Origin of the sequence: Peptoniphilus olsenii, assembly GCF_040545475.1 — a bacterium.
GTDB lineage: Bacteria > Bacillota > Clostridia > Tissierellales > Peptoniphilaceae > Peptoniphilus_A > Peptoniphilus_A olsenii.
Genome location: NZ_JBEPMA010000003.1, coordinates 1 through 115,343, shown reverse-complemented (window position 1 = coordinate 115,343; position 115,343 = coordinate 1). Strand labels below are relative to the sequence as shown.

The window sequence follows — 115,343 nt, the reverse complement described above, 5'->3', positions numbered from 1 at the left end:
TTTAATAAATATCTTATTTATTTCTAAAAAATACTACTATGTAAGAAGAACGATTCACTCTACGAGTACACCGCAACTCCAATAAATTCTTCGCAAGAATTTATTATCGTTTAGAATTACAGGTAGGTCTTAAGAGGTGTCTAGAGCTTTTGTCTCGACTAAAGGAAATTAAAAATAACCTCAAATCTACATTAGGATTGTGAGGTTATTTTCAATATAATACTATTTTTGCTAAAATTTATTTTCAGTCTTTTTTAAAATATTCTACTCCTGCAGAGAATATATCTTCGATTTCAATTTCATTTAAATTTTTAAATAAATTATCCGCAATTCTCTCGCTATGTCCCATTTTGCCCAATATTTTACCATCTGGTGATATTAGTGCTTCTATATTTTCAAATGATCCATTTGGTGCATCTACATATATAGCTGCCACTTGTTCTTGGTCAAGAATTTCTTTTAGTACTTCTTCTTTTGCGACAAGTCTTCCCTCTCCATGTGATATAGGCATTCTATATATTTTTTCTACTTTTAATTTAGATAGCCATGGCGAGTTATTAGTTACAATTTTTGTGTCTACTACTTTTGCTATATGTCTATTGCAACTGTTAAATGTTATTGTAGGGTCATTTTCGTCCATTTCTTTTATTTTTCCGAAAGGAAGTAAACCTGTTTTAATGAGTGCTTGGAATCCGTTACATATTCCAAGTATTAACCCATCATTTTTTTCTAATAGGTTGTTAATGGCTTTTTTTACTTTTGGAGATCTCAATACATTAGCTATGAATTTACCTGATCCGTCTGGCTCGTCTCCCAATGAAAATCCTCCTGGTATTGCTAATATTTGTGCTTTAGAGATTTTATCCGCAAGTTCATTTATTGATTTTTTAATATCTCTTTCGTTTCTATTTTTAAATACCACAATTTCAGCTACTGCTCCCGCATTTTCAAAGGCTTTTGCTGTGTCCCATTCAGAGTTGGTTCCTGGAAATGCTGGCACTATAACTTTTACTTTATCCACTGGTCTTTTAGATTTTATTCTTCTTTCTGGTGCTTTAGCTTGAGTGAAATCTGTAGCAGCTGATGTGTCTGTTGGTTTAAATATTTCATCTAGGGTATTTAAATAAGCTGTTTTTAATTTAACATCATCAAGTTTTTTGCCATTTACAATTATATCGCCAACTTTTTTAAATTCACCGACTTCTTCTATAAAATCTCTATCCTCTAAATATTCAACTACAAAAGAACCATATAATGGCGAATATAAGTCTTCTAGCTCTACATCAAATCCTACATTTGATATTGCCATTTCATAAATTTGTGGCAAAGTGCCTTTGTGAGTAATGGCTGCTGCTGAAATAATATTTCCATTTTCAATTTCTGTATTTATTCTTTTGAAATTATCTTTTAGTTCTTCCAAATCTACTGTGCCTGTCGTATTTCTCTTGATAGTTACTAGACCAATTTTACCCTTGCCTTTAAATTCTGGTCCTATGATTTTTTCTGCGTCTTGTGTATTTACTGCAAAAGAAATTAAAGTCGGCGGCACATTAATGTCTTCAAATGTTCCACTCATTGAGTCTTTACCACCAATTGGAGGTGCATCAAAGGCTTTTGATGCTACAAATGCTCCCAATAATGATTTTAATGGTTTAGACCATATTTTTGCAGAATCCATTTTTTCATAAAACTCTTGGAAAGATAGCCTTATATTTTCTACTGGCGAACCACTCGCTATAAGTTTTGCTATAGATTCTATTACTGCATAATAGCCACCTAAGAACTGTGATTCTTCTGAAAGGTATGGATTAAAACCATAGCTCATAAGAGATGCGGTTTTTGAAACTCCATCAAGTGTTGGTATTAGGGCTACCATTGCTTGTATTGGTGTTTCTTGATTTGTACCTCCAAGTGGTTGAAGAACTGTAGCTCTACCTACTGATGAGTCAAATAATTCAATCATATTTTTCTTTGAAGTAATATTTAAATCACTCAAGTAATCGTATAGATTTTCCGGTTCTTTATCTGCACTTAAAAGCATTGGTGCAAACTTTTCTGACGCAACTGACACTTTTTCGAATCTATCAGCACCAGTAGAATTTATAAAGTCATAACTCATATCGCAGATGAGTTTATCTTCATAATACATTTTTAGTCTATTATCGTCTGTAACATTAGCAACCACCGTTGCATCAAGATTTTCATCATCTGCTAATTTTATGAATTTATCTACATCTTCCTTTGCTACAACTACTGCCATTCTCTCTTGTGATTCGGATATAGCAATTTCTTTTGGTTTAAGTCCGTCATATTTTAGCGGCACTTTTTCAAGTTTTACTTCAATTGAGTCGGCAAGTTCTCCAATTGCAACGGATACTCCACCTGCACCAAAATCATTACATTTCTTTATTAACTGTGCTGCTTCTTTATTTCTGAACAGTCTTTGTATTTTACGTTCCTCTGGTGCATTTCCTTTTTGCACTTGAGCAGATTCTGTTTCAATTGAACTAGTATTATGTGATTTTGATGAGCCTGTAGCTCCTCCTATGCCATCACGACCAGTTTTTCCGCCTAATAAGATTACTACATCGCCCGCTACAGGTTCAATCCTTTTAACATTTTCCATAGGTGCAGCTGCAATTACTGCTCCCGTTTCCATTCTCTTTGCTACATATCCAGGATGATATATTTCATCTATTAGTCCTGCTGCAAGTCCAATTTGATTTCCATAAGATGCATAACCTACTGCTGCTTGTGTAGTTATTTTCTTTTGAGGTAATTTGCCTTCTAAAGTCTCTTCAACAGGTGTAAATGGATCTGATGCACCAGTTACTCTCATTGCTTGGTAGACATAACTTCTTCCTGAAAGTGGATCTCTAATAGCACCACCTAAACAAGTGCTTGCTCCACCCACGGGTTCAATTTCTGTTGGATGGTTATGTGTCTCATTTTTAAACATCAACAGATAATCTTGAAGTTCTTCTTTGCCATCTTTTTCTATCTTGGCTTTAATTTTTACAGAACAAGCATTGATTTCAGATGATACTTCTAAATCTTTAAGCTTGCCATTTGCACGCAAGTATTTTGCCAAAATTGTTCCAAAACTCATAAGTGTAATCGGTTTTTGTATATTTAATTCTTCTCTTAGTTTTAAATATTCATCGAAAGCTCTTTTAATTTCTCTGTCAAGCTCTGTCAACACATCAAAATTAATATCAAGCTCGGTATTAAAAGTAGTGTGACGGCAATGGTCAGACCAATAAGTATCTATTATTGCTATTTCTGTTTCATTAGGATTTCTATTTTCTTTTCTAAAATATTCTTGAACTACTTTCAAATCATCTAAACTCATAGCAAGAGATTTTTCATCTAAAAAATTAGTTAATCCTTTATCATCTAATTTATTAAAGCTATCGTAGATTATATTTTCCAAATTTAATTCTTGTGAAGTTCTCATGTTTTGTGCTGCAAATACATCAACTTCTGTTGAATCAACTGGGTTTATGAGAAATTCTTTTATCCTAACAAGATCTTTTTTATCTACACCTTTTATGTCATAAACCTCTGTAACTTTAGCACGCACATCTGCATCCGTAAATAATGCTATTGTTTGGATTAATCCGTCTTCTCTGTTGTCAAATTGTCCCGGTAAAAACTGAATGCCTATTGGATTTTCAAAACTCTCTTCAAGTTTTTTAACATCATTAAAATAAAGATTATCCACTGGTGGTTCAGATAAAACTGTATTTAAAATTTTATCTAAAGTAGTATCATCAATCTCGATGTCATATCTTCGATAAGCTTTTAGAGAATCAACATCAATTTTTAGAGCATTTTTAATCTCACTTTTTAGAGACTTAGATTTGTAATCAAATTCATCTTTCTTGCATACATAAATTCTTTTTACATTTTCCATATTACACCTCATCTGATTCATTTGGCCAAACAGCATAACTACCATCAAAGCAAGCTTTACAGAATATATCTTCATCAACACGACTTGCCTTTAACATACCTTCCATTGATATAAATGCCAAGCTATCTGCTCCAATTCTTTCTCTAATTTCTTCAACAGAAAAATTGGCTGCAATTAATTTCTCTCTAGAAGGAGTATCAATACCATAATAACACGGATACATTACAGGTGGGGAAATTATTCTGAAATGAACTTCCTTTGCACCACTATCTTTCATCCTTTTTATTAAATTACGTGATGTAGTTCCTCTTACAATAGAGTCGTCCACAACTATAATCTTTTTATCTTTTAAAACTGTTTCTAACGGATTTAACTTTAATTTTACAGATAGTTCCCTCTCCTCTTGTGTTGTTTTTATAAAAGTTCTACCCATATATCTGTTTTTGACTAGACCTTCTGCGAAAGGAATACCAGACTCTTGGGCATAACCCATTGCACCAGGTGTTCCACTATCGGGCACTGCTATTACAAGATCAGCATCAACTGGTGCCTCGTTAGCCAGCACCTCTCCACATCTACGCCTAAAATTATAAGCATTTACTCCATCTAAATTGGCATCATTTCTTGCAAAATAAACATATTCGAATATGCAATGTTTTTTATCCACTTCTCCATGGGAATAAGAATGTAGACCAGTCTCATCAACTACAATTATCTCTGCAGGTTCCACATCTCTAATTTTATCAGTTCCAATAATTTCAATCGGAGCATTTTCAGATGCAACAATTATCTCGCCATTAACTGACTCACCTATTACTAAAGGCCTAAATCCATTGGGATCTCTGAATGCAACTAATTTATTATCAAAAAGCATCACAATAGAATACGCACCTTTAATTGTATCCATTGTTTTTTTAACTGCATCCACAATATCTCCATCATAATATTTCACGACCAAAGATAAAATCACTTCAGTATCAATTTCCGTTTGGAAAAGTGCACCTTCTCTTCCAAGTTGTTTTCTAAGTTCTTCATCATTAACAAGACTTCCATCGTGAGCCAACGCAAATTCCTTACCTCTAGAAAATGCCAAAAGTGGTTGTGCATTATAAACATGAGGCTTATTTGCAGTGGCATATCTTACATGCCCAATTCCAATATTTCCACTTAATCTTAAAAAGCTTTCCTCATCAAAATTATCATATACAAGTCCATTTCCCTTATCTAATATAAGACCATCTTCATTGTAAACACAAATACCACTTGCCTCTTGACCTCTGTGTTGCAAAGAATTTAAGCCATAAAAAAGCTTTTTGCTGACATCAGAATTCGAATAAATACCAATAATTGCACTCATATTAACTCCTAAATCTTAGTCCTAAAAAAATAGAGAACTCCTCTAGAGTTCTCATGTAAACAATCTTTCACTTGTGCAGTAGAAAATAATACACTTCTAGTGCTTGTTGAAATAAACCTCTCTCTTCTATTGTCAGAATTACTGTAAATATAGCTTAATATCAACTTTACTCCTCCATAAAACTATAGAAGTATTATAGCATAAATCAAAACTAATTTGAAATTAAAAATTTAATTTTTCAAACAAAAATCTTAAAATATTTAAATCCAACCTCAAAAACCCACAGCATATTTCATTCCGATTAAGATTATTCCCCAATCATAAATAATATGCACTAAATAAGTTACTGTTAAATTTTTACTTATAATATATGACATAGTAAGACCAATTCTTATTATAGAAATAATTAGAATTGCTTGCAGAAAATTAAAATTATAGGTAGATAGATGCATCAAACCAAAAATAACGGAGGATACAATAACTGCAACAATAATTTTTAATTTCTCGCTCTTAAAATCAAATTTATTCATTACAAACAAAAATGGAATTATAAATATTATTTCCTCAGTGATAAATTGAATAACAGACGAAATAAAAAATTCTACAATATTTCCCTCATCAATAAGCCCAAAAATAGGATTAGTGCTCACATCCATATCAATATTTGTCATGACAATTGAAGATATAACAATGGACACAAACATTATCACTACGCCAACTAATATAAATATAATATCTTTTGGCTTTAATGGCTTAAAAACTTTTTTAACAAAATCTCTATCGATAATAAACAAAGATACTATTCCAATAGTGGAAAGAATTACAGCGTTTAAAATCATATTATCAATTTTCAAAAAATAAGAAAGAAACGCTACTAGTATAAAAGATAAAATTGATAACAAAAATCCTAAAATCCATCTCGATGTAGGCGATTCTATAATAGGATAATCTCTTTTCATATTAATGATTATATAATTAAAACCTATTTAACACAAGTTATGTAATTTTTGGCAAGTCCTTATATTAATAAAATACATTGCAATTTCGAGTAATTCTTGACTGATATACTTAGAATTAAAAGATTGTATTTCTATTTTTTACTAATATCTATTTAAAAGTAGACTTATTATAACTCAATTAAAATATAAAAATTTTTATAAAAAAAGACCAATAGAAATCTCTACTGGTCTTTATAATAATCTAATTGTAATTCTAATTAATTAGAACCATCCTCTAAGTTTCATAGCTTTTTCAATTGATTGAATAGCAAACATGTAAACTCCTTCTCTAGGAACTACATCATATTCATCACAAACGCCGAATACTCCTTCAATAGCTTTCATCATGTCAGCTTCTTGTTTTTCTTCAACTTCTGCTTCAGACCAGTAGTATCCGTATTGGTTTTGTACCCATTCGTAATAAGATACAAGTACTCCACCTGAGTTAGTTAAGATATCTGGTGTTAGTGGAATTCCTTTTTCTGCAAGAGCTTTATCTCCTTCTGGAGTTGTAGGTCCGTTAGCAGCTTCACAAACTAATTTAACATTAAGTTTTTTAGCAACTTCGCCTGTGATTACATTTTCTAGAGCAGCTGGAATTAGAATGTCATATTCGCCTTCCCAGAATTCGTCGTTAGAAATTTGTTTTGCTCCAGGGAAACCAATTAATGTTTTGTGTTCAGCTTTATATTCGCTAAGTTCTTTAAAGCTCATTCCATCTTCATTGTAAAGAGCATAGTTTCCTTCTTTTTTGTCCCATTCAGCTAGTGCACAAACTTTTCCGCCTTGTCTTTCGATGTTTTTAACAGTGAAAGATCCAACGTTTCCGAAACCTTGAACTGCAATTTTAGCTGTTGCAAAGTCAATACCGTAACGTTTTGCAGCTTCTCTAGTTACTACTGCAACACCAAAACCTGTAGCTTCGTTTCTTCCTTCAGAACCACCAAAGCCAACTGGTTTTCCAGTGAATGTACCAAAATCCATAACTTCGCCATTTAATTTGAAGTATTCATCGATAAACCATGACATAATTTGTCCATTAGTGTTTACGTCTGGTGCTGGAATGTCGATTCTTTCGCCAAGATATTTGTGAAGTCCTCTTACATATCCTCTAGCAACTTGTTCTAATTCTCTTTCAGAAAGTTCAGATGGGTCTACACAAACTCCACCTTTTCCTCCACCATATGGAAGACCAAGAGCTCCACCTTTGAATGTCATCCAAAGAGAAAGGGCTTTAACTTCATCAAGATTTACGTTAGGGTGGAATCTACATCCTCCCTTAGCTGGACCTACAGCTGTTGAGTGAGCTGATCTCCAACCTTTGAAAACTTTTACTGAACCATCGTCCATTTTAACTGGAATAGAAATTTCGATAACTCTTTCAGGTTCTTTCAAAATTTCATAAACTGCTGGGTCAGCACCTAATTTGTCGCATGCAGCCTTAACTTTTTGTTGAGCTGCTACTAATGGATTTAATGTATCTGTCATTATTAAACACTCTCCTTTACTATGTATAAAACATTGGTAACTTTTTCATCCAAACTCATTATATCAAAGGGGTTTTTTAAATTCAAGCGAGTGTTAGAACTTTAACGAATTGTTATAATTTATAAAAATAGATTTTACAAATGTTTCAAAATGTTGTCTAACTATTCAAATAGTAAATACAATTTTGCCATTTAAAATTGTGTAATTATGGACAATATCAAATTCAAGAATACGAATTTAATATTGTCTTCTAAAATATTTGTGTATTTAAAATTCTTATTACTTTTAGCTCTTCAAATGTAGCTACTTATAGTGTATTATATATCCGGGGAGTTTGATTTTATGAATAATAATTTAAAAAACTGGATATTTTCCAAAACTTTTTTTGTAAAGCTCATGTCTGTTATTGTGTGCATGCTTTTTACGTCATTTTCCATGGTTGTATTTATAAAAGCTAATAATTTGATATCAGGTGGTCTAGCTGGATTGTCTTTGCTTTTTAATTCAATAACCGGTATTGACTTGCCGATAATTATTTTGATTTTAAATGCACCTACCTTTATATTGAGTATTATATTTTTGGATAGAGATTTTGCTTTTTTCTCTGGTATTTCGGTACTATTTTTGTCTTTCTTTGTGTCACTTATCGAGAAATATTTGCCTGGCTTTTACATAACTAAACAGCCGCTTTTGGGCGCAATATTTGGTGGTCTTTTAAATGGTATTGGTGCAGGAATTGCTTTTATGCACGGCACTTCAACTGGTGGTTTGGATATTATAGCAGCTATACTCAAGAAATATTTCAATATCACAATAGGAAGCGTGCTCATGGGACTAAACTTTATTATAGTATGTGCACTAGCTTTCATATACACTCCCGATCAAGCACTTTATACATTGATATTAATGTATTTTAACTATACTGTTATAGACAGGATACAACTTGGCGTAGGAATACAAAAACAAATTTTCATTATTTCTGAAAAATACGATGAAATTGTCTACGAAATTTATAAAGAGATTAATAGAGGTGCTACTTTTATAAAAGGTAAAACTGCTTACAAAAAGAAAGATTTATATATTGCTTATGTAATTTGCTCTTCACGTCAACTTGTAAAAGTTCGTCAAATAGTAAAGAGAATTGATCCTGAGGCTTTTATGGCTGTAAATGATACTTCTGAAATTTTAGGTAAAGGCTTCAAAGAGCTTTCGATTTAGATATATAATAAAACTAAAACATCTTTGTATTTTTATAAATGAATAGATACTTAAAATATGTTGGTATAAATTATCAACATATTTTTTATGCATTTCTTAGTGATATTAAATTAACTCTTCTTCACCTTTATATTTAACTTAATAATCACTTCTTAAAATATTATGGTAAATGGTAATAATTATTATGTAATTGACAATTCCTTATTTAAAAATATATAATTAAAGTAATTAATCATTATGGTAAAAAAATCGAGTTATGTATTTATCAAAAATTGCAAGTAATTCAAAAAATTATAAGGAGTGAAATAATGAAAATTAGTGCAAGAAATGTATTTAAAGGTAAAGTTATTGAAATTGAAAAAGGTGCTGTCAATGGCATAGTAAAAATCGATATTGGAAATGGAATTATAATTACTTCTTCTATAACAAATAATGCAATTGAAGAACTAGGCCTTGAAGTAGGAAAGGATGCAAGTGCCATTATAAAAGCAAGTAATGTCATGATTGGCGTAGAGTAATCATTTATTGTATTTTTAGCCCCTTTGATTCAAGGGGTTTTTTAATGGATTTAAAATTACTTTGATAAAAAGTTATATTTAATAAAACTAACCAATATGAACACAAAAAGTAGAAATAAATCATGTCTTATAATTTTAGAGTCAACATATCCTTTTTGATAATATTTGTATAAATTATATATACACATCAATAGTACCAAAATCATTATACTTATATAAAACTGTTTACCTTTCATTTCAGTTTAACTCCTCAAAATTTAAATCATTTGGCATAACACCCAATTATTAGTTAACTAATAAAATTATTATTCTATCTTTTAACACGTTATAATATTGATTTTACATATACGTTCAATTATTATCGAATTTTATATAAAATGATAAAAGCAATTTAATCTGGTTCATTTTAAATTACTCTAATTCAAATTTAGTATATTAGCTCGGGTTTTAAAATAGATGTATTAATAGTAAATTCAGGGTAAATAAAAAACATATCGACAAGCGATATGTCCTTTAATATTTATTCATTTTCCAAAAGTTCTAAAGCTATTTCTATATTTGTTTGAGCTTTTTTTCTCATTATTTCTGTATTTTTAGCAAGTGTAAATTTAGATGACTCTAAATTGTCTAAAGTTCTTTTAACCTTCAAATAAAGCTCATCAGCACTAAAGTCATTGACTTCAACTGCTTCCATTATTCCAAGCTCATTTACCATGGCACGTACTTTAGGGTCGTAAATTATACCAACCATTGGTAAATTCACATTAGCACCGTATACTAATGAGTGAAGTCTCATAGCCACTAATATTTTAAGTCTATTAAATATTCCCATTAACTCTCCAGCTGAATAGGTGTTTTTGACCACTTGAACCTTATCTTTATTTTTAGATAATTCTGCTATATCCCTAGAATATACATTGTCCCGAGGCATATGAAAAGGAACTAACAATACATCATATCCATCGTCAATGAGTTTATCAACTACCTGTGCAAATTTAATTTTTAAACTTTCGTCTTCTTTATAATCTCTAAGACAAAAGCCTATTGTTTTATCAGTTAGAGTTATCTCTTCAAATTTTAAAATTTCATCTACTCTTATTTTACTTACAACATCAAGTGAAAAAACTGGATCTGCCGTGACTTTGATATTATTGTTTTTGACACCCAAATTTTTCACAAATTTTTCGGACAGTTTATCACGCAAAGTTATATAATCAACTCTGTTTAATACAAATTTCGTTAGAAATCTGCTGAAACCTTTATCAATAGGTCCAATTCCATTAGCATAAACATATACTTTTTTGCCCTGTATTTTAGCCATGAGTATAACTGCTAAATAATAAATTATCGACCTTGTAGATGTAAAATCTTGCAATAGCGATCCTCCACCAGAGAGGAGTATATCAGATTCTTTTAATGTTTTCCAAACTTCAGTTACTTTAAATCTGTCAACCGCATTAATGTGATAAATTTCTTTAGTCTTGGACGGATTATTTGAAAGTGCCGTAATAGATATATCTTTATTAAATTTTTTAAAATCAGATACCATAGCTTTTAAAATGGCGTCGTCGCCTGAATTATCAAAGCCAAAGTACCCAGAAACTACTAATTTTTTCATATGAATCACATAACTTTCTTTAGTGAAATATTCACATTACATAAATTTAAATGTTTGAGCCCTAAATAATTTTAATGAATAGGGCTCATTTTTTATAATTTTATATTATTTAAATAAATTAAATTCAATCGGTTATATCAATATTTTTTGTATTCTCTGCTTTTTCAATTTTAATTGATGTGAAAATTATTCCAATTATTATCCAAAAAGTAAAAATAATTCTTGGTATATATAGAAAATGTTCTACAATACCGTGAGCCATAATACCCACAACACTAGCACATAAACCAGCACCAATATATCTAAAATATTTATCAGTTGATTTTACTAAATTTATATATGCATATTTAATTGTAGAAAACAAAAATAAAATGAATATAAACAAACCTGCTATACCAATTTCAGCAGCCACCTCTAAATAAGTGTTGTGTGCATGATAAATTGGCATCGTCCTGATATAAGTTTCAAATGTCTTTTTAAAAGGAATATATCCAAATCCAACACCACCAACAAGGTTGTCTCTTATTACATCCATAGTTATATTCCATATTTTTATTCTGTACGAATTTGAAGAATCTATTGTTGAACCAATAGACAAAATTCTATTTAACATCTGTGTTGGTAAAAACATAAAGCCACCAAAGCCTATTGGTATTGCTAAAAGTAATAGTCGTCTATCAACTAAAATTACAAAAGTAAGAGCAGCAAAAAGAATTCCTACCCAACCACCACGAGAAAGTGTCAATAGTAAGCATATCAATAAAATAGCAGTTGCTGCCATAAATACTAGTTTTTTTCTGAGGCTCTTTGTATGCCAACTTAACCCAACAGCTATGGGAGTAAGCATAACTAAATATTCTGCCAATATATTCGGGTTATAAAATACAGAATAAACTCTAACGGCAATATCTGTATTATTTTCAGTATCTAGCCACTCTGGCCTCATCTGTACACCTGTGAATTTTTGAACAATACCAATTAGTGCTACAATAAGAGCCGACAACATAAAAACTGAAATGAAGCCATTAAGTTCTTTTTTATTTTTAATAGAATTAGTCATTGCAAATACAAAGCTAAGCCCTGCTGCATTTAGTGCTAAATCTCTAATAGAACCCATTGGTTCTACAGAAGTTAATGTGGAAAAAATCGCTACAAATGCAAATAAAGCTATTGGTAAAGTTAAATCCATTACTTCAAAATGCTCTTTAAATAATATTGCCCTAAGTAAAACAAAAAAACCCATAGCTAAAAGCATAACAAGACCTATCGCATCAGGCAGAAATGGATAAATGAACGCTGCTGTAAATAATCCAATTTTTACATCATATAAAACCATTACAAAACCACAAACTCCAACAAGAGCCGCAGCAAAAAATTTAAGCCCTAAAGAATAATAAATTAGTGCTAAAAATATGCCCACTAACCAAACAAAATTTAACTTTTTAGGCATTACCACCACTTTTCACCGCCTTCATCTAACTTAAAAAAGCTTAGGATAAAAACTAGCACTTTAGAACCATTTATAATTTCCAAATATTTGCCCTTAAACATAGATAATATGAAACCAAAAATTAAAATCAATAGTGATAACTTAATATGGCTTTTAAAAATAATAGAAACAATGAGCACAAAAATACCAGTCCAAAGAATAATATTTGACACAAGCCCCATGACAAAATCAAAAGATGATAAAACTTCAACTGTATCACCTAAAAATAGAGATTTCCTTATAGGGCCGAAAAGAATTTTATATAAAAAATGCATAAATCTTTCAACCAGACTAAATAATTTCTTATAAATCTTTAGAAAATAAGAATCTCTAAAAATATATTTTTCTCCATTTAAAATTTGATTTATACGTGAATTAGCACATACAAACTTGATTGGATTTACAATACTTTTCAAAATTTTATGAGTATAACTATTTTTATAAGCATCTGAAAGTGCCACAAAAATACAACTTAAAATTCTTAAAGTTACTGAATTATACATATCGCACCTAAACTTCTATGTCTAAAACTGTAATAAATGAAGCAAACTTTTTATTCTTAACTCTTTGTTGAGCACCTACTCTTAATTGTTCTGTACCAATTTGATAAAAATCATCTGTCTCTTTGACATCGACCTTAAGCTTTAAATTTACAACGTATTTTTCAGGAACTTCTGCCTTAACCCATTTGCCTTGGTATTCCACCTCTTTGGTGAAAGGCTCAGATGAAACTTCTGCAATTTCACCTATATATGTTCCTTTATCGTAATCATATAAAGGATCTCCTACTTTAACTGCATTTACAGTAGCATCACGCACTTCAGCAATTTCTGCAACTACAATACCCGGTTTTGTTTGAGCACCAGCGGTAGTAGTTTTATTGCCAAACCTTTTAATACCCACAATAATAATACCAATAACTGCTATAAGAACAAGCAAATCGATAATATTTATAAAACCAAAAAGCCTTCCATTTTTGTCTATAATTTTCACTTTCTTCCTCCTTGCAAGATTCTCTCATAAATTTTAAATTGTGTCTCTCCCATTGCTTCATGAGAATAATTTTCTTTTACATTTTCTTTCATATTTATGCCAAGTGTTTTTAATTTACCTATATCTCTGTATAGCTTTAAAATATAATTTGAAAGAGAGTTCTCATCTCCTACTTCAAATAAATATCCTGTCACATCATCTTTTACAATCTCTGGAATACCGCCAACTCTAGTGGATATAGTTGGGACTCCAACAAGCGCTGCTTCCATTATCACATATGGAAATGATTCTGAAATGCTTGTTAACACATTTAAATCAATAGCATTGAAGAATGAATACTTATCTTTGACAAAATTTAAAAAATAAACTTGGCTAGAAATACCAAGATTTTGGACCATTTCTTCAAGATTTGTTCTTTCATCGCCATCACCTGCTATCAAAAACAAAATATCCAAATTCTTATCAATGACCTTTCGTGCAGCCTTAATAAAAGTTTCGTGATCTTTTACCTTATCAAGCCTTGCCGCAATGCCCACGATGAACTCACCATTATAGACAACTTTATGTTTTTGAAGAAAAGCAACTTTTGGCAAAAAATCTATTTTTTCTTCAGTATCAATTCCATTGTATAGAACATGAATTTTATCGCTATCAAAACCACGCTCTATGAGCATATCTTTAAAATTATCACTAACACAAATATAATGATCAAATTTTTTAAGTGCCATTTTATTTAATGTAGTATAAATTAAATTTTTATAAAAATTATCCTTAAAATCGAGCATATAATCCGAATGGATTGTTGTAATCATAGGTACAGATATTTTATTTTTCAAAAACATAGCAATAAAATTTGCACGCGCCCCATGAGCATGCACAATATCATATTTTTCTTTTTTAATTTCATCACTTAATCTAGTGACCACACTCAGATCCGATCTCTTCTTTTGTTCGAAAACTTCGATATTAAAGCCAAGCTCTTTTGCCTCTTCATAAAAAGTATCTTTGATAAAGCAAATTATCTTGGCATCGACTTTTCCCACAAGACCTTTCATCAATGTGAAAATGTGAGTCTTAGCTCCTCCAGTGTCGCCACCACTAATTAAATGGAGAACTTTAATCATATTCTAATAATCCTCCTTAACATTTTAATTATACATGATTTGAGAATGAATTTGAATAGAAATTGATAATTATAGCTTTTGACAAAAAAATAATAAAAAAATAAAAGTATGAGCAAATAACCCATACTTTTATTTTTTCTTAACTTCTAAATTCATTATAATATCTTCTATGGTTTCAAATTCAAATACTGAAGAATCTATCATCAAATCATAATTATGACCTTCTCCCCAGTTTCTGCCCGTATTTCTGGAATAATGATTTGACCTGCGACTATTTTCTCTATTCATCTTTAGTTCTACTTTTTCTTCTTTTATATTATAAGAATTGTGTATTCTTTGTTTTTTAAATTCTTCCTTAGCATAGATAAAAACAGAAAAAATATCTTCATCTGTCAACACAAAATCCGCACACTTACCAAATATGACAGCCGGCCCTTTTTTTGCAATTTCTCTAATAGTACGAGAATCCATCAAAAACGCTGCATCATTAACAGACATATCTTCTTGTGAGTAGGAATAATTTTGTCTATAAAGATCATAAATAGTGCCCTGCAAAAAAGAATCATCTTTGCGTACATCCTCAGGTTTTACTTTATTTTCAAGGCTCATAAGCTCTATCACTTTATCATCATAAAACTTTATATTTAATTTATCGGCAATATGTTTGGCAATCTCTGTTGCACCACTGCCGTATTCTCCATCAATTGTTATTATTTTATTGGAGCTTTTGCCAAAAATCTTATCAAATAGCGACATTTCCTCACCTCTAATATATTATATAGTATAAATGTGTTAGAAATATTAATTTATATTAAATTTATGTGAAAAATTAACTAAGAATTTTTAAATTTCTTTCTAATTAATTTCTCCACAGGAATTTGTGCAAATAGTGTGGCCAAAAAAATTAAAAATGCTCCAAGTATTTCACGTTCATTCATAGCTTGATTCAAAAGTATCCATCCAAAAATTGCTCCAAAGACTGACTCTAATGAAGTTATCATGGATGCAATAACAGTATCTAAATCTTTTAGTGCGATTATCTGCAATGTGAAGCCCACTCCCGAAGAAAGTATCCCTACATACAAAATTGTAATATAAGATTTTAAAATCGCTTCAATTTTTATATCTTCTCCCATATAGGCAATGATGCCTGAAATTATTCCACATACCAAAAACTGAATGAAAGATAAAATAATACTATCTGTGTCTTTGGAAAATTCTGCCATTAACATCAAATGTATTGCAAAAGTAATTGATGATAAGAAGACAATAAAGTCTCCTTTGTTTATCCTAAATTCACCTTTTACAGACATTATATATGTCCCCACCATAGCAGTGATTATACATAGTGTTAATTTTTTATCCAGCTTTTTGCCAAATAAAAGCCCAATTATAGGAATGAAAACGATATATAAGGCCGTAATAAATCCAGCTTTACCTGCCGTTGTATACACTAGACCTATCTGTTGAAGATTTACAGAAAAAGTAAATGCCACTCCACATATCAGTCCACCCTTTACTGTCCTGCGTATTGAGTAACTATGTATGTCAGCAACAACTTTTGAATTTTTAAAGATAAAATATGTAACAATCAAAAATACACAAGCTACAAAAGAACGTGCTGATGTAAAAGCAAAAGGACCTAGATGCTCCATGCCTGCAGTTTGAGCTACAAATGCTAAACCCCAAATGATTGCTGTAATAAATAACATTAACGAAGCCTTTAAATTTCTATTCATATAAGCACCACCTATTAAAAAAGTACCAACAATCGATTATGTACTATAATCAACTAAATTGGTACTTAGTTTCTTTGCTATTAATTCAATGTTATCACATATTAATAATTTAAAAAAGACCTCTATAAAAATAAAAATATTAAGATGAGATATTTAATTTATTTTTAATTTAATCTGTTAGAGTGAAAATAATAATTGTTTAATGTATAATATTTGTGAGGTGTAAAAATGATTAAATTTAACATATACGGCAACGAAGAAGGTGCGAGAGTACATTTCTTAACTAAAGAAGACATTGCAAAAAACGACTTTAATGATTATCTTGAAAATAAGAATTTTAAAGCTGAACTAAAAGATATACTTTATCTACCAAACACAAAATCAGATAGCGAAATTTTCATTGGGCTTGGCAATCAAGATATTAAACTTGACGATGTGAGAAATATTTTCTTCGAATTAGGTAACTTATTGAGAAAAGAAAAAGAAGAAATAGCCACAGTAAAAATGCCCGACTTTGGAATTTGCCAAAAGAAAACAATCATGGCAGCATATGAAGGACTGCGACATGGAGAATATAATTTTAGCAAAAAAACAAAATCTAAAGATGAAATATTTGACTTAACTATAAATTATATCGCTGCTCGTGGACCTGAGGAAAAACTACAACAAGGAGTTCAAATATCTACAGATATAATGGACGGAGTATTCTTAGCAAGAGATTTAGTAAATGAAACTGGAAATATAATCTATCCCGAAACTCTGGCTAATATTACTAAAGAAAAACTTGAAGAAGTTGGAGTAAAAGTTAGAATTTATGAAGAGGAAGAGATTAAGAAACTAGACATGAAAGCTTTTCTTGCAGTCGGAGGAGGAGCTGCTAATAGACCAAGACTAATTGTAATGGAAATTGAAAACGGTGATTCTCCTAAAACAGCCCTAGTGGGAAAAGGACTAACTTATGATAGCGGCGGATATAATATTAAAACTGCAAAAGGCATGGTGTCAATGCATTCTGATATGGGAGGTGCCGGCAGCGTTATCGGAACAATGTATGCACTAGGAAAAAGCAAAGCAAAAGTTAATGTAGTAGCTGTAGTTGCAGCTTGTGAGAATATGATTTCTGGCACTGCGTATAAATCAGGCGATATAATTGATACCATGAAAGGTTTAACTGTCGAAGTTAAAAATACAGATGCAGAAGGTAGACTTACACTTGCCGATGCTATTTTCTATGCTACAAATAATTTCAAAGTTGAAAGAGTAATTGATCTTGCAACTCTAACTGGTGCAGTTTTATCCGCACTTGGCGAAGAATATACAGGCGCAGTTACAAATGATGATGGCTTTTATCAAGAACTACTTCAAGCAGCAGAAATTGCTGGTGAAAAGATTTGGGCTTTCCCATATGATGAGGACTTCAAAAAATTAAATAATTCAGATGTAGCAGACATTGCAAATACAAGCTCCAATGGTGCAGGCTCTGTTACTGCAGGACTATTTGTCGGAGAATTTGTAAAAGAAAACACAAAATGGATACATTTGGATATAGCAGGCACAGCTTATAGAAGTAAAGCTAAGGGATACTTGCCAAAACGTGCCACTGGAATTCACGTTAAAACATTATATAATTTATTAAATCCAATTGATTGCTAACATTTGACAGTACCCCTCCTAATACGTATCTAGGTTTAGGAGGGGTACTACATTCTATCGTGCTTTTTCAATATTTTAATTTAACTAAATATTAAAATTATTTTTTAGTATATTTATTAAATAATTTTTTATTTGAAAATTGAAAAATACAATCAGCAAATTGTCAAAAAGTTATAACTTTTACAATAAATCTACCTTATAATATTATCAATTCAAAAAGAAAATAATATTAATATAAGAAATTTAGATAATTTAAATTTAATATATTAATTATTGACTCAATCATAAAAATCAAAATAAAAACTGTCTCACTAATTAAAAATACAGTTCGAGTTTTATCTTTTTCTACAAATAAATTACATAAAAGTCTATTATCCAGCATTAATTTAACTAAGAATTCAAATATTACAATGAAAATCAAAATGTAAACAAACTCTTTTCTATTATATAGAAATACTTCTTTATAATTTCCATGGATAGTATAAAAAATAAATTGTGAAAAAACAGATCCTACAGAAATAATAATTAAATAAATTTTTGAGTCAACAAATTTTTTATTAATACGCATTAATAAAAAATTTATTAACCAAATGAATACAATGAATCCAATAAATATTAGAAATTTTAAAAATTCCTTATAAGGGGTTCCTTGCAAATATAATAAAAACAAATTTATAAAAGAAAATATTTCTATTACAAAATTATTGTCTTTAATTGTTTTTTTCTTTCTATATATTATAAATAAGATAATTAACGCAATAATTAAAAAAATGGTATCTCGTATAAAATAATTCATAATCAATTATCCAACTCTGACTTTATCATAATTACTACTCATATAAGGATAATCTTTCCATTCCATATATGCAGTAGATACGACATCATTCTCAGTATGATCTACAACCACAATCTTCTCAACAGCCTTACCTTTATCTCTGAAATTCCTTAGTTGCGAAGTTTGAACAGCTGAAATAAAACCATTTATAATACTAATTTGTCCTAGCCCTATTTTAGCAATCCATGAACTTATCCCATCTGGATGCTTCGCAATTTCCTTGTCGATCATATTATTAGGAATATAGATATAAGTAGTTGTAGCATAAGAATTAGAATTAATACCACCCCCACCTCTTGGAGCCTTTATACCTGAAGCTCTTAAAAAACTAATTCCATTTTGTGCTTCACGTAAAATATTTTCATTTGAATCTGTATTAAGTCCCAATCTATTATCAATTTCATCTTCATAAAATTTAAGATGATCTAATCTACCTTGCTCTATAAGTTGTTCTTTAATATCATTTAATATTAATTCCTTTTCTTGCTCTTTTGTAATTGAAATCTGATTATCATACAATTTTTGTTCTTCCTCAATTGCGAAAACTGGACTCATAAGACACTGAGCTAAAATTAAAGCCATACTCAAAAAAAATAATTTTTTTCATTATAAACCTCCCACTTCTATATAAAAATATACTTATAAAATAATTATACAAATATTATATATCAAAGTCAAATCTTGTATTTATAAAATACTAAAATATATATGTTTATTTGAAAAGTGAAACTAAAAAATCTATTATTTTTTCTATAAAGTTTTTGGTATCTTTTACTGCCTTTTCGCCTTCTGGTGAATTTAAAAATTCATTTGCTTTTTTGGAATATTCCCCGACTTTATTAGCTACAAGTTTCCAATCTATATCGGCATTTTTCATGTTGTTAAATAGAGTTGTGAGTCCATCTTTAGCACTATCTGATAGTCCTAGATTATAATTAGTATTTACGGTATCTACTATTTGTCTAACTTCTTCTTTAGACTGTGGCATTTTTGCAGCCATTTCACTTTTAACTATATTTATTACATCATTTGTCTTTTCTTCGCCAATATCTTCTGATAATTTTGTCTGTAGTACGAGCTCTTCATTAGCTACTTTCTTAACATCTTCAGGAATTTTCTTGCCAGAAGTTTCTTCATAAGATTTTAAAATTCCAGTAAGAGCAGCTGTGCCTGAAACTTTGCCTGGTGCTGTCACATATACATCGGCATCTTTTACACCTGCAGTTGTCATGGCATTTCTGTAGGAACTTTCGCTGACAACGACAATATTTGGCGAAATTTCAATATTAATTCCAGAGCCTTCCTTTGTATATCTAACAATAGCAGATGATATGGCCTTGTTGCCAATTTCTTTAGAAGTGAGTACATCCCCTAAGTATTGGTATTCTTCTTCATTTGTAACTTCAATTATCTTGGCATCTTCTGTTGCATTCATTTCTTGAAGTATTTCATCTCTTTGATTGAGTGTTAAGTCTCTACCTAAAGTTATTATTTCATCCTCGCCTTTTGCAAATATATTGACTGGTAAAATTAAAGCAGCAGAAAGAAATGCCACTTTAAAAATATTTTTTATTTTCATAATACCCCTCCATTTTTATATTTTAACAGAGTTTTGTGTAATTGTTGTGGTTTCCCTATGAAATTTAGTTATATTTAATAAATTTAAGAATTTCTTAACAATTAAAAATATTGTATCAGTTCTATATACTCTAGTGAAGTACATAATATGAAGTATTAATAGAGAAATAGATTTTTATTTATATTTTATTGATATAAGTAAAAGTTTGTTATTAGTAATAATGTAAAAAAGATATCAAATTATATTGACAGAACTACTCCTATACAGGTAGATTCCTCACTCTTCGAGTAGACGGCGACTTACCAAACTCTTCGGGTTTTCCGCTCGAAATTACAGGTGAAGGGGTTGTAGCAATTCTTTCAAAATGTCATCTCGACTAAGCGAACACAGAAAACGCATAGAAATTTCATAAGTGATAAAAAATAAAAAATTTGGGATTTCCATATTCTGTATCAATAGAAAACCCAAATTTTATAATTCACTCATTATTCTTATGAAATTTTATCATATCATTAAAAATATACCACATATCCTCTACGGTATCTCTCTTTTCTGAAGAGAAAGTGATTAGATTGTCTTTTGACTTCATTTCTAATTTTTTAACTATTGCATCTACATGTTTATTTAACTGAGATTTTTTAATTTTATCTTGTTTTGTGGCAATGACTATCCCTGAAAAACCAGAGTCCAAAATATAATTATACATTTGCTTATCAAGTTCAGTTGGTTCGTGTCTAATATCTACCAATAGTATGGTTTCAAGTAAATTATCTCGAGTTTCTAGATATTCGTTTATTATACCTGCCCATTTATCTTTTTCTGACTTAGCTACTTTTGCATAACCATAACCTGGCAAATCCACAAGTCGCAATTTATCATCTACATTATAAAAATTGATAGTTCTTGTTTTGCCAGGAGTAGAAGATGTCCTAGCCAAATTTTTTCTACTTAGCATTGCATTTATAAATGAGGATTTCCCAACATTAGAGCGGCCTGCAAAGGCAATCTCTTTTATATTTTCATGTGGATATTGTTCTTTTTTAACTGCTACTCTTTCCAGTTCTGACTTTTTAATTTTCATGAAAATCTCCTATGGCAATTTTGGCCACTTCTTTGAAATTAGTTGCTGTTTTTATCTCTAATTTATCGATGGCTTCTTCTTCAATTTCATTTAAATCTCTTTTATTTTCTTCTGGAATTATTACTGTTTTAACTCCAAAACGCTCGGCAGCTAATAATTTTTCTTTAAGTCCTCCAATAGGAAGAACTTTTCCTCTTAAAGTTATCTCCCCAGTCATTGCTACATCACTTCTTACTGGTTTTTGTGTCAGTGCAGATAAGACAGATGTTGCAATAGTTATACCTGCCGATGGTCCATCTTTTGGCACTGCACCTTCAGGTACATGTATATGAATATCTTTTTTAGTTCTAAAACTTGGATCTATTCCAAAATCTTTTGCGTTAGACGCTATATAAGAAATAGCCGCACTAGCAGATTCCTTCATTACATCTCCTAAAGATCCTGTAAGGCTTAGATGACCTTTACCCTCCATTATTGAAGTTTCAATATTTAAAGTAGTACCACCCACCTGTGTCCAAGCAAGACCATTTACAGATCCAATTTGGTCCTTAACCTCTCTTTGATCAATTGTAAATTTCTTTTCACCTAAATATTTTTCAATATTCCTTGTCGAAATTGAAACTCTTTTAGCATCATTTTCTATAATTTCTAGAGCTGCTTTTCTTGCTATTTTTGATATTTCTTTTTCTAAGCCTCGTACGCCAGATTCTCTTGTATAATAGTCGATTGTATCTTCAATAGCTTTATCAGATATATTTACATTTTTGCCATAAAGTCCATTTTCTTTTATTTGTTTTGGAACCAAGTATTTTTTTGCAATATTAAATTTTTCGCTTGGAGTATATCCACCGAGTTCGATAATTTCCATTCTATCAAGTAGAGGTCTCGGTATTGTTGAGGTAGTATTTGCAGTAGCTATAAAAAATACATTAGACAAATCAAAAGGAAGTTCCAAATATCTATCTGTGAAAGTATCATTTTGCTCAGGATCTAACACTTCAAGCAATCCACTTGCTGGATCACCTTTGAAGTCGTTGCCTACTTTATCTATCTCATCAAATAAAAATACAGGGTCATTTTCCTCAGCTTTTTTTATAAGTGTTATTATCCTACCTGGTAGTGCACCCACATAAGTCCTTCTATGACCTCGAATTTCAGATTCATCTGTTACTCCACCTAAGCTCATCCTGACAAATTTTTTGCCAAGAGATTTTGCTATTGATTGTGCTATTGAAGTTTTACCAACTCCTGGTGGTCCAACCAAACAAAGTATTGGTCCTTTTAAATTTTCCTTTGCAAGTTTACGAACGGCAATAAATTCGAGTATTCTCTCTTTCACATTTTTAAGTCCATAATGTTCTTCATTTAAAATCTTGCGTGCATATGCTACATCAACTTCTTCATCTGAAGATTCTTTCCAAGGAAGTTCCAATATCCAGTCAAGATAATTTATAATTTGAGAATAGTCTGGTGATTGAGAATTTAACGATGCTAACTTGTAGGCCTCTTTCATTGCCTTTTCTCTAACTTCTTCTGACAAATCTTTATCTTCAAGTTGTGAAACATAATCGTCAGCCATGCCAGCTTCATCTTGAGAATCTCCAAGTTCTTTTCGAATTACTTTAAGTTGTTCTTTCAAATAAAATTCTTTTTGTACTTTGTCTAATTTAGATTTAACTTCATCATCAATTTCTTTTTCAATTGATAGAACTTCTATCTCTCTTTTCATTATTTCATGAAAGGCCACTATTCTTTCATAAATATCAACAGTAGATAAAATCTTTTGATGATCTTCTAACTTAAAATTTAGATATCCTACAACAGTGTCAATAAATCTTGATGGATCATCAGTATCCATTAAATTAGACAGTAATCCAGGCAACATTTTTTCATCTAAAGTAACGTATTTTTCAATATCTGCTACTGCAAGACGAAGTGCAGCTTCTAAATCTTCACTTTCTTCATAACTTTGAATTTTTTCTTCAAATACTGTGAGCTCAGCTTCAATAATATTTTCGCTTATATCAAGATTTTCTATTTGAGCCCTTTTTTCTCCTTCCACGAGGACACGAACTATCCCTCCAGGGAGTTTTAAAATTTGTTTTATTGTAGCAATTGTACCAATTTCATATAAGTCTTCTTCATCAGGCTTTTCTACATTAAAATCTATTTGTGCCACTAAAAATATTTTAGAATTTGCCATTTCGGCTTCTTCTACTGCATTTATTGATATATCTCTTCCACAGTCGAAATGTGTGACCATATGAGGAAATACCACCATATTTCGAAGGGGGATAAGAGGTAATTTTAATTTTTCCATTACAACACACCTTTTAAAAAAGCCGTGGATAACCACGGCGTTTTACTTTTTGATTAGCTTTGCAGATGATTTACCATCAACTGCATCTTTAGTTATTTGAACAGCCTTGACATCATCACGTGACGGTATCTCGTACATGACATTCATTATAGTATTCTCGATTACACCTCTTAGTCCTCTCGCACCAGCTTTTTTGTCAATAGCTTTTTGGGCGATAGCTTTAAGAGCCTCGTCATCAAATATTAAATCTACATCATCAAGTTTCAATAACTCTTTATATTGTTTTACAAGAGCATTCTTAGGCTTAGTTAGAATTTCAACCAAGGCACCCTCGTCAAGTTCTTCAAGTGTTATTGTAACTGGAAGTCTACCTATAAGTTCTGGAATTAAACCAAATTTTAGCAAATCTTCAGTTTCAACTTTTTGTAAAATATTTTTGCTTTCTTTTTCTTTATCATATAATTGAGAACCAAAACCCATTGATGATTTTGAAATCCTATTTTCAATTATTTTGTCAATGCCATCAAAAGCACCGCCAACGATAAATAAAATATTAGAAGTATCTACTTGAATAAATTCTTGACTTGGATGTTTTCTACCACCTTGTGGTGGTACATTTGCAACAGTTCCTTCTATTATTTTAAGAAGTGCTTGTTGTACGCCTTCGCCACTTACATCTCTTGTGATTGACACATTCTCTGATTTTCTTGCTATTTTATCAATTTCGTCAATATAAATTATTCCTTTTTCGGCTTTTTCTATATCATAGTCAGCATTTTGAATTAGCTTTAATATAATATTTTCTACATCTTCGCCAACATAACCAGCTTCTGTGAGTGTAGTTGCATCTGCAATTGCAAAAGGAACATTTAAAAGTCTAGCAAGTGTTTGTGCCAATAATGTCTTTCCTGAGCCAGTAGGCCCAATCATTAATATATTTGATTTTTGAAGTTCAATGTCTGAGTCAGTTTTTTTAGATGAAGCGATTCTCTTGTAGTGATTATAAACAGCCACAGATAGAGCTTTTTTAGCATCTTCCTGTTTAACTACATAGGAGTCTAAAATTTCTTTTATCTCTGCTGGTTTTTTTAATGAAAATTCAGCACTATCATCTTTATCTATCTCTTCATTTAAAATCGTATTGCAAAGCGAAATACATTCATTACAAATATTTACATTTGGCCCTGCAATAAGTCTTTTAACTTGATTTTGAGTTCTGCCACAGAATGAACATCTCATAACTTCATCTGTACCAGCCATAATTCACCTCTAAATCAATCCCTACTTTCTATTACTCTGTCTATAAGTCCATATTCTACTGCTTCTTCTGCAGATAACCAATAATCCCTATCTGTATCTCTTTCAATTTTATCTAGAGGTTGACCAGTATTATCTGCAAGTATTTTATTTAGTTTGTGTCTGATTTTTAAAATCTTTTCAGCATTTATCTGAATATCACTTGCTTGGCCTTGTGCACCACCTGATGGTTGATGAATCATAATATCTGCATTTGGAAGAGCGAATCTTTTGCCCTTAGTTCCACAAGCAAGTAAGAATGCTCCCATTGATGCTGCCATACCTATACAAATTGTAGAAACATCTGGTTTTATATAATTAATTGTATCAAATATAGCAAAACCAGCACTTACAGATCCACCTGGCGAATTTATATAAAGTTGAATATCTTTATTAGGATCAACAGACTCAAGAAATAATAATTGAGCCACAATTAAATCAGCCATAACATCATTTACTTCACCACTTGCAAAGATAATTCTATCTTTTAAAAGTCTAGAGTAAATGTCATAAGATCTTTCTCCTCTATTAGTTTGTTCTACTACCATAGGCACTAATGCCATGAGATCACGTCCTTCTCTAAATTTAATTATTCTTCAGTATTATCTTTTTCTTCTTTTGTTTCTTTTGGTTCAACAAATTTTGCATGTTCAACAATAAAGTCTACTGCTTTTCTTTTTTCAAGGTCGCCTCTAACAACTTCTTTATTTTCGTTGAGCATGTATTCTTTCATTCTTTTTTGATGTTCTTCATCATCTTTGAAATATTCTTTAACAACATTTTCTACTTCTTCTTCAATTTCTTCATCAGTAACTTGAAGATTTTCTGCTCTAACAACTGCTTCAAGAGCTAGGTCGTTTTTGACAGTTTTTTCTGCACTTGGTCTTGCGTTTTCTCTAAATTCTTCCATAGTTGAACCAACCATTTTTACATAGTCATCAAGTGAAATTCCTTGAGCTCTAAGTGTTTGATCATAATTTGCTACTGTTTGGTCCATTTGAGCTCTAACCATTCCATCAGGAATTTCAACATCTACTTTATCTCCAAGCATTTCAATTGCTCTTCTTTGTTTTTCCATAAGAGATGTTGTTTCAAATTCTTCTTCTTTTTTCTTTTTAAGGTCTTCTTTAAATTCTTCAACTGTATCGAACTCAGAGATATCTTTGATAAACTCATCATCAAGTTCTGGAAGTTCTTCATATGAAATACTGTTAATTTTAATTTTAAATTTTGAAGTTTTACCTGCAAGATCTTCTTGGTGGTAATCTTCTGGGAAGTCTACATCAATATCAAACTCTTCTCCTATTTCGTGACCAATTAGTTTTTCTTCAAAACCTGGTATGAAAGTATCAGAACCAATTTCTAAATCTTGGCCTTCTGCAGTACCACCTTCAAAGTATTCTCCATCAACAGAACCTTTGAAGTCAATATTTACAATATCTCCTTCTTTAACTGCTCTATCGTCAACATTTATAATTCTTGCATTCATTCTTCTTTGATTTTCAATTTCTGCATCAAGAACATCATCAGTAACTGTTAAAGTTGGATCTTCTATTTCCATACCCTTGTAATCAGAAACTTCAACTTCAGGTTTAACATCAACATCAACTTTTACCACTAATTCATCTTTACCCATTGTTTCTTCATCAATATCCATATTTGGATTATCAACTACATCTAATTTTAATTCATCGATTGCTTTTTCATAAGCTTCAGGCAAAAGTTCATTTACTGCATCTTCAAAGAAAACATCTTTACCATACATGTTTTCAATCATTTGTTTAGGAACATGTCCTTTTCTAAATCCTGGAATTTGAAAATATTTTTTATTTTTTTTGTAAACTTCAGTTTCAGCTTTCTTTATATCTTCTTTTTTTAAAACAAGGTCAAAAAAGACTTTGTTGTTTTCCTTCTTTTTTATTTCAGTCATTTAAATCCTCCTCGCTCTCGGCGTATTTTAACATTTTTCTATTATAACACAAGTGTTTTTAAAAATATATTAAATCTCCCTATCCTTTAGTATTTTAGAGAGTATTTCCATTTCTTCATCATTTAGAGTAACACCCTTTGACATTTTTGCATGCTCAGGATCCCATTCTCTAATATCATATTTAGCAGGTCTATCATTAAAACTAACCTTATTTAACTCTTTTGTCCAACCTTTGACACTTTCTGATAGGACCCCTAAGTGTTCTACTATCTCAAATTTAAAGTCTGCCATAATTCTCCTTATTTATTTTCAATTTCTTCTAATATATTGTTAATTGCTTCTCCAGCAGTTATTTCCATATTTACCATTTCTCTTCTAGTTGAATATTCAACAATATTATCTGCTGATTTTTTACCACAAGTTATTCTAAGTGGAATACCAATAAGATCTCTATCCTTAAATTTAACTCCAGCTCTGTCACGTCTGTCATCAAGTAGAACTTCTACTCCCTTTTTCTTTAAATCATTGTAAATTTTTTCTCCTAAACGGACTTGCTCTTCATTTTTAACATTTACTATAGTGACAATAGCCTCATATGGAGCGACAGATAATGGCCAAATAATTCCATTTTCATCATGATTTTGCTCTATGATTGCTGTGACAGATCTAGTTATACCCACACCATAAGAACCCATTACAAAATACTTTTCTTTGCCATTTTCATCTAAGAAAGTTGCCCCCAAAGATTTTGAATACTTTGTGCCAAGTTTGAATATATTTCCTACTTCAATTCCTCTGGCAAATTCATATTTTTCATCTGTTCCAGGAACAAGGTCTCCTTCTTGAACTAGAAGTAAATCTTCTACTACTTCACCTTTGAAGTCTCTGCCAAAATTTGCATTTATATAGTGGTATTCATCTTCATTTGAACCTATAACTAAGTTTTTCATATCAGTAAGAGATTTGTCAACTATTATTCTAGCGTCAATATCTTTTGGACCAGTATATCCTGGATATGATTTGATATTTAAAATCTCTTCATCTTCCATCATCCTGATTTCATGCTCAGGTGCTGCCGTATATGAAATTAGTTTTGCCATATTTAGTTCTCTATCTCCTGGTATGAAAACTAAGACTGGTTCACCTTCAATTATCAAATCTATAGCTTTTGCACATTTTTTCTTTTCTACATTTAAAAATTCTGCAACTTCATCAATTGTCTTAGTATTAGGTGTATTTACCTTTTCAATTTCTTTTTCTATCTCAGTTTCTGGGAGATTGTATTTTACTGGAGCTTTTTCTTCAGTCGCTCCAAATTTACCCGATGGTGAATATACTATTACTCCTTCGCCTGTTTCAGAAAGTGCAATAAACTCATGACTGCCTGTACCACCCATGGCACCATTGTCACCTTCAACTATTTTATAATCTAGGGTAAGTCTATCAAAAATATTTTCATAGGCTCTATACATATTCATATAAGCTATATCTAAATTTTCTTCAGATGTATCAAAAGTATAAGCATCTTTCATTGAAAATTCACGAGCCCTATTTATGCCAAATCTCGGTCTTTTTTCGTCTCTATACTTTGTTTGTATTTGATAAAGATTAAGAGGAAAATCTTTGTAACTTTTTACTTCATCTCGAATAAGAGTTGTAAAATATTCTTCTGCTGTTGGTCCGAGACAAAATTCTCTGTCATTGCGATCTTTTAGTTTAAACATCTCAGGTCCAAATTTGTCCCATCTTCCTGATTCACGCCAAATTTCTGCAGGTTGAATAGCACTCATAAGTATTTCCATTGCTCCTGCATTGTCCATCTCTTCTCTTACAATATTTTCAATTTTTCTTATTGATCTATAGCCAAGTGGCAAGTATGTATAAATTCCACTTGCCGTCTTTCTTATCATACCAGCTCTCAAAAGATATTTGTGAGACGCAATTTCTGCATCTTGTGGATCTTCTCTTAGAGTTGGCATATAAAGTTTAGATAATCTCATAAAACCTCCATTTATTCATCAAGAGTATTATAGTATTAAATATTTTAATTCACAAGTATTTCAAATTTCGTTCTTCTGCTTACATATTTTTAAAACTACTAATACAAAAAGTTAATGTATTTTCGTAAAAATTAGCTTACCTACTTGCAAAGTCAATAACATTATACTATAAACAAAATATTTTTTATAATCTTTTTACAAATTATCAGGATTTATAACTAACACAGTTGATTATTTAATTGAATTTTAGTACTTGATATAAAAATTAATAAATTATTAATTAAAATTAGAATTAATCACTTAAACTGAAATATTTTGTCACTATTACTTATAAAAACTTTTAGTTCTAATTCAATAAGTAGATAAGCTTAACTAAAACAATTGAGACTCCCATCATGGAAGTCTCAAAATATAAAATATATTATATTAATATTAAAGTACTGCTTGAGCTGCTGTTATAATAGCAAGAGAATACACTTCATCTTCTACACAACCACGTGACAAGTCATTTACAGGAGCATTTAAACCTTGAAGTATAGGTCCAATAGCCTCAAATCCACCATATCTTTGAGCAAGCTTATATCCAATATTTCCTGCTTCAATATTTGGGAAGACAAATACATTCGCATGTCCTGCAACATCAGAATTTGGTGCTTTTTTCTTTGCAACTTCTGGAACAAAAGCAGCATCAAATTGAAGTTCTCCATCAACAGCCATATCTGGATTTTTTTCATGAGCAAGTCTTGTTGCTTCTGCAACCATATCTACTCTTTCGTGTGATGCTGATCCTTTAGTTGAGAAAGAAAGCATGGCAATTTTTGGATCTATTCCAAAAGATTTTGCTGTCTCATTAGATACAACTGCAACTTCTGCAAGTCCTTCTGCATCTAAATCAATGTTTATAGCACAGTCAGCCATTAAGTATTTTTCTTCATCTCTAAGCATTAAAAATGCACCTGAACATCTTGAATATTCTGGTTTAGTTTTAATAATTTGTAAAGCCGGTCTAACTGTATCTGCAGTTGTGTGTGCAGCTCCAGAAACAAGTCCTTTTGCTTTATTCAAATATACAAGCATTGTTCCAAAATAATTGTGGTCTTTTAAAATTTCACGTGCTTTTTCTCCTGTTGCTTTTCCTTTTCTTCTTTCAACAAAAGCTGATACCATATTGTCAATATCATCATAATTTAGAGGATCGATAATTTCTAAATTAGAAATATCAATGCATTCTTCTTTTGCAATTTCTGCTAGTTTTTCTTTAGAACCTAGCACAATTGGTTTAAGATCTCCATCTTGTTCAAGTCTTACTGCAGCCCTTAAAATTCTTGTATCGTCCCCTTCTGGAAATACAATCTCAGGTTTTTCAACTCTAATTTTACTTTTCAATTCATCAACTAGTGACATATAGTCCCCCTCTTTTAATAATTAATACTTTTATCACTAATATTATATATCTAAATTTTTTATATTTAAAGTCTTTTACCTATATGCATCAAAATTAATATCTTTAAGACTTGCATTCATCCTAATAGCATCGCCGACAATTTTAGCTATTTTGTGGTGTTTAACAGTGTGCACTCTTAAAACCTCAACTCCTTTATACGCTCCAATTGTAGTAAGAGCAGAAGAGGCTTCATCTCTATTTTCAAAACCTAAATTAGTCTCTGCTGATGAATCTATGCCATTATCGTTTAAAAGATTTACGATAAATCTCTTTCTTGATACGCCTAAAAAAGTAAAATAACCCATGTCTTTTATTACATCAATTTCATCTACTAATTTTAAATTTTCTTTTTTTGTAAGCCCAAAACCTATACCTGGATCAAGCATTATTCTATCTTTATTTATTCCATATTTATTGCATAAAGAAATAGATTTTTCAAAATATTTCTTCATTAATTCAACAATTTCCATATTTTCAAAAGATTTAAGTTCTTCATTAGAAAATATCCAATCGCCACCAAATTTAGGGAATTTTTTAGAACTCTCGTGGTTTGGTCTTGCTAGAACTGGGTTGAACATTAAAATCGCACCTGCATCAGTTTTACTTACAACCTCTGCCATTTTAGAATCTCCCAAAAAACCAGTGATATCATTTACAATATCAGCACCATTCTCTATAGCTTTTTCTGCTACGTCAGCTTTCCATGTATCAATTGAAATGGGAATATTGGTCATTTCTTTTAACTTTCTAATAACAGGAACAACTCTATTTATTTCCTCTTCAATATCTACATAAGTCGAACCTGGTCTAGTAGATTCTCCACCAATATCAATCATTCCAGCACCCTCATCTATAAGTTCAAGTGCTCTTTTTACTGCTTTGTCTACACCAAAAAACTTCCCACCGTCAGAAAAAGAATCTGGTGTAACATTTACTATGCCGCACAGAATGGTTTCTCCACCTTTTTTTATAGTTTTGTCTTTAAATCTAAAAATATCAGTATCCATGCTATCTCCTTATTGTTAAACTAAATTTTATAATATTTTAAAACTCCATTTGCGTCTTTCCTAAAATCAGCAAGTCCCTTGCCACGCAAATATTCAAGATGGGCATGAGCCTCACCTGCTGCAAAGAACTTTTGAGAATTAGGAAACTTATTAAAATCTTTTGTAGAAATATCCCAACTCATATTCTCAGCAATATCCCTAACACTACACTCGCCGTTTCGCTCTAAAGTTTTAAGTGCTTCATCAATTCTATTTTTATGGTGAAGCTTTAACTCTTCAATTCTACCACAAATATCAGTGATAAGTTCCCTATGCGAAGAATAAAGATGCTCAACATCTAAATCTTTTACTTTTTCAATATTATTTAAATAAGTTCCCAGGGAATCGCCCACCTCAAAATTCCAAAAAGTAATATTTGGAGTAATTTTCTTGAGTAAATGGTCGCCACAAAATAAAATTTTCTTATCTTTCTCATAAAGACCTATCATACCTGGAGTATGCCCAGAGAAGTCCTGAGCTATAAAATTAAAATCTCCAACATTTAAAACATCGCCAGGATTAACAGCAATATGAGGAAATTCCTTGCGTGGACGATATTTAAAACCAGGATGCTCATCTATTTTAAGATTATCAGCATCAAGACCCTGCAAATGAGTAGTTTTCATTATATCAACCCATCTAGGTGAGTTTTCATCTGCCATATCGCTCATCATATTATAATCAACTTCGCCCATATAAATTTTCACACCAAGCTCTTCATGAAACCAACTAGCAAGACCAGTATGATCAGAATGAAGATGTGTCAAAAATAATTTTGTCTTAGAGAGATTAATTTCCATATCTCGAATATAAGATAACATTTCACTTCTAATCTCATCAGTATTAAAACCCGTATCTATAATCATGGCCTCGTCATCCGACTTCACCATATAAATATTTATACTCTTCAAAGGATTTCCCTTTAAAGGTATAATTTTTAAATAAACTCCATCTGTTAACTTTTTAATCTCCGACATATATCCTCCCATTGCTCAAAATTTAAAAACCTATATAATGAAATAGAGGTGAAAAAAATGAGCGAATTTTTATTAAACATTTTCGAAAAAGAGACAATCAACAAATTGCCTCAAGATAGATTATACCCAATATTAGAAAGTTTAGACGAAGAACAACTTCTAAGTATAGCAACTACATACAGTCTAAATATATCAGATTTAAATAATATAGATAAAGTAAACTTAATTTATGAAACCATAAATAATAGATTTGAAGAAGTTTTAAACAAATTTGACAAAGAAGAACACAAATCTTTTTATGATTTCTACAACGGAACAGTAGATTATAGTGACAAAAACGTCTATGTCAATCTAAAAAAATTCACCGCACTTGGTTATGTGTACCTATATTTATCTCACACAGGTACTTATTTTAATTTTGTTATACCAGTAGAACTTATAAATAAATACGAACAACTATTGGCTAATAGCTAACTGTAAAATAAAAACGTGTATCACTACTATAAAACATAGTGATACACGTTTTTTAATATGGTGGAGGCGGCGGGAGTCGAACCCGCGTCCGAAAGTCCGTCACAGAGAATTCTCCGAGCGCAGACTATTTTTAAAATTCCTCCAAACTACTAAAAAGTCAAACTAATTTGGAGTATCGCCATTAGACCCCCTCTGTTATGGCGCCTTACAGAGTTCGTGGCCCGCTAAATTTGAAACCCTTTAACAGATCGCGGAGTCTGTCAAGGATTGCTACCAATTCTTAGGCAGCTAGTGCGAAATTATTTTCGTCGTTTATTTTAATGGACCATTTTAACGTTGTGTGATCCATCAACGGCTCGCTGCTCTAAGCTCAAAACCCCCGTCGAAACCATTTTCGCCCCCATACTATTTATTTGTAAGAAAAAATTATACTAAAAAAAGCCCTTTTTGTCAATTTAAGAGCTTTTCATTTATTTAAATTTCTATTGAATTTAACTCTGCGTTGTCTCTTAGGAGCAAATTTTTGCCACAAAACAAAACCAATTATTCCACCAACTACATTTAACATTATATCGTCAATATCCACTGAACGACCTATGAAAAATTGTATAAACTCTATTACACAAGATGTTAATAGTAAAATAAAAAAAATATTTAATAAATTCTGACTTCGCCTGTAAATTTCTGGCAATATTCTACCAAAAGGTATAAATATTATTATATTTCCTACTATATTTATCATCGCATGTCTAAAACCAGAATATTTTAAATAGGATTTTATCGTTCTGAATGGAACAAAATTCATTCCCCACGAACCATCATATATCCTATCCTTAAAATTGCCAACAAAATCAAAGTTAGCGCTAGTGAGATTAATACCCTTAGCACTAATTTGTGCATTCGGTGTAAATAAAAGAATAGCAAGTATAGCCAAATATCCTACAAAAATCCTAATTAAAAATTCTCTTCGTAAATTAGTTTTGACTTTATTTCTATTGACATACTCCCTTCTAGCAATTGAAAATATAGAAAAGGTTATGATAAAAGCAAAAATCGATTTAACAAAAAAGTACAAAAATAATTTCATATTTCCTTTAATTCAATTAATTTTGAAATATAAAATTTCTGTTCTTCTTTAATGATATGCCACTTGTCGTCTGAATTTTCGTCATATATACCAACTGGAACTAAACCAGCATCTTTAGCAGCTCTAAGAGCAATAAAAGAATCATCAACTAGATAAATATCCTGTGTATCTTCCTCAATACTATCAGCTATTGAAGTAAAAAATTTGACTTCACTTTTATAGTGACCGACTCCATCAACAGTAAAAACAGCAGAAGCATAGTCATATAAATTAAATTTATCAGCCACAATGTCTACAAAATTTTTTGCAGTAGAAGTGCCTATGACAATTTTAAAACCTTTTGACTTAAAATATTCTAATATTTCAATAGCATTTTCTTTAAGTTCAACTTTATTCATATAAAAATCAGTGACAATATCAGAAAATTCATCATAAAGCACATCAAGAGTTTCTTTTAAATTATAAAAATCTTTTAAATATAATAAAGATTTACGCAGACTCATTGTAGTCATTTTGTGTTGAACTTCATTATCTATGTCAATTCCTTTAGTTTTTAAAAATTCTTTAGATACATCTCGCCAATATCGCATAGAATCAACCAATGTACCATCTAAATCAAAAATAATAGCTTTCATCTAAACCTCCTTAATTCAATCTCACGTTACAGTATATTTTAATATTTAAAAACATAAAAATCAACTTATTTTAAAAACAGAAGAAAAACAGAGATATATAGAGAATTAATTCGAAATAGTAGACTATTTATAAAATATACTTGATTTTACGCTCTTAATAAGATAAAATAATTTGTATACAAAGTTTTGATTTTTAGTAAATACTCTGTATAATATATGAGTGTCGTCGGGGTGTAGCGCAGTTTGGTAGCGCACGTGGTTTGGGACCATGGGGCCGGGGGTTCAAATCCTCTCACCCCGACCATATAAAAAGACTGATTCATTTCAGTCTTTTTTTATTAATTAAATTTTTATTATTATAAACTTTCCTAATTTTAAAACAAAAAAAGCCACCCAATGAGGTGGCTCCTTTTAACTTCTCATAATTATTTTACTAACTCAAATGCATCTTTTGATACATAAACTGATTTTCCAGTATAAACTGTCAACCCTTTAAGTTCTACTTTTTCACCATTTTTAATTGCATAATTTTTAGCTATAGGGAATACAACTTTGTCTTCGCCTTTAGTTACAACTGCTTCATAGTTATTTTTACCAACAACTTTAAATTCTACTTTAGCTTCTTTAGCTTCAAATCCTAGTCTAATTGGATTATATAATTCTTCAGTAAGAGCATTTAGATCTACATCTAAAAGATCAGCTACATATTTACCAATTTGATTGTTGTAAACTGTACCTGATAATCTTTTGCCATCTTTAGCTGTCGCATAGCAATACAATCCAACATCTCCACCAACGTGACCTCCAGTTGTCCATGCAATATTACTTCTTGTAGAAACTACTCTACCAATTGCAGAAGCAGTGTCTTTTTCATTTTTAATAAAGTTCATTTCTTCTTCAGTTAAATCTGCAATTTTAAAGTTTTCATTCATTACTTGTGCAATATTTGATTTATCTTCATTCACAAGTTCAGCAGCTTTTGTAGTTGAAATTTTAGCATCAGCTATAATATGAGTAAATGTTTCTAATTTTGCTTTGTCATAACCCTTTGTGATATTTCTGTGTCCGAAAGTAATACCACCTGTTCCGTGGTCAGATGCAATAACAATTACAGTGTCTTCATTGGAGTCTGCAAAATCTTTCGCTACTTTAACAGCATCATCAAATGCTTTAATATCATTAACAAGTGCTACAGGGTCATTAGAATGAGCAGCCCAGTCAACTTCAGATCCTTCAACCATAAGGAAAAATCCTTTATCATTTTTAGATAATACATCAATTGCTTTTTGAGTCATTTCAGCTAAGCTTGGTTCTTTTGAAGCATCTCTGTCAATATGGTATGCAAAACTCTCTTCAGCAAAAAGTCCCCAAATTTTATCTGCTTTAGATGCTTTCATTGCATCAGGAGTAGTTACATAATCATATCCAAGATTCTTAATTTCACCAATTAAATCTTCTTTATCATCTCTTACTTCTTTAGATAGATGTTTAGAACCAGCACCTAAAACAACTTCCATGTTTTGGTATACTTGTTGTTCTCCTAAATCTTGATAATTATTTCTGTCAGGATTGTGCGCAGAAAAATCAGCAGGAGTTGCGTGTTGGATATTTGAAGTAGATACAATACCTGTAGATCTTCCAGTCCTTTCAGCACCTTCAAGCACATTTGCTAAAGGCATTTTAGCTTTTTTTTCATCAAAATCTTCTGCTCCTGGCATTCCGCCTTTTGTAGGGTAAACTCCTACAAATGGAGATTCTGATTTAACGCCAGTAGCCATTGCTGTACCAGCTGGTGCTGAGTCAGCAATAGGTGTATTAGCATTATTAGTTCTAACAAGACCTGTAGCCATATCATCCATAACAAATTTCTTTTCAGCAGTCATCCATCTTGCAGTAGTTAAAGCTTCCACGCTCATTCCATCTGGAATCATAACAATAACATTTTTTGCACTGCCATAGTCTTTACCTTCCGCAAAAACAAAGCTCGGTACAAGAGTTGCCACAGCAAGAGCAGTAGCCATAATTTTTTTTAATCTTTTCACAAAAATCCTCCTAAATAATTTTTATTTAACTATAATCTATCAAAGATGTGTAAAAATAACTTAGATGTATTGTAAAATCTATTTAAAGAGCATTAAAAAAGGGCCCCTCAGGACCCTAATTATAATCTTTATTTAGTCAATATTATTTAACTTTTTATATTTTTGAAGAGCATCTCTATAAGATACTATAATAGCTCTACATGAAGATGCTAAATAGCGTTTATTTATTTCATCAATAATATTATTTTCATCCAATAAAATATTTTTACCAACAAAAATCTTACTAATAAAATCTTTTGTCAAATCTAGAGTTGCATTGCAGTCGAAACATAATATATTTCCAGTAGCTTTTTCTACCACAAGAGCAATATAAAATACCCCATAAATTTTAGTAATAGCATTGTCCATAGTAGTCCTAGCTTCTCCAGTTATATATATAGTTCCTCTATCCACTCTTAACCCTCCATGAAATCAAAAGTTATTTTAGAAATATTATTAATAATTTCTTTCGCTAAATGGTTAGTTTTAGCATTGTTTACTAACACAACTAAAATATAATCTACTTTATCAAGAAAAAATATTCCACCATCGTTTTCTAATCCGTCTAGATTTCCACTTTTACTTGCCAATTTAACTTCTTCTGATAGATAATTCTTTAATCCGTAATTTAATTTTTGACTAAGCAACACTTCTATTGCAAAATCACTTAAATATTCAGTAACTAATTTTTTACCATATATCAGTTTTAATATATTCATTATATCATTAGATGAAGTATAATTGTTATAACCTTTTTCAATAGCATCAAAATCCATCATTTTTCTTTCTAAAACAGTGTTTTTCAGACCAAGTTTTTTTGCATAACTATTTATTTCTTTCATTGATAAAATATCAATTAATAAATTTGTACAGGAATTATCACTTAGTACTATCATGAGTTTTATAATTTCCCTTAAAGAAAACTTATGCCCTTCATCCATGTCAATAACTATTCCAGAACCATCAACTATATGTTTATCAGCAAAAATATAGTTATCTTCTAAATTATATTTTCCATCGTTTATACATTCGAGAATTGCACCCATAATTAACAGTTTAATCATGCTAGCCGAAAGCATTTTTTTATCTCCATCAAAAGAAAAAGTATAGTCCTCCTTTAAATCATAAAAACTTACACTTATATTTGCATCAAAATTACTAAAATAATTTTTTAAATCATTTTTTAATAAAATATATTCTTTCATAACTTTTCCTTAACCAATAAACATTATTACATTATTCGCAATATTTGTGCAATGCCAATACCTAAAAAGTTTCCTACTGCTGCACCAAGCACACCCATAAGCACACCGATGCCAGCATAAGATTGATCATACGCAGAAGCTACAATAGGAGCTGAAGCAGAACCACCTAAATTTGCTAAAGATGCAGTGAATACCATACATAAATCCCAATGAAATATCTTGGAAAATAAAAACATCAGTACAACATGAACTAAAAGTATAAATAATCCAAAAACTACCCACATAGGAGCAGTCAATAAATCCACTATCGATGCAGTAGATGCCAGTAGAGATACAACTGCATAAAGATAAACATTAGATAGTTCTTCAACTGCAGGCACCTTGCCTAAAGGTGATAATGCACATATTAATCCTAAAATTGTGACAAATAAAGTTGTTATAGTTCCCTTATCGAACATCTCCAATCCCACAGAACTTAACCCATTATTTAAAGATGCTCCTACATATTGAGACACTGCCGAAACTATTAATGATAGACCAATTAAAAATATCCAATCAGCTGATGTTGCAATATTTTTATCTTTAGATATTTCTTGAGCCGCTGCATCTGCAACTGCTTGAAGTTTAGATGTATCTGCCTTAGTGATTTTATTCCATTTAGGAGCGTATCTAACTGCCAAAAGCAATAATGCAATCCATAAAGAATAACAAACTGTGTCAAGAGCTAAAGCACAACTATATGCTCCTGCATCAACTGGTAATGCAGCTTGCATTGCAGCCATATTTGCAGATCCGCCAACCCAAGAAGCATAAAGTGCCGCTACAGCTGCCCATGTATCATTGCCAAGAGTTGATTTGAAAATAGGATATCCAACTATAGTACCTACAAAAAGTGTAAAAGAACAAGCTAAAAATATGGTAACCATCCTACCTCCAAGTTTAGCTAATTTTCTAAAGTCACAACGTAATAACATAACAAAAATCATAGCGTACAATAAATTATTTTTTAGAACTGCATATGTTTCAGAGCAAGCTTCGGAATCATAAAGTCCCATTGTACAAAAAGCCATATTTAAAACATATATGAAAACAAGTGGAGGGACAACATTAAATATTTTCCATCCAGTATACTTCTGAATAGCAAGTAGCGAACCTGCTAAAAACATTAGAAACGCTATGTAAGTAAAGCCATTGTTAATAACCATAAAAACCTTCCTTTCTTAGTTAAAAATCCAAAATAATTAATCTAAATATTTTATACCTTCCAATCTTTTGATTCCAAGACCATAATCATTGGAAACCAAAATATCTTTCTCATTAAATATAGAACCGCCAACTATAGGGTCTTCGGTACATAATATTGGTCCATCTAAATCAAATTTTGTTATAATCTGTTTTGCACAAGCAAGGTGCACTGCAGCGTTTACACTTATTTTAGCCTCTAGCATACAACCAATCATACATTCTATCCCTGCAAGTTCTGCAAGAGATGTTATCTTTAAAGCATTATAAATGCCTCCACATTTCATCAATTTAATATTTATCATATCTGCAGCTTTCATTTTAACAATTTCAAGGGCATCTTCTGGCGAAAATACACTCTCATCAGCTAAAACAGGTACACATGAATTATCTGTAACATATTTTAAACCTTCTAAATCGTGAAATATAACTGGCTGTTCAACTAATTCTAAATCAATTAATTTATCTTCCATTTTGTCCAAAATACGTACTGCTTCTTTCGGTGTCCAAGCCTGATTGGCATCAATTCTTATCATAGGTTTTTTACCTACTGCTTTTCTAATCTCTAACAATCTATCAACATCTAAATTTGGATTCACCCCAACTTTTACCTTTAAAACATCATAACCTTTATTTACAGCACAGATTGCATCTTGTGCCATTTCTTTAGGCGAATTAACACTTATTGTTATATCAGTCTGAATTTTCTTTCTACTAGAACCTAATAATTTATGCACTGGTATTTTATAAAGTTGTCCATATAAATCCCATATCGCCATGTCACAAGCAGCTTTAGCACTTGTATTTTTTACGATGCATTTATTCAAATCGATAAGTAAATTCTCAAAATCATCAATATCTCTTCCAATTATTGTTTTATTAATATGATCTTTAAAGGCCGCTACAATCGATCCTGTAGTCTCGCCAGTAATAGCACCTGTTGGCGGAGCCTCCCCGTAACCAATATTTCCTGTATCTGTATGTATTTCAACAATAACATCTTCAATACTATCTACAGATCTTAAAGCTGTTTTAAATGGAACTCTTAGTGGAACAGATAATATCCCCAATTTAACTTTTGTAATTTTCATATTTTACTCCTTTCTACACTAAAAAAGCCCAATAAAATACATTAGATATTTTACTGGGCTTCAAAAAGATTCTTGAACTATTGTGTATAGCTCACACAAATTGATACAGTCATATATTAACTTTATTATATTATACACCGGGTTTATTGCTTTAGTCAACTACTTAGATAAGATTTTTGATTGTTTTTTAAAGAGCATTAAAAAAGGGCCCCTCAGGACCCTATTAATTTATACTTCAATTATTCCATAATTTCCGTCATTTCTTTTATATAATACTTCTACAGATTCTGTATCTGCGTCTAAAAATATGAAAAATTTGTGATTTAATAATTCCATTTGAAGAATTGCTTCTTCTTCGCTCATTGGATTAAGTTCGAATTTTTTTCTTTTCACGATTTTATTTTCTTCTTCCAGTCTATCGTCAATTAAATCGAACCTAATTGTTTCGTTGTTTTGATATCTCTTTTTAAGTTTAGTTTTATGTTTTCTTATTTGCCTTTCTAATACATCCACTGCGTTGTCAATTGAAGTGTACATATCGTCTGTTGTTTCTTCAGCTCTTATTATTGTATCAGGTAAGAATACAGTTACCTCGACAGTTTGGTTATCTTTTTGTGTAGAAAATACTACTCTCGCATCTATTTCTTCTGAAAAAAATTTTTCTAATTTAGAAAATTTCTTTTCCGCCATATCTTTCAAGCTGTCTGTAAGGTCTATGTTTTTTCCAACAAAATTAAATAACATAAACGTCACTCCTTCCTTCTTTACATTATTTTTACCCAAATTTTTCTTTTTATATCAATTTCTACTTTTACATATTAAATCGCAACAATTTCTTTAACTCAAAGCTTTTTGGGGTAATATTATAATTAAGTATAATTTTTGTTATGGTGAGAATATGAAAAAAGAAAACCTACCTTTTAGCAATAAAATAAATTACAATTACAGAATTGGAATGAGAGCTATAAAAACGGCACTTGCTGTTGTTATTGGGCTTTATGTGTCGCAACTTCTTAATCTCAATTCCCCTATTTTTGTTTCCATAGCGGCTGTTTCTACAATGAAGCCTTCCCTGTCGGAATCTTTAACTGATACTAAAAAAAGGCTTTTTACTTGTGTTTTTGGTGTTCTACTTGGATATTTATCTTCAAAGTTATCTCTACCTTATATTTTTGAGCCTCTGATTGCTGGTTTATGTATTATACTTACAATATATATTTTAGTTGTATTAGATATGAAAGAAATGACTCAACTATCTTGTATTGTTTTTGTTGCGTCTTTTGCTGCTGAGTCTAAGCTTGTTTATGCTATTAATAGAATTTTGGGAACTTTCGTGGGGATTGTCGTTGGCGTTTTGGTAAATTATTTTATTTCCTCTCCCAATGTTTACAAGGACTTTTTTGAATCTATAAAGAAAACTTATCGCTGTGTTAATAGAACTTTAAGGGCATTAATAGTAAATGAAGAATCTGATTTATCGGAATTTAATGCTGATTATAAAAATTCTATAACTCTTTATAATTTATTAAAAAAAGAAGTTAAAACACCATTCCACCATGATATTTCAATTGCCAAGGAGAAAAAGATGATGTCTCTGTTGGATAGTATTTCAGTTCGTTTAGAGGTAATAACCAATATGAAGAGTGAAAAACTTAATCCTAAGGTTGTAGATGAGCTTCAGAAAAGGTACAATTTAGATAGAGAGTCCAATATTAATGATTTGTCTGAAATAGACTTAGTTAATAATTATCATATTGAATCAATTTTAAAATATCTAGATGAATTAAAGGAATTAATAGGTGAAGATTAGTGACAATGCAAATTTTTGATATATATACTACTTACAAAAATCTTGTTAATGAAGCGGAACAACATATACAATTGCCTACTTTGAATATAGGAGATGATGAAAAACAAAAAATCATTTCTCCTTTTGCTAAAGAAGATTATTCTGCTTGGCTGCTTTTTGATAATAAGAAAAATAGATATCTTCTCAGAAATTATTTAAATAAATTTTCAGCTACAAAAAAACTTAATTTTTCCAAAGATTATGAGATTGACAAATTTGAAGATATTTTATGTTCATCTTATGTTTCAATTTTTAAAATAGATAAAAAAGATGATAATTATTCATTAAAAGATTTGTTAACCAAGGATGAGTTCGATATTATTTATACTCCAATACTTGAAAAATTGACTTCAAGTTATGCTTCTCTTAGAGTAGTCAAAGTAGATGATGTGTTTTTGACTTTAAATGTTGTCAATAATATTGAAGAATTTTTGGCTATTCCACTTTCTGAGGAGTTATTAGGATTTATTAATTCAAAAACTCACGCAAATAATACAAGAGATCATATAATTAAAACGCTTAAAGAATTTCTGCCTGATATCCTTGCAATTTGCTATATTGTAAATTCAAATATAGAAAAAGATAGTATAGCTTATCAAAATGCAAATGCTCTTTACGTTTTAAGTGAGGCTTTTAATCCATCTGATTTTGAGTTATTTAATTTTTTCATAGAAAATTATAATTTTAAGGGAGCTGAAAATATAGAAACACTCCCTAATATTCTTCTTTTCTCTTTTGCAGATTTATATGTTTATTATCTTAAACCACGTTCATTGAGTTTTAAAAATTATAATATAGACTATAGCGATATAATAGAAGAACAATGTAGTGAAGGTTATTATGTAACTAAGGAATCCTTAAAAATACACATCAATGCACTCTATGGTTTTTATACATTATTAAAAGATAATTCCAAGAATGTAGATTTTATACTCAAAAGTTTAGAAAAGACCAAAAATAATATTTTTAAATATCACAATTTGTTAAATTCATCGGTGTCTGGTTTTTATATTGACCAGGATATTTATAATTGTTTGGTAGAGTCTAATTTTACTGACGAAAATTCTTTCTTAGAAGACTATGAAGCTTTTTTAGATTATATAGATTACTACTATGTAACTGTCCTTACAAGTGGAGATATTTCTCCTAAATTATTAAAAGATTTATCCTCTGAATTGGAAATAATACCTACCAAAGATGTTAAAACAGTTAAAAACCATCATTTCCCACTTTTGCAACTTTTTATAAATTTTTCATTGGAAAAAGGTATTATTGAAAAAGAAAATTTTGACGATATGAGTTATTTAACTCCGACAGATATTGTTGAAAAATATTTAATTTCTCCTATAGAGGTGAAGATGACTTTTTGGATTCAGGCCATATTAAATGAAGAGTTTTCTAATAAAACTTTTAAAAATGATGCTAACAAATATTCGGATTTTATTGTAGATTTCATAACTAACTTGAACTTAAATAAAAGAATAGAAAAAATAGATATTAAAAAAGAATTTTTACCTCTTGTTGATATTCTAATAAGAGCGGGGATAATTAAAAAAGATAGATTTTATAAATTGACAAATTTAGGCAAAAATTTATACAATCTTTTTTCTAAAACTAAAAAGAAAGATAATATTATAAGAGTCGATTTTTCTAATTAATTTAATGAAAAGTAAGTATAATTCACCCCCTATATGGGGGTGTTTTTATACTAAGGTATAAATATTTTTTATTTTAAAGTTATAAAAAATCTAGGTTCTATATTTGAGTCTTCAAATTCAATTTCATAACCTAATTCTTGTGCAACTTTTCTTAGAGGATAATAATTAATTCCATTTTGTGTGAAAGCTTTTATTTTTTTATCATTAGCTATAATTGTGTCGTTTGTAATTTTAATTATTTTATCTTCTCTTTTATACATTTTATTTTTATCCACAATTTCTATTTCTTCTGCGAGTTGGCTAATAATATGTTCATCTATATAAATATAATTATCATGTAAAATTAATTTATTTATATATGAGATTTGTTTATCCTTGTCTTTTAATGTAATCACTGCAAGATTATCATATGTTGACAAGAAAAACTTATCATACTCTTTATCTGAAACTTCTACAAAATTTTTTGGTAAATTAACTTTTTCAGTGCTGTTTTGTAGTTTTATATTAGTAGTTCCTTTTATATTCATTTTGTCTTTATCTTCGCCCATGAAAATATCAAAATCCACATCAAAATCAATTGCATTATTGCTATTTGATTTAAAAGTAAATGTAGTGCCTTTTAGCATTTTTATAAAGATATCTACTTCTTGATTTGTAGAATTTTTTAGCAAATTATTTAAATCTTTCATAGTAAAAGTTTCTTTGTCACTTAATGTGATATTTACAAGTCTAACTATATCTTTTTTAATATCTTCTCGTGAGTTAATCTTTTCTACGAATTTATTATATTTAGATAAATCCTCAACTTTTATTGTAAATGAATTTACCTTTTGTGCATTTATTAAGCCTTCTTCTCCTAAAAACTTAGTTATATTCAAAACTATTTCTTTAAATTCTTGGTCTTTAAATAATTTTAAAATTTCATTTATAAAAGTAAAATTATATTTCATCTCGAAGCCAAAAGGTTCTTTAGCACCTAATTTTACATAATCATTTTTAACTTCTTTAAGTGAAGCAGATGCTCTATCCCCTGCAATATCTCTTAAAGTTTGTGTATCAAAAAATGTAGATTTTTCATCATAATAAGAATCAAGTTTGAAATTCTCTTCACTCGATTTTAGATTTAATTTATAATTAGATTTGCCACCGTCAATTATTCCTCTAATATTCGAATCACTGTAATAATCGTCTTCATGTGGTATTTTTATCGTGAAATTCGTATCTACTTTTACTTCGTAATTGTTCAAATTAATCTCATCTAGCTTATTCATTCCATCAAAATTTAAAAGCAATTGAAAAACTGCCATAATTATACTAAATACTCCTGTGCTCAAAAAAGCCATTTTATCACTCCTTTTATTCAGTATAGCATATAAAATAATATTAAGTAAACGTTTTTATTTTTATTAAAAAAAAGTGCTGATTTTTCAGCACTTTAATATTTTAATATTTATTAGTCTGCACTATATGGAATAAGCGCGATTTGTCTTGCTCTTTTGATAGCTACAGTCATTTCTCTTTGGTGTTTAGCATTTAAGCCTGAAATTCTTCTTGGAAGAATTTTACCTCTATCAGAAATGTAATTTCTTAGCATATCTACATCTTTATAGTCGATTTTTTTAGTTTTATCTTTTTCAAATGGATCGACTTTTCTTCTTCTGCCAAATCTTCTTTGCATTTATTTTACCCTCCTTAAAATGGAATATCCTCATCGTCAATAGGGAAAAAACCGTCGTTGTCATCTTTGCCAACACTTGAGAAGTCATCGTTATATGCAGAATTTACTGGTTGGTTAGTTTGATTTGGTGATGAAAAACCACCTTGATTTTGGTTAAAGCCACCTTGGTTTTGTGAATTACCACTAGATCCAACAAAAGTAATATTATTTACCACAACATCTGTTGTATAAACTCTTCTGCCATCTTTTTCATAAGAACCTGTTTGAATTCTACCTTCAACGCCAATTTGACCGCCTTTTCTAAAATAATTAGAAATAAGCTCTGCAACAGCTCCAAACGCTGTACAAGAAATAAAATCAGCAGTTGGCTGATTATTAGCTTCTGCTTCTTGTCTTTTTTGTTTACTAAGTCTTCTGTCCACAGCGACAGTAAATCTAGCAATTGCTAAACCATTTTGACTATAACGAACTTCCGGATCTCTAGCTAATCTTCCTATTAAACAAACGTTATTCATAATAACTCCTTATTAATTTTCAACTTTTACAATCATTTGTCTCATTACTGGGTCCATGATCTTAGCAAGTCTATTAAGTTCTACAATATCTTCTGGTACAGTTTCAAATTCAACGAAAATATAATAAGCTTCGTTTTTATATTCGATTTCATAAGCAAGTTTTTTCATGCCCCATTCGTCGATATTTAAAACTTTTCCATTTTTTTCGATTGCATTCTTAAGTCTGTCGAAAGAAGTATTTCTTTTTTCTTCTTCCACTTCAGGATAAAACATAATCACCGCTTCGTATTTGTTCATACATACACCTCCTTTTGGTCTTTACGGCATAGTTTTTCTCTATGCAAGGATTTCAATCTTTGATATTATATATTATAGAAAGAAAATAGTCAAGATTTTTTAGAGGTGTATATGATTAATAAAAAAATAATTGTTTCTGAAAAGAAAAACATCGCTCTTGTCGCCCACGACCACAAAAAGAAAGAATTGCTAGATTGGATAAAAAGACATGAAGATAAGCTTATGGGGCATAATTTTATAGGTACTGGAACTACAGCAGCTATAATTTCAAATAAAACTTCACTAAATGTAAAAAGACTTTCATCAGGACCTCTTGGAGGCGACCAACAACTAGGAGCTTTGATATCAAAGGGCAAAATTGACATATTAATATTTTTTTGGGATCCTCTAGAAGCACAACCCCATGACCCTGATGTAAAAGCTCTACTTCGCATTTCTACTCTATATGATATAGCAATGGCGACATCACCAACTACAGCAGATTATATACTTTCATCCCCAATGTTTGATGAAAAATATGAAGTCCGAGTTTTAGACAGTGAATATTCAGTAGAAGAAAGAATTGAAAGAGACGATTTTGAAGACTAAATATATATTTAGCATAAATAATTTTTAGGAGGAATATTATGGATTACAAAAGATTTAACAACACAATAATAGCTCGCTTTGATATAGGCGACGAAGTACACGAAAAATTAAAAGAGATTGCTACAAAAGAAAATATAAAATTAGCTAGCATTTATGGCCTTGGAGCTACAAACCGATTTATAATTGGTTCTTTTAAAGTGTCAAATAAAGATTACACAGAACATGAATTTACAGGTGACTTTGAAATACTATCACTTATTGGTAGCATAAGCACAAAAAATGGCGAGTATTATCCACATCTGCACATAAGTTGTGGTGACGACAAAGGAAAAGTTTTTGGCGGCCATCTGAAAGAGGCCTACATTAGTGTAACTTGTGAACTTACGATTAATATAATTGATGGCATTGTTGAAAGAGAAGTTGACGATGTTACAGGAATTAATATTTATAAATTTGACTAGCAAAACTATTGGAATATAATATCCAATTAAAACGGGATACAAATATAATATTTGTTGTTTTGAATTGATATTAGTATTAGTAATATTTTTGTATTTATAAATTTTAAGTAAATAAAATTATAAATCTTATACGAATTTGTGATTTAAAATGGATATTTATTCACAAATTCGTATTTTGTTTTTTAAAACTAGACTAAAATCTATTTTTAATGTATCCTATCTATATCACTTAAATAACGAAACTATTTGGAGGAAAAAATGAATATTTTAGAAGAGAGAATTTTAAAAGATGGTTACATTTTAGATGAAAACATTATAAAAGTTGACTCCTTTTTAAACCATCAGCTCGACATAAAATTTTTATCTGAACTTGCAGACATTATAAAAGATTATTTCAAAGATAAAAAAATAAATAAAATACTTACCATAGAAGCATCAGGTATAGCACTAGCTACAATGCTTTCTGAAAAATTTGACTATGCTCCAGTTGTATTTGCTAAAAAACAAAAAAATAAAAATTTAGGCAAAGACGTATTCGAATCTCACGTTAAATCTTTTACTACAGACAAAGAATACAGAGTAACTGTATCTAAAAAATTCTTATCACCTGATGATAATCTTTTAATAGTAGACGACTTTTTGGCAGAAGGCAATGCTTTAAAAGGTCTAATTGCAATTGCCAAACAATCCGGTTCAAATATTGAAGGCATAGCAGTTGCAGTAGAAAAGGGATTCCAAGAAGGTGGCAAAATTATTAGAAATGAAGGACACGATTTGCTTTCACTTGCCATAATCGACTCAATAGAAAATGGAGAAATAAAATTCAAATAAATTTCTTATCTACAGATTAATAATAACAAAGTAATAAAAACGGGACCCTATCAGTTTAACACTAGACAGGTTCCGTTTTTAATTTAATATTTGTTTTTTAATAAACCCCAATAATCCTTTTTTCACACAACATAAATTAAAAATCTTAGCGACTGGATAATTAAACATTTTTTGCCGTTTTTCTCTTATCTAGTGCAAAAATAATCGCATATACCGCAATTATCAAAACAATATATGACCAATTTAGTGTAGGTTCTTCCCCTCCTAAAAAAATGATAAATATATTCCTACCAGAGGAGCAATTGCTATTTTCTGGCGTCTTTTAATTAAATATAATGCATTATTATTGTGATTTTTATAGTAATCAATAATTTGTGGAATAGCAAAAATAACACCTATCAACATACATATAGAAAATATTTCTAAATAAATTCTCATATTAACCTCCTTATCTAATTCCAGTATGTAAACGATTTCCCTGTAAAAATATCATAGCAAAGGCTAACCTATTAATCAATAAATAAAAAAACCTGTCACATTTATATTAATATAAACATGACAGGCTACATTATTAAAATTGTGGATTATTATATTTTACTTTAAATACATAAAAGTTTTCGTTTAGCATTGTTATAAGTGCATTTTGATGATCGATATTTTTAGTATCAACTACAATATTTACAATCATTGAATCAATTGTGTCACTAACTACATCTATATGTTGACCAATTTGTACAATATTTGCACCTTCTGTTTCCAAAAGTTTTGTAAGCTTAGTAAGTTCGCCTGGGGCATCATTTAATTTAACTCTAAGTTCCATTCTTCTATTTGTCTTATAAAGACCTTTTTCTATAACTTTAGAAACCCTAGTAACGTCAATATTTCCACCTGAAAGTACACAACAAACTTTTTTGCCTTTGTGATTAAATTTTTTATACATTAAAGCTGCTACTGTAGATGCAGCTGCTCCTTCAGTTATTATTTTATTTTTTTCTAGCAGTGTAAGTATAGCTGAAGATATTTCTCCTTCTGTAACTAGAACTATATCGTCCACTAATTCTTTTGTCATTTCAAAAGTTATGTCACCAGGAGTTTTTACTGCAATTCCGTCAGCAATCGTTGAACCACCTTTTACTGTTACAATTATATCATCTTTGATGGATTCATACATTCCTGGTGATATTTTTGTTTGAACTCCTATTATTTTAATATCAGGATTTATACTCTTGGCAGCAAGTGCTATACCAGATATTAATCCGCCACCACCTATTGGAACAACTATTATATCCACTTCTGGTAGCTTTTCTAGAATTTCTAGACCAATAGTTCCTTGACCAGCGATGACTTTTTCATCATCAAAAGGTGCAATAAAAGTATAACCTTCTTCTTTAGATAATTTATCTGCATAAGCTGCTGCATCATCAAAAGAATCTTTGACAAGAACAACTTCTGCACCATAATTTTTTGTTGCAGAAACTTTTGAAAGCGGTGCATGATATGGCATACAAATTATAGAGTCAATTCCTCTTTCTGTAGCAGACTTTGCTACTCCTTGTGCATGATTACCTGCAGAACAAGCAACCACTCCTTTAGAGGCTTCTTCTTCTGAAAGTGTAGCTATTTTGTTATAAGCTCCTCTCAGTTTAAATGAGCCAGTATCTTGTAGTACCTCAACTTTTAAGTAAACATCTTCACCTAAATTTGGTGCATAAACAACTGGTGTTTCTTTGATATGTCCTTTAAGTCTCTCCTTAGCGTCATAAATCTCTTTTACATCCATCATTTTATTAACCTTCTTTCTTGTGATGTACTATGCTAACAAATTTATCATCAACTAATATTTTTCTTACCCTTTTTTCAAATTCAATGCGGCTCATCCACACAACCCTGTCACAACCAAGGCATTTCAATTTTATATCGACGCCTTTTCTTGCAATTTCCCATTTATTTTCGCCACATGGATGTCCTTTTTTTAAAGTGACAATGTCACCAAGTTCATAATATAACATATTACCTCCAAATTTCATTTTTAATTCTAGGAGTCTTTATATTTTCATCTTGCATTGTTTTTAATATTGTCGATCTAATTGCATATTCTAAATCGTATTGATCGCCTTGTTTTGTAAAAAATACTAAAGTCATCTTGTAATAATCAGATGCATTTTCAGTCACTCCCCAAAAAATTGGACCTCTAACCATCTTTTCATCTTTAGAAAACTTTTCGAGTGCTTTTCCGATTTTCATTTGAACCTGTTCTGGATTTTCAGAATTGTCTATATAAAAATCTATTAACCCTCTAGCTTCTCCTCTTTGTTTATTGGCAACAATCTCAATTTTGCTATTTGGTATTATATGAATGACTTTGCTAAAATCTCTTATTTTTGTTACTCTAAGACCTAAATATTCAACTATACCTGTTATTCCTTCGATAGTAACTAAATCTCCTACAGCATATTGGTCTTCAAATATAATAAAAAAACCATTAATCAAGTCTTTGACTAAATCCTGTGCCCCAACACCTATAGCAAGTGAAAATACTCCAAGTGTTGCTAAAATTGGTGCAATAGAAATATTGAAGACACTCATTATTATTGTAATTCCAATAAACATCAGGACTATTTTTATTATTCTTCTTATTAAATATGCCACAGTCACAATTCTATTGTAAGAACCCATCTCTTTTATTTTATCCTGATTTAACTGTCTATTAATAAATTTGTCGGCAAGACTTAAAATAATAAAAATTGTCGCTATGACTATTCCAACAACGGCAAGTCTTTCCCAGGTCACCAGTCCATCAAATGTAGATCGAAGTGCAGTATCTGCATCTCTTACAACTTCTTGTGTATTTTGTTCCAAAAAATCACTCCTCAATATAATTTGTATCAAGTGTTGCTTCTTTATCTGATATGAGATTTGTGCTTATAACTCTATACAAATTAAGTTCCCCATTTCGAAGTGCTCCAATAGTTAGGCCATTAATTTGCATTTTATCAAGCGAATATCCAAGTCTAGTATAAAACTCACCACGTGTTCCTATTTCTCCACCAATATCACTAGGTCCATAAACATAAAGTGAACCCGATACATTTTCCATGTGATTTACATTGGCAGCTATTATCCTCTTATCAACAGGATTTAATTTGTAATTAAACTCTGTAATTATCCCTGAATGGAGCAGATAAGTTTTGCGACCATCTACTAATATATCAGAAATATTTGGAACATCAGATGTATATATATTTTCATCATCTATTAATCTATATAATTTTTGATTTGTTAAAAATAAAGTCGAGTTTTTAGAATGATTTACAAACATTACAATTTCATGAGCTAACTCTTTTTTATATTTCTCTTCACCATTAAACCTATAAACCAAACTAGTGTAGCCGTTTGCATGAGTCACTAATTCTGAGACAGAATAATTTTCTTCTGTATCTATATCATAAGTCAAAATTTGATTTCCCGTCTCGTAAACTTCTGTAAGTGTTGTGTCATTGTTTAACATTAGTAGCTTTTCTTTATCTTCATCAATTATATGAAAAATCACATTTGCATTTTCATAAGAAATATTAAAGACTTCGCCCTTTATCTCAATTGTACTAAGGGGCTCTCCTAGTTCAGAATACATATGCACTTTTCCTAAATCTTTTTCATATAAAAAAGCATAATTATTTACAAAAAAAGCTTCAATATCTTCATCATCACGATGCACTTTTTTTATAATATTTCCTTCTTTATCACTTATGTAAAGAACAGGATCTGCCCAAACAAAAACAGATTTATTATTTATATTAAAATCTTTAATAGGTTCTGTCACGGTGATGCCTTTAAGTCTTATCACAGCTCTTTTTTTATAATTATCTCCAAATATTGCAAACAAAATAGCAATAATAAATATAATTATAAGACCCATAAAGAAGTGTTTGCGATTTAATTTCAATTTCTCACTCCCTTTTTTATTATAACATTATTAGATAAAAATTCATATTTTTGTCACAATTTACAGAAGATTTAATATTAATACTAAAAACTATTTTAGGTATGATTGGTCATGAATAGAAATTAATTTCGCAATCCATATAAGGAAATTAAAAATAAAAAAAGAGGGAAACCCCTCTAAACTAAACTATAATTAAAATTTTAAATATCCCTACTATTAAGGGTATTAATAATGCTGGAAGAGCATTTGCAAGTTTTATATCTGTTATTTCAAGTATATTTAAACCTATAGCTATAATCATAAGACCTCCAATACCAGAGATGTTATTGATAATTTCTTCCGTGAGTATTGGAGCAACAAAGCTCGCCAATAGAAATATTAAACCTTCATAAATTAATACTGGAATTGCCGATATACAAATGCCAACACCAATGCTCGCTGCCAAGAAAAAAAGCAGAAATCAAATCGAGTACAGATTTTGCAATTAGTATCTCATCATTTCCTCTAACACCTGATTCAAGAGGACCCAAAATACTCATAGATCCTATACAAAACAAAAGAGTGCCCATTACAAAGCCTTGTACAAAATTAGATTCATTACCTTTTACATATTTATTTTGCATGAATACAGCAAAATCTTCTATACTTTTATCAATATCTAAATATTGACCAATTAATACGCCAACCACTATAGAAGAAAGCATTATTATTGTATTTCCCTTTAATGCAGAACTCATTCCAATAACTATTGTGCATATAGCCAAAAATTTCATTATTTGAGTATGAATATGCCCAGAAATTTTATCTCCAATTTTAGCACCAAAATAGCCGCCAATTAATATTGCCAAAGCATCGATAATAACCGCCATTTTACTTACCTAACTTATTTTCTCTACCATAATAGAACAAATACTGATTGGCAAATCCTGCATTTTTCCCAAATACATCTCTGCCTCTTTCAGCAATTTTTGTCTTGGGAGTTTCTTTTTTTAAATATAATTCTTCCATAACTCTTTTTATCCATACATCTACAGGAAAAGATTCAACCCTGTCGTATGCAAATAGCAAAATACAGTCACAAACTTTGGGACCCACACCAGGTAAGAGTTGCAAATAAGCTCTTGCAGACTCCAAATCCATTTGGGAGATTTTATCAATATCTACCTCCCCCGAATAAATCATCTTTGAAGCTTCAACTATTCTCTTGTCACGAAACCCAACACGAGCAAATTCTCTCAAATCATTGGGATTTGCTTCAGAAAGGCTTTTAGCGGTAGGAAATGAATAATATTTTCTATTTTCATCCTCTAATATAAATTCGCCATACATCTCGGATATTTTCTCTATAGAATTTTTTATGCGTGAAATTTGATTGTTGGCAGAAATTATAAAAGATATAATAGTTTCAAATTTATCTTGATTTAAAAGTCTAATTCCCTTTCCATATTCCATGGCATCCCTTAAAGTTTCGTCTATTGAAAGCTCTCTGATTACATCTTTATAATTTCTATTTAAATCAAAATAATTCCAAAATATATTTTTGAAATCTTCTTCACTTACTCCAGTAAGAATTATTTCATCATTGTTTTTTTTAGCATTGGCAACTTTTCCATTTGTCACAAAAGTGAAAGACTTATCCTCTTCTTCATACCATCTAAATGCTTGTCCACATGTGAAAATATCACGAGGATCAAATTCATCTACACTTTTAATTATAGTGGTATTCCCCACAAAATTTAATTCCATAATTTCCTCTTTTCCCTAAAAAAACCTATTATTTTAAAATAATAGGTTCAAAATTATAATTCTTTCATAAAATAAGAAAGAGTCATAAGAGAATCATTAAGTCTGATATTTTCAACTGCAATTTTCCCTTGAACTTTCAAATCGTAAGGAGAAAAGTTCCAAATACCTTTTATTCCAGCATCAACCAAAATATCCGCAACTTCCTTGCATGCTTCCTTGGGTACAGTTATAATTGCAACTTCTACAAGTTCATCTCTTATGTAATCTTTAATTGTATCCATAGGTCTTACTGCAATTCCAGAAACATCCTTTATACTATCATCTATATCAAATAAAGATGTAACTTTAAAGCCACTTTTCCTAAACCCTTTGTATCTAGCAAGTGCAGACCCAAGTCTACCCGCTCCAACAATAATAGTATTATATGTCTTATCTATACCTAAAATTTTATCTACTTGTTCTTTTAACTGCTTAGTATTATATCCGTAACCCTGTTGCCCAAAACCGCCAAAATTATTTAAATCCTGTCTTATTTGAGAAGCACTAAAACCCGTTATAAGACTTAATTCTTTAGAGGAAACTCTCTCAACTTCATTTTCAATTAACTCGGTCAAATATCTGTGATAGACAGGCATTCTTCTAATTACAGTTTCTGAAATTTTATTTGAAAACTTATCCATTCCTTACCTCCAAACTGTGTTATTATTATAACAGACTTTAAATTTTTTGTAAATTTCAATACTTATAACTACATAAATTTTCATTACTTTTAAATAATTTTTATTTTGATAAAATGTAGAAGGAGGTTAAAATGCCAATACTAGCACTTACAAAAATAAACAAATCATATATAGATGAACAGACAATTAAATCAGCCAACATGATTGTCGAAGAAAACGACAAAATAGGTTTAATAGGAATAAACGGGAGCGGAAAATCAACTCTATTTAAAATAATAACTGGCGAACTATCTTACGATGACGGTGAAATATTTAGAAAAAAAGATTTGAAAATAGGTTATCTCGAACAACAACTAAATTTAGATGCCAACGGAACAATTTATGAAAATTGTCTGTCAAAATTCGACGAATTAATTGAATTAGAAAAAGAATTAGAAAAACAAACACAATTAATAGCACAAAATCCAAACAACTTAGAAGATGAATTAATCAAATATTCCAAAATGCAAGAAGAATTTGACGAACGAGAAGGATACTCTTACAATTCTAAAATTAGAGGAACATTAATAGGACTAGGATTCTTAGAAAACGACTTTTCAAAAGATATATCTACATTATCCGGCGGACAAAAAGCAAGAGTTGCACTAGCAATGCTTCTCCTAGAAGAGGCAGATTTATTATTGCTAGACGAACCCACTAACCATTTAGATATATCAGCGATAACTTGGCTCGAAAAATACCTAAGAGAAATTCGAAAAAGTGTAATAATAATTTCTCACGACCGATATTTTTTAAACAATATTGTCAAGAAGATTGTACTCCTAGAAAATGGAATAACAAACACATATATAGGTGATTACGACAACTTCAGCAAACAGCGTAAATTAGATTTTGAACTTTTAAAAAAACAATACGAGGACCAGCAAAAAGAAATAAAAAGACAAGAAGAAATAATAAAAAGATATATGAATCTTGGCAGAGAAAGATTTATAAGACAAGGAAAAAGCAGAAAAAAAATGCTGGATAAAATGCAAAAACTCGAACCACCTAAATCTAATAAAAAAACTAATTTGAGATTTACTACCAAAAAAACATCAGGTAAAGATGTACTTATAATAGAAAACCTAAAAAAGAGTTTCGACAATCATTTAATATTTGAAAATATAAATGCCAATGTCTACAAAAACGACAAAGTTGGACTAATCGGTCCCAATGGAGTAGGTAAATCAACCCTGTTTAAGATTATTGAAAAAAGTCTTAAACCAGACGAAGGACAGATAAAAATCGGATCTAATGTAGATATTGCATTTTTTTATCAAGAACTCGATAACTTAAACACAGAAAAAACAGTAATGGACGAAATATGGGACGAATTTCCAAAACTTGAACATTTTGAAATTAGAAAATATCTAGCAGAATTTTTATTCGTAGGTGATGATATTTTTAGAACCATAGACGAATTATCAGGGGGAGAAAGAGGAAGACTCTCCTTATTAAAAATAATGTTAAAAGGTGCTAACTTTCTAGTCCTTGATGAGCCAACCAACCACTTGGACATAGACTCAAAAGAAATATTAGAAAATGCCTTAGAAAAATATGATGGAACTGTATTATCAATATCTCATGACAGATATTTTCTAAATAAAACATCAAATAAAATATTTGAAATGACTCCCACATCAATTAATGTATTTTTGGGTGATTATGACTATTATGTAGAGAAAACCACTACAGAAAAATTCCCTGAAGAAGAATATATCTCAAAAACAGAGCTGAATAAAAGAAAAAAAGAAGAACGTGAAATTAGAAACAAAAATAAAGCATTAAAAAAAGAAAAACAAAATTTAATGAAAGAAATACAAAAATTAGAACAAGAGTTATCAACAATAGATAAACAACTCGCCGATAATGAGACTTATAGCGATTTTAATTTGGCAAAAGAATTATCTAGCAATCGAGAAAAGGTTGAAAATAAGCTAAATACTCTATATGACAAATGGATAGAATTAGAAGAAGATTAATTATTTCAAAAAATGAATATCAACAGCACTTCTTCTCATGAGCACTGTATCCACAAAGTTATTCACATTATCCACAAAATATTATTAACTTATCCCCAAAAAATAATGCACAAAGCATCAACAACAAAAAAATAAATGCTTTATACACAAAAAAGCCCATGAATTTCACAAAAACTATAAAAAACATACAAACTATATACAAAATTATCCACAAAAACAAAAAAATGTGGATAAAGTTATCAAATACAAAATAGGAGGCTGCTAAAACCTCCTACTTTTTTTGTGCAAATTACCTCTCTAATTAAAATTATCTAAATACCAAACTAACCAATATAGAAATACAATAATTAATTTTCAAAACGTATAAAATTTTATAAATCTTTTTATCAATCCTTTTAAATTTCTATATATATTAAAAAATTTTCAATTTATAATTAAATTATTTTAACTCTAACTAGTTTTTACTACACACCTGCGATAAAATATGTTTGAAATAATACCCATTTAAAAAATTATCTGCATCATTCACACATGAAAATAAAAATAAAATCCAAAACATTACATGGTTAGCATCCTTGAGAACTTATCGTTTTATTTATAATTAAGTTATGAAATCTTGTACTTCTAAAGTTATATTTTTTTAAGTCAAAATACAAATGGTCTTTAGTATAAAAAAAAGACTCCTCCAACGGAGAAGTCTAACCTTTAAATTATTTTTATTATTTTAATTTAATTAAAACTGAATTTGTGCAAATATTGTTATTATCAATACATTGATAATATCAATAGCAAATGCTCCTACCATTGGAAGTATAAAGTAAGCTTTTGGAGCTGGACCAAATTTTTCAGTTATTGAGTCCATATTTGCTAGTGCATTATATGTTGCACCCATTCCAAATCCACACATTCCTCCAGCAAGCACTGCCGCATCATAGTCACTACCCATTACTTTAAATACTACAAAGTAAGAGAAAAGTGCCATAAATGCAGTTTGTGTAAATAATACTATAAGCATTGGTCCTACAACAGCTTTAAGTTGTGTCAAATCAATTGTGATTAAAGCTATTGATAAAAATACATTAAGACCAATTGAACCGCAGATATCGTTAGCTCTTTGATTCATTTCAAATACTTTTTTTCTGCCAAGTGTATTTACAAATAGTCCACTGAAAATCATCGCTGCCACATATTCAGGTAAATTAAGTGGAGTTCCCGCTATTGAAACATTATCTTGTAAGAATTTCTTTAAAATTACTCCAAGTCCTACTGAACAGAAAATAAGACAAAGCACTTTTAAAAAGTCATTTACATTAAGTGGGGCTTCGTGTCCACCCTCGTCTACTACTTCTTCAGACTCTGGAGCAACAAAAAGATCTGCATTCGGCTTAAGTCCATGTCTTTTAATTCTTGCAGAACCTATTGGTCCACCAATAAGTGAGCCCATGATAACGCCAAAAGTAGCTGCCGCTAGAGCAATAACTGCCCCAGATTCAAGGCCTGCTGCTTCAAGATCTGGTCCCCAAGCTCCTGCTGTACCATGTCCACCAACCATTGTGATAGAACCACATGCAAGTCCAAGAAGTGAATTTTGACCAATTAATTTAGATACACCCATACCAATAATATTTTGGCAAACCACTAAAACAACAGAGACTGCAAGGAAAATAAAAAATCCTTTGCCACCTTTTTTAAGTGTTTCAAGATTTGCACCAATACCAATTGAAGTAAAGAATACCATCATAAATGGATCTTTTAAAGTTACATCCATATCAAAAGTTGCAATCCCATTAACTTTTAAAATCAAATGGATAATCGCGAATAAAAAACCACCAATTACTGGGGCTGGAATACAAAATTTTTCAAAAAAGTTTATTTTGTTTCTCAAAAAACGCCCAACATAAAGCATAATGATTGCAATTGCAGTCGTTTGCATCATGTTAGTTGAAATCGTGTAGATCCCTTCCATTATATACCTCCCTTTTTTACTTTTAGTGGTCATCTTATGTATAAATAGTAAACCACTACATAATAGAATAATAAGCTACGCTTATTAATATAACAAAATGTTTTCCTGGTGTCAATACAATTTTTAAAATAAATTTTACAATATAATTTTGTATTATATATTGATACACTTTCATATACTCAGTAAAAGTAAGTGTTGCAAACGGCTAATTATCAGCATTTATCATTTTGTAAAATTCATGAAAATGTTTTTATTTGAATTTATATTTATTTCATATTTAATGACTAAAAATACAATATTACTTCCATTTAAATTGTGATTTTTGTTAAATTTTTTTATGTCTTATTTATTTTTTGTTTTCTATTAGTAAATTTATATAGTCATTTTTTTACTTTCACATAAAAATAGAAATAAAATAGAGTATTGTATTTTTGTAAAACAATTTTATAAAAACTGATTTACTTTGTGTAAAAAATGTAAACTTTTACTTAAAAAAAACTGCGAAAAAAATCCACAGTTTAAAAATAAGCCCATTTTAAATTTTTCTCGAGTACTTTAAATTTTAATTCTTTCGTTTTATAAATCTCCCCATCTATATTATATATAAATTCCTTATCCGATTTTATCTCACCTGATTTAACTAAAAATTCTTTGATTTTTTCGTCTTTTAAATGAGTTCCTTTTCTATATGAATACAGAAGTGGGATTATATCTTTTAATTTAAATCTAGGAGCTGTTACTAAATTCAACAGTCCGTCATCTAATTTAGCAAATGGTGCAGGTTGAAATCCAGATCCATAATAAGAACCATTGCAAAGTGCAGATATCAAAAATTCATCTTCTATCTTTATTTCTCGGTTTAAATTATCTACTAATTTTATTTCAAGATTTGTGTATTCAATATTCATTAAACTTTTTATTACACCATATAAAAATGTAGATTTTCCTAAAAATGGATATTTCTTCTTTAAGTCATAGGCATGCACTAATACATTCGTATCAAATCCAAGGCTCAATACATTTACACAAATTTTTCCATTTACCTCAATTAAATCTATCGGTTTAATTGTTGGCACAAGTGTGTCTTTAACTCGAAAGTTATTGTAATTAAAATTTTTAGAAAAGTCATTTCCTGTTCCAAAGGGTATAAGCCCCATTGCTGTATTAGTTCCTCGCAAGACCTCTGCAGCTTCGGCAAGACTTCCATCTCCACCACATAGCAAGAAAACTCCCTCTCCTCTTTTTATAAAGTCTTTTGCAAAATTTTTTATATCTTCACTATTTTCTGTAATTTTTATGTTTTCAGGTTTATATACTTTTAGAAGTTCTTCCTCGAGTTTTTTATATCTTCCTCTGCCCGATTTAGAACTTATTACTATTAGATTATCCATAACCCAATTATAGTAAATTATAATTATTAAAACAAATTTAAAACTCTCAATTCAGTGAGTTGATATTTTTAAAACTTCCAATATAAATAAAATAATTACACCTATTAAAAATCCAAATATATTAAAATTTGCGAAATTCAATGGTTCGGTATAACTGTTTAATGTTGTCGGTCCCATTATTATTGCAACTAAGGATCCTACAATCATACCTATAATTAAATAAATCATTTTTTCTCTATTTTTTCTCATAGCATTTCTAAGTATTTTTACAGATATAAAAATTCCGCATAATATTCCAAGTATTAAAATGAAAAGGGCTGATAGTTTTTCAAATTTTAATTTCATCACTTCGTTTACAGCCTCAACCATAGGCATATAAAGACCTGCAATCAAAAGAATGGACGAACCAGAAATTCCAGGCAGTACCATCGCAGATATGGCAACGGCACCACTAAAAAAAATATAAATTCCACTTATTAAATTTATTTCTCTAAGATCCATTGTTCCTATCATAGTATTTGTATGTCTCAAAAACACAAGTGCTATTACCACCATAAATCCTATAAATGAAAAATAATAATATCTTTTATGAGAAAGTAAATTATCTTTTTCAGATTTAATTACAAAAGGAATTGAACTGATTGTAAGTCCTAAGAATAATGAACTAAGCATGTGTATGTTTGCTTCAAGTAGCTTTGATATTAATGTTATAGATATTATAAATCCAATAATCCAACCTAAACCTAAATTGGACAAGTATAAAAAGGCTGTTTTTCTCTCTACTTTATTTTCAAAAAAATTGTGCAAATTTTCTATAAATTTATCATAAAAACCTAAAATAAATGCTATAGTTCCGCCACTAACCCCTGGCACTGAGTCTGCCAAAGCCATGCAAAACCCATGAATTATATTTATAAGCATCTCTTCCTCCTAATATTAACTATTTTATTAAATATACAATCAGTCTGTGTTTTATAATTTCCAATTAAAAGTGTTAACATTATTTTACTTCTTAAGTGTAAAGATTTCATCTTTTAATAGATTTTTTAATAAATTCTTAATCACTTTAAGATTTTTAAAACATTATTTGAGAAAAAATTCTAAATTATATTTATTTAGCTTGCAAATATAAATAAAAAAGAGATTCACCATTTAGGTAAACCTCTCATATTAATTTCAAATTAAATTATAAATATTATTCATCAAATTTTTCAATATTATTAATATCATCTTGCGAATTTTCTTCCATATTATCGTTATTATAATCCTTAAAAATATCGTAGCCTGTGTTGTCTATATATACATCGGACAATCTCGCCAGATATACAGGAGTTATAAAGAATAAATAAATAAAACTAATAAACATTGCAACTATCAACAGAATACCGAAAGAGACCATTTGATTTTCTTCTCCCATAACAATTAGAACAATATTTATGAGAACAATAATTGCAGGGATTATATAAAATTTTGCCCACACTTTTATACTTTCGAAAGTTAGATTATATCCAGTTTTTATTATTAATTTAAATATTTTACCAAAAGAATAATCTTTATATCTCTCATCAACTAAGACAAAATTTGTGTAGTTAAGTAAAAGTGATACTATTATAGTGGCAATACCCAATGCTATAACCATGCCTATAATACTGCCAGGAGTTGCACCTTTCTTAGTAAGTATGACTCCTCCTGCTGATAATGTTGTAAATATAAATAGAAATAAGAAACTGCCCAATGACGCAATTATATTTACAAGTAACGCTCTTATATTAAATCTTTTGATATTTGAAAAGTATTCCGCAACTCCACCACGTCTTGTATGTAATAGAGCAGAACATATCATAAAGTTTGAAATGGTACCAATTATAGCTTGAATATAAGTTGTATCTATATCCATATTAGCAAGCATCCCAATTATTGCTGCATTGATTATAAGTATTAATATAATTGGTACGTAGCTGTATTCTCGTTTCATATATACCTCCTGGTTGTAAAAAATTATGTGTCCTCAGTTATTATAATGAAATAAAACAAAATTTTTTCAATATTTTACTTAATTTATTTGTAATTTCATTAATAATAAACCATAATTATATTATATAGAAATAAGTCATCTTTTCAAAGTTTAAAGGAGTTTTTATGAAAAAATTATATATAAAACAAAAAGTTTTCAAAATAACTGATCATTACCCAATACTAGATGAGAACGAAGAAGTAATCTATTATGTGGACGAAGACTTTACTTGGGTTGGTCTTAAAGTGCATGTGTCTGACAAAAATCACAACGAGCTATTTGTGATAGAAAAAGAACTATTTAATTTATTGCCGGAATTTAATATTAATTTTAAAAATGGCGAAACTATAAAACTTAAATCTCGTTTCACAATATTTACAAGAGCCATAGATGTTTTATATTCTGAGATGAATATAGAAATTGAAGGGGATTTTTTCTCACACAATTTTGTAATCAAAGCTGACAATAATGAATTGGGTAGAATGGTAAGAAAACTTTTAAGCTTTGGCGACTGCTTCGAAATAGAAATATATGACGAAGAGCATATGGATTTAATTGTAGCCATGATGATAGCTATGGATTATCTAATAGACCAAAGTCAAAAAAGTTAATTTTTACTATTGTTTTTATATTGCTCGCTACAAATAATTCGCATGTCTTGGATATTTTTAAACTAAAATTAATCGTGAATTAGACTCTCACCAGGTACCAAAATTTATGAGTAAACTCGTATTAAATAAAATTTAACAATAAATTATACAATTAAATTTAAAAATGGGACCAAGAATCTACAAAATTCTAGGTCCCAACTTATTTTTAATTAGATACCAAAAATTACTAAATATCTAAATCTAAAATACTATGTTAAAAAAGTCAAACATTAAATCACAAATTATAATGTCACAATCTCATAACCCTTTTCAAGATATTTAGCCATGGCCGGATGTCCATTTAAATCATTTAAAAAATTTATATCGAGCTTTTTATTTACATCATAAACTTCCATCATCTTTGAACAAGCTTCACATACACCTTCAATTAAGTCCATATCTTTTGCTTTTTTATATAATGGATTATCTGTCAAAACTTGGGGCAATAAAACTGCCTCGCCTTCAAAAATAATTTTAGACTCTCCGCCCTTTTCTTTGATATCAATTGCATTTAGAAGTATATGTTGAAAACACATTTTATTATTTCTAAATGCAAAAAATGCTATTTTTTTCATAATCTCTCCTTGTATTATTAAGCTCTTACTCTCTCGTCATCTTCATCATAGAACACTCTATTTGTTAAAATTACTTCTACATCTCCATTTGAAGTTTTGATTGTCACTTTATCACCAATTTTTACTTTTGTAATATCAATTAATGCGTAACCAATATTTTTTTCAACAGTAAATCCATAAGTGAATTTAGTAACTTTACCCACTTTTTCACCACGAGCAAATATGTCGTCGCCAGAGGCTACAGTAGAATCATCATTTACAGTAAATCCTAATAAATCTCTAGTTATATTATATTTTTCTTTGAGCAATTTATCCTTTCCTACAAATTTGCTATCCCAATCTACAGTCCAGCCATAGCCCACTTCTAGTGGGTTTGTCCCTTCTAAATCACTCATCAGCACATAACCTTTTTCAGCAGGTAAAGAACCAACTATTACATCAGTTGTGATATTTTCCAGTCCAAAATCTTTTCCCTTTTCTACTATTTCTTTCTCTAACAATCCTTTTTTTGAACTGTCCACATAAAATTCATATCCAAGTTCACCAGTAAAGCCAGCTCTAGCTACTTTGATATCTAAATCTTTCACTTTGTTGCCAATTATATTAAAAAATTGTAAATCATTGACATTATTTTCTACAATTGAGTTAACTAAATCACGCGACTTTGGACCTTGAATTGCAAACATTGTAACATTATCAGTGATATTTACGTAATTTAGAGTTTCGTTCTTTTTATGTTTGTCAAACCATTTAATCATATCATCAATATAAAGAGTAGAAACCCAGAATTTTTCATCACCTAGTCTAAACACAATAACATCGTCAATGATTATTCCATCTTCATTTAACATTGTTGTATAGACAGCTTTACCTACATCAATATTCTCGATACCATTGACAAACATATTGTCCAAAAATTTTGCAGCATCCTTTCCTGTAACCTCTAATAGTTGGTGAGTAAAATCATAATAACCAACATTATTTCTTACAGTTTCATGCTCTTTTCTCATAAGTTTAAGATCAGCCATTACATTCACCTCATTTTATTACATTAACCGATTAAACTTCTAATATCAATATACCCAAACTCTAAATTCAAAAACAAAAGGGACTTTGGACAATAGATAAAAACAAAGTTTGGGTATAATTTAAGTGGGTGATAATATGGAATTAGATTTAATTTTTGACAAGGCTTGCAAATATTATAAAAGCGAAAAGACAAAAGACATAGATGGACGCATATATTTTTTGACAGTACTTAAAAATACACTGCAAAAATACGAAGACAAACTATTAAACGCATTAAAAAAAGACTTGGGCAAATCTAGAGCAGAAGGATTTATGACAGAATTAGGCATTGTATATGAGGAGATTAATTATTTTAAAAAGAATTTAACAAAAATATCTGCACCACAAAAACCGATAATATCACTAACTCAGTTTCCTGGCAAATTAAAAGTAATTCACCAGCCCCACGGAGTAGTACTTATAATTTCACCTTGGAACTATCCCCTAAATTTGAGTCTAACTCCACTTGTGGGAGCTATAGCAGGCGGCAACTCTGTAATATTAAAACCATCAGAGTATGCACCAAACACTTCTTATTGGATTGAAAAAATCCTAAAAGAAATATCAGATGATAGAGTTCAAGTTGTAAATGGAGGCGAAGAAATAAGTTCAGAATTACTAAAGAAAAATTTTGACTATATATTCTTTACTGGTAGCCCCAGAGTTGGAAAAATAGTGATGAAAGCAGCAGCGGAAAATCTAACTCCAATAACTTTAGAACTTGGGGGAAAATCACCTACAATAGTAGACGAAAATGTAAATATAAAAAAGACAGCTAGGCGAATAGTTTTTGGCAAACTATTAAATGCTGGTCAAACATGTGTAGCACCAGATTATGTGATTTGCCACAAATCTATAAAAAAAGATTTAATATATGAAATACTGGTACAAATTAAAAAATCACTTCCAACTCCTGATTATTACAACAAAAATTTTGGCAAAATAATAAACGAAAAACATTTCAATAGAATTGTCAATTTAATTGAAGGAAATGCACTTTTTGCTCAATTAGACGTGCCTCATTTCGAAGAAAATAAACTCAAAATCTGCCCAGTAATAATTGACTCGCCATCCCTAGATAGCGATGTGATGAATGAAGAAATCTTTGGACCAGTATTGCCAATTCTGACTTTTGAAAAACTCTCAGATATAATTGATATAGTAAATAGAAATAAAAATCCTCTCTCAATGTATATTTTTTCTAAAGATGAAATGTTTGTAGATAAAATTATTTCTAATATAAATTCAGGTGGAGTTTGCATAAACGACACTATAATGCATATGGCATCTAACAAAGCACCCTTTGGAGGTGTTAAAAACTCTGGCATTGGAAATTATCATGGCAAAGCAAGCTTTGAAGCTTTCACACGCAAAAGGACTTGCCTTTACAAATCTAATTTCTTCGATATCAAATTCAGAGAGCATCCTTATAAAGAAAGAGATTTAGATATAATAAGAAAGTTTTATAAATAAGACTTTGAGGGTAACTATAAATTGAAAAGGGGAGGTGAAGTAATGACTTCAGTAGCAGCAACTCTAATTGCTAATTTTATTTCAATTTATGTAATTGATCTTTTATTTAAAAGCATTCATTTTTATAGTAGCGGAGCAATACTCGTGCTTGCAATAGTATTAGGACTTGTAAATATCTTTATCAAACCAATACTAAAACTACTTTCACTACCACTGACTATACTTACTTTTGGTATTTTCTCATTAGTAGTAAATGCAATTGTACTTATGATAGCATTTAAATTTACACCAAATGCATATATCGCAAGTTTTGGTACAGCCTTTTGGGCTTCAATAGTATTGAGTTTTGTAAATAGTTTTGTAAGACAAATATTTGAATAGAATTTCAAAAGTCTGCTATTTTGTAGAAAATACAAAGTAACAGGCTTTAGTTAATCTTCTTTTATCATTTGAGTTGCGAGCTCAAGCATTTTTATTGCTGTTTGAAAGTTGTCTCCTATCAAGTTGTAGACCAAATCTTCAGATAAAACTCCACATTTTAAATCACTTGGGAACTCACCTGCATTTGACCTATCCAAATCTTCAAAATATTCTTCACTTCCGTAATAATCCCTCAGCTTAGCATATCTATCTTGATATTTTAGAAGTTTGTCAAAAGATTCGTTAAAATTTTCTAATAATATAGAGTATTCATCTAAAATCTTTTCCATTTCTTGTATTCTCTTAATATTTTGTTCCATTTTATTCTCCTAAATTTCCAGCTATATAAGAAATATTTGGATCACTTGGTTTATAATAGATATCCACTTTAGATCCTTGTTTCAAATCTTTAATTCCCGTTTTTTCTGTAAATGACACAGGTACCATGCCCACTCTTTTTACATCAGTTTTCTTTCTAGTCACTTCATCTTTTATTATATATTTTTTCCCATCTACAAAGTATAAAACTTTAATAGTTTCTTTGCCAAATTTAGGGTCTTTGTACTCAAGTATTTCGCCCACAGTTTTTGCTGAACACTCTTTGCGTAGCGATTTTCTGTATTTAGGATTTTTTCTTAATATAAAATAATATACACCCCAAATGAAAATTATAGCTACACCAAAATTTATTAAAAATGAATTTAAATCAAAATTCAAAATAATGCACCTCTATCAATATCCCTTTTCATAATCAATAATATTAATCAAATCACTCTCACCTTTTAAAGATCTTAAATTATGAAGGGCAGTCCTAAACTCTCTTTCTTCGTGATCTTCAGAACTAAAAGAAATATGAGGATAGATATATACATTTTCCATTTCCCACAGTGGTGAATTTTTATCTAATGGTTCATTTTCAAATACATCTAGAGCAGCAGCTCTAATTTTGCCATTTTGTAGTGCTTTTATCAAAGCTTTTTCATCTATTGTAGATCCTCTTGATATATTTACAAGAACTACTCCATCTTTCATTTCTGCAATTCTTCCTTCATTCAAGAAATGATAAGTTTCGTCTGTTCCAGGAAGGCACATAATTATATAATCCATATTAGATACAACATCATCCAATTCATCTAATGAATATACATTGATAAAGGGCTCAATCTTTCTGCCATCTGTGTTAAATCCATTTAACTCCATCTCAAAACCAGAGAGCCTTTTGGCTCCTGCTTGTGCAATAGAACCTGTGCCCAAAAATAAAGCTCTCTTCCCGTACAGGTTATAAGAATGTACTCTAGGTTTCCAAATCTTATTCTCCTGATTTTTAATATTAAATCTATCAGATTTTTCAATTTGCAATAAGCTATAAACAATCCATTCGGCAATCGGTTCGGAATATACTCCATTATTGTTAGTCAATATAATATTGTTTTCTTTCAAAAGCTCTAGGTCAAGATAATCAATTCCCACAGATATTGTAAATATATATTTTAAATTTTTGTGTTTACTCAAATCCATGCCAATTATATCCATAGATGCTATTATAATATCTTCACCGTAATCTTCTTTTTCATTGACATCTTCTTTATCAAAAGTTATCACTTCATAGCCAAGCTCTTTCATTTTTGGTTCAAATTTACGTGCAATCCTAGCACTTGTAAGAACTTTCATCATATCCTCCAATTATTAACGTCTTTTTCCATAAGGTCTTTGTTTATCAAATGCCAATTTAAAATTTGTGGCAAATTTATTACCATCTAAAATATACACATCTACATCTCTTGAACTCAGTAAAAGTGATGGATCACCAGTTACAGGTTCAGATAAAAATTTATCTTTCTTTTTGTTATTGGGCAGATTATACTCAATTAAAAGTCTTGGATTTTTGACATCTCCGTTTTCTGCGACAACATCCAAAATTTTGCCTTCGGTCTTAATACCTTCTTTTTTAAATTTATTGACATAATTTGAAAAATTCTTTGTTCTAAAATAAATAATTGCCGTAAATACAATTAATATCAAAAACGAGACAATGGTCATTAGAAAATCATTCATAAACTTTTCTCTATTCAAAAAATAAAAACTCAAAGAGAAAATTAATAATAGTGACCACAATCCAATGATAAATTTTAATATCCCTTTGTTAAAGAAAGTCAATAGCTCTCTTTTATATCTGAAAACAATTTTGGGCATAATATCTTTTCTTTGCATAATCTCCTCCACAGTATAAATCTATTATAAATTAAAGTCAAAAATTAGTAAAGCAAGCAAATTCGCTCAATCATTGTAAATATAGACAAATTATATTATAATTATTATGATTGTGAAAGGAGGGCCTAAATGGATACAAGCTTTAGGACCTTGCCCACAAATATTCATTTCAATCCCACCGATATTATTCAAATAGCTAACGCTGAACTAATTGGTGGTGATTTTTCAATGGTAATAGACGTGTTAAATCTTTCAGATGAATTTATTAAAAGCATAGAATTCGCTGTTAAATTCAAAGGACAAGACAAAAGATATTTATTCAACGAAGAGGAGTTTTATTTCAAAAGGATTGTAAATATTAATCCCCATTCTAGATATTATCTTGAACCAATACCCTTAGATGATAGATTTGACAAGGTACGAGCGATAGATTTATATATATCTTCGTATGAAACTGAAAAAAAAGAACATGTCATGACAAATCAAAGTTTTGAACAAAAGCTTCCCGTCATACCTGAAAGAAAACGTCAAAATATCAAAAATCACATAGGTGACGAAATCAAAACCTATGGTGAAAATCACATCGACTATTGGAGATGTGTTTGTGGAGCAGTTAATTTAAAAGAAGATGAAGAGTGTAATTTTTGCAATAGAAATAAATCTTTTGTATTAAACAATCTCACTGAACCTTTAATAAATGCCAAAATGTTAAATATTTTGGAAACAACAAATTTAGGTACTTTAAATGAAGAAGAAAAGTTAAATAGAATAAAAACTCATTTAACTAAAACTAATCTTTCAAAAATTGCACCTACAAATGACTCAATAAAAATTGACAGGACTAATTCTAACACCAAAAATTCAATACCAATGATTGGCGGCAAAAAAATATTTTTATCTTTAATTGGTGTCATGATACTCTTGATATTAGCACTTTTTGGAATTAGATCTGCAACTAAAGTCAGAAGCGAAAAAAATATAGAAAAGGCAAACTCTTTAATTACTACAGGAGAATATACAGAAGCACTTAAAATATATGAAAATGTAAATGAAAGGGGCACTTCTAATCTTGGACTAGAAATAGATGCCCTCAAGAAACTTATTAATTCTAATAACCATTTTGAAAGAGGTATGGAATTAATGAAGCAACAAAAATATATAAATGCAGCTTATAATTTTAAAAAAGTGATATCCGAAGATAAAAAGAATTTCACATTAGCGACAACAAATCTAACTGAAATTGAAAATATCACGATAATGGATGCAGAAAAGTTATCTTCAGAAGGTAAAAAAGAAGACGCATTGACTCTTTTGAACTCATATCTTGATGTCGTCAATGACTCAGCTAGAGTGACAAATTTAAAAAAAGAAATAGAAAATGATAAAAAATTAGTAGACGATTTAAACTCCAAAGAAGAGTTTGAAAAAAAATCCAGCAGCGACACTCCAGCTGTAATGGCTAAAAGGGCAGAAAATCTTATGCACAATTATAAGAAAGTAGTCACTGAAAAAGCTAATTTGAGAGAAGAGCCAAGCGTCAACTCTAATATATTAAGAGTTTTAGAAAAAAATACCGAGCTATATATCACAGAAACAAAAATAGAAGGCAGTGAAAGAGTTTGGTGTTATGTAGAAGCAAAAGATACAAAAACTGACGAAGTGTTTACTGGTTGGATTTCTGACAAAACTTTAAACTAGATAAAATATTGTGAATTTTAAAAATCGAATTGAGCATCATGCTTTAATTCGATTTTTTTATATGTAAAAAATCTATATAATCCTATTATTTAATTAAGCAAGTGGGATTTTTATATGTTTTTATTTAATTTAAAAGGCCGGCTATTGAGCCGACCTGAAGTGTGGTTATTTTATATGTTTTCTTTGTTAAAATATTTTTTCTATAATACTTACTGCAATTGGCATCAAGAAAACTGTCATAAGACCTGCCACTGCAATTGAAAGTCCACTCATGGCACCTTGGATTTCACCAATTCTTCTTGCTTCGCTGGTTCCTACAGCATGAGCGGATGTTCCAATACCTATCCCTTGAGCAACTGGATCTTTAATTCTAAAGATTTTGATAATAATGGGTGCTATTACCGCACCAGTAACTCCTCTTATTACAACAGAAATTGCTGTAAGGGCTGTGTTTCCACCATATTCTCCTGATAGTGAAACTGCAATTGCCGTTGTAATTGATTGAGGTGTAACAGAAGTTGTAATATTTTTGTCAAAGCCTAGGGTTTTAAAAGCAAAAATGGCAAATAGCATTGCAAAAATACTTCCAACTAATGTTCCTCCAATTATAGGTACTATATTTTTCTTTAATTCGTCTAGGTTTTCATATAGTGATAAAACCATCGCTACTGTGGCTGGAGCTATAAAAAACGCGATAAAATCTCCGCCTTGTTTAAAGGATTCATAAGGGATTTTTGTTATTTTCAAAAATAATATGCAAAGTCCAATCGATATTAGTAGGGGGTTTGCAATTGGACTTTTTACTTTTGAATTAATATATTTACCTATTTCAAAGGTTGCGAAGATGAGTATAATGCCAAAGTATTTATTATCAAACATCTTTTCTCCTCCTTTGCAATAGTTCAACTACCTTTCCCGTAATTCCCATTGTAAGTGCTGTAGATACTACAATTAAACATACAATTAATAATGTTTTGCCTCTGATAGTGTCGTATTCAGTCATTATACCAACACCAACTGGCACAAATAATAATGATAAATTCATCAATATTCCATCTGATGTAGCTCTAATTTCATCGGGTGTCAAAATTTTGAAATTAAGAGCTATGAATAAATAAATCATTCCATATACCGCCTCAGGTATAGGAAAATCAATTATATGTCTTGTAATTACTCCCAGAAACAAACAAACAACGAGAATGACAAATTCTTTTAAATAATTCATATCTAGCTCCTTGTGTTCTATAAAAACGCCTTGGCTTTCTTGGACCTTGACATTTTTTAAAAGCCAAGACTTAAGTTATTTGCTCATGTTAAATTAATTTTCAGATTTGATTTTCTCAATTTCTTCTATGAAAAGAGGTAAAATCTTTTCACAATCTCCAACTATACCAACATCTGCCATTTCAAAGATTGGCGCATCTTCGTCTTTATTTATAGCTACAATAAATTTTGATGCTTTCATACCAGAGATGTGTTGCACTGCTCCACTCACACCACATCCAATATATAAATCTGGAGAAACAATTTTTCCAGATTGACCAATTTGAGAAGTTTTTGGAAGTATACCATCATCTATTACAGGTCTTGTGCCTGAAATAGGTGCGTCCAATACTTGTGCTAATTTATTTACAAGTTCAAATGATTTACCAGTTGAAGCTCCTCTTCCACAGGTAACAATTACGGGAGCATCTTCCAAATTAATGTCTGCGCCAGCGGCTTTGATGACATCTTTAATTATGGCTTTGATATCATCTTTGGGAATTTCTTCTTCTACTACTTCGCCCGCACCGTTTAAATCTTCTCTCTTCTCAAAAGATCCGCTTCTAACAGTGGCTACATAAGTATCAGTATTTAATTTCATTTCAGTTAAAACTGTACCACCATATGTTGGGCTAATAAATGTTAACTCATCGCCTTGTACTTTTATATCACAAACATTTGTAATTGAAACTGTGTCAAGTTTTGCACTAAGGTATGCCGCTACATCTTTACCGTTTAAGGAGCCTGGTATCAATATAGTTTTAATTTCATTTTTCGCAGCAACTTTAGCTATAATATTTGCAAAATCTTCTGGAGAATATTCTTCTCTATTAGTTTTTACAATTACATCTGCTCCCGCACCTTTTAATTTATTTACACCATCTTCATTTATATTTTCAATAACTACTGCTACAGACTTCGCTGATAATTCTTTTGCGATTTCTGACGCTTTTGACAGTGTTTCTAAACTTAATTTATTTGGAGAGCCTTGTTCTACTTCTATATATACTAAAATATTTTTCATCTCGCCCTCCTTAAATTGCTTTTTCTTTTTTCATAATCTCAATAGCTCTTGCAACTGCAACTTCTGTATCTTCTTCAACTATTTTTACCCCAGCTTCTCTTTTTGCTGGTTCAAATTCTTGTACTATTTCATGAAGATTTTCGTCAGATACTTCAACTTCAAGGGCAGGAATTTCTTTTCTTCTAGCTGCCATCTTGCTCTTAATAGTTGCATATCTAGGATCATAATCTGGTTTTGTAATAGTTACAGCACATGGAAGTGTTGTCTCTACTACTCTTTTTCCTTCTTCTGTTTCTTGTTCTGTAGTTAGAGTTTCTCCATCAACTTCCATACTAATTATGTTAGTTATTGAGCCAATACCTAGCTTTTCGGCAAAGTAAACGCCTACTTGCGAAGCTTCATAATCAGTTGTTTCTTTTCCAAAACAGAATAAATCAAATTTACCTTTTTCTTCTTCAAGTCTTTCTTTTGCATTTATAAGTGTCATTGCAATTGATCTTGGGTCAAGTTTTTTATAATTTTCATATTCTACAAAATAAGCATTGTCTGCTCCAACTGCAAGACAGTTTTTTAGAGAATTTTTAACTGACTCCCCTCCTATTGAAAGTACAGTTACTTCTCCACCTTCTTTTTCTTTTAGTCTTGCGCCCATTTCTAAAGAATATGTGTCAAAAGCATTGACAACAGGAGTTATATTTTCTGTGTCTGCTTTATTTTCTTTTACAGAAACTGCCACTGAATCATCTGGCACTTCTTTAACAAATACTAAAATATTCATATTATCTCCTCATCAAGTTGTTGGCAACTACGATTCTTAAAATTTCGTTTGTTCCTTCAAATATTTGGAAGATTTTTGCATCACGAAGTAATTTTTCTACAGGATATTCTCTACTGTAGCCATATCCTCCAAATGCTTGAATAGCTTCAGATGCAACTTCCATAGCTATATCTGATGCATAGCATTTAGCTATTGCAGACTCTCTAGAATAGTCAAGACCTTCGTCCATTCTAGTAAGAGCATTTGCAACCATTTGTCTTGCTACTTCGGTTTTAATATCCATATCCGCAAGTTTAAATTGTAAAGATTGATTTTTTATTATTGGTTTTCCAAATTGAACTCTTTCTTTTGTATATTTAAGAGCTTCATCAATTCCTCTTTGGGCAATTCCAACTGATAAACATCCCATCCAAGCTCTTGCTTGGTCAAGAGTTTGCATTGCAATTTTAAACCCTTCGCCTTCTTTTCCAATTATATTAGATGCAGGAATTCTACAATCTTCAAGCACAACATCTGTAGTATTTGAAGATCTAATTCCCATTTTGTCTTCTTCTTTTCCAGCAGAAAGCCCAGGTGCTGTTGCTGGAACTAAAAACATAGAAAGTCCTTTAACTCCTTTTGATTTATCAGTTGATGCAACTACACAATAAAAAGAAGCTACTGCTCCATTTGTTATAAAACATTTACGACCATTAAGCACCCATTCATCTCCATCAAGTACAGCTGTAGTTGTACCTGCAGATGCATCAGACCCTGCTCCTGGTTCTGTTAGACAGAATGCTCCAAGACCACCGTCCATAATAAGATCACAAATATATTGTTTTTGTTCGTCAGTACCAGCAATTAAAACAGGTTTCATACCTAGTCCTGATGCAGAAATTGTTGTGGCAAAACCAGCATCAGCTTTAGCCATTTCTTCAAACAATGCAGCTACATCAATTCTAGAAAGTCCAACTCCACCAAATTCCTCAGGAATTTCAAGTTGAAGATAACCTTGTTCAGCAGCCTTTTCGTACAATTCTCTTGGCCACTCTCCTGTTTTATCTGCTTCAATACATGTGTCTACTACTTCATTTTCACAAAATTTTCTAACATCTTGTAGAAGATCTTGTGCTTCTTCTGAAATTAAATACGGCATTTGTTCCTCCTACCTTTAGCTAACAACCTTATGTGGGTTTAGAATATTATTAGGGTCGAAGACTTGTTTGATTCCTCTCATAAGTGAAGTATTAACTTCACCTTCAAATTCTCTAAGGAATTTTTTCTTTCCGTGACCAATTCCATGTTCACCAGAAATTTGACCACCCATTTCATAAGCTTTGCCATAAATTTTATTCATAAAATCGTCAACAACTTTAATAAATTCATCTTTTTCCATATCATTTGAACATGCATAAATGTGTAAATTACCATCGCCTGCGTGTCCAAAAGATTTTACTTCAAATGGATAATCAGTTCCGATTTCATTTACATATGAAATGTATTGAGCGATTTTATTAATAGGAACAACAACATCACATTCGTCTAAAAGTTTTGTTTGAGCCTCAATAGCTTCTAAGAAAGAAGATCTTGCAGCCCAAGCTTCTTTAATTTTATTTGGAGTGTCAGCTACAAGTACATCAATAGCGCCAGCTTCAAGTAAAACTTCAGCAGCTTGTTCGATTATATCGTTTAGAGATTCTTCATTATCCCCATCAAAAGTGATTAGAAGGAAAGCTGCAGCTTCAACTCCCTCTACAGTTTTAGGGAAAGTTTCTTTTCCAATATATTTTTCAGACATTTCTACAATTTCTTTTTCCATAAATTCAATAGCTTGTGGATTTAGATAAGCTTTAAATAATTTTGGAACTGTAGAGATACAGTCGTCTAAATTTTCGTAAGGAACTATTAAAGAAATAGTTTCTTTAGGTGAAGGAATAATCTTAAGAGTAAGCTCTGTTATAATTCCCAAAGTTCCTTCAGCACCAATCATTAAGTCTTTTAAAGAATAACCAGTAGATGTTTTAGATACAGTTGCACCAAATCTAGTTATTTCTCCAGTAGGAAGAACTACTTCCATTCCTCTTACATAATCTCTAGTAGTACCATATTTAACTGCACGCATTCCACCAGCATTAGTAGAAACATTGCCGCCAAGTGTTGCAAATTTTTCACCTGGATCAGGTGGATACATATATCCTTTTAAAAGACAATCTTCAGCTAAATCATTTAACAAAACTCCGGGTTGAACTTTTACAACCATGTTTTCTTCGTCATAACCTAAAATTTTATTCATAGGTTGCATGTTAATCATTACACCTTTATCAATTGCAACGCCAGCTCCAACAAGGCCTGTTCCAGCACCTCTTGCAATTACTGGAATTTTGTTTTCATTACAGATTTTAACAACTTTTGAAATTTCTTCAGCATTTACAGCATCTACAAGTACATCAGGTGTACCTTCGCCATAAATTGGCATTTCATCGTGGAAAAAATCAACATTGATTTCTTCGCCAACAAAAACTCTTCCAGTAACCGAGCTTTTAATTTGCTCAATTATTTGTTCATTTACAGAATTATAGTTTTCCATATTGTGGTCTCCTTTCCAAATTCATTATATTTATTATAATATTTTAAAGATTGACTATGTAGAATTTTAGATTGAAACTTATTGACTAAAGAATGCTTTAATTGACTTTTAGTCAATTTAAAATTATAATTGAATTAACTATCATATGAGGTGACTAAATGCTTTTTCATGTAACTTTAAAAAAATTAATAGATGTTTCTGGAGTAAAACTCTCGCCCATAGCTAATATCTTAGGTTATGATATTTCATATATAAGCAAATGGTCTAGTGGCAAGAAAGTTCCATCTTATAAAAATATTTTAGAAATTAATATTAAACTTGCAGAAATTTTTGCAAATTCAATAATAGAAGATGGAAAAGAAAAAGAATTCTTTAATGAATTCAGTATCAAAAATCCACTTCAGACTAGTCACCATAAAAAGAAACATTTAGAGAGTACAATCAAAAATCTGCTCAATAAATCTTACGAAGATACAATAACAGAAGTCAATTTAACTAATAAAAACGATACTTTTTTCATATTTGAAGAGCATAAAATTTACGATACATTTAAAAAAATAATTGTAGACTCTCTTCGAAAAAATAAATATATAGAAATCTGGACTTCCTTTGACATAAATAGTCCAATGGCAGAACTACTTTTTGCCACTACAAGAGAGCATTCAGGCAGAAATCAAGTAATAAATATACATTTGCCTGTAAAATCAAAAAATGTTGACGATAACACTCTATATAGAAATTTTGCTCGCAATCCTCTCATAGGACTTGAAATATATGACGGGGAATTTTTTCCACAAAATGAATTTCTTGTAATAGAAGATGAAGTATTTATGAATTTCAGTTTGTCCCAAGAATTGTCAACTATGACCTATGGATATGATGAGTCTACGGTTCTCAAATATTTTTATACAATAAAAACATTTTTTGATAAATCTATAAAATATACAGAACTTGCTAGCCCAGAAACACTGGCTAAAAATAATTTCAGAAAATATTTCTATTCCGAAAACAAATATATTTTCTACACTAATTATGGTTTTGAATTTTTGTTACCTGGAAATATTATTGAAAAAATAGAAAATTCTGTACAAGGGGACAATAAACTTTATAAAAAAGAAATCGCCAAAATAAAAATACTTTGGCGTGAAGTGTTTGAAAAATCTAATATCGAATTTATTATGCCTAGATCTTCTCTTTTAAATTATATTGAGAACGGCAAGATTGTATATTGTTCGCAACACTTTACTTTAGATCCTACAATGAGAAAAAAACATTTTGAGCATATAGAAAAAATAATGAAAGAAAATGAAAATGTTAAATTCTATTTATTAGAAGACAATGCCGCAAATGCATTTCATTTCAATAAATTTAATATTTTCGCCAACGAAGACACCATGTTTTTTAAAAATATTTATTCAACAAAAGATATAGCTCCAATAACTGTGGCAATAGATGGCTCAATACGAAATAATATTTTAAAAGATATGAATAACTTAAAAAATTCTTCTTTTACTACATTGATGAGTGCACAAGACATGAAAGAATTATACGATAAATATTCAAATTTATTTAACAAAATGAACGAAATCTAAAATCATATTATAATTTTAATTCATTGAATATAAAAACCCTATTTCAAATAAAAAAGACCACATTCTTTATAAAAATATAGATGCGGTCTTTTTTATTTTATTATATTAAGTTTGTAGTACGCAGTATTAATAATCCGTTGCTGCAGATAAAAGTTCGTAATAAGCCCAGTGATTTTTATCTAAATCGGCAAAATTTTTGCCATTTTCTACTTCTTTATCTAATAAAGACTTATCTATTTTTCTGCCTGTCAAAGAATTTAATATTGTGTCAGCTTCTGCTCTTGTTATATTGGCATCTGGTTTGAAAGTTCCATCTCCATAACCCTTTATTCTTCCATTGCCATAAGCTATATTTATAGCATCTTCTGCCCAGTGGCCTTTAATATCAGTAAATGGAGCTTTAGATACATTGCTCTTGTCCATAGATTTTATTATTTGAACAAATTCAGCTCTTGTAACTAAAGAATCTGGCTTATAACTACCATCAGGATAACCTTTAATTAGCTCTTTTTCATAAATATTATTAATTGCAGAACTGTACCATTTGCCATCAACATCACTCAACTTGCTATTTGTAATATTTTTATCCAAACCTTTTATATTTGAAATCATCATAGCTACTTCGGCTCTAGTGAGTTTAGCATTTGGTTTTATTAAATTGCCTTCGTATCCTTTTATATATGCCTTGTACTTAGTTTCTACAGTTTTTTTGATTTCTGGCATATTCTTGTATATATGTTTTATGCTAATTTTGTTACGCTTGCGATTATTAAATTTATCTTTTTCTCTATTATCATTTTTAGGAAATGGCGAAGGAATATTTTTATCGTTTTCTTTCGGCTTTGGTGTTGGAACCGTGCTATCTTCATTACCTTTTTTAGAAGTGTTTATATCTTTTCTGTATTCATAAACAATAGTCAAATCTTTTTTTGGAATAAAATTTATTTCTTTAGAACTTCCATCTAAAATTTCTTTGATTTCTTGTGGTTTTACTATTTTTTTCTTTAATAAGTCTAAAACCATGCATCTTTTGTGCATCGATGCCATTTGGCTTGGCTGATGTTTTAAATTTTTCATTTTTAGTCCCTTTTTTTGGTTCTATAATTATAGTACTTCCTTCGTTTACTTTTAATAATCCATCTCTATTTACATTGTATACATGTATTTCTTTAAAGTTACCAAGGATATAGGACTCATCTTCATCATCTGGTGTTGGCTTAGGTCGAGGTGTTTCGTCAGTAGCTTTTATAGTAACATCAATTTCATCAGATTTTATTCCTTTTAAATCTTCTGTATGCACTTTCAATTTGTCATCAGAATTTACTACAGTTTCTTCTCCGCCTTCAATTATAATATCGCCTTTTTCTATTCGCTTTTCTCCCTTTGACAATATAACTACAAAAGTAGCAGATTTTTTATCCAGTTCAAGAACTTCAGATTTTGTCAATTTTTTCTCAGTTAAGACATGACCATCTTTAGTGACTACAATTTTATAATTTTCTTTTATATCACTTTCATTCTTTTTGTTTTGAGGAAGTGTGACAAATACTCTATTTGTATCTTTAATAGTCTCTGCTTTTAAAGGTGAATTTGGTTTTATTTTATCTTTTTTGCCCACAATCTTTTCAACTGTAACTGAATTTTGTTTAGTTTTTGTATTAAAATTCGTAACTTTAATTTTTTGACCATTTTTAGCATATTTTGCACTAATTGGAATTCTGATTTTTGAATTTGCTAAACCGAGAGTTGTAGAGTCTTCTTTTAATTTCCAACTATTACCAACTTTTATTACACTTAATTCTTTAGCATCTTCAAATTTTAAGGTAATCTTATCTGCATCTTTAGGTTCTGATACATATAATACATTATCATCTTCATTTATATCACTAACAACTGGTGAAGATAGCTTTTCTTTGTCTTTTAGATAAACTTTCAAGGTCATATTATTTTTTGGCATAGTGAAAGTATTTTCAGTAACTTCATAGTCGTCAATTTGCATTTCTTCTACTTCTAGAAAGTCATTATTTACTTCCACATCAGCGTAAATCTTTTGATTTTCATCTTGCGTATCAAATTTATCCTTTAGCACTTCTCTATTTTTATCATCTTTATGAAATTTAACACTTGGCACTTTGCCATTTTGCGGTTTATATTCTTCATTTTTATAGAAATATTTAGTTGTAATTTCATAATGATTGTTTTTTGGTAAACCATTTATTGGAGGTTGCGGTTCTAATTCGACAATTACCTCAACATCTTCATAAGGCATAATAAAAGTTCTTTCAAAAATAGGATTCCCATCATTTATTCGCATTTTTTTTGCTATATAATTTCCATTATCTATTATTGGATATACATATACTTTTTGCCCAGGCTCTGCAGATGTAATCAATTTTCCATTGCTATTATCCTCCTGAAACTTAATATTTGCCGATTGTTTATAATCTTCTCCATTAAGTATAAATTTCCCACTCAATTTATGTTCTTTACCGAACTCTTCGGGTTTAACATTTATTAAATATATTTTGAGTTCAACATCTTTATCAGGCATTGTAAATATACCAAATTGCCCATTCATTTTTTTATCATCAATATAAATTCCGACATCTGTATAATCGTTACTAATAGCTACATGATAGGCAACTACTTCACCTTTTTTAGCCTTATTAATTTCTTGTCCTGCTAAATTGTCTTTTTTAAAAAATACCGCGTTTGAATTATAACTGAATTCTTTCCCATCCAAAAAGAATTTAGCTTTTAATTCATGCTCTTCTTTTTTATCTTCTGCTGGGGCGGATGCCATTCTCAAATCATTTTGAATACCTTCACTATTTACAATTTTTGACGCTATAGTATCCAACTGTTCTATTTGATCAGTCGCAAAAACATTATATGGCAAACCACTTGAGAGCATTACCACCGCCAAAGAAATAGATAAAATTTTCTTATTAATATTATTTTTATTCATCAGATGAATATCCTCCACATATTTAAAATTTACTATCATTTATAAAATTGAAAAATAATCATAATTTATATATAATTTATTCAATGTATTATCTAATATTTAATTATTCCTACAAAATACACATTATGCGTTATATAATATCACTTGAAACAATAATCATTTATACTATTATCCAATAATATAAAAAAATTTTTTTGACGTCAATAATTTTTGTAAATAAAATTTTACATAATTAAAAAATTTTTCTAATAGTTATTTAAAATGTGAATAATTGGCATAAAACGGTGGCTTTATGTTTATATTAGTAATAATAATTTCAAATTAAAATTCTAATAAATGCACCATACTCTATGAATACTTGTAACAATAAAATAATCTCCATATCCATAGATTAGAACATATTGATTTTTATCTCCCAAAAAATAAAATACCCATATTCTATTAATTATAGAAAATTAGATAAACACTTTTCAAAAAATAACTATCAACAAAAACCTATCAACTTATATTTAATCACTATAAATAATAAATTTTAAATATTAAATTTTATGACTTATTATTTTTATTTACGCATTCTACGATAAAGACTTTATTTAATACTAATATCACTCAATTAAAAAAACAAAATAATCTCAATAATTAATTTTCTATCTCACCCTACCGACTAGAAGAGTTCTTTTTTGAGTATCTAACACATTAAAAAAGACGCTTAAAGCGTCTCTTTTATTTAAAATATTTATTTTCAAAAAGAAAAAGTTTCATTTTCTCATAGCTCTTATCGTCACACGATTTACTCTATCAAAGGTACAAGTGAACAATGTCAAATCATAATCTGTACTTACCATACTTGTTATATCATTACCATCAATAATTTCCATTATGTCAACAGTGTAATATAGACTTCTTCCCAACACATCAGTAAAAATTATTTCATCACCTCTGTCTAATCTTGATATATCTTTAAAATGACTTCGATAATTATGCCCCAGAATAATCAAAGGCTCTAAATATTTCTTTCCTTTGTATCTGTTGGGACAGCTCTTCATTATTTCATAATCCCAAGTTGCTGCTACTGGTAACTTTTTTTGTAATTTTGGAATTTCTAAATAGCCTATTATATCTATCCCATTGATAGTTTTTATAGGATAATTTAGTTCCATTTCAATATCAGGTACTTCCTTTTTTACACCACCTAAATCTTCTAGTCCATTTAAAATTATTTGGCTTTTTTTCTGTGCATTTAGGCTTTCGTAAATATTATTAACTCCAAGTAATATTCCCAATAGTATTAAAAATATTCCCGCAAGTCTCATATTTTTCTTATTTATCTTCATTTTTATCTTCATTTCTTTCGCCTTTAAAACTCAAAATAAAAATAAATAAACCAATGCCAATTAGTATTGGAACAGGCCACCACAACAAACCTGTTTGAGGTAGTTTTTCTTCTTTCTTATTATTCAAGTCGCCTTTTTCCTCTTCGACAGTTTTTTTATTTATATATCCCGAATTATTTTTATCATCAAATTCAAAGTCTTTTTCTATATCTTTTTTGTAATAATTGTTATCTGTATTATTTTCTTCTCTTTTTTCCACAGAAATATCATAAGTTTTATTATCTTCAGAATTATAATAAAAAATTCCAGTCCCTTTATCTAAATCTTTGTCAAAATTGCCATCAAGTTGCGGCAATTCTTCAATGTATTTTTCATCTGTGTTTTTGATATATACTACATTTCCAATCCGATTTATTTTAAATTTTATGTTTTTTAAATTCTGCGGCCAAATAGAATAATATTTTAGAGGATTCAAATCAGAAAAAGTATATCTCCAATTATTCTCTTTAGATAGCCAAATTTTATCTATCAGATTATTATCTTCATCATAAAGTCCAAGCAAAACCTTCTCTACCAGAATTTTATCTTTCCAATCCATAATCACTGTTAATTCCTGAAATTCTTTTTTATCTAATTTTTCAGGCTTTATTTTCATATCGAAACTATCTCCAGTGTATTTAACCAAAACAATATCACTGGCAACTATTTTGTCTGATTCTTCTTTTTTCTCAAACACAAAAAGATAAAATCCACTTTTATCAGTTTTATATATTAATTCATTGTTCTTAGGTTTTAAATTGTCATATGGTTTTATATTATGACTATAAATATAAGACTGTAATTTATACTTAATATTATTTTGTTCTTCAGATGTCAATATATTAAACTTTTCATCTTCATCATAGATATTTAAATTCTTCAAATTTTCAAAATAATATACTTTAATATTTTGAGAGGAGATTATTTTTATCATGCCATCTTCAGCCAATATTGTACTAGGTAGACAAATAAATAAGAGCAATATAGAAAGTAAAGAAAATATTTTTTTCATTTATCGTTTCCTCCTATTTTTGTCTATTATTAATATAATTGCTCCCAATATTAGTGCAGTTGGTATTGTCATAATAGAAGCTACAACAAAAGGTTTTATCCTCACTGCTTCAGCACTTACATGAGATACGTCGAACAAATCATCAATTCTATATCCTCGCACCAATAATCTATGAGTATTTACACCATAAGGTGTGCAGGTCAAAAGAGTAGTGTAGTCTTTTCCTTTTTCTATCAAAATATTATTTATTTCATGAGGTTCAACTATTGTAATCTCATCAACCTTATAAAATAATTCTCTATTCAAAACTCTTATAGTGAATACATCGCCAGGTATCAATTGATCTAGATCAGTAAATAATCTAGCAGACACCAGTCCTCTATGCCCCGTTATCACACAATGTGTACTTTTCCCACCAACTGGCAAAGATGTCCATTCAATATGACCTAGAGCAGATTGAAGAGTCACTTCATCAGTTCCATGAAAGATGGGAAGCCTTATATTGATTGACGGAATATCAACCATCGCCATAGCTTCATTTGCACCAAATTTTAGCATAGAATTATATTCTTTTAATTCGGATAGGCTCATGTCCTGAGAAAACCTCTTTTTTATGAGCCTTTGATTATAATTCTTAGCCTTGTTAAACACATCTTCAATTTCCTTTTCACTCAAAGCCTTAATACTATCATTGTATTCATTGATTATTTTAGTGCTTTTATTTGCATTATATAAATCTGCTATACTCGGATACAATAATAGGGAGATTCCTAGTATAAGAAAAATTACTAATATTAAATTTATTTTATCCCTAAACATTTATCTCCCCTTGAAATTAATCTATTTCGCTATTGCTTTTCTTTCTTGCAATAAGAAGCACTAGAGCACCGAAGAATAAAATTCCACCTGCAGTGTAAATTACCTTACGTCCAATACCACCAGTTTCTGGAAGTTTATTTCCACTCATGTTTTCAATTTTTATTACATTGTCGGATAATTGTTCTTCTTGATTTTCTTCAATAGTCAATTTATATTCTAATTTTGTAGGTTCAGATATATTATCTTCTGCAATAACTAATTTAAATCTATTTTGAAGTTGATTAAAACCATCAGGAGCCTGTGTTTCTTCTATATAATAAGTGCCAGTTTTAAGTCCTTTTATTGTAAAAATTCCAGAATCATCAGTAGTTATCTCTTCTACATCTCCACCTAAAATATAGATTTCGCCTGCATCTTCTTTTGCAAATCTTAGAGCTTCGCCACCAGTTCCTTGTGTGAAGATTTTAAATTTAGCACCTGAAAGTACAATTTCCTCGTCATCTTTTTTGGCAAATTTTTTGATTTGAAAATCAGCAGTTCTAACTTCAGCTGCGGCTTTTATTGGGTCTACACTTGTATCATAATTAAGCTCTGCACTATTTTTGTTAGAATTATCTTCCGTGAAAGTATTGTGATTACTCATATTAGCTTTAGCATTTAATTTCCCTCTATACACAATAGTGATTGTTTTTTTATCTTCGAGTTTATCTCTATCCACAGTGTTATTTTCACCACGCAAGCCTTTTGCTATTTCTTGTACAGTTTTTAACGGGAAATTTATTTCAAGATTCTTTCCATCAGTAAAATTTTTTGTAATTGTATATTTTTCTGCCGCAAAGTCACCTTCATCCATTTGTACTTTTAATGAACCTTCTACAAAGTCTAAGCCTTCAGGTAATACATCTTTTAGTGTATAAGCTGCATTGGCATGATTGTGAACATCAAATGTTATTTTAAAATCAAGTTCTTCTCCTACATTTGCATAAGCTAAATTTTTATAATCATCAGCACTTCCACCCTTAACTGTTTTGGTAAATGTTGGCAAAATATTTTTTTCATAAACTTTCGCCTCATAATCTGTAGAAGTCAAAGAAACTACTGTACCAGCATCAGATTTAACCATAAAATATCCCAGTGGATTTAATCCAGTCCAAGTTGGTTTAGGACTTGTGTTAGTTGAAGCTCCAATAGATTCAAAATTGGCAATTTTATCTTGTAACCATATAGAAAAATCATATGGATTTATTGTTCCATCTCTTAAAGGTTCTGCATTAATTACTTTATAGCTTTCACCTGCTTTAGTAATATTTTTAGTGGACAACAAAGCACTATATTCAGATTTTTGCAATACATTTTCAAATTCTTTTTTAGCTACTGTGTAAGTATATGCACCTACCTCTTCATTGTAAGTCAAATCAAATACTCTATATAGAGTATAATTTTTGCCCTCAGTTGGGTTTTCTACGGTTATCGTTCCTTCACTTGCAGCATCTACTAGGTTAGGAACAAATGTTGTTATAATTAATCCTAATAATAACGCTATTGAAATAAATTTTTTCTTTAGCATATTCATTTTACTTTTCTCCTTTTTTAAATAAATAATAATTTTTATATAATAAAGCTGCCGAGAGTATTATTATTCCCATGGCAACTTTATGAACAAAATTAATTCCAACTCCTCCAGTTTCTGGAAGTTTATAGTTTGTCCTATCTAAATTTATATCAATTATCAGCATACCACCTTGATAGCTTGTTTCCATTCTACCCTTTACCGAATCATTTGGACTAACAACTGGAACAAGCTCGCCATCTACCTCTTTTAAATTTATAAAGAGAGGTCTCTCAATTCCATAATAAATAACATCTTCTTGTCCTTCAATATCACCTGGGTTTTTAGATTGCCTTATTACATACCTAGATCCTTTGTAATAAACTAAATTTAAAATTCTAGTCTGTCCTTTTGAATCCGTTGTAAAAGCTCTTTGTAGGTCTCCACCTTCTTTAGATGGTTTATCTAATCTATATAAAATACCTAAATTTTCAAATTCTCTTCCCATAGTATCGGTCTTACTCTCATCAGCATCACCATAAATTTCAAATTCCATATCACTTATGGCTCTGTTGTGATTGTAATTCTTATCTCTACCATAAACTTGGATTACTACCTCAAATGTATCAGTATATAAATTCTGAATTTTAAAAGTATTCGATGCATCCTCATCTTGATTTAATTCATCTTTTTTAATGATAAATGGATATTCAATTAAATTCTTTTGGACTCCATTGAAGTACGCCTTGCGTTTTACAACAGGATAATTATTATGTTCATAATTTTCTTCACGGATTTGTATTTCATCAAGTTCGAATGGTGAAATTTTCGTAGTACTATCTTCCGCCTCTAAATAATCAAGTTTCCAAATAATCTTTTGTGAATAAGTGGATGAGCTAGCATTTTCATAATTGAGTTCTTTCGAATAAACAACTCCGTCTTTTTCACCAAAGACTATAACCTTAAAATTCGGAAGAACTTCTTGATACTCGGTATAGAGAATATCTTGGAAATTTTTCTCGATTACCAAATTTTTATTTTTATTTGTATTATATATTTCAATATAATTTGTAGTGACTTGTCCATCTAATAACTCACTAGGTTTAATTATGAACTCTTGCGGCTTATTTATAGCTTCTTTTATAGTGTAATAAGTTTTCTGTGCATCTTGAATTTTTACCATTTCGAAATCAATATTTTCTAATTCATTATAAATACTGTTTTCAGGTAGTATCTCTTTTAAACGATATCTGCCTTCTTTTAAATCACGAAATGCAACTGTCCCATTTTCAGAAGTTAAATTACTTCCAATTAATATTTCATCATCGTCTTCAAGTTTATATAAAGCAAATTCAATTCCTTTGACTCTTTGCAATGTGTCTTTGTCATATTTTTTAATTAAGACAACACCGCCATTTGTATATAGATTGTTAAATCTAACATAATTGTACTCTCCCAAAGTTAAAACATCAGACTTTATATTTTTAAGTTCTTCTATCTGATTAGCATCTAAACTCCTCTTAACTTCTAGAGGTCTATCCACGCCATATTTATATTCTTCTATTCTAGAATAAAGAGTTCTTGTATCATCCTTTATGTTTACTCCCTTCTCATGTAAAGTAAATTGTTCGTCTTGAAAAGCTCTCACAACCCACTTTACTTTATATTGTGAAGGTTCATATATTGTTTTAACTCTTTCAATTGAAGAGTATGCAATTGGCATATCGCCCACTTTAGGATATCTCGTCGCAATGGTATTTCCGCTTTCAGTTCTATTAAATGATAGTTTGTATAATACATCGTCATATACTCTACTGCGATCCCCATTACTTCTATTTTCATCAACCATAATGTCAACATGAAAATTCTCAAAAGTGCCATAGCTAGTTTCGTGAGGCTGTCTTATTTTTTCAAGTTCATCAGGTGTCAAGTTTTTAAAAGCTTTTTCTACAATTAATTCTGCAGTTTTGGCATAAACTATACCTTGCAAAAAATTCCCATTATTTGTCTTATTTAAATTTATATAATCGATTTTATAATTATCTGTAGTAATATTTCTCTTATCAGGTTCAAAAATTATATCAGCATCATTTTCAATTGATTTTTTTACAATACCCAATACATTATTAGTTTCTCTGACCCACCCAAGTCCTTGTTCTTTTATAAAATCACTTGTCACTGGCAAGTTGGGTTCATAAAATAGAACTTCATTATTGATATTTTCATTTGTTGTCGGAATTGAACTAATATAATTAAACACCAATTGATTTTCTATATCTTCATTTAATAAATCGGACAATTCATTTGGGAACTGAAGTGAATTATTACTCTTAATCTTATTTTTGATATTATAATCCATTGTTATAACAGAAGTATTATCATGATTTAAATCTAATTCTTGTCCAAAAAATACCCTTCCATAAGCAAGCACTGGGGTGATTGTGACGTTATTTTCTCTTTGCAATGCTTCAGAAGAGCTGATACCTCTTTCAACATCCATTATTCCTTTGCCAAAGTTAAAATAGAAATAAAGAGGAGACGATAACTCCAACCATTTGGTAGTAAGCGGCGATTCATTATTGAAAGGAATGAATAAATCTTCCTCCGCTTTTATATAATCTATAGTTACATTTTCTTTTTTAACGACTATACCGCTGACATCAGTTCCATCTATTTTTTTAGTCATCTCAGTAAAATCAGAATCTTTATCTATTAAATAAGTTATGCCGTCAATTTCTATTTCCCAACCTAACAATCCATATTCTTTGAAATGATCTTTTAATGCTTCATCATTTATATATGTCGGTAAATTATCAAGACTCTGACTCATTCTATATAAATTTGTATACGGATTTTTCACTCCTGCATTCTGTTTATTAAATGCTCGGCCGATTGGTCCCAATTCTTCATAATAACCTTTAGGTATATTATTTGCTAAGCTATTATCCAAATCTTCTGCCCAAACTCTTTCATTAAGTCGAACATTATTTAGCCAATTATTAGCGTGATTTTCATCTGGATTAGTCAACTTGAAATTTAAATTATCTATTATTTTAGCACCTAAATAGTGGTAATCACTGTTATTTAATGGGGTATAAGTGGTAACAACTTTCCATCCATTATCATAACGCAACCTATAATTGCCTTGTGTAATTATGATTTGGTCGTACTTTAAATCATTCTTATAAATACTTAGCTTTGTCTCAGTGGAAGTTAGTTGCAGTTTTCCATCTGCTAAACTTAGGTAATTTCCATTATTATTTTTTATATAATAATGGCCTGGATCACCACTTTGGATAAATTCCCATTCACTTAAATCAAAGTTTTCATCTGCACTTTCAACGGTATGATGTTTTGTATTATCATTTTCAGTCTTTTCATTAAAATGAAGCCAGCCATCTCCTTTAGTAAAATCGTATTGCAAACTGTTATAAACTTGTCTATCCACAAACTCTTGGTGATTTGAATCTTCTGGATTATAAAAATCATCTTGAATATTTGGACTATTACCGATAGTATATTTTCCATTAGAAATATCTGCTAGCTTTTCTGTAGGCATGTTTTCTTGATGTGTAAATCTGGTATTATAAGCCCTATCTCTATCAGTTACACGGTATAGCCTCAAAGGTTCACCTAAATTTCCTACTTTGGAAGCCCAAATAGAATTAAACAGCTGCAGTGATCCGAATTGACTGTAGATATAAAATAAATCCGGGTTATCTTCAGTTGTTGATATTTTTAAAATATCTGAGTCTTTCATAACTTTTGTAGAACCAAAATAAAGTCTTTTATATTCATTATTGCCAGTATCTACATTAGTAAGTTTAAGGCTTTCGTTAAGTTCTTCAAGAGTTTCTGAAGTTATTCTATAGCTCCCATCTGGCATCCTCTTAAAATTAAACATGTCAGCACCTATGAAATATTTTCCCTTACCATTCATAATTTGTCCATTTATATCTTTAGATGAAATAACTGGCAATTTAGTGAGTGCTTTTCTTCTAGATATAATATTAGTAGCTGATTCATTGGATATAATATAGTTTCCATCAGGAACTATCGCCTCAACTAAATTATCTTCATTTTGACCTAAATCTTTAAAAGAACTATCGTCCTCTTTAGCTAGAAATACTCTATTATTATCAGTAGTTGGCCAAGCTTGCCAAGAAGTATGATCTCTCGAGTCTAGATTTATTCCGTAGTTTCTACCAGAAACTTGTGCTTTATTGATTAACTCTACCTCTCCATTTGTATATATTTTCATATTGAACTTAAATTCGTCAGTCATTAGTCTCTGATTAGTGACTTCTTCCTTATTTACAAGTGATAATGCACCATTATTTAACCCAGTGATAACAGGATTTGATATTGTTTTTAAATAATTACCAAAATCATCTTTGATATAAAAAGTATTGGCTTCTCCTTCTACCTTTTCAAATTTCCAATCGCTAGGTTCAGTATATCGATTACTTCTTTTAGGGTCATATTCCAAATAATATTTATCATTTTGTTTATTGAGCAGGACACTGTCAAAATGGTATTGTGATGGGGAAGTATACTTTGAATCAACTAAATTAGACGACAAACTTCTATAGACACCCGCTGCCGTACCTGCTCTTTCACTTACAATAATAAATTCAGCAGATTCAGGCATGTTGTTCAAATCTTGAGTACTTAATTTTTTATAAACTGAACCTATTCTATTTTTAATAAATTGATGATAGGAATAATCTATATTTTCATCTATGTCGTAGGTTTGACGGACTTCATATTTATTATTAGAACTATTATATACAAGTATTAAAGGTTTATCTCCTAAACTTTCAGCACTTTGTATCCTAACTTTGCCTGGATATTTCGCATTTTCAAAGAGTTTAAATTTAGTAGGTGTCGAACTATAACTTATGTCGCCACCTGCAAAAGATAGGTACCATCTATTGATTTTATTCTGAATAGTGTAAGTATTGTCAGTGTTTTTATTAATCGCAAAAGAAGTGTAATAATCTCTATTATCTAAATTCTTAAATTCAAATGGTCTTTCAGTATTTAAACCGCCATTTCTCGCAACTACATCATCTAAATTTAAATTTAAACCCACTAAACCATCGTTAGTTAATGACATTGTCTTTATTTCATTTGCAGAAGAAGGCGTGATTATTGTATATTCATCATGTGGAAGCCTAACTTCTGTCCATGAAGATTGTTTAATTATTGCAAATACCGAAAAACCTTTGGTATTAAATACAACTTCTTCCACTTTATCTTCATTATCTAATTGAACTTCTGTAGGCAAAATTTTAAGCCCATCTTTATCAAAATGAGCCACCAATATTTCTTCTTCACTACTTTTAGACATACTATAATCTTCTAGAGAAAAGTTAATTGTGGCATCTTCGGAAACAGGAAGATATTCTCCTTCTGATGTATAAAAAGAAATATCAAACAATAAAACTTCTTCGACTTTGCCATCTATTTTATCTTCAATTTGATTAATTTTTTTAATAAATTCACTATCTTTATTAAAATCAAATTCTCTAAATAGCGCATCATCTTTTTCTGCATTAAGTTTTATTTGTTCAAAAATAGTGGAGTTATTTATTATTCTATTATCATCTTTATCTAATAAATAATCTTTATAAGAAAAATAATTTAATTTGTTATAAACATCGCCGTCTTCAATATTTTTATTTTCAATTGGAGATATTTTTAACACTGCATTTTCAGGCAACAACGAATTAAGAACTTTAACCTTACCAAAAATTTTGCCGTTATTATATGAAAAATCAATATCTCTTTTAATTAAAATATCGTTTTGTTCTTTCTCTTCTTCAATGTATTCTTTAGTTAATTCTTCTGATTCTTCGTTAAAATCAATGTTTTTATTATCTTCTATCTTTTTCTCTTCTTTATTATCTTCTATTTTTTTGTTTAAATCTTCTTCTAACTTTTTCTCCTCATAATCATAGGGTTTTAATTGAAAATCCTCACTAGGCTTTTCATCTTCATCTGGGGTATCTTTATTGACGTCATCTAATTGCAAGCTTTCTGAAACATAGTTATCATTGTCAATAGGAATATTATTATCAATAGCTTTATTCTTTTCAATGGTAATGGCAGGTAAAATCAATGCATATGAGGTAATAAACACAACAACAGCAGCGAGACCAACAAAGATTTTATGAAGTTTTTTATTTAATATCTTTTCTCTATAGATATTAGCTATTTTTTCGAAAATTTTATTTTTCAATTCTATCTCACCTTAAAATAAGTTAATTAATATTTCCTAAATTATTTATTGGCCATATCCTAAAAACAATTCTACCGACAATTTGCTCATCTGCTATTGCTCCTACTACTTGATTTCTGGAATCTATTGACGTTTGGCGATGATCTCCCAGTACAAACCATCTATTTTCTGGAACTTGATAAGGAAGTCTTATAGTTATCTCTCCATAGGCTTTGTCTTTGATATAAGTTTCCTCAAGCTTTTCATTATTTACATAAACATTTCCATCATAATCAAAATCAACAATATCTCCAGGACCTGCAATTATCCTTTTGACCAACAGTTTATTTCCATAATATAAGCCCACAACATCCCCTCTGCTATAAGACTTAGACTTTAAACTCAGCACTATATCGCCCTCAGAAATAGCTGGAATCATAGAATTTCCATATATTTGAAGTATAGGCATCCACAAAGTCGCAACTAAAATGGCAACTGCCGTAACTACAATTAATCCATATATTGTGGATCTTACAGCTTTATTAAATTTTATCTTTTTATTTACTCTATCTAATTCTTCTTCAAGATTAGAAATATTCGGTATTTCCTTCAAATTTTTATTGTTTTTTAATAGCATAAATTACGAATCTTCTCCATTTTCATTTATGTATTTTAAATTATTTAAATATAACTCTGCCGCTTCATCAGCTTTCTTAAAAATATTCACGAGTTCTAGCGAAGCTTCTGCCAAAGAACCAGCTTTAGCTGATATTATATGTATATTCTCCAACTCTCTTTCTTTTTGTTGTAATTTTACTTTAAGTTCTTCATTTTCTTTCATCTGATCAATGAGAAGCTCAAGCAATTCTTTTCTAGATAATTTTCGTATATTATTAGTGTCCATAATCTCTCCAAAACAATACATAATATCCATTTAGAAAACGATGTTCTAAAAATCCACTATTAATATTAATAACACTTAAAAATTTTATATATAAATAATTTCTATATTTTTATTTTTTCACATATAAACATTATTGTATAAACATATAAAATGATTATTATATGAAATTATTGTATAGTATTATTATATCAAATATTTAGTATTTTGCATTTCTTTATATAATAATTCCACAAGAAAATTAAGATTTTAGCTAGATAAAATCGATTAATTTATCAACATAATAAAATATTCTTTAAATGTTCAATTGTTTTTATATATAAATTGTTATACTCTAATTAAATGTGAATTAAAATCAATTAATATATAAAAATATAATGTTAACGTTATTTTCTTTATGGCTGATTTTCTGAAAAAGTTAATTTTCATAAAAAAAAGACTGCCCTCGCAGTCTTTTAACTTTATTCTATTGTTATAATTCTATTTACTCTATCTCTACAGAATTTGCACTGTCGATTCTTATATTCGTGTTATAAAATTCTTCTAGTGCTTTTACTGCATAGTAGACATCTTTTGCTCCTCCTGTTTCGTAATTAGAGTGCATTGCTAGTTGTGCAAGACCAATATCTACTGCATGTACTGAAACTTGTGTATTGGAAAGATTTCCAAGTGTAGAGCCTCCTACAATGTCGCTTCTATTTGCAAAGTGTTGATAAGGCACTCCTGCTCTAGATACTATCGTTTTAAATATTGATTGGCTAAATGCGTCTGATGTGTATTTTTGGTTTGCAGCTTCTTTTATAACTATTCCACCATTCATAAATGTTTTGTTCTCATCATCTGTTTTTTCTGGATGATTTGGATGAACTGCATGTGCATTGTCACATGAGACTAAATAACTTTTGCTAATTGCTTTAAAATATTCTTCTTCTTTATAACCCAGATTATTATTTATTCTCTTTAATGTGTCATATAGAAAAGTGGACATAGCTCCTTGTTTTGTATTAGAGCCAACTTCTTCATTGTCAAAACAAGCATACACATTTATAGCTTTATCATTTTGTGAAGATATAAATGCTTTCATTGAAGTAAATGCACATTCAAGATCATCTAATTTTGGTGTAGATATAAATTCTTTTTCTACTCCCCAAATTTTACCTTCTTGTCTATTTACTAAAAATAAGTCTTTAGCTATTATCTCTTCTTCTGATACTCCAACTTCTTCTGCAATCATTTTATCGTATGAGCCTTTTTCGAGTTCTCCAGCTGAAAATAGTGGACAAAGATCTACTTGTCTATTATATTTGTATCCGTCATTTATATTTCTATTAAAATGAATTGGTCCATTTGGAATAATTAAGATATCTTTATCTATATATAATAATTTTGATTCAATTTTATTTCCATTCTTCGCTAGAACTCTGCCAGCTAATGTAAGCGGTTTATCAAACCAAGTTGAATCTATAACTCCACCATATGCTTCTACATTTAATTTTATATAATCATCAGGTCCTTCAAGTTCAGGAACACTTTTTACTTTAAATGTTGGTGAATCACTGTGCGATGCTGTCATTTGGAAGTGATAATCGCTCAAATCTTTGCCAATTTTAAAAGCAATTAAACTTGATCCATTTCTAGTTGTATAATAAGTTTTTCCTTTTTCTAAATTCCAGTCTTCTCCTTCATTTAAATAGATATAATCTTCTTTTTCCATGTATTTTTTTATATTGTCTATAGAGTGAAACATACTTGCACTTTTTTTATTAAATTCAAGTAGTTCCTCTGCTAATTCTAAATATTTCATGATTTCACCTCTAATTTATTTTTACCTTAATACTATTTATTAAAACAAAAGAGCCGGATAGCCGACTCTTTAATTTTAAATTATTTTTCAATTCCTAGTTTTTTGTCTTCACGAGCACGAAGTACTGGAAGAATCATACCAAGTGCTATTAAAACTACTGGTGTGATAATATTTAACATCATTTGGAATGGATCATCTGAGATTATTCCAAGTAAACAGCACGCTGCTGTCACGAAGAAACACCATCCACCGAAAAATAAAGCTATTCCGTTGCCTTTTACGAATTTATATTCTCTTGGAAACTCATTAGTTTTCTTTCTAAGTGCAATATATGCTACGAATACCCATAAATAACGCAGTGGCATTACTATAGAATTTAATTTTGTAAGCTGTCTTAATACTGCTGCTGCACCTGGTGCTACTATTTGGGCTACTATTATTGCACCACAAAGAATAACAATAAGTTTTATACCGTTTATAAATGCACCATATTTATTCTTTTTAAGAAGAGTTCTTGGGATAAATTTATTTGCTCTGTCATCTTCTAATAACATTCTAAGTGGAGCATCAATACTTACAACTAATGTAGAGAATTGTCCAATTGTATTACATAGTGCATAAATAATCATCAATGTGTTGCCTATTCCGTAATATTCACCAAGCTGTTGGAAAGCCATATATGCACCATTAGCTAAATATGAGTCAAAAGCTTCTGGACTTGCGTTTATAAGTTCAGGGTCAAACATCATTCCCATTGCTATAGTGCCAAAGATAGCTGAAATAATTACCATAATTGCTGCAAATATCATCGCTTTAGGAAAAGCTCTAGAAGGGTCACCTTCCATTTTATTTACATATGGACTCATTTTTTCAATTCCACCAACTGCAAAAACAAGAATTGACAGTGAAGTGAAATACTTCATGTCAAAAGTTGGTATCAAATTGTCAAAAGTCCAGTCTGCTGATAAATATCCTCCACCTGGATTAATTTTAGGTGCAGCAAACATCATCAAAATATATAAAATCGACATAACAAACATAGATGAACCTGCAAGAGTTGCAAGGTTTTTAAGAGGGTTAATACCCCTACTAGCTACCCAACAGAAAAATAAAAATACAACAAGGGTTGCAACTTGAATATATATTGTCGGTATAGCATCATAAGCTTCAGAACTTTGGAAAATCATCCAAGATAAAGCCTTAAGTCCACCTGATCCTTTGGAGGCAATATATGTTATGTGACAAGCCCAATAAGTCCATCCAGCATAATATGCAAGTTTTTCGTTAGTTGTAGAGCGAATCCACGAAGTTACTCCTCCACCTTCATTTTTAAATGCACTACCTAATTCTCCAACCATAAAAGCGTTTGGAATAAAATAAAGTAGAAACATCATTATCCACGAGAATATAACTTGAACGCCATTAAAATATAAGAATCCATTTACAACGTTACCAAAACCCCAAAGAGTAGAAAACGCCATAAATGATAGCATATACCATTTAATTCTCTTTTCTGATTCTATCAATTTTCTTTCTCCTTTCGATATGTTTTTCATATAAAAATATATGTATTTATTTGTATGTAGTTTAATAAAAAGAAGATTATCTTATATATTATAAAATAAATATAATTTCTGTAAAATTTGAAAATTGGTTTTTAATATTCAAAAATTCAATCAAATTATTATAAGAATTTGTCTTTTTGTTAAACTCTAACACATCACTATTATATATTTAAATAATGTTCAAGTCTACCGATTTATTTATATTACTACAGAAAAATCTTTATTTTTGGGCTTTAAACGGATAAGTATTTTTTTATTTATATTTGAAAAATTTGTTAAAATCTATAAAATAATCATGATTAAATAGTATATTATGCCATTTTAATTGCCATGTAAAATTGTACTAAATATTCAGGTTTGTATTTTAATATTTTAAAATTATTTGAATAAATAAAATATTTTGAATTTAATTAATATAATGAAAAACTTATCTGTGTTATGATGTTGATATTTAAAAATTGATGATACCAAAAAACTGACCTCTAGATATTCTAAAGGTCAGTTTTAAAAGTATTACTATATTATATTTTATTTTCTTTTATTCCAAGCTGTTATATCTGAAAGATACGGTTTTAATACATCAATATTTTCAGGTACAAATACTGGATCTTTACCTTGTTTTAATTGGTCAAAATAATCGTAATAAGTCGCCACGGCAAGTTTTCCAATTACCATTAAAGCAATAAGATTTATTACAGCCATTATTCCCATAAACACATCCCCTGTGTTCCATACAACTGAGAAATCACCAATTGAACCTAAAAATACAAAACCAAGCACAAGAACTCTGTAAATATTTAATGCCCCTGTTCCAAATCCTAAATTCAAAATATTATTTTCTCCATAATAGTAGTTACCAATTACAGAAGAGAACGCGAACATAAATACACAAAATGTCAAGAAATGTCTTGCCCATGGTCCAAGTTCACTTACTAGTGCAGCTTGAGTAATTCCAAGTCCTTGAAGCTCAGGATTAGTATATACTCCTTCACCTGCAATAATAACCACAAAAGCAGTTGCTGAACATACAAGTATTGTATCAAGATAAACTCCAAGAGCTTGAATTAAACCTTGTTTTGCAGGGTGAGATACATCTGCTACAGATGAAGCGTTTGGAACAGCTCCCATTCCAGCTTCATTTGAGAATAAACCACGTCTAACACCATTTAATATTGCAGTTCCAAATAGTCCTCCAAAACCTGCTTTGAAATTAAATGCTTCTGAGAAAATCAAGCCAAACATGTGAGGAACCTTTGTAATATTTGTTATTAATATGAAAAGTACCATAGCCATGTATGCAATAGCCATCACAGGCACAAGAAGTGATGTAATGTCTGCAATTCTCTTTAGTCCACCAAATATTATAAAAGCTGCTATGATTATAACAATAAGTCCTATCACCCATGGTGCAACATCAAAAGAATTTGTAAATCCTGAAGCTATTGTGTTTGCTTGCATTGCATTAAACATAAATCCATAAACAACACAAATTACTATTGAAAAAAGTGTTCCCAGTATTGGTTTTTTTAATGTCTTGTTCATATAATAACCAGGTCCACCTTTAAAAGTGCCATCTGGATTAGTTTCCTTAAAAATTTGTCCCAATGTATTTTCAACAAATGATGATGCTCCTCCTATTAAAGCAGTTATCCACATCCAAAATACTGCACCAGGACCACCTACAGAAATTGCAGCTGCAACTCCTACTATATTTCCAGTACCAATATGTGATGCTGCCGAAATAGTAAATGCTTTAAAAGGCGAAATTGCATCTTTGTTATCTGACTTTGCTGAAATTAATTTAACTGCATGGCCAATATTTCTAAATTGACCACCTTTAATTTTGAAAGTAAAATATAAACCTAAACCTAATAGTAAAGGTATAAGCATATATGTATATATCGTATCACTTAAAAAACCTGTTAATTCTTTAAAAGCTTCCATTATTATCTCCTTTATTCATGTAAAAAAATATTTAATCTTATCTCATCTGATAGCAAATCTAGTAGATGTTTTCCTCTAATACTGTTGCCCGACTCATCTAGACGAGGACTGTATGTCACAATCGCACATCTGCCCGGGACTATGCCAAGAATTGCACCACTTACACCAGATTTAGCAGGAAATCCTACTTCCATCAAAAATCTACCACTTTCCTCATACATCCCACAAGATGCCATTTGAGAAAGAACAATTCTTACAATATCTTCAGATATAAGTTGTTCTCCTTTTGAATTTTTGCCGCCATTTGCAAAAACAGATCCCAGCCTTGCAAGTTCTGTGGCCTTTATGCCTATTGAACAATCTCTAATGTAAAGATCTAGCACCTCTTCAACAGGCTTTTCAAAAATACCTTTGCTCTTTAAATAATATGTGATAGCTCTATTTACATCAGTTGTCTTCATTTCTGAATTGTAAACTTTATATAAGAAATTTACCTCTTCTGACTCAGCCAACTTTTGGACAAAAGTTAATACCCTATCAAATCTATCATCTACATCATCACCCTTAATAAGAGAGGCTGTTGTAATTGCACCTGCATTAATCAAAGGATTGGAAGCTCTGTCATCTATAGGAATTAATGAATTAAATTTATAAGGAGTAGGTTCTGTACCAACTTTAGAAAAAACTAATTCCTTTCCATTATCTAAAAGTGCCATAGTAAGAGATATAATCTTTGAAATTGATTGCATAGAAAATACAGTATCTAAATCACCAAATTCATAAACTTTGCCATCTACTGTAACTATAGAAAGTGCGAAACCATCAGGGTCCACATTTGCAAGTTCAGGAATATAAGTAGCTACTTCACCCTCACCTATATATTTTTCACTAACTCTTATGGCTTTTTCAATTTTTTCAATTATATTATCTTCTTTTAACATTATTTCACCCCCTTAAACGATTTAGTCAGCTCAATAGCTAAAACTATTATATCGTAAATTTCTATTATTTTAAACTATTTTCTAATTTACACCATTAAAACTAAAATCTTTTTTGATAAATCTACATTATCATTTAAATTAAGTTATATAGATGATATTATATATAAAACAGATATTCAGAAAGTGTTAGGTGGTTTTATACATGAAAAGTAAACAAATAGATTTATTTAACGATTCAATAGAAAAAGATTTCGATAAATCTTCTTTATTTACAATTTGCAATAACAAAAAAGTAGAACTTTCCATTGAAGAAATTTTTGATTACAATAAATATTCTAAATTCATAGGTGTGACTTATTCAATTTCGCCAGAGTTCATAAACGAATACTTGCAAAATTTTGGCAATTCTATAATAGTAGTAGGTATATATGATGATTTTATGAAATCTGCCGCTAATCAAATGGCAAAAAACATTCAGGCTCAATTTAGTAGAGATGTATCCTTGGAAGCTGTAAATCTATTTCAAAATCTATCTACATCTTCAAAAGTAAAAATTAATAATAAAAAAATTGAGGTCAGAGTACCTACACCTTATACCATTCACTCTAAATTTTATCTTTTAGAAAATGATGATGGGGACAATCGCATAATATTAGGCTCTGCCAACTTATCATATCAAGCTTTTGATAAAAAGATACCTCAGTTCGAAAATATTATAATTTTTGATAATCACCCTCTTTACGATTTATATAAATCATATTTTGAAAATGATTTAAAGCCGCTTCTTGGTGAATACTTCCCCAGCGAAGTGTTAAAAATTAATTCACGTGAAATAAAAAAAATTACTAAAGATGATGAAATTAATTTAGATAAAGTTTTTGCACTCACTAACGAAAACATTGATAAAATTCGTACCAAAGCACCAATAGACACAATTGATAATCTAAAAGAAAAAGTAGCTATAGGTCTTGTACCCGATTCCGTTTTTAATGAAATGAAAAATATTGATGAGGATAAAAATACAATTGACAATAAAGTTAAAGAAAAACAACAAATTGAAGAGCTTGCTTATGAACTTGTAAAAGAATCGATAAATCCTCGTCTCAAAAAACCAAACCTCAAGAAAAACTTTGATGCTCCTAAAATAATAACAAGAAAAATTAATGTTATGACTTCTAATTTTCAGGATAAAAATTTGACTAGAAGCCAGTTATATAGTAAACCAGGTGAAAGGAATATATCAAATGGCAAGACAGGGCTATTTGTACCCCTCGAAAGCAACAAAAATAGATTGCAAATTTACGGCAAAAAAGCCAGTGCTGAAGAAATAGAAAAATCTTTAAAGGCCCTAAACAACTTTATGCGAACTTTTGATAAATACGTATATAAATATACTGACGGTTATGGTGAAAGAATAATGGAAGTAATCCTATATGCTTTTACTTCGCCTTTTATTTACGAACTTAAGAAAATGTTGGATTTACCCGAGAGTAGACTAGATATACCACAATTTTTATTTATTGGCGGAACCGCTGGTTCAGGCAAATCATCGCTACTTAAAGTATTGACAAAAATGATTGGCCTTGACAACAAACCTTATTGGGTTTTTGATAATTTATATGAAGGGCATAATGACAAGTCCAACAAAATTAATATATTAAAAGCTTGGATGAGCGAAGAAAATGTAAATCCAATTTTAGTTGATGAAATAAACCCATGGTTTTTTAATAATAATAATTATGGGACTGACTTAATAAAAACAATTGCCAACAAAAATGTAAACGAGATAAATCCGTTCCCAGTACTTATAGCAACTACAAACTCCGATGGTTATTCATTGCCGCCAGAGGCCAGAAGAAGAAGTTATTTTCTTAAAATAGACAAAATATTTGACCCCGACCATAGAAAAGACTCCCAACAAATTTATCAAGAAATATACAATAATATAGACTCCACACTTTTTCTAGATTTCATATATAGAATGTCACTGAGAATCGAAAACAAAGATATGTATGACTGGAATTATTATTCTAAATCATGTGGTCTAATTGACTTTTTGCATCAATCAAGAGAAATTTTTAAAGAATATTATCATGAAACTAATATGCCTATACCAAGATATTTCCCAGAAGATAGATATAATGACGATAGCGAATCTGCACAAGAAAAATGGCGAAAATTATATAAGAGTTCCTCTCAAAAATTTTTCACTTTTGACGAAAAAACAAATCATATGTTTTTTAAATTATCCACAATTGACGAAAACTCGTTCCAAATTTATGGGGGTAAAAAACTCTCGCAAGTTTATGCCGATGCCATACCCCAAAAGATTTTAATAGGTTCATCTCATGGTGTAACAGATTTAGAATTTGATGCTACAGGTTTTTTTGAATGGATTGAAGAATTAAATCCCTATAGATATTATTACAAAGATAAATTAAAAGAAATGTTTCAAAATAACCATTTCTCTTTTACAATAAATGATGATGAAATTATATTAGATTTAAATAAACTGACCGAAGACAGTAATATGAAAAACTTATATTTAGATAAAATACCTAAAGATATAATATCAAAACAACAAGATAATTTAGTGTTCTTGGACAAAGAAAAGTTTTACAATTGGCAAGGTATGGAATACAAAAAGACTTTTTTCGAGAAGATTTTTGGTAAATAATTTTTAAAAACAAAACCTGATAATGAGGTTTTGTTTTTTTGATTAATAAGGATTTTAAATGTGTTGCCTATTCTATTTTAGTAATATATAATGAATTGGCTAGGGAGGGCTAGATGAATCTCAAAAAACAATTTTTCAAATATGTATCGCCATCGATTATAGCGATGTGGGTATTTTCTATATATACAATAGTAGATGGTTTTTTTGTAGCAAACTTCGCCGGCACAAAAGAACTTTCAGCAGTTACTATCGTAATACCTTTTGTTAATTTTTTGTTCGCAATAGCAATTATATTTTCTGTAGGTTCCCAAACTATAATAGGAATATTTTTGGGCCAAAAAAAGAAAGACGATGCCAACAAAATTTTCACTTTTATTTTAATTTTTATACTGATTTTCTCTGTAATCTTGGCAATGTTTGCTATAATTTTCATTGATGAGCTGATTTTATTTTTGGGAGCAACTTCCAATTTATTTTCTTTGGCCAAGGATTATCTCAAAATAATTATAATATTTTCGCCATTTTATATTATTTCATATTGTTTTGAAGTGTTAGTAAAAGTTGACGGATATCCAAGAACAGCAATTATAGGTGCTGTTAGTGCTTGTCTTACGAATATATTTTTAGATTTTCTATTGATAGAAATATTTAAACTAGGAGTTAAAGGTGCCGCTCTTGCCACAGGCATTGCACAGGCATTATCTGTAATAATATTTTTAATCCACTTTAGACGTGGTTCAGGATATCTTAGATTTGACAAAATAAAAATGACAGGAAAAGAGATATTAAATACCTTAAAGAAAATTATCTCTTTCGGCTTTGGAGAATTTATAGCTGAGTTTAATACTGCAACTGTAGTATTTATATTTAATACTTTTATAATGAAATATCTAGCACCCGAATTTCTATCATCATATGCAGTAATTAATTACATGTCTATACTCGCCAACTCGACATTTCAAGGAGTATGCCATGGTACACTGCCTCTACTTAGTTTTTATCACGGATCACGTGAAACCAAAAAAAGTAGAACAATCATTAAATATGGATTTATATCAATATTTGTAATTTCCATAATTTTCTTCTCAATATCATTCTTTGGAGCCAAGACACTACTAAATGCATTCTTAGAAAACGAAGACAGAACTCTGTCGTCAATAAGACCAATGAGGGCATATGCACTGATGTTTTTCTTTGCAGGACACAATGTTTTTATAGCATCAATAGCATCAGCAATAGGAAAACCTAAATATTCAACCACAATAAATATAATGAGAGGAACAGTTGTACTTGTCTTGTCACTATATTTCGTAGTACATGTATTAGGCGTCAGATACCTGTTTTATGGAGCAGCTCTGTGTGAGCTAATAACTTTGATTACATCAATATATTTTCTAAGGATAATGAATAAACCGGCCACAATATAGTAGCCGGTTTTTAAATATAAAAATTCATTTAATAACAATCATTAAAATCATAAACATAAGACCTATATTCATGGGGTATCTCTTTAAAAAGATACGAAATCCCAACAATATCCGGTCCCACATGTGAAGCTATTATAGTTCCTACTTGCAAAGGAATATAATTATTAAAACCAAGTTTTTCTATTCTTTTTAAAAAATTAGTTAAAATAGAATAATCATCACCATAAACAGGAAACACAACATCATTAGTACCAGTCGTATTTTCCACAAGTATCTCACTCATTCTCTTATAGGCTTTATTCTTACCTCTAACAACCTCAGATAAAAAAATCTTGCCTTCTTCATCAACTTCCAATATCGGCAAAATATTTAAAATATCCGAAATTTTTGCTTTAGTCCTAGAAACTCTGCCACCACTGTAAAGATATTTTAAATCAAAAACAGTAAAAAGATGACCAACATTACTCACAAGAAATTTTGAAAACTCAATGAGCATATCAAAATCCATACCACTCTTGCTGGCCTTTGCCATATAATAAGTTACAAGACCATTGCCCACAGAAGCAGCAAGAGAGTCCACAATCTCCATTTTTACATTTGGATATCTCTCCCTAAGAGATCTAAGAGCCATAACCGCATTTTGATATCCACCACTCATGCCACTTGATAGAGTAATACAGATAAAATCAATACCACTTTTAGCATACTGTTCAAATTTCATTAAATAATCATAAGTAGTGACCTGACTAGTTTTAAAAATATGTCCATTTCTTTGAGCATCAAAAAACTCATCCATAGTAAAACTGACATCAATCAAATTTTGAAGCTCATCAACACTTTTTATATTTAAAATATCAATATCTAAATCAGTAATTATTTCATCGGATAAATCACATGAAGAATCCGCTATAATTTTAACAGTCATAAAATCCCCCAAAACTTTATACAATAATATTATAACATTAAAATATATTTTGGACTTGACAATTTATATGATTATAAAACTATAGGAAATATTAATTTATAGAATATATTTCTATCTTAGAATTACAAAAAATGCATTTTCACCAATTATTAGACAATACATACATTTTCTATTATGATATGTATATGGAAGAAAAATTTATGCGAAATGCACTGAGGCTTGCTCAAATCTCTTATAAAAGAGGTGAGGTACCAGTCGGTGCTGTAATTGTCAAAGATAATAGAATAATAGGATATGGTTTTAATAGAAAAGAGGAACTCAAAAATCCCATTGCACATGCTGAGATTTTAGCTATTCAAATGGCATCTAAAAGATTAAATTCCTATCATCTTGAAGACTGCGATATTTACGTCACTTTAGAGCCTTGTTTAATGTGTGTCGGGGCAATTCTTAATGCAAGAATTAAAAATCTTTATTTTGGTGCTTATAATAAAAGATTTGGTGCTTGTTGCAGCCATCAAAAAATAGAAAAACTCATAACGAATCATAAGATAAGTTATGAGGGCAATATTCTATCTAAAGATTGTGGTAGACTTTTAACATCTTTTTTTTCAAATATAAGAAATAAAGGCAAATAGAAATCCCATATTTTCTTGCAGATATTCTAATAAAATGCCATCATACATATTTTTTGTAAAAATTGCTACTGCTGTGCCTAGTAAAGCTCCTATTATTACATCGCTCGGATAATGAACAAAATGGTATATTCTTGAAAATGCAATCAGTGCTGCTATTATAAGAAAGATTATGCCCATTCCTTTAAAATAAAACGATATAGTCAATGCAGCTGCAAATGATGAGGAAGCGTGTCCCGATGGAAATGAAAAATCCTTCGGGTTTTTTATTAGAAGTTCTACTTTTGAAATCCATGACGGTCTTTTTCTTTTGAGTAAATTTTTTAATATTAAATTACAAACTATACCATTAAATATCAATGATAGTATTATGTTTACTGATGATATTCTATAGCCTAAATAAAATAAAATAAATGTTGTGATTAGCCAAATTGCCCCTCCTGTCCCCAAGTGAGTTATAGCAATCATATATGAGTTTAACCTTTTGTTACGAATTCTAAGTAAAAATTGTAATAATTTATTATCCATATCTAACCTCTAATTTCTCTAAGGACATTAAATTTTCATATAACTGTATATTCTATATTTTAGTTATAATATGAGTGTATAATTCATAAATAGATGTACTCTTTTTAATATACCCAAATTTTTTAGTCAAAAATTAAATAAATTCCGCAATTTTATTCATTAAATAAAAAATGGGCCTCTAGGCCCACAATTTTATCTTCTATTTTCTTCATCTACCCATTTTTTAGCTTCTTCTACTGCTCCTTCAGATGGAATTTCTACTCCAGTTTCAGGATCTTTGCCATCTTTTTTGTAATATACATCTCCATCAGGACGATTTTGTTCTATTACTTCTCTTTGTTGCTCTATATGTGCTCGGATTTGTCTTTTTTTGTCATCTGTTAGGGTTACTGATTCATCAATAAGTTTTTCCATTTTTTTAATATCTTCCATAAAATCATCTCCATTTAATTCTTTAAACAATAACTCCTTTATTCTATGATAGTACAAGTTTAAAAATTTTTCAATTTGCTTGTAAATATATAATAAGTAGAATAGATAGATTGAAAATCATTCTTGTAATTTGATTAGAATAAATCATAACTCTTATCAGAGTTAATAAATACATACCCATAATGTTCTTAAATTATGATAGAAAAATTTATTGTGGGTCAATTAAAATTTAATTTTATAATTTAATCATTATTGTCTATGTATATTTTATTTTTGTTCTTATAAAATGATATTTTATAAAGTGTTAAGGGTAAATATTAAATAACTGTGGTCAATGATAATTATATTACTTAATTGTAAATTTTTGTTTTAGAAGGTGTAATATGTTAAGAATAATATTTGACAACATAGGTGAGTATAGGAAATATGCTATATTGTCACCTTTTTTTGTTTTATTAGAGGTTGCTACCAATGTCGCAATCACTTTTTATATGACTAAAATTATAGATATTGGAATTATGACAAATTCATCAGCTGATGTTATAAAATATGGCGTTATTTTATTGATACTCGCTGCATGTTCTTTAGGTGCAGGTATTGCGTCAGGTTATTTAGCGACTAAATCTTCGGCTGGTTTATCCAAAAATATGCGCTATGCAATGTTTGATAATATTACTAATTTTTCTTTTGAAAATATTGATAAGTTTAAAAAAGGATCGCTCATCACTAGAATGACAACTGATGTACAAATGGTTCAAATGGCTTTTCAACTCTCTACAAGAATGGCCATTAGAGCTCCTCTTACATTGATACTTGCTCTTATAATGAGTTTTAGGCTTTCACCTAAACTTGTACCCTACTTTTTTATCATAATTTTAATAATCTCCATTGGAATGGGGATAATCATGACAAAATCTTATCCTATTTTTGAACGAGTTTTTAAAATAACAGACAAATTAAATACTGACGTTTCTGAAAACTTAGCTGCTATTAGGGTAGTTAAATCTTTTGTGGGCTGATGAAAATTTGACAGACGAGAAATTGAAAAAGGCATTATATATTGCAGCATGCGATGATTTTTTAGATCCCGAAAAAGATTTAGACAAAGTAGTACAAGCTGGTGGAGCAAATTTTTCTGGAGGTCAAAAGCAAAGGCTATGTATAGCAAGAGCTATTTTGAAAAATCCAAAGATTTTAATTTTAGATGATTCAACATCTGCTCTTGATAATAAAACCGAGAAAAAAATTATCAATGCTATAAATAATTTTAATCCCAATATGACTAAAATATTGATATCTCAAAAGATTAAATCATTACAAAATACAGACTATACTGTAGTTTTAGATAATGGCGAAATAGAAAATATTGGCACACATGATGAATTGCTCGAAAAGAGTGTTGTTTATTCTGAAATTAATTCAGTACAAGAAAAGGACAGTGATTTTGATGCGTGAAGAAAAACTAAAAACTAAAATTACCTCAAAAAAAATCTAGATGCCGCCAAAAAGCTACTGTCTTTTATTTTAAAAAGACATAAATTGAAACTTTTCATAGTAACACTTATGGTTATAATTTCTAGTCTTGCCACTACTTCTGTTTCTATATTTATGAGAATACTAATAGATAATTATATAATTCCATTAACAAAGGCAACAAATCCAAATTATGCTCCTCTGTTAGAAGTTATAATTAAAATGGCTATATTTTTGATGTTTGGTGTCTTTTGTGCTTTTATGTATTCTCGAATTATGGTGACAATATCAGAAGAAACTTTATTAGAAATAAGAAAAGATATGTTTACAAATATGCAGAAATTGCCTGCGAGCTATTTTGGTAGTAAGAGCCACGGTGATGTTATGAGTTATTATACAAATGATGTAAGAGCTTTAGGTCAGATGATAGCTAACTCATTTCCGTCTTTTGTGCAATCAATGATGACAATAATAATGGTACTTGTGGCAATGTTTAGTCAATCTTTTCTTCTGTCACTTGTAATTATTTTTACTATAGGTTTAAATTTAGTGATGATAAATGTAGTAGGAGGCAAATCTTCTCATTACTTCTTGACACAACAAAATTCCCTGGCAAAAACAACTGGATACATTGAAGAGATGATTAATGGGCTTAAAGTTGTAAAAGTTTTTAATAGAGAAGAAAACACATTAAAGGAATTCAAGAAAATTAACAATAATTTAGCCGACAATACAATGGTCGCCAATAGATTGTCCTTGTTTTTGTATCCATTGACTTTTGGAATAGGCAATCTACAATATATACTTTTTGCAATATTTGGAGGTTTAATGGCAATTAGTGACGACTTTGCAATCAGTGTCGGAATAGTAGTTTCATTCTTGCAGTTATCCAAAACTCTATCTGGACCAATGTCACAGCTTGCTGGAAATATAAATCAAGTAGTGCTCGCCATTGCAGGTGCCAGAAGAATATTTGAGTTTTTAGATGAGAAAGCTGAAGAAGATTTTGGTGTAGTTGAAAAAGTTCTTAAAAAAGAAAATGGAGAGGAGAAATACTATTGGCACAATACCCAAACTGGAGAAATGACAAAGCTTTCTGGAGACATCCGTTTCAATCATGTAAATTTTTCTTACGATGGAAAAAATTTAGTCTTAAAAGATATAAGCCTCTATGCAAAACCTGGCCAAAAAGTCGCTTTCGTAGGTGCGACGGGAGCAGGTAAAACTACAATAACGAATTTAATCAACAGATTCTATGATATAGATAGTGGCGAAATAACTTTTGACGGAATTGATATTAGGAAAATTAAAAAACCAGATTTAAGGTCAGTTCTCGGAATGGTTTTGCAAGATTCTCACCTATTTACGGGTACAATTGCAGAAAATATAAATTATTCAAACTACAATATAGATATGGATAAAACTGTTGAAGTTGCCAAGAAAACTAACGCTCATGATTTTATCATAAACTTAAAACACGGTTATGATACTATAATTTCTGGAGACTCCGATGATTTATCACAGGGTCAACAACAACTTCTATCTATAGCTCGTGCAGAAATATTTAATCCGCCCGTGATGATACTTGATGAGGCAACATCGTCTATAGACTCTAGAACTGAAATGATAGTACAAAATAGTATGGATGAAATAATGAAAGGAAGGACAACTTTTGTAATTGCCCACAGGCTTTCAACTATTATGAACTCCGATGTAATAATAGTACTTGAAAATGGAGAAATTGTAGAGAGGGGTAATCACGAAGATTTATTAGCACAAAATGGAGTTTATGCTAAATTATACACTGGTGGATTTGAGGAAAATAAATAATTGTAAGATTTAATTTAATATTTAAGAAAAGAAAAATGGCACTTTATTTATATTCAAGTGCCATTTTTTTGTTAATTATAATATTTAATTATAATTTAGTACATCAATGCTTCCATTGTTTTAATTAAACCTCTAACGTTAATTTGTGATGGTCTTGTTAGAAGCATTTCTTCATCAACTCTGTCAATTACTTGAGCAACTTCTTGTCTTTCATCGCCCATGCGTCTTGCTTTTCTCATTTCTCTTCTAAGTTCTTTTACTCTAGATATTTCAGATTTTGTTGCTTTTCTATCTTCAGAACTTAACGCTTCTGATACTGCTTGATCAAGTCTATCTGATAATTGATAGATTTCTGCAAGTGTTGCTTGGGGTCTAAGTCTAAGTCTTGTTACCTCACTTACTTCTCTGTCAAGTTTTTCAATAACATGAGTTGGTCTATCTTTTAATTCATTGTATTTCAAAAATCTCGCTTTGTGTAATTTTTCGTCTAAATCACTTCTCACATATAGGTTAGCTGTATCATTTAGAGCCATATCTGGATAAGATAATAATTTATCACGTAGTGCATCAAATTCTGCAATATATGCTTTCATGTCTGCTGATGTTGAGAATGGATTAACTGCATGCAATAGACCTACTGCAATATATTCGCCTATTTCTACATGTGCTGCATCAACTTTGTATCTAAGCTCTGTAGTGGCAAATCTTATTGCTCTACCCATTCTAATAAGGACTTCAACTCTTGTTGGAATTGTAGATAAATCATAAATATTTGCAAAACCAATTCCCTCTTGATTTTCAATATTCACATTAGGGTCAATTTCGAGGCTACCTTCTGTTGTTTGTAAATCTTCTGAATTAATTTTTCTTTCTTCAGCTTTAACTGATGCATCAATTCCACTTTCAAGTTCGTCTGCTTTTTGGTTAAATTCTTCGATTAGTTTCTTTTCTTCGTCATCTTTTGCTACAACATTGTTTACATCAGATCTTATGTTTTTGATTTTTTGTTTATAAACTGCTACATCATCAATTTCTAATTTTTCTTCAACTGGATCTGCATCGTCAATTAGCTCATTTGCAAAAACTGTAGTTGTTGAACTTGCAAAAATTGAAACCGCTAATATGAATGCCATTATTTTTTTAATTTTTTTCATTTAATATTCCTCCTATTTAATATGCCATTTGAAAGTCTGCTGTTTTATCTTTAAGTTTTACTGTTCCAGTAAAATCTTTTCTCCATAGAGCAAAGTCAAATCCGTTAAAAGATACTTCTACATATCCTCTGTTCATGAATGCTTTTTTAGTTACAACTTTATCTCCAGAAGTTACTGTAACTTCTACTGGTCCATTGTATTTATTTTCATTTTCAGTAGCTGAAATTTGAACTTTAAATATGCCGCCTTTTCTATCTGTTGTTTCTATATTTGTTATTTGATATTCACTTGCTTTTTGTGGATTTTTAATTACAATTTCAAACTCTTTTTCTATACCATTGTTTGAAATAACTTTAATTTTTGCATTTCCCGCTGCAATGCCATGCACTATTCCATTTTCATCAACTTGGGCAATTTCAGGATTTAAAGATTTGAAAGTTAGGCTCTTATCTTCAGCTCTTTCTGGAAAAACTAATACTCTTTTACCCAAATCAAATTCTTCACCAAGATTTAATTCTGCTCTTGGAATTGTAAATGAAATATCTTTGACATCTTTGTTGTCATTTTGAACAGGTAGTGGTTTTTCAGTGCCACCATTTTCTATATATAAATTATTAGTACCAGTAGACTCTAGCAATGGAAGTGAAGAGTACTCTCCTGGGTTTAGAACTGTAAGTTCAAATACACCTTTAACAGCAGTATCTTTAGATACACATTCAATTTTTACACTTCCTGTTTTTATTGGCACTATTTCGTTTCCAATAATTCTAACAACATATGGGTTTGATGAAGTCATTATATAATCTTTAATTTTCGCTTCAACTGGCAATATTACAGGGCTTAATTTAGTTTTTTTATCTAAATTAATTGCACCTTTATTACCTTCCAAAAATTCTACACTTTTAACTCTAATTTTTGGACCTGCAACTTTTTCAATTGCTTCAAGAAGAACTTCTTCTTGCGCATCTAATTCTCCACAAGTTACAGTTATTCTCCACCAAAGAGCAGCAGACTGAGAAATTACTTTGTTAAGTTCACGTGCTTGGAATCTTCTGCCAGATCTATTGGCTTCATTTCTTACTTTTCTTGCTTCTCTTATTGTTCTGTGATAGGCAGCTTTTTTATAAATTGTCGCTATATCTTCAGGTGACAAATCTGGATAAGATAATAATTCTTGTTCCAATACATCAAAATCAGCAATATATTCTAATATTGTAGATTCTGAAGCAAAAGGATTTAATGTGTGAAGTATCCCTACCATGATATATTCTGTCAATTTAGTATGTGCTGCAACAACTTTATTAGATAATTCTGTAGTACCAAATCTTATTGCTCTACCTATTCTAATTAATAATTGCACTCTTGCAGGAATGGAAGTTAAATCATAAATTCCTGATCCCTTTTGACGTGAAATTGTAGAACCTTGTTTAAGTTGTTGTTCAAATTCGTTAATTTCACCATCTAGTTTTTTTACTGCTTCGTCATACTTGTCGAGAACTTCTTTGTATTCTTTGTTCTCCTCATCCACTTCAATATCTGCTACAGCTTTTTGTGCCCTTAGCAAATCCTCTCTTACTGCTGAAATTTCAAGCTCTTGTTTTTCAGTGAGTTTACCCTCAAAATCATCCAATGAGTCATCAACTTCTAATTTATTGTCACTAGAAGCATCATTTTCTATCTCGATTTCCCCCACCAAAACATCAGCGTCCATTTCAAGTTTACTAGCATATACTGGTGTCATTGAGCTTTGTAGCATCAAGAAAGCCAATACTGCACTCATATTTTTAGTAAACTTCTTCATAAACATCCTCCTTTTTACTTAATAAATTTATATTTAGTCAACTAAATACCAAAATATTTTTATATATTTATTTAAATGCTTTTCAAAACATTAGATATAAGAAATTTTATAATCCAACTACTTCTTTTATAACAGCAGGAGATTTGCTATCTTTTGAAAATTCAAAAACCACATTTGCATTAATATCTCTAATTTTTATATTAGATTTGAAATTCGTTCTCCAAACTCCAAATTGTCCTCCATTATATTTAATTGAACACTTGCCTCTTGAAAAATACACTCTATTGTTCTTAGTCACAAAGCCGTATTTTTCACTACCAGCGACTGTTTCAATATTCGCTGGACCAGAATATCCTTTGCCATTTTCTTCGGCACTTACAGTTATAGTAAAAATTCCTGCGGATCTATCTGAAATATCTATATCAGTTATTTGAAGTTCCTTTTTTGAAAACTTTGGCAATACATTTACAACAACTGATTGCGAAATATTATTTACAGTCATCACCCTAATACTTGTCCTGCCAACTTGGTTCGCAGCAATAATCCCCTCTTCGGTCACACTTGCAATATCACTATTTTCAGATGAATAATGCAAATCTCTTTGAGTAGCTTTTTCAGGATATATATTTATCTTTTCAGACAAATCAAATACCTCATCTTGTTCAAGTGTAATCGAAGGAACAGTCACAGATAAATATCTAGGTAAAGACTCATCAATATTTGGTTTAGGCGGTTGTGGATAATTTGGATCGCCTGGCTTTGGTGGAATATAATCATTATCCGTCTCGACTTCCTGTTCACCTATTACTGGAATCTCAGGCATTTTATCAAACCTAAAATCTTTAGGAATGACTTTTAGATAAAATTTAGTTCTTATAACACCCCTAGAATTTTGTATTTCGGCATAAATATTTGCATTACCTGTCTTAAGTGGCGTAATCGTGCCATCATTATCAACTTTTACTATATCTTTCTCGTTGGTAAATAATTTCACTTCAGTATCATTAAAATCTTCAGGCAATACTTTAGTAGATAATTTACCGATATTATTTACTCTGATATATCCATTTTCACCCTCATTAAAAACTACATTGTCAGGTTCTTTTACTACATCAATATTAGGAATCTCTGGTACAATAACATCATTTTTAGGTACCTCTCCAGTAGTAGTTATTGCTTTTACACATACATTTGCATTTTGCAATTCTTTAGATAAATCAGTCCAAGCATCTCCTGTTGGTGAAACAAAAGATTGCCCTTCTTGAGCAGTCGCTTTGCTCGAATAATTTCTAATAGGAGCCTCAATTGCTAAAGGAAATTTGTAATCAGATTTGGTAGCATCCATATAAACAACTATTGCAAATTGTTCGTTCTCAAGAAGTTCATGCTCTCCAATATCTATCGTGTAATAGCCCGGATATTTTAAACTACCACTGGCAACTTCTACTTTTTCAGTTGAAAGTTGACTAGTCTTATTGACATTTTTTACAAGATAAATTTTATAATCTGTATGCATACTCACATTATAAAGCCCAACTTCATGAAGAGTTTCATTTTCTCTTGCTTTAAAAATATTTGCCATATATCCTTTTTTGTTATAACCAACCGAACGAGTAGCACCAAGAGGATCGTATTGATAAATTTTTCCCTTAGGGTCCATATTTTTGGGAACAAAAACAGCATTTGAAGTTCCTATATGATAATCTTCGTAAGAAACATAATAATAGCCGCCGTCCATATATTCAGTTCCCCAACTATTTTTACAAATCCATGCACCATTTTCATTTGGCCTTGAAGTGAATTTATTTCGTGAAAAATTATCATCCCAGCCAACAATAGTCACAGCATGATCAGCTGGCCCTCCATGTGCATTATAAAAAGAATTGTTGTTTTTATCTTCATAATATTTAGAAGAATTGACAACAGTATATACACCACCATATTTCATTATGGCAAGTTTTATTTCCTTAGTATCTTCAAAACCATTCACATCAGGAAGATAAATAACCTTGTCTATTTCCATGGATCTAACTAAACCTTCTGGCGAGAAACTAATTACCGGATCATAAGGATCGTCTATTTCACGCACTGGTCCTTTCCAACTAGCAAGATATGCAGTAGCTATATCTCTATTTCCGCCATCATTAGGTCCCCAATCAAAATCATGAGTATTTCGCATATGCTTTTCACTAAAATCATACTTGCCATACTTAGCCAAAATAGATTCCATAGAGCCATAAGTCGCAAAAGACCAACAAGAACCATTTAGCCCTTGACTTTTGACAGGACTCACCCTTTTTTCTTGTCTCAAATCATAAGTAGATGGAATATATTCTGACATGCTTCTAAGCCTAGTCTTAGTATAATTAAAATTAATATTAAGAGGTGACTCAATATTACCTGACTTTTGACTATCAAAAAAATCATCGAAAATAGGACTTACCTCTAAACTTCCCCCATCTTCATTTGCATCATCAAGAATATCTACATTCTCTAGACTAAGCTCAAGAATTGAAGATGATTTCACTTTTTCAGATTCATCACTTAATCCCATCGCATTTACAATAGTAATTGGTTCTAAGACAACCATAAAACAAAATAAAAATACCAATAAAATATTAAAACTTCTCTTCACTTTAATTACCTTTCCTTAAACTCTCTTTTAAACCATCTCTTCTAAAAATTAAAAATCTTCACAGGAATTTTGTATATAATACAAATACATGAAGATAAAAGTGCCACCTTAGCAAAATAAAATATATTATAAATCCATAAAAAATAGATATAACTTAGTAAAATAAATACTAAATTGAAAGTTAAAAATAATTCTAAAAAATCAAAAACAATATCAAATATAATTTCAATTCAAAAACAGAGTTAAATAAACGCATTTACCTAAACTCTATTTAAATACTAGAATTACAAAATATATTTTCTTGAAAACCAAGATGATTATACCACAAAAAATAAATATTTAAATAGGAAAACTTTTTTATACATGATTTTTACAATTCATTTTTTCTCAAATATATTTATTTTATATTTATAAAACCAATATTTGAAAATGTTTTATTCCAATATAGATATCTGCTCATATGATTGTTCGAAATAAATATTCAGCTGTTTTACGATGTTTAAGCATGATTGTTTTTAGTTCTCCTAATAAAACTATTGTACCATTTATTAATTAAAAAATTAATAATAATTATTTAATATTTAATAAATTATATATCAACATTTTAACATGCGATAAAATACATTACAAACATTTCCATAGCATGCTTACTTTCTCATGCTTTTATAAACCTAATTATTGTAAAAAAATATATACAAAAGATAGACAGTTGTAGGGGTTGTTGTCGTCTATAGACTTCAATTCTTACGAATTTTCTTTTGTGTATTTTAATAACAATAGCAAATCTTAAATGAAATCCTCTTATAGTGTCATCTCGACTAAAAAGCGTAGCGAACGCATGGAGAGATCTGCATGTGGAGAAGAGAATATGTAATGGTGAAATAAAAAATGTAGTGAAATAAGCATAAGAAAAGTCCCCTATTTATTCATACAGAACGACTCCCATACAGGCAGATTCCTCACTCTTCGAGTACACGGCGACTTTCGCCTCCTCACTCAAAATGACAGTTGTTGGACTTGTTTCTTCTTTTTGTTTTATTTTCCAATAAAAAACATTGTCAAGTCCATAATATTGTGTAAATTAATCTAGTACAATATTTAATTCTATCATTTGCCTTAGCTATCAAATAAATACTTAAAAGGTTCTGTCAAGGGATAAAGCGAAGCGTACCTTGACAGGTTCTTTTTAGTATTTATAATCTTTTAAGGCGAATGATAACTATCTAAAATTTAATATAACTTCTTTGAGTAGATATCCACTCTTCATTTATATCAATTAATATAGCTCCTATTAATCTTATTGCTGATTTTTCATTTGGAAATATACGTATTAC

101 protein-coding genes, 1 tRNA gene and 1 other RNA gene are annotated in these 115,343 nt (G+C 30.0%); 22 read left to right on the top strand and 81 right to left on the bottom strand.

The window, feature by feature from the left end:
* Positions 1-244 precede the first annotated feature (244 nt).
* From ABID14_RS03850 to ABID14_RS03835, 4 genes are all read right to left on the bottom strand, one after another.
* Positions 245-3,916, bottom strand: coding sequence for a phosphoribosylformylglycinamidine synthase (locus ABID14_RS03850; RefSeq protein ID WP_354367316.1), 3,672 nt, complete (start codon positions 3,914-3,916; stop codon positions 245-247).
* A 1-nt stretch (position 3,917) separates the two neighbouring features.
* Positions 3,918-5,273: an amidophosphoribosyltransferase gene (gene purF / locus ABID14_RS03845; protein WP_354367314.1), complete on the bottom strand. Its 1,356-nt coding sequence runs from the start codon at positions 5,271-5,273 to the stop codon at positions 3,918-3,920.
* A 272-nt stretch (positions 5,274-5,545) separates the two neighbouring features.
* A complete protein-coding gene (locus tag ABID14_RS03840; protein WP_354367312.1) occupies positions 5,546-6,232 on the bottom strand; it encodes a CPBP family glutamic-type intramembrane protease in 687 nt (228 codons plus the stop codon).
* A gap of 261 nt (positions 6,233-6,493) precedes the next feature.
* On the bottom strand, positions 6,494-7,759 hold the full coding sequence (locus ABID14_RS03835; protein WP_354367310.1) for a Glu/Leu/Phe/Val family dehydrogenase: 1,266 nt from the start codon (positions 7,757-7,759) through the stop codon (positions 6,494-6,496).
* A 342-nt stretch (positions 7,760-8,101) separates the two neighbouring features.
* Here ABID14_RS03835 and ABID14_RS03830 point away from each other — a divergent pair, with 342 nt between their 5' ends.
* Positions 8,102-8,977, top strand: a complete 876-nt coding sequence (locus ABID14_RS03830) for a YitT family protein (protein ID WP_354367309.1) — start codon at positions 8,102-8,104, stop codon at positions 8,975-8,977.
* Positions 8,978-9,285: 308 nt separating this feature from the next.
* A complete protein-coding gene (locus ABID14_RS03825) occupies positions 9,286-9,495 on the top strand; it encodes a TOBE domain-containing protein (protein WP_354367307.1) in 210 nt (69 codons plus the stop codon).
* Positions 9,496-10,015: 520 nt separating this feature from the next.
* On the opposite strand, the gene csaB is transcribed toward ABID14_RS03825, so the two are convergent.
* The 7 genes from csaB to ABID14_RS03790 all read right to left on the bottom strand — a co-directional run bounded on the left by csaB (position 10,016) and on the right by ABID14_RS03790 (position 16,458).
* A complete protein-coding gene (gene csaB, locus ABID14_RS03820; protein WP_354367305.1) occupies positions 10,016-11,113 on the bottom strand; it encodes a polysaccharide pyruvyl transferase CsaB in 1,098 nt (365 codons plus the stop codon).
* A gap of 124 nt (positions 11,114-11,237) precedes the next feature.
* Positions 11,238-12,563 (bottom strand): O-antigen ligase family protein, encoded by a 1,326-nt coding sequence (locus ABID14_RS03815; protein WP_354367303.1) that lies wholly within the window; start codon positions 12,561-12,563, stop codon positions 11,238-11,240.
* Positions 12,563-13,105 (bottom strand): hypothetical protein, encoded by a 543-nt coding sequence (locus ABID14_RS03810; protein WP_354367301.1) that lies wholly within the window; start codon positions 13,103-13,105, stop codon positions 12,563-12,565. The genes ABID14_RS03815 and ABID14_RS03810 overlap by 1 nt, the downstream gene beginning before the upstream one ends.
* A gap of 7 nt (positions 13,106-13,112) precedes the next feature.
* Positions 13,113-13,595, bottom strand: coding sequence for a DUF4330 domain-containing protein (locus tag ABID14_RS03805; RefSeq protein ID WP_354367299.1), 483 nt, complete (start codon positions 13,593-13,595; stop codon positions 13,113-13,115).
* Positions 13,592-14,719, bottom strand: a complete 1,128-nt coding sequence (locus tag ABID14_RS03800) for a glycosyltransferase (protein ID WP_354367297.1) — start codon at positions 14,717-14,719, stop codon at positions 13,592-13,594. The genes ABID14_RS03805 and ABID14_RS03800 overlap by 4 nt, the downstream gene beginning before the upstream one ends.
* Before the next feature lie 129 nt (positions 14,720-14,848).
* Entirely contained in the window at positions 14,849-15,475 is a 627-nt protein-coding gene (locus ABID14_RS03795; protein ID WP_354367295.1) for a cytidylate kinase-like family protein, read from the bottom strand.
* 77 nt (positions 15,476-15,552) lie between these two features.
* On the bottom strand, positions 15,553-16,458 hold the full coding sequence (locus ABID14_RS03790) for a DMT family transporter (RefSeq protein ID WP_354367293.1): 906 nt from the start codon (positions 16,456-16,458) through the stop codon (positions 15,553-15,555).
* A 228-nt stretch (positions 16,459-16,686) separates the two neighbouring features.
* On the opposite strand from ABID14_RS03790, the gene ABID14_RS03785 reads away from it, so the two are divergent.
* Entirely contained in the window at positions 16,687-18,111 is a 1,425-nt protein-coding gene (locus ABID14_RS03785) for a leucyl aminopeptidase (protein ID WP_354367291.1), read from the top strand.
* An 802-nt stretch (positions 18,112-18,913) separates the two neighbouring features.
* On the opposite strand, the gene ABID14_RS03780 is transcribed toward ABID14_RS03785, so the two are convergent.
* The 12 genes from ABID14_RS03780 to ABID14_RS03725 form a co-directional block, all read right to left on the bottom strand.
* Positions 18,914-19,528, bottom strand: coding sequence for a hypothetical protein (locus ABID14_RS03780; RefSeq protein WP_354367289.1), 615 nt, complete (start codon positions 19,526-19,528; stop codon positions 18,914-18,916).
* Positions 19,529-19,658: 130 nt separating this feature from the next.
* Positions 19,659-20,525: a DUF1002 domain-containing protein gene (locus ABID14_RS03775; RefSeq protein WP_354367288.1), complete on the bottom strand. Its 867-nt coding sequence runs from the start codon at positions 20,523-20,525 to the stop codon at positions 19,659-19,661.
* Between the two features lie 478 nt (positions 20,526-21,003).
* A complete protein-coding gene (gene yihA, locus ABID14_RS03770) occupies positions 21,004-21,606 on the bottom strand; it encodes a ribosome biogenesis GTP-binding protein YihA/YsxC (RefSeq protein ID WP_354367287.1) in 603 nt (200 codons plus the stop codon).
* Positions 21,596-23,926 carry an endopeptidase La gene (lon, locus tag ABID14_RS03765; RefSeq protein ID WP_354367285.1) on the bottom strand — a complete coding sequence of 777 codons (2,331 nt, stop codon included), beginning with the start codon at positions 23,924-23,926 and terminating at the stop codon, positions 21,596-21,598. The genes yihA and lon overlap by 11 nt, the downstream gene beginning before the upstream one ends.
* Positions 23,927-23,968: 42 nt before the next feature.
* The gene (gene clpX, locus ABID14_RS03760) at positions 23,969-25,186 is read right to left on the bottom strand and encodes an ATP-dependent Clp protease ATP-binding subunit ClpX (RefSeq protein ID WP_354367283.1); all 1,218 of its coding nucleotides are present in this window, start codon (positions 25,184-25,186) and stop codon (positions 23,969-23,971) included.
* A 14-nt stretch (positions 25,187-25,200) separates the two neighbouring features.
* Positions 25,201-25,785, bottom strand: coding sequence for an ATP-dependent Clp endopeptidase proteolytic subunit ClpP (gene clpP / locus ABID14_RS03755; RefSeq protein WP_354367281.1), 585 nt, complete (start codon positions 25,783-25,785; stop codon positions 25,201-25,203).
* A gap of 26 nt (positions 25,786-25,811) precedes the next feature.
* Entirely contained in the window at positions 25,812-27,152 is a 1,341-nt protein-coding gene (gene tig / locus ABID14_RS03750; RefSeq protein ID WP_354367279.1) for a trigger factor, read from the bottom strand.
* A gap of 69 nt (positions 27,153-27,221) precedes the next feature.
* The gene (locus tag ABID14_RS03745; RefSeq protein WP_354367277.1) at positions 27,222-27,443 is read right to left on the bottom strand and encodes a YdbC family protein; all 222 of its coding nucleotides are present in this window, start codon (positions 27,441-27,443) and stop codon (positions 27,222-27,224) included.
* Positions 27,444-27,451: 8 nt separating this feature from the next.
* The gene (locus tag ABID14_RS03740; protein ID WP_354367275.1) at positions 27,452-29,152 is read right to left on the bottom strand and encodes a proline--tRNA ligase; all 1,701 of its coding nucleotides are present in this window, start codon (positions 29,150-29,152) and stop codon (positions 27,452-27,454) included.
* A 432-nt stretch (positions 29,153-29,584) separates the two neighbouring features.
* Positions 29,585-30,556, bottom strand: a complete 972-nt coding sequence (pta, locus tag ABID14_RS03735; RefSeq protein WP_354367273.1) for a phosphate acetyltransferase — start codon at positions 30,554-30,556, stop codon at positions 29,585-29,587.
* Between the two features lie 75 nt (positions 30,557-30,631).
* Positions 30,632-31,603: a dihydropteroate synthase gene (gene folP / locus ABID14_RS03730; protein ID WP_354367271.1), complete on the bottom strand. Its 972-nt coding sequence runs from the start codon at positions 31,601-31,603 to the stop codon at positions 30,632-30,634.
* A gap of 20 nt (positions 31,604-31,623) precedes the next feature.
* Positions 31,624-32,619 (bottom strand): MBL fold metallo-hydrolase, encoded by a 996-nt coding sequence (locus ABID14_RS03725; RefSeq protein WP_354367269.1) that lies wholly within the window; start codon positions 32,617-32,619, stop codon positions 31,624-31,626.
* Positions 32,620-32,676: 57 nt separating this feature from the next.
* On the opposite strand from ABID14_RS03725, the gene ABID14_RS03720 reads away from it, so the two are divergent.
* A complete protein-coding gene (locus tag ABID14_RS03720) occupies positions 32,677-33,093 on the top strand; it encodes a hypothetical protein (RefSeq protein ID WP_354367267.1) in 417 nt (138 codons plus the stop codon).
* 58 nt (positions 33,094-33,151) lie between these two features.
* Here ABID14_RS03720 and ssrA read toward each other — a convergent pair.
* The 3 genes from ssrA to ABID14_RS03705 form a co-directional block, all read right to left on the bottom strand.
* Positions 33,152-33,495: a transfer-messenger RNA gene (gene ssrA, locus ABID14_RS03715) on the bottom strand.
* A 64-nt stretch (positions 33,496-33,559) separates the two neighbouring features.
* Complete coding sequence (locus tag ABID14_RS03710; protein WP_354367265.1) at positions 33,560-34,180, bottom strand: VanZ family protein; 621 nt, start codon at positions 34,178-34,180, stop codon at positions 33,560-33,562.
* Complete coding sequence (locus ABID14_RS03705; RefSeq protein ID WP_354367263.1) at positions 34,177-34,815, bottom strand: HAD family hydrolase; 639 nt, start codon at positions 34,813-34,815, stop codon at positions 34,177-34,179. The genes ABID14_RS03710 and ABID14_RS03705 overlap by 4 nt, the downstream gene beginning before the upstream one ends.
* A gap of 227 nt (positions 34,816-35,042) precedes the next feature.
* On the opposite strand from ABID14_RS03705, the gene ABID14_RS03700 reads away from it, so the two are divergent.
* Positions 35,043-35,119, top strand: a tRNA-Pro gene (locus ABID14_RS03700).
* A 121-nt stretch (positions 35,120-35,240) separates the two neighbouring features.
* On the opposite strand, the gene ABID14_RS03695 is transcribed toward ABID14_RS03700, so the two are convergent.
* The 6 genes from ABID14_RS03695 to hpf all read right to left on the bottom strand — a co-directional run bounded on the left by ABID14_RS03695 (position 35,241) and on the right by hpf (position 41,178).
* Positions 35,241-36,857, bottom strand: a complete 1,617-nt coding sequence (locus ABID14_RS03695) for an alkaline phosphatase (RefSeq protein WP_354367261.1) — start codon at positions 36,855-36,857, stop codon at positions 35,241-35,243.
* Between the two features lie 132 nt (positions 36,858-36,989).
* Positions 36,990-37,310: a DUF3870 domain-containing protein gene (locus ABID14_RS03690; protein WP_354367259.1), complete on the bottom strand. Its 321-nt coding sequence runs from the start codon at positions 37,308-37,310 to the stop codon at positions 36,990-36,992.
* 2 nt (positions 37,311-37,312) lie between these two features.
* Positions 37,313-38,101, bottom strand: a complete 789-nt coding sequence (locus tag ABID14_RS03685; protein WP_354367257.1) for a serine hydrolase — start codon at positions 38,099-38,101, stop codon at positions 37,313-37,315.
* A 26-nt stretch (positions 38,102-38,127) separates the two neighbouring features.
* On the bottom strand, positions 38,128-39,306 hold the full coding sequence (locus tag ABID14_RS03680; protein WP_354367255.1) for a DUF819 family protein: 1,179 nt from the start codon (positions 39,304-39,306) through the stop codon (positions 38,128-38,130).
* A 36-nt stretch (positions 39,307-39,342) separates the two neighbouring features.
* Positions 39,343-40,434 (bottom strand): dipeptide epimerase, encoded by a 1,092-nt coding sequence (locus ABID14_RS03675; protein WP_354367253.1) that lies wholly within the window; start codon positions 40,432-40,434, stop codon positions 39,343-39,345.
* 228 nt (positions 40,435-40,662) lie between these two features.
* Entirely contained in the window at positions 40,663-41,178 is a 516-nt protein-coding gene (gene hpf / locus ABID14_RS03670; protein WP_354367251.1) for a ribosome hibernation-promoting factor, HPF/YfiA family, read from the bottom strand.
* A 154-nt stretch (positions 41,179-41,332) separates the two neighbouring features.
* Here hpf and ABID14_RS03665 point away from each other — a divergent pair, with 154 nt between their 5' ends.
* Positions 41,333-42,244, top strand: a complete 912-nt coding sequence (locus tag ABID14_RS03665; RefSeq protein ID WP_354367249.1) for an FUSC family protein — start codon at positions 41,333-41,335, stop codon at positions 42,242-42,244.
* The gene (locus ABID14_RS03660; protein ID WP_354367247.1) at positions 42,244-43,941 is read left to right on the top strand and encodes a hypothetical protein; all 1,698 of its coding nucleotides are present in this window, start codon (positions 42,244-42,246) and stop codon (positions 43,939-43,941) included. The genes ABID14_RS03665 and ABID14_RS03660 overlap by 1 nt, the downstream gene beginning before the upstream one ends.
* Before the next feature lie 68 nt (positions 43,942-44,009).
* On the opposite strand, the gene ABID14_RS03655 is transcribed toward ABID14_RS03660, so the two are convergent.
* From ABID14_RS03655 to rpsF, 4 genes are all read right to left on the bottom strand, one after another.
* Positions 44,010-45,284, bottom strand: coding sequence for a hypothetical protein (locus ABID14_RS03655; protein ID WP_354367245.1), 1,275 nt, complete (start codon positions 45,282-45,284; stop codon positions 44,010-44,012).
* 110 nt (positions 45,285-45,394) lie between these two features.
* On the bottom strand, positions 45,395-45,619 hold the full coding sequence (gene rpsR / locus ABID14_RS03650) for a 30S ribosomal protein S18 (protein WP_354367244.1): 225 nt from the start codon (positions 45,617-45,619) through the stop codon (positions 45,395-45,397).
* Positions 45,620-45,633: 14 nt separating this feature from the next.
* Positions 45,634-46,134 (bottom strand): single-stranded DNA-binding protein, encoded by a 501-nt coding sequence (locus ABID14_RS03645; RefSeq protein WP_354367242.1) that lies wholly within the window; start codon positions 46,132-46,134, stop codon positions 45,634-45,636.
* 12 nt (positions 46,135-46,146) lie between these two features.
* Positions 46,147-46,431: a 30S ribosomal protein S6 gene (rpsF, locus tag ABID14_RS03640; RefSeq protein WP_354367240.1), complete on the bottom strand. Its 285-nt coding sequence runs from the start codon at positions 46,429-46,431 to the stop codon at positions 46,147-46,149.
* Between the two features lie 111 nt (positions 46,432-46,542).
* On the opposite strand from rpsF, the gene ABID14_RS03635 reads away from it, so the two are divergent.
* From ABID14_RS03635 to ABID14_RS03625, 3 genes are all read left to right on the top strand, one after another.
* Positions 46,543-47,019, top strand: a complete 477-nt coding sequence (locus ABID14_RS03635; RefSeq protein WP_354367238.1) for a methylglyoxal synthase — start codon at positions 46,543-46,545, stop codon at positions 47,017-47,019.
* Positions 47,020-47,057: 38 nt separating this feature from the next.
* Positions 47,058-47,480 carry a PPC domain-containing DNA-binding protein gene (locus ABID14_RS03630; RefSeq protein WP_354367236.1) on the top strand — a complete coding sequence of 141 codons (423 nt, stop codon included), beginning with the start codon at positions 47,058-47,060 and terminating at the stop codon, positions 47,478-47,480.
* Between the two features lie 258 nt (positions 47,481-47,738).
* Complete coding sequence (locus tag ABID14_RS03625; protein ID WP_354367234.1) at positions 47,739-48,311, top strand: xanthine phosphoribosyltransferase; 573 nt, start codon at positions 47,739-47,741, stop codon at positions 48,309-48,311.
* 264 nt (positions 48,312-48,575) lie between these two features.
* Here ABID14_RS03625 and ABID14_RS03620 read toward each other — a convergent pair whose 3' ends face one another.
* The 9 genes from ABID14_RS03620 to ABID14_RS03580 all read right to left on the bottom strand — a co-directional run bounded on the left by ABID14_RS03620 (position 48,576) and on the right by ABID14_RS03580 (position 54,680).
* Positions 48,576-48,749: a hypothetical protein gene (locus tag ABID14_RS03620; protein ID WP_354367232.1), complete on the bottom strand. Its 174-nt coding sequence runs from the start codon at positions 48,747-48,749 to the stop codon at positions 48,576-48,578.
* A 133-nt stretch (positions 48,750-48,882) separates the two neighbouring features.
* The gene (gene ilvA / locus ABID14_RS03615; RefSeq protein WP_435529946.1) at positions 48,883-50,091 is read right to left on the bottom strand and encodes a threonine ammonia-lyase; all 1,209 of its coding nucleotides are present in this window, start codon (positions 50,089-50,091) and stop codon (positions 48,883-48,885) included.
* Positions 50,092-50,098: 7 nt separating this feature from the next.
* Complete coding sequence (locus ABID14_RS03610) at positions 50,099-50,320, bottom strand: DUF951 domain-containing protein (protein WP_354367228.1); 222 nt, start codon at positions 50,318-50,320, stop codon at positions 50,099-50,101.
* A 1-nt stretch (position 50,321) separates the two neighbouring features.
* On the bottom strand, positions 50,322-51,170 hold the full coding sequence (locus ABID14_RS03605; RefSeq protein WP_354367226.1) for a mechanosensitive ion channel family protein: 849 nt from the start codon (positions 51,168-51,170) through the stop codon (positions 50,322-50,324).
* A 4-nt stretch (positions 51,171-51,174) separates the two neighbouring features.
* Complete coding sequence (locus tag ABID14_RS03600) at positions 51,175-52,254, bottom strand: hypothetical protein (RefSeq protein ID WP_354367225.1); 1,080 nt, start codon at positions 52,252-52,254, stop codon at positions 51,175-51,177.
* A 181-nt stretch (positions 52,255-52,435) separates the two neighbouring features.
* Positions 52,436-52,699, bottom strand: coding sequence for a DUF554 family protein (locus ABID14_RS03595; protein WP_354367223.1), 264 nt, complete (start codon positions 52,697-52,699; stop codon positions 52,436-52,438).
* Positions 52,641-53,123, bottom strand: coding sequence for a DUF554 family protein (locus ABID14_RS03590; RefSeq protein ID WP_354367221.1), 483 nt, complete (start codon positions 53,121-53,123; stop codon positions 52,641-52,643). Before ABID14_RS03590 ends, ABID14_RS03595 begins: the two co-directional genes overlap by 59 nt.
* A 1-nt stretch (position 53,124) precedes the next feature.
* Positions 53,125-54,000, bottom strand: a complete 876-nt coding sequence (locus ABID14_RS03585; protein ID WP_354367219.1) for a DNA-3-methyladenine glycosylase family protein — start codon at positions 53,998-54,000, stop codon at positions 53,125-53,127.
* A 53-nt stretch (positions 54,001-54,053) separates the two neighbouring features.
* The gene (locus ABID14_RS03580; protein ID WP_354367217.1) at positions 54,054-54,680 is read right to left on the bottom strand and encodes a redox-sensing transcriptional repressor Rex; all 627 of its coding nucleotides are present in this window, start codon (positions 54,678-54,680) and stop codon (positions 54,054-54,056) included.
* A 131-nt stretch (positions 54,681-54,811) separates the two neighbouring features.
* Between ABID14_RS03580 and ABID14_RS03575 the strand changes: the two genes are divergently transcribed.
* Entirely contained in the window at positions 54,812-56,701 is a 1,890-nt protein-coding gene (locus ABID14_RS03575) for an ABC-F family ATP-binding cassette domain-containing protein (protein WP_354367215.1), read from the top strand.
* Between the two features lie 733 nt (positions 56,702-57,434).
* On the opposite strand, the gene gltS is transcribed toward ABID14_RS03575, so the two are convergent.
* From gltS to ABID14_RS03555, 4 genes are all read right to left on the bottom strand, one after another.
* Positions 57,435-58,667, bottom strand: a complete 1,233-nt coding sequence (gene gltS, locus ABID14_RS03570) for a sodium/glutamate symporter (RefSeq protein ID WP_354367213.1) — start codon at positions 58,665-58,667, stop codon at positions 57,435-57,437.
* Between the two features lie 518 nt (positions 58,668-59,185).
* Complete coding sequence (locus tag ABID14_RS03565; protein ID WP_354367211.1) at positions 59,186-60,058, bottom strand: diacylglycerol/lipid kinase family protein; 873 nt, start codon at positions 60,056-60,058, stop codon at positions 59,186-59,188.
* Between the two features lie 51 nt (positions 60,059-60,109).
* Positions 60,110-60,979, bottom strand: a complete 870-nt coding sequence (locus tag ABID14_RS03560) for a DUF368 domain-containing protein (RefSeq protein WP_354367209.1) — start codon at positions 60,977-60,979, stop codon at positions 60,110-60,112.
* Between the two features lie 274 nt (positions 60,980-61,253).
* On the bottom strand, positions 61,254-62,033 hold the full coding sequence (locus ABID14_RS03555; protein WP_354367207.1) for a hypothetical protein: 780 nt from the start codon (positions 62,031-62,033) through the stop codon (positions 61,254-61,256).
* 164 nt (positions 62,034-62,197) lie between these two features.
* On the opposite strand from ABID14_RS03555, the gene ABID14_RS03550 reads away from it, so the two are divergent.
* Complete coding sequence (locus ABID14_RS03550; protein ID WP_354367206.1) at positions 62,198-62,683, top strand: LURP-one-related/scramblase family protein; 486 nt, start codon at positions 62,198-62,200, stop codon at positions 62,681-62,683.
* A 281-nt stretch (positions 62,684-62,964) separates the two neighbouring features.
* Here ABID14_RS03550 and ABID14_RS03545 read toward each other — a convergent pair whose 3' ends face one another.
* Positions 62,965-63,297, bottom strand: coding sequence for a cytoplasmic protein (locus ABID14_RS03545; protein ID WP_354367204.1), 333 nt, complete (start codon positions 63,295-63,297; stop codon positions 62,965-62,967).
* Positions 63,298-63,314: 17 nt separating this feature from the next.
* A complete protein-coding gene (locus ABID14_RS03540; RefSeq protein ID WP_354367202.1) occupies positions 63,315-64,325 on the bottom strand; it encodes an aminomethyl transferase family protein in 1,011 nt (336 codons plus the stop codon).
* 136 nt (positions 64,326-64,461) lie between these two features.
* Between ABID14_RS03540 and ABID14_RS03535 the strand changes: the two genes are divergently transcribed.
* Positions 64,462-65,838: an aldehyde dehydrogenase family protein gene (locus ABID14_RS03535; protein ID WP_354367200.1), complete on the top strand. Its 1,377-nt coding sequence runs from the start codon at positions 64,462-64,464 to the stop codon at positions 65,836-65,838.
* Positions 65,839-65,880: 42 nt separating this feature from the next.
* A complete protein-coding gene (locus ABID14_RS03530; protein ID WP_354367198.1) occupies positions 65,881-66,219 on the top strand; it encodes a phage holin family protein in 339 nt (112 codons plus the stop codon).
* Between the two features lie 50 nt (positions 66,220-66,269).
* On the opposite strand, the gene ABID14_RS03525 is transcribed toward ABID14_RS03530, so the two are convergent.
* From ABID14_RS03525 to ABID14_RS03510, 4 genes are read right to left on the bottom strand one after another with little or no spacing between them, the layout of a single operon-like run.
* On the bottom strand, positions 66,270-66,578 hold the full coding sequence (locus ABID14_RS03525; protein ID WP_354367196.1) for a DUF4298 domain-containing protein: 309 nt from the start codon (positions 66,576-66,578) through the stop codon (positions 66,270-66,272).
* 1 nt (position 66,579) lies between these two features.
* Positions 66,580-66,975 carry a DUF3592 domain-containing protein gene (locus tag ABID14_RS03520; RefSeq protein WP_354367194.1) on the bottom strand — a complete coding sequence of 132 codons (396 nt, stop codon included), beginning with the start codon at positions 66,973-66,975 and terminating at the stop codon, positions 66,580-66,582.
* Positions 66,976-66,990: 15 nt separating this feature from the next.
* Complete coding sequence (locus ABID14_RS03515) at positions 66,991-67,929, bottom strand: phosphoglycerate dehydrogenase (RefSeq protein WP_354367192.1); 939 nt, start codon at positions 67,927-67,929, stop codon at positions 66,991-66,993.
* A gap of 15 nt (positions 67,930-67,944) precedes the next feature.
* Positions 67,945-68,469: a hypothetical protein gene (locus ABID14_RS03510; protein ID WP_354367190.1), complete on the bottom strand. Its 525-nt coding sequence runs from the start codon at positions 68,467-68,469 to the stop codon at positions 67,945-67,947.
* 129 nt (positions 68,470-68,598) lie between these two features.
* On the opposite strand from ABID14_RS03510, the gene ABID14_RS03505 reads away from it, so the two are divergent.
* On the top strand, positions 68,599-70,167 hold the full coding sequence (locus tag ABID14_RS03505) for an SH3 domain-containing protein (protein WP_354367188.1): 1,569 nt from the start codon (positions 68,599-68,601) through the stop codon (positions 70,165-70,167).
* Between the two features lie 186 nt (positions 70,168-70,353).
* Here the strand turns inward: ABID14_RS03505 and ABID14_RS03500 are convergent, their stop codons facing one another.
* The 6 genes from ABID14_RS03500 to ABID14_RS03475 all read right to left on the bottom strand — a co-directional run bounded on the left by ABID14_RS03500 (position 70,354) and on the right by ABID14_RS03475 (position 75,801).
* Positions 70,354-71,046, bottom strand: a complete 693-nt coding sequence (locus ABID14_RS03500; protein WP_354367186.1) for an LrgB family protein — start codon at positions 71,044-71,046, stop codon at positions 70,354-70,356.
* Positions 71,039-71,392 carry a CidA/LrgA family protein gene (locus ABID14_RS03495; protein WP_354367184.1) on the bottom strand — a complete coding sequence of 118 codons (354 nt, stop codon included), beginning with the start codon at positions 71,390-71,392 and terminating at the stop codon, positions 71,039-71,041. Before ABID14_RS03495 ends, ABID14_RS03500 begins: the two co-directional genes overlap by 8 nt.
* Before the next feature lie 93 nt (positions 71,393-71,485).
* Complete coding sequence (locus tag ABID14_RS03490) at positions 71,486-72,454, bottom strand: electron transfer flavoprotein subunit alpha/FixB family protein (protein ID WP_354367182.1); 969 nt, start codon at positions 72,452-72,454, stop codon at positions 71,486-71,488.
* 10 nt (positions 72,455-72,464) lie between these two features.
* Positions 72,465-73,232: an electron transfer flavoprotein subunit beta/FixA family protein gene (locus ABID14_RS03485; protein ID WP_354367180.1), complete on the bottom strand. Its 768-nt coding sequence runs from the start codon at positions 73,230-73,232 to the stop codon at positions 72,465-72,467.
* Position 73,233: 1 nt separating this feature from the next.
* The gene (locus tag ABID14_RS03480; RefSeq protein ID WP_354367178.1) at positions 73,234-74,370 is read right to left on the bottom strand and encodes an acyl-CoA dehydrogenase family protein; all 1,137 of its coding nucleotides are present in this window, start codon (positions 74,368-74,370) and stop codon (positions 73,234-73,236) included.
* A 15-nt stretch (positions 74,371-74,385) separates the two neighbouring features.
* A complete protein-coding gene (locus ABID14_RS03475; RefSeq protein WP_354367176.1) occupies positions 74,386-75,801 on the bottom strand; it encodes an FAD-binding oxidoreductase in 1,416 nt (471 codons plus the stop codon).
* A gap of 158 nt (positions 75,802-75,959) precedes the next feature.
* Between ABID14_RS03475 and ABID14_RS03470 the strand changes: the two genes are divergently transcribed.
* On the top strand, positions 75,960-77,393 hold the full coding sequence (locus tag ABID14_RS03470; RefSeq protein WP_354367174.1) for a helix-turn-helix domain-containing protein: 1,434 nt from the start codon (positions 75,960-75,962) through the stop codon (positions 77,391-77,393).
* A 126-nt stretch (positions 77,394-77,519) separates the two neighbouring features.
* Here ABID14_RS03470 and ABID14_RS03465 read toward each other — a convergent pair whose 3' ends face one another.
* From ABID14_RS03465 to glsA, 13 genes are all read right to left on the bottom strand, one after another.
* Positions 77,520-78,116, bottom strand: a complete 597-nt coding sequence (locus ABID14_RS03465; RefSeq protein WP_354367517.1) for an S-layer homology domain-containing protein — start codon at positions 78,114-78,116, stop codon at positions 77,520-77,522.
* Positions 78,117-78,342: 226 nt separating this feature from the next.
* On the bottom strand, positions 78,343-80,361 hold the full coding sequence (locus tag ABID14_RS03460; protein ID WP_354367172.1) for a synaptonemal complex protein 1: 2,019 nt from the start codon (positions 80,359-80,361) through the stop codon (positions 78,343-78,345).
* Between the two features lie 758 nt (positions 80,362-81,119).
* Entirely contained in the window at positions 81,120-81,707 is a 588-nt protein-coding gene (locus ABID14_RS03455) for a sortase (RefSeq protein ID WP_354367170.1), read from the bottom strand.
* Positions 81,682-82,746, bottom strand: a complete 1,065-nt coding sequence (locus ABID14_RS03450) for a hypothetical protein (RefSeq protein ID WP_354367168.1) — start codon at positions 82,744-82,746, stop codon at positions 81,682-81,684. Before ABID14_RS03450 ends, ABID14_RS03455 begins: the two co-directional genes overlap by 26 nt.
* On the bottom strand, positions 82,747-83,565 hold the full coding sequence (locus ABID14_RS03445) for a class C sortase (protein WP_354367166.1): 819 nt from the start codon (positions 83,563-83,565) through the stop codon (positions 82,747-82,749).
* A gap of 16 nt (positions 83,566-83,581) precedes the next feature.
* Positions 83,582-85,138, bottom strand: coding sequence for a SpaA isopeptide-forming pilin-related protein (locus tag ABID14_RS03440; RefSeq protein ID WP_354367164.1), 1,557 nt, complete (start codon positions 85,136-85,138; stop codon positions 83,582-83,584).
* A gap of 1 nt (position 85,139) precedes the next feature.
* Positions 85,140-91,358, bottom strand: coding sequence for an MSCRAMM family protein (locus ABID14_RS03435; RefSeq protein WP_354367162.1), 6,219 nt, complete (start codon positions 91,356-91,358; stop codon positions 85,140-85,142).
* A 22-nt stretch (positions 91,359-91,380) separates the two neighbouring features.
* A complete protein-coding gene (gene lepB / locus ABID14_RS03430) occupies positions 91,381-91,974 on the bottom strand; it encodes a signal peptidase I (protein WP_354367160.1) in 594 nt (197 codons plus the stop codon).
* A gap of 3 nt (positions 91,975-91,977) precedes the next feature.
* Positions 91,978-92,241 carry a hypothetical protein gene (locus ABID14_RS03425; protein ID WP_354367158.1) on the bottom strand — a complete coding sequence of 88 codons (264 nt, stop codon included), beginning with the start codon at positions 92,239-92,241 and terminating at the stop codon, positions 91,978-91,980.
* 481 nt (positions 92,242-92,722) lie between these two features.
* Complete coding sequence (locus tag ABID14_RS03420; protein WP_354367156.1) at positions 92,723-94,042, bottom strand: M18 family aminopeptidase; 1,320 nt, start codon at positions 94,040-94,042, stop codon at positions 92,723-92,725.
* An 80-nt stretch (positions 94,043-94,122) separates the two neighbouring features.
* The gene (locus tag ABID14_RS03415) at positions 94,123-95,568 is read right to left on the bottom strand and encodes an APC family permease (RefSeq protein ID WP_354367154.1); all 1,446 of its coding nucleotides are present in this window, start codon (positions 95,566-95,568) and stop codon (positions 94,123-94,125) included.
* Between the two features lie 567 nt (positions 95,569-96,135).
* Positions 96,136-97,551: an alanine/glycine:cation symporter family protein gene (locus ABID14_RS03410; protein WP_354367152.1), complete on the bottom strand. Its 1,416-nt coding sequence runs from the start codon at positions 97,549-97,551 to the stop codon at positions 96,136-96,138.
* A gap of 11 nt (positions 97,552-97,562) precedes the next feature.
* Complete coding sequence (glsA, locus tag ABID14_RS03405; RefSeq protein WP_354367515.1) at positions 97,563-98,495, bottom strand: glutaminase A; 933 nt, start codon at positions 98,493-98,495, stop codon at positions 97,563-97,565.
* Between the two features lie 199 nt (positions 98,496-98,694).
* On the opposite strand from glsA, the gene ABID14_RS03400 reads away from it, so the two are divergent.
* Entirely contained in the window at positions 98,695-101,169 is a 2,475-nt protein-coding gene (locus tag ABID14_RS03400) for a phospholipase D-like domain-containing protein (RefSeq protein ID WP_354367150.1), read from the top strand.
* 113 nt (positions 101,170-101,282) lie between these two features.
* Positions 101,283-102,596, top strand: a complete 1,314-nt coding sequence (locus ABID14_RS03395; RefSeq protein WP_354367148.1) for an MATE family efflux transporter — start codon at positions 101,283-101,285, stop codon at positions 102,594-102,596.
* Between the two features lie 28 nt (positions 102,597-102,624).
* On the opposite strand, the gene ABID14_RS03390 is transcribed toward ABID14_RS03395, so the two are convergent.
* Positions 102,625-103,521: a DegV family protein gene (locus tag ABID14_RS03390; protein WP_354367147.1), complete on the bottom strand. Its 897-nt coding sequence runs from the start codon at positions 103,519-103,521 to the stop codon at positions 102,625-102,627.
* A 185-nt stretch (positions 103,522-103,706) separates the two neighbouring features.
* Here ABID14_RS03390 and ABID14_RS03385 point away from each other — a divergent pair, with 185 nt between their 5' ends.
* Positions 103,707-104,159: a nucleoside deaminase gene (locus ABID14_RS03385; protein WP_354367145.1), complete on the top strand. Its 453-nt coding sequence runs from the start codon at positions 103,707-103,709 to the stop codon at positions 104,157-104,159.
* Here ABID14_RS03385 and ABID14_RS03380 read toward each other — a convergent pair.
* Both ABID14_RS03380 and ABID14_RS03375 read right to left on the bottom strand, forming a co-directional pair.
* Positions 104,133-104,684 (bottom strand): phosphatase PAP2 family protein, encoded by a 552-nt coding sequence (locus ABID14_RS03380; protein ID WP_354367143.1) that lies wholly within the window; start codon positions 104,682-104,684, stop codon positions 104,133-104,135. The genes ABID14_RS03385 and ABID14_RS03380 overlap by 27 nt on opposite strands.
* 192 nt (positions 104,685-104,876) lie before the next feature.
* Positions 104,877-105,116 (bottom strand): CDIF630_02480 family spore surface protein, encoded by a 240-nt coding sequence (locus ABID14_RS03375; RefSeq protein WP_354367141.1) that lies wholly within the window; start codon positions 105,114-105,116, stop codon positions 104,877-104,879.
* Between the two features lie 383 nt (positions 105,117-105,499).
* Between ABID14_RS03375 and ABID14_RS03370 the strand changes: the two genes are divergently transcribed.
* The 3 genes from ABID14_RS03370 (at position 105,500) to ABID14_RS03360 (ending at position 108,419) form a co-directional block, all read left to right on the top strand.
* Positions 105,500-106,135, top strand: a complete 636-nt coding sequence (locus ABID14_RS03370) for an ABC transporter transmembrane domain-containing protein (protein ID WP_354367139.1) — start codon at positions 105,500-105,502, stop codon at positions 106,133-106,135.
* Positions 106,125-106,571 carry an ATP-binding cassette domain-containing protein gene (locus ABID14_RS03365; RefSeq protein WP_354367137.1) on the top strand — a complete coding sequence of 149 codons (447 nt, stop codon included), beginning with the start codon at positions 106,125-106,127 and terminating at the stop codon, positions 106,569-106,571. Before ABID14_RS03370 ends, ABID14_RS03365 begins: the two co-directional genes overlap by 11 nt.
* Positions 106,572-106,655: 84 nt before the next feature.
* On the top strand, positions 106,656-108,419 hold the full coding sequence (locus ABID14_RS03360) for an ABC transporter ATP-binding protein (RefSeq protein ID WP_354367135.1): 1,764 nt from the start codon (positions 106,656-106,658) through the stop codon (positions 108,417-108,419).
* Between the two features lie 95 nt (positions 108,420-108,514).
* Here ABID14_RS03360 and ABID14_RS03355 read toward each other — a convergent pair whose 3' ends face one another.
* The 4 genes from ABID14_RS03355 to ABID14_RS03340 form a co-directional block, all read right to left on the bottom strand.
* Entirely contained in the window at positions 108,515-109,573 is a 1,059-nt protein-coding gene (locus ABID14_RS03355; RefSeq protein ID WP_354367133.1) for a CAMP factor family pore-forming toxin, read from the bottom strand.
* 16 nt (positions 109,574-109,589) lie between these two features.
* On the bottom strand, positions 109,590-111,374 hold the full coding sequence (locus tag ABID14_RS03350; RefSeq protein ID WP_354367131.1) for a CAMP factor family pore-forming toxin: 1,785 nt from the start codon (positions 111,372-111,374) through the stop codon (positions 109,590-109,592).
* Positions 111,375-111,480: 106 nt separating this feature from the next.
* Positions 111,481-114,009, bottom strand: a complete 2,529-nt coding sequence (locus ABID14_RS03345; protein ID WP_354367129.1) for a lectin like domain-containing protein — start codon at positions 114,007-114,009, stop codon at positions 111,481-111,483.
* Positions 114,010-115,232: 1,223 nt separating this feature from the next.
* On the bottom strand, positions 115,233-115,343 hold a 111-nt coding region (locus ABID14_RS03340), incomplete at its 5' end, for a transposase (protein WP_354367513.1).

Excerpts from the sequence above, each read along its gene's own strand:
- folP (WP_354367271.1), bottom strand. The coding sequence starts at position 31,603 with ATGGATACTGATATTTTTAGATTTAAAGACAAAACTATAAAAAAAGGT.
- tig (WP_354367279.1), bottom strand. The coding sequence starts at position 27,152 with ATGACTGAAATAAAAAAGAAGGAAAACAACAAAGTCTTTTTTGACCTT.
- ABID14_RS03825 (WP_354367307.1), top strand. The coding sequence starts at position 9,286 with ATGAAAATTAGTGCAAGAAATGTATTTAAAGGTAAAGTTATTGAAATT.
- yihA (WP_354367287.1), bottom strand. The coding sequence starts at position 21,606 with ATGAAAATTAAAAAGTCAGAACTGGAAAGAGTAGCAGTTAAAAAAGAA.
- ABID14_RS03485 (WP_354367180.1), bottom strand. The coding sequence starts at position 73,232 with ATGAATATTTTAGTATTTGTTAAAGAAGTGCCAGATGATTCAGTGGCA.
- ABID14_RS03635 (WP_354367238.1), top strand. The coding sequence starts at position 46,543 with ATGATTAATAAAAAAATAATTGTTTCTGAAAAGAAAAACATCGCTCTT.
- ABID14_RS03790 (WP_354367293.1), bottom strand. The coding sequence starts at position 16,458 with ATGAATAGAAATTTAAAGGCTTCGTTAATGTTATTTATTACAGCAATC.
- ABID14_RS03580 (WP_354367217.1), bottom strand. The coding sequence starts at position 54,680 with ATGGATAAGTTTTCAAATAAAATTTCAGAAACTGTAATTAGAAGAATG.
- ABID14_RS03675 (WP_354367253.1), bottom strand. The coding sequence starts at position 40,434 with ATGAAAATTACAAAAGTTAAATTGGGGATATTATCTGTTCCACTAAGA.
- ABID14_RS03590 (WP_354367221.1), bottom strand. The coding sequence starts at position 53,123 with ATGGCGGTTATTATCGATGCTTTGGCAATATTAATTGGCGGCTATTTT.
- ABID14_RS03540 (WP_354367202.1), bottom strand. The coding sequence starts at position 64,325 with ATGGCTGATCTTAAACTTATGAGAAAAGAGCATGAAACTGTAAGAAAT.
- ABID14_RS03585 (WP_354367219.1), bottom strand. The coding sequence starts at position 54,000 with ATGGAATTAAATTTTGTGGGGAATACCACTATAATTAAAAGTGTAGAT.
- gltS (WP_354367213.1), bottom strand. The coding sequence starts at position 58,667 with ATGGAAGGGATCTACACGATTTCAACTAACATGATGCAAACGACTGCA.
- ABID14_RS03630 (WP_354367236.1), top strand. The coding sequence starts at position 47,058 with ATGGATTACAAAAGATTTAACAACACAATAATAGCTCGCTTTGATATA.
- ABID14_RS03530 (WP_354367198.1), top strand. The coding sequence starts at position 65,881 with ATGACTTCAGTAGCAGCAACTCTAATTGCTAATTTTATTTCAATTTAT.
- ABID14_RS03680 (WP_354367255.1), bottom strand. The coding sequence starts at position 39,306 with ATGGTTATTAACAATGGCTTTACTTACATAGCGTTTCTAATGTTTTTA.
- ABID14_RS03475 (WP_354367176.1), bottom strand. The coding sequence starts at position 75,801 with ATGGAAAACTATAATTCTGTAAATGAACAAATAATTGAGCAAATTAAA.
- ABID14_RS03850 (WP_354367316.1), bottom strand. The coding sequence starts at position 3,916 with ATGGAAAATGTAAAAAGAATTTATGTATGCAAGAAAGATGAATTTGAT.
- ABID14_RS03450 (WP_354367168.1), bottom strand. The coding sequence starts at position 82,746 with ATGAAAAAAATATTTTCTTTACTTTCTATATTGCTCTTATTTATTTGT.
- ABID14_RS03835 (WP_354367310.1), bottom strand. The coding sequence starts at position 7,759 with ATGACAGATACATTAAATCCATTAGTAGCAGCTCAACAAAAAGTTAAG.
- ABID14_RS03685 (WP_354367257.1), bottom strand. The coding sequence starts at position 38,101 with ATGAAAGAATATATTTTATTAAAAAATGATTTAAAAAATTATTTTAGT.
- ABID14_RS03495 (WP_354367184.1), bottom strand. The coding sequence starts at position 71,392 with ATGAATTATTTAAAAGAATTTGTCATTCTCGTTGTTTGTTTGTTTCTG.
- ABID14_RS03515 (WP_354367192.1), bottom strand. The coding sequence starts at position 67,929 with ATGAAAGTTCTTACAAGTGCTAGGATTGCACGTAAATTTGAACCAAAA.
- ABID14_RS03745 (WP_354367277.1), bottom strand. The coding sequence starts at position 27,443 with ATGGCAGACTTTAAATTTGAGATAGTAGAACACTTAGGGGTCCTATCA.
- ABID14_RS03560 (WP_354367209.1), bottom strand. The coding sequence starts at position 60,979 with ATGCTTATAAATATAATTCATGGGTTTTGCATGGCTTTGGCAGACTCA.
- ABID14_RS03705 (WP_354367263.1), bottom strand. The coding sequence starts at position 34,815 with ATGAAAGCTATTATTTTTGATTTAGATGGTACATTGGTTGATTCTATG.
- rpsF (WP_354367240.1), bottom strand. The coding sequence starts at position 46,431 with ATGAACAAATACGAAGCGGTGATTATGTTTTATCCTGAAGTGGAAGAA.
- ABID14_RS03390 (WP_354367147.1), bottom strand. The coding sequence starts at position 103,521 with ATGACTGTTAAAATTATAGCGGATTCTTCATGTGATTTATCCGATGAA.
- ABID14_RS03710 (WP_354367265.1), bottom strand. The coding sequence starts at position 34,180 with ATGAAATTATTTTTGTACTTTTTTGTTAAATCGATTTTTGCTTTTATC.
- ABID14_RS03780 (WP_354367289.1), bottom strand. The coding sequence starts at position 19,528 with ATGGCTTTAATTTTAGCTCAGTGTCTTATGAGTCCAGTTTTCGCAATT.
- ABID14_RS03480 (WP_354367178.1), bottom strand. The coding sequence starts at position 74,370 with ATGCCGTATTTAATTTCAGAAGAAGCACAAGATCTTCTACAAGATGTT.
- ABID14_RS03510 (WP_354367190.1), bottom strand. The coding sequence starts at position 68,469 with ATGCAAAGAAAAGATATTATGCCCAAAATTGTTTTCAGATATAAAAGA.
- ABID14_RS03395 (WP_354367148.1), top strand. The coding sequence starts at position 101,283 with ATGAATCTCAAAAAACAATTTTTCAAATATGTATCGCCATCGATTATA.
- ilvA (WP_435529946.1), bottom strand. The coding sequence starts at position 50,091 with ATGGATGTAAAAGAGATTTATGACGCTAAGGAGAGACTTAAAGGACAT.
- ABID14_RS03350 (WP_354367131.1), bottom strand. The coding sequence starts at position 111,374 with ATGAAGAAGTTTACTAAAAATATGAGTGCAGTATTGGCTTTCTTGATG.
- ABID14_RS03440 (WP_354367164.1), bottom strand. The coding sequence starts at position 85,138 with ATGAATATGCTAAAGAAAAAATTTATTTCAATAGCGTTATTATTAGGA.
- ABID14_RS03575 (WP_354367215.1), top strand. The coding sequence starts at position 54,812 with ATGCCAATACTAGCACTTACAAAAATAAACAAATCATATATAGATGAA.
- ABID14_RS03815 (WP_354367303.1), bottom strand. The coding sequence starts at position 12,563 with ATGCCTAAAAAGTTAAATTTTGTTTGGTTAGTGGGCATATTTTTAGCA.
- lepB (WP_354367160.1), bottom strand. The coding sequence starts at position 91,974 with ATGCTATTAAAAAACAATAAAAATTTGAAGGAAATACCGAATATTTCT.
- hpf (WP_354367251.1), bottom strand. The coding sequence starts at position 41,178 with ATGTTATTTAATTTTGTTGGAAAAAACATAGACCTTACAGACAGCTTG.
- ABID14_RS03525 (WP_354367196.1), bottom strand. The coding sequence starts at position 66,578 with ATGGAACAAAATATTAAGAGAATACAAGAAATGGAAAAGATTTTAGAT.
- ABID14_RS03775 (WP_354367288.1), bottom strand. The coding sequence starts at position 20,525 with ATGAAAATAAAAAATATTTTTAAAGTGGCATTTCTTTCTGCTGCTTTA.
- ABID14_RS03610 (WP_354367228.1), bottom strand. The coding sequence starts at position 50,320 with ATGTTATATTATGAACTTGGTGACATTGTCACTTTAAAAAAAGGACAT.
- pta (WP_354367273.1), bottom strand. The coding sequence starts at position 30,556 with ATGTCACTAGTTGATGAATTGAAAAGTAAAATTAGAGTTGAAAAACCT.
- ABID14_RS03620 (WP_354367232.1), bottom strand. The coding sequence starts at position 48,749 with ATGAGAATTTATTTAGAAATATTTTCTATATGTATGTTGATAGGTGTT.
- ABID14_RS03625 (WP_354367234.1), top strand. The coding sequence starts at position 47,739 with ATGAATATTTTAGAAGAGAGAATTTTAAAAGATGGTTACATTTTAGAT.
- ABID14_RS03370 (WP_354367139.1), top strand. The coding sequence starts at position 105,500 with ATGTTAAGAATAATATTTGACAACATAGGTGAGTATAGGAAATATGCT.
- ABID14_RS03410 (WP_354367152.1), bottom strand. The coding sequence starts at position 97,551 with ATGGAAGCTTTTAAAGAATTAACAGGTTTTTTAAGTGATACGATATAT.
- ABID14_RS03355 (WP_354367133.1), bottom strand. The coding sequence starts at position 109,573 with ATGAAAAAAATTAAAAAAATAATGGCATTCATATTAGCGGTTTCAATT.
- ABID14_RS03375 (WP_354367141.1), bottom strand. The coding sequence starts at position 105,116 with ATGGAAGATATTAAAAAAATGGAAAAACTTATTGATGAATCAGTAACC.
- ABID14_RS03400 (WP_354367150.1), top strand. The coding sequence starts at position 98,695 with ATGAAAAGTAAACAAATAGATTTATTTAACGATTCAATAGAAAAAGAT.
- ABID14_RS03425 (WP_354367158.1), bottom strand. The coding sequence starts at position 92,241 with ATGGACACTAATAATATACGAAAATTATCTAGAAAAGAATTGCTTGAG.
- lon (WP_354367285.1), bottom strand. The coding sequence starts at position 23,926 with ATGGAAAAATTAAAATTACCTCTTATCCCCCTTCGAAATATGGTGGTA.
- rpsR (WP_354367244.1), bottom strand. The coding sequence starts at position 45,619 with ATGCAAAGAAGATTTGGCAGAAGAAGAAAAGTCGATCCATTTGAAAAA.
- ABID14_RS03645 (WP_354367242.1), bottom strand. The coding sequence starts at position 46,134 with ATGAATAACGTTTGTTTAATAGGAAGATTAGCTAGAGATCCGGAAGTT.
- ABID14_RS03840 (WP_354367312.1), bottom strand. The coding sequence starts at position 6,232 with ATGAAAAGAGATTATCCTATTATAGAATCGCCTACATCGAGATGGATT.
- ABID14_RS03550 (WP_354367206.1), top strand. The coding sequence starts at position 62,198 with ATGAAAAAATTATATATAAAACAAAAAGTTTTCAAAATAACTGATCAT.
- ABID14_RS03555 (WP_354367207.1), bottom strand. The coding sequence starts at position 62,033 with ATGAAACGAGAATACAGCTACGTACCAATTATATTAATACTTATAATC.
- csaB (WP_354367305.1), bottom strand. The coding sequence starts at position 11,113 with ATGAAAAAATTAGTAGTTTCTGGGTACTTTGGCTTTGATAATTCAGGC.
- clpX (WP_354367283.1), bottom strand. The coding sequence starts at position 25,186 with ATGGCTGGTACAGATGAAGTTATGAGATGTTCATTCTGTGGCAGAACT.
- ABID14_RS03795 (WP_354367295.1), bottom strand. The coding sequence starts at position 15,475 with ATGTCGCTATTTGATAAGATTTTTGGCAAAAGCTCCAATAAAATAATA.
- ABID14_RS03545 (WP_354367204.1), bottom strand. The coding sequence starts at position 63,297 with ATGAAAAAAATAGCATTTTTTGCATTTAGAAATAATAAAATGTGTTTT.
- ABID14_RS03470 (WP_354367174.1), top strand. The coding sequence starts at position 75,960 with ATGCTTTTTCATGTAACTTTAAAAAAATTAATAGATGTTTCTGGAGTA.
- ABID14_RS03500 (WP_354367186.1), bottom strand. The coding sequence starts at position 71,046 with ATGTTTGATAATAAATACTTTGGCATTATACTCATCTTCGCAACCTTT.
- ABID14_RS03380 (WP_354367143.1), bottom strand. The coding sequence starts at position 104,684 with ATGGATAATAAATTATTACAATTTTTACTTAGAATTCGTAACAAAAGG.
- ABID14_RS03720 (WP_354367267.1), top strand. The coding sequence starts at position 32,677 with ATGAGCGAATTTTTATTAAACATTTTCGAAAAAGAGACAATCAACAAA.
- ABID14_RS03385 (WP_354367145.1), top strand. The coding sequence starts at position 103,707 with ATGGAAGAAAAATTTATGCGAAATGCACTGAGGCTTGCTCAAATCTCT.
- ABID14_RS03830 (WP_354367309.1), top strand. The coding sequence starts at position 8,102 with ATGAATAATAATTTAAAAAACTGGATATTTTCCAAAACTTTTTTTGTA.
- ABID14_RS03785 (WP_354367291.1), top strand. The coding sequence starts at position 16,687 with ATGATTAAATTTAACATATACGGCAACGAAGAAGGTGCGAGAGTACAT.
- clpP (WP_354367281.1), bottom strand. The coding sequence starts at position 25,785 with ATGGCATTAGTGCCTATGGTAGTAGAACAAACTAATAGAGGAGAAAGA.
- ABID14_RS03535 (WP_354367200.1), top strand. The coding sequence starts at position 64,462 with ATGGAATTAGATTTAATTTTTGACAAGGCTTGCAAATATTATAAAAGC.
- ABID14_RS03565 (WP_354367211.1), bottom strand. The coding sequence starts at position 60,058 with ATGGATAATCTAATAGTAATAAGTTCTAAATCGGGCAGAGGAAGATAT.
- ABID14_RS03460 (WP_354367172.1), bottom strand. The coding sequence starts at position 80,361 with ATGAATAAAAATAATATTAATAAGAAAATTTTATCTATTTCTTTGGCG.
- ABID14_RS03725 (WP_354367269.1), bottom strand. The coding sequence starts at position 32,619 with ATGTCGGAGATTAAAAAGTTAACAGATGGAGTTTATTTAAAAATTATA.
- ABID14_RS03505 (WP_354367188.1), top strand. The coding sequence starts at position 68,599 with ATGGATACAAGCTTTAGGACCTTGCCCACAAATATTCATTTCAATCCC.
- ABID14_RS03490 (WP_354367182.1), bottom strand. The coding sequence starts at position 72,454 with ATGAAAAATATTTTAGTATATATAGAAGTAGAACAAGGCTCTCCAAAT.
- ABID14_RS03445 (WP_354367166.1), bottom strand. The coding sequence starts at position 83,565 with ATGTTTAGGGATAAAATAAATTTAATATTAGTAATTTTTCTTATACTA.
- ABID14_RS03465 (WP_354367517.1), bottom strand. The coding sequence starts at position 78,116 with ATGCCAGAAATCAAAAAAACTGTAGAAACTAAGTACAAGGCATATATA.
- ABID14_RS03455 (WP_354367170.1), bottom strand. The coding sequence starts at position 81,707 with ATGAAGATAAAAATGAAGATAAATAAGAAAAATATGAGACTTGCGGGA.
- ABID14_RS03420 (WP_354367156.1), bottom strand. The coding sequence starts at position 94,042 with ATGAAATATTTAGAATTAGCAGAGGAACTACTTGAATTTAATAAAAAA.
- purF (WP_354367314.1), bottom strand. The coding sequence starts at position 5,273 with ATGAGTGCAATTATTGGTATTTATTCGAATTCTGATGTCAGCAAAAAG.
- ABID14_RS03655 (WP_354367245.1), bottom strand. The coding sequence starts at position 45,284 with ATGGCTTTTTTGAGCACAGGAGTATTTAGTATAATTATGGCAGTTTTT.
- ABID14_RS03810 (WP_354367301.1), bottom strand. The coding sequence starts at position 13,105 with ATGTATAATTCAGTAACTTTAAGAATTTTAAGTTGTATTTTTGTGGCA.
- ABID14_RS03665 (WP_354367249.1), top strand. The coding sequence starts at position 41,333 with ATGAAAAAAGAAAACCTACCTTTTAGCAATAAAATAAATTACAATTAC.
- ABID14_RS03800 (WP_354367297.1), bottom strand. The coding sequence starts at position 14,719 with ATGATTAAAGTTCTCCATTTAATTAGTGGTGGCGACACTGGAGGAGCT.
- ABID14_RS03740 (WP_354367275.1), bottom strand. The coding sequence starts at position 29,152 with ATGAGATTATCTAAACTTTATATGCCAACTCTAAGAGAAGATCCACAA.